This is a genomic window from Flavobacterium chilense (assembly GCF_001602525.1).
Classification (GTDB): Bacteria; Bacteroidota; Bacteroidia; order Flavobacteriales; family Flavobacteriaceae; genus Flavobacterium; species Flavobacterium chilense.
In genome coordinates, this window is record NZ_LSYT01000008.1 from 1 (window position 1) to 115,343 (window position 115,343).

General features: G+C 33.3%; 105 protein-coding genes and 2 tRNA genes (1 of these 107 running past the window's edge). 69 read left to right on the top strand and 38 right to left on the bottom strand.

Going from position 1 to position 115,343, the window contains the following annotated elements; all coding sequences use genetic code 11:
• The 3 genes from A4F88_RS17795 to A4F88_RS17805 all read left to right on the top strand — a co-directional run.
• The coding region (locus A4F88_RS17795) for a T9SS type B sorting domain-containing protein (protein WP_156062669.1) at positions 1-1,854 on the top strand (1,854 nt) is incomplete at its 5' end.
• Positions 1,855-1,905: 51 nt separating this feature from the next.
• On the top strand, positions 1,906-2,817 hold the full coding sequence (locus A4F88_RS17800; protein ID WP_068844073.1) for a PorP/SprF family type IX secretion system membrane protein: 912 nt from the start codon (positions 1,906-1,908) through the stop codon (positions 2,815-2,817).
• Between the two features lie 9 nt (positions 2,818-2,826).
• On the top strand, positions 2,827-4,827 hold the full coding sequence (locus A4F88_RS17805) for an OmpA family protein (protein ID WP_068844075.1): 2,001 nt from the start codon (positions 2,827-2,829) through the stop codon (positions 4,825-4,827).
• Positions 4,828-5,043: 216 nt separating this feature from the next.
• Here the strand turns inward: A4F88_RS17805 and A4F88_RS17810 are convergent, their stop codons facing one another.
• Entirely contained in the window at positions 5,044-5,385 is a 342-nt protein-coding gene (locus A4F88_RS17810) for a hypothetical protein (protein ID WP_068844078.1), read from the bottom strand.
• A gap of 109 nt (positions 5,386-5,494) precedes the next feature.
• Here A4F88_RS17810 and A4F88_RS17815 point away from each other — a divergent pair, with 109 nt between their 5' ends.
• The 18 genes from A4F88_RS17815 (at position 5,495) to A4F88_RS17900 (ending at position 27,526) form a co-directional block, all read left to right on the top strand.
• Entirely contained in the window at positions 5,495-5,713 is a 219-nt protein-coding gene (locus A4F88_RS17815; RefSeq protein WP_068844080.1) for a helix-turn-helix transcriptional regulator, read from the top strand.
• A 364-nt stretch (positions 5,714-6,077) separates the two neighbouring features.
• Entirely contained in the window at positions 6,078-6,530 is a 453-nt protein-coding gene (gene tnpA, locus A4F88_RS17820) for an IS200/IS605 family transposase (protein WP_068844082.1), read from the top strand.
• 1,092 nt (positions 6,531-7,622) lie between these two features.
• Entirely contained in the window at positions 7,623-8,048 is a 426-nt protein-coding gene (locus tag A4F88_RS17825; RefSeq protein ID WP_068844084.1) for a CBS domain-containing protein, read from the top strand.
• A gap of 160 nt (positions 8,049-8,208) precedes the next feature.
• Entirely contained in the window at positions 8,209-10,500 is a 2,292-nt protein-coding gene (locus A4F88_RS17830) for an NADP-dependent malic enzyme (RefSeq protein WP_068844088.1), read from the top strand.
• A 77-nt stretch (positions 10,501-10,577) separates the two neighbouring features.
• Complete coding sequence (gene ruvA / locus A4F88_RS17835; protein WP_068844089.1) at positions 10,578-11,159, top strand: Holliday junction branch migration protein RuvA; 582 nt, start codon at positions 10,578-10,580, stop codon at positions 11,157-11,159.
• A 23-nt stretch (positions 11,160-11,182) separates the two neighbouring features.
• A complete protein-coding gene (sov, locus tag A4F88_RS17840) occupies positions 11,183-18,385 on the top strand; it encodes a T9SS outer membrane translocon Sov/SprA (protein ID WP_068844091.1) in 7,203 nt (2,400 codons plus the stop codon).
• A gap of 86 nt (positions 18,386-18,471) precedes the next feature.
• Entirely contained in the window at positions 18,472-18,852 is a 381-nt protein-coding gene (gene gcvH / locus A4F88_RS17845) for a glycine cleavage system protein GcvH (RefSeq protein WP_068844092.1), read from the top strand.
• Positions 18,845-19,228 carry a VanZ family protein gene (locus tag A4F88_RS17850; RefSeq protein ID WP_068844093.1) on the top strand — a complete coding sequence of 128 codons (384 nt, stop codon included), beginning with the start codon at positions 18,845-18,847 and terminating at the stop codon, positions 19,226-19,228. The genes gcvH and A4F88_RS17850 overlap by 8 nt, the downstream gene beginning before the upstream one ends.
• Before the next feature lie 119 nt (positions 19,229-19,347).
• Complete coding sequence (gene deoC, locus A4F88_RS17855; RefSeq protein ID WP_068844094.1) at positions 19,348-20,091, top strand: deoxyribose-phosphate aldolase; 744 nt, start codon at positions 19,348-19,350, stop codon at positions 20,089-20,091.
• A 12-nt stretch (positions 20,092-20,103) separates the two neighbouring features.
• Positions 20,104-22,224, top strand: a complete 2,121-nt coding sequence (locus A4F88_RS17860) for an energy transducer TonB (protein WP_068844379.1) — start codon at positions 20,104-20,106, stop codon at positions 22,222-22,224.
• A gap of 159 nt (positions 22,225-22,383) precedes the next feature.
• Positions 22,384-23,286 (top strand): heme o synthase, encoded by a 903-nt coding sequence (gene cyoE / locus A4F88_RS17865; RefSeq protein WP_068844095.1) that lies wholly within the window; start codon positions 22,384-22,386, stop codon positions 23,284-23,286.
• Between the two features lie 2 nt (positions 23,287-23,288).
• On the top strand, positions 23,289-23,876 hold the full coding sequence (locus A4F88_RS17870; protein WP_068844096.1) for a cytochrome c oxidase subunit 3: 588 nt from the start codon (positions 23,289-23,291) through the stop codon (positions 23,874-23,876).
• A 42-nt stretch (positions 23,877-23,918) separates the two neighbouring features.
• Entirely contained in the window at positions 23,919-24,902 is a 984-nt protein-coding gene (locus tag A4F88_RS17875) for a cytochrome c oxidase subunit 3 (protein ID WP_068844097.1), read from the top strand.
• An 18-nt stretch (positions 24,903-24,920) separates the two neighbouring features.
• Positions 24,921-25,271, top strand: a complete 351-nt coding sequence (locus A4F88_RS17880) for a cytochrome C oxidase subunit IV family protein (RefSeq protein ID WP_053471657.1) — start codon at positions 24,921-24,923, stop codon at positions 25,269-25,271.
• Positions 25,272-25,350: 79 nt separating this feature from the next.
• Positions 25,351-25,992, top strand: coding sequence for a hypothetical protein (locus A4F88_RS17885; RefSeq protein ID WP_068844098.1), 642 nt, complete (start codon positions 25,351-25,353; stop codon positions 25,990-25,992).
• Positions 25,993-26,002: 10 nt separating this feature from the next.
• Positions 26,003-26,692: an SCO family protein gene (locus A4F88_RS17890; RefSeq protein ID WP_068844099.1), complete on the top strand. Its 690-nt coding sequence runs from the start codon at positions 26,003-26,005 to the stop codon at positions 26,690-26,692.
• A 2-nt stretch (positions 26,693-26,694) separates the two neighbouring features.
• Positions 26,695-27,234, top strand: coding sequence for a DUF420 domain-containing protein (locus A4F88_RS17895; RefSeq protein ID WP_068844100.1), 540 nt, complete (start codon positions 26,695-26,697; stop codon positions 27,232-27,234).
• Positions 27,227-27,526, top strand: coding sequence for a hypothetical protein (locus tag A4F88_RS17900; RefSeq protein ID WP_068844101.1), 300 nt, complete (start codon positions 27,227-27,229; stop codon positions 27,524-27,526). The genes A4F88_RS17895 and A4F88_RS17900 overlap by 8 nt, the downstream gene beginning before the upstream one ends.
• 25 nt (positions 27,527-27,551) lie before the next feature.
• Here the strand turns inward: A4F88_RS17900 and A4F88_RS17905 are convergent, their stop codons facing one another.
• Positions 27,552-28,958, bottom strand: coding sequence for a DUF4403 family protein (locus A4F88_RS17905; protein ID WP_068844102.1), 1,407 nt, complete (start codon positions 28,956-28,958; stop codon positions 27,552-27,554).
• A gap of 175 nt (positions 28,959-29,133) precedes the next feature.
• Between A4F88_RS17905 and A4F88_RS17910 the strand changes: the two genes are divergently transcribed.
• The 7 genes from A4F88_RS17910 (at position 29,134) to tsaB (ending at position 37,043) form a co-directional block, all read left to right on the top strand.
• On the top strand, positions 29,134-29,835 hold the full coding sequence (locus A4F88_RS17910; protein WP_068844103.1) for an ABC transporter ATP-binding protein: 702 nt from the start codon (positions 29,134-29,136) through the stop codon (positions 29,833-29,835).
• Positions 29,828-31,072: an ABC transporter permease gene (locus tag A4F88_RS17915; RefSeq protein ID WP_068844104.1), complete on the top strand. Its 1,245-nt coding sequence runs from the start codon at positions 29,828-29,830 to the stop codon at positions 31,070-31,072. The genes A4F88_RS17910 and A4F88_RS17915 overlap by 8 nt, the downstream gene beginning before the upstream one ends.
• 2 nt (positions 31,073-31,074) lie before the next feature.
• Positions 31,075-32,340, top strand: a complete 1,266-nt coding sequence (locus tag A4F88_RS17920; RefSeq protein ID WP_068844105.1) for an ABC transporter permease — start codon at positions 31,075-31,077, stop codon at positions 32,338-32,340.
• A gap of 40 nt (positions 32,341-32,380) precedes the next feature.
• A complete protein-coding gene (locus A4F88_RS17925; protein ID WP_068844106.1) occupies positions 32,381-33,496 on the top strand; it encodes an efflux RND transporter periplasmic adaptor subunit in 1,116 nt (371 codons plus the stop codon).
• 81 nt (positions 33,497-33,577) lie between these two features.
• Positions 33,578-34,963, top strand: coding sequence for a TolC family protein (locus A4F88_RS17930; RefSeq protein ID WP_068844107.1), 1,386 nt, complete (start codon positions 33,578-33,580; stop codon positions 34,961-34,963).
• A 6-nt stretch (positions 34,964-34,969) separates the two neighbouring features.
• Entirely contained in the window at positions 34,970-36,262 is a 1,293-nt protein-coding gene (locus tag A4F88_RS17935; protein ID WP_068844108.1) for an efflux RND transporter periplasmic adaptor subunit, read from the top strand.
• Between the two features lie 106 nt (positions 36,263-36,368).
• Entirely contained in the window at positions 36,369-37,043 is a 675-nt protein-coding gene (tsaB, locus tag A4F88_RS17940; RefSeq protein WP_068844109.1) for a tRNA (adenosine(37)-N6)-threonylcarbamoyltransferase complex dimerization subunit type 1 TsaB, read from the top strand.
• 116 nt (positions 37,044-37,159) lie between these two features.
• Here tsaB and A4F88_RS17945 read toward each other — a convergent pair whose 3' ends face one another.
• The 3 genes from A4F88_RS17945 to A4F88_RS17955 all read right to left on the bottom strand — a co-directional run bounded on the left by A4F88_RS17945 (position 37,160) and on the right by A4F88_RS17955 (position 39,508).
• Entirely contained in the window at positions 37,160-37,972 is an 813-nt protein-coding gene (locus A4F88_RS17945; RefSeq protein WP_068844110.1) for a mechanosensitive ion channel family protein, read from the bottom strand.
• Between the two features lie 86 nt (positions 37,973-38,058).
• The gene (locus A4F88_RS17950) at positions 38,059-38,493 is read right to left on the bottom strand and encodes a YtxH domain-containing protein (protein WP_245179165.1); all 435 of its coding nucleotides are present in this window, start codon (positions 38,491-38,493) and stop codon (positions 38,059-38,061) included.
• Positions 38,494-38,608: 115 nt separating this feature from the next.
• Complete coding sequence (locus A4F88_RS17955; RefSeq protein WP_068844112.1) at positions 38,609-39,508, bottom strand: NifU family protein; 900 nt, start codon at positions 39,506-39,508, stop codon at positions 38,609-38,611.
• 144 nt (positions 39,509-39,652) lie between these two features.
• On the opposite strand from A4F88_RS17955, the gene A4F88_RS17960 reads away from it, so the two are divergent.
• Complete coding sequence (locus A4F88_RS17960; RefSeq protein ID WP_068844113.1) at positions 39,653-40,642, top strand: PorP/SprF family type IX secretion system membrane protein; 990 nt, start codon at positions 39,653-39,655, stop codon at positions 40,640-40,642.
• Positions 40,643-40,651: 9 nt separating this feature from the next.
• Entirely contained in the window at positions 40,652-41,170 is a 519-nt protein-coding gene (locus A4F88_RS17965) for a gamma carbonic anhydrase family protein (protein ID WP_068844114.1), read from the top strand.
• On the opposite strand, the gene A4F88_RS17970 is transcribed toward A4F88_RS17965, so the two are convergent.
• The 6 genes from A4F88_RS17970 to A4F88_RS17995 all read right to left on the bottom strand — a co-directional run bounded on the left by A4F88_RS17970 (position 41,171) and on the right by A4F88_RS17995 (position 45,996).
• On the bottom strand, positions 41,171-41,887 hold the full coding sequence (locus tag A4F88_RS17970; RefSeq protein WP_068844115.1) for a LytR/AlgR family response regulator transcription factor: 717 nt from the start codon (positions 41,885-41,887) through the stop codon (positions 41,171-41,173).
• 99 nt (positions 41,888-41,986) lie between these two features.
• Positions 41,987-42,697, bottom strand: coding sequence for a dioxygenase family protein (locus A4F88_RS17975; protein ID WP_068844116.1), 711 nt, complete (start codon positions 42,695-42,697; stop codon positions 41,987-41,989).
• A gap of 12 nt (positions 42,698-42,709) precedes the next feature.
• Positions 42,710-43,810, bottom strand: coding sequence for a sensor histidine kinase (locus A4F88_RS17980; RefSeq protein WP_068844117.1), 1,101 nt, complete (start codon positions 43,808-43,810; stop codon positions 42,710-42,712).
• Positions 43,811-44,143 carry a DUF4907 domain-containing protein gene (locus tag A4F88_RS17985; RefSeq protein ID WP_068844118.1) on the bottom strand — a complete coding sequence of 111 codons (333 nt, stop codon included), beginning with the start codon at positions 44,141-44,143 and terminating at the stop codon, positions 43,811-43,813. It abuts the gene before it with no gap.
• Positions 44,133-45,140 carry a Kelch repeat-containing protein gene (locus A4F88_RS17990; RefSeq protein ID WP_068844119.1) on the bottom strand — a complete coding sequence of 336 codons (1,008 nt, stop codon included), beginning with the start codon at positions 45,138-45,140 and terminating at the stop codon, positions 44,133-44,135. The genes A4F88_RS17985 and A4F88_RS17990 overlap by 11 nt, the downstream gene beginning before the upstream one ends.
• 16 nt (positions 45,141-45,156) lie before the next feature.
• A complete protein-coding gene (locus tag A4F88_RS17995) occupies positions 45,157-45,996 on the bottom strand; it encodes a DUF6268 family outer membrane beta-barrel protein (protein ID WP_068844120.1) in 840 nt (279 codons plus the stop codon).
• Between the two features lie 231 nt (positions 45,997-46,227).
• On the opposite strand from A4F88_RS17995, the gene A4F88_RS18000 reads away from it, so the two are divergent.
• A complete protein-coding gene (locus tag A4F88_RS18000) occupies positions 46,228-47,556 on the top strand; it encodes a DUF4270 family protein (RefSeq protein ID WP_068844121.1) in 1,329 nt (442 codons plus the stop codon).
• Positions 47,557-48,792 (top strand): BamG family beta-barrel-assembly machinery protein, encoded by a 1,236-nt coding sequence (gene bamG / locus A4F88_RS18005; RefSeq protein ID WP_068844122.1) that lies wholly within the window; start codon positions 47,557-47,559, stop codon positions 48,790-48,792.
• 4 nt (positions 48,793-48,796) lie between these two features.
• Here the strand turns inward: bamG and murI are convergent, their stop codons facing one another.
• The 8 genes from murI to A4F88_RS18045 form a co-directional block, all read right to left on the bottom strand.
• Positions 48,797-49,573: a glutamate racemase gene (gene murI, locus A4F88_RS18010; RefSeq protein WP_068844123.1), complete on the bottom strand. Its 777-nt coding sequence runs from the start codon at positions 49,571-49,573 to the stop codon at positions 48,797-48,799.
• A 152-nt stretch (positions 49,574-49,725) separates the two neighbouring features.
• A complete protein-coding gene (locus A4F88_RS18015; protein WP_178368495.1) occupies positions 49,726-50,229 on the bottom strand; it encodes an OmpH/Skp family outer membrane protein in 504 nt (167 codons plus the stop codon).
• 15 nt (positions 50,230-50,244) lie between these two features.
• Positions 50,245-51,282 carry an OmpH/Skp family outer membrane protein gene (locus A4F88_RS18020; protein WP_068844124.1) on the bottom strand — a complete coding sequence of 346 codons (1,038 nt, stop codon included), beginning with the start codon at positions 51,280-51,282 and terminating at the stop codon, positions 50,245-50,247.
• Between the two features lie 48 nt (positions 51,283-51,330).
• Entirely contained in the window at positions 51,331-54,078 is a 2,748-nt protein-coding gene (locus A4F88_RS18025) for a BamA/OMP85 family outer membrane protein (RefSeq protein WP_068844125.1), read from the bottom strand.
• Positions 54,011-54,751 (bottom strand): undecaprenyl pyrophosphate synthase, encoded by a 741-nt coding sequence (locus A4F88_RS18030; RefSeq protein WP_068844126.1) that lies wholly within the window; start codon positions 54,749-54,751, stop codon positions 54,011-54,013. Before A4F88_RS18030 ends, A4F88_RS18025 begins: the two co-directional genes overlap by 68 nt.
• Positions 54,752-54,755: 4 nt before the next feature.
• On the bottom strand, positions 54,756-55,445 hold the full coding sequence (gene porG, locus A4F88_RS18035) for a type IX secretion system protein PorG (protein ID WP_068844127.1): 690 nt from the start codon (positions 55,443-55,445) through the stop codon (positions 54,756-54,758).
• A gap of 173 nt (positions 55,446-55,618) precedes the next feature.
• Positions 55,619-56,503 carry an NAD kinase gene (locus A4F88_RS18040; protein ID WP_068844128.1) on the bottom strand — a complete coding sequence of 295 codons (885 nt, stop codon included), beginning with the start codon at positions 56,501-56,503 and terminating at the stop codon, positions 55,619-55,621.
• Between the two features lie 98 nt (positions 56,504-56,601).
• The gene (locus A4F88_RS18045; RefSeq protein WP_068844129.1) at positions 56,602-57,261 is read right to left on the bottom strand and encodes a CBS domain-containing protein; all 660 of its coding nucleotides are present in this window, start codon (positions 57,259-57,261) and stop codon (positions 56,602-56,604) included.
• 117 nt (positions 57,262-57,378) lie between these two features.
• Here A4F88_RS18045 and A4F88_RS18050 point away from each other — a divergent pair, with 117 nt between their 5' ends.
• From A4F88_RS18050 to A4F88_RS18060, 3 genes are all read left to right on the top strand, one after another.
• The gene (locus A4F88_RS18050; protein WP_068844130.1) at positions 57,379-58,092 is read left to right on the top strand and encodes a pyridoxine 5'-phosphate synthase; all 714 of its coding nucleotides are present in this window, start codon (positions 57,379-57,381) and stop codon (positions 58,090-58,092) included.
• A 78-nt stretch (positions 58,093-58,170) separates the two neighbouring features.
• Positions 58,171-60,441, top strand: a complete 2,271-nt coding sequence (locus A4F88_RS18055; protein WP_068844131.1) for a TonB-dependent receptor — start codon at positions 58,171-58,173, stop codon at positions 60,439-60,441.
• A gap of 5 nt (positions 60,442-60,446) precedes the next feature.
• Positions 60,447-61,313: a DUF4249 domain-containing protein gene (locus tag A4F88_RS18060; protein WP_068844132.1), complete on the top strand. Its 867-nt coding sequence runs from the start codon at positions 60,447-60,449 to the stop codon at positions 61,311-61,313.
• A gap of 39 nt (positions 61,314-61,352) precedes the next feature.
• On the opposite strand, the gene A4F88_RS18065 is transcribed toward A4F88_RS18060, so the two are convergent.
• Positions 61,353-62,711 carry a hypothetical protein gene (locus tag A4F88_RS18065; RefSeq protein WP_068844133.1) on the bottom strand — a complete coding sequence of 453 codons (1,359 nt, stop codon included), beginning with the start codon at positions 62,709-62,711 and terminating at the stop codon, positions 61,353-61,355.
• Positions 62,712-62,921: 210 nt separating this feature from the next.
• On the opposite strand from A4F88_RS18065, the gene A4F88_RS18070 reads away from it, so the two are divergent.
• The 12 genes from A4F88_RS18070 to A4F88_RS18125 all read left to right on the top strand — a co-directional run bounded on the left by A4F88_RS18070 (position 62,922) and on the right by A4F88_RS18125 (position 73,108).
• Entirely contained in the window at positions 62,922-63,686 is a 765-nt protein-coding gene (locus A4F88_RS18070; protein ID WP_068844134.1) for an alpha/beta fold hydrolase, read from the top strand.
• A 51-nt stretch (positions 63,687-63,737) separates the two neighbouring features.
• Complete coding sequence (locus A4F88_RS18075) at positions 63,738-64,082, top strand: phage holin family protein (protein ID WP_068844135.1); 345 nt, start codon at positions 63,738-63,740, stop codon at positions 64,080-64,082.
• Positions 64,083-64,200: 118 nt separating this feature from the next.
• Positions 64,201-65,523, top strand: coding sequence for a trigger factor (locus A4F88_RS18080; protein WP_068844136.1), 1,323 nt, complete (start codon positions 64,201-64,203; stop codon positions 65,521-65,523).
• A 333-nt stretch (positions 65,524-65,856) separates the two neighbouring features.
• Complete coding sequence (clpP, locus tag A4F88_RS18085) at positions 65,857-66,531, top strand: ATP-dependent Clp endopeptidase proteolytic subunit ClpP (protein WP_017497934.1); 675 nt, start codon at positions 65,857-65,859, stop codon at positions 66,529-66,531.
• Positions 66,532-66,708: 177 nt separating this feature from the next.
• A complete protein-coding gene (gene clpX / locus A4F88_RS18090; RefSeq protein ID WP_068844137.1) occupies positions 66,709-67,941 on the top strand; it encodes an ATP-dependent Clp protease ATP-binding subunit ClpX in 1,233 nt (410 codons plus the stop codon).
• 588 nt (positions 67,942-68,529) lie between these two features.
• Entirely contained in the window at positions 68,530-69,894 is a 1,365-nt protein-coding gene (locus tag A4F88_RS18095) for a hypothetical protein (RefSeq protein ID WP_143155060.1), read from the top strand.
• A gap of 138 nt (positions 69,895-70,032) precedes the next feature.
• Positions 70,033-70,455, top strand: coding sequence for a carboxypeptidase regulatory-like domain-containing protein (locus A4F88_RS18100; protein WP_143155059.1), 423 nt, complete (start codon positions 70,033-70,035; stop codon positions 70,453-70,455).
• A gap of 59 nt (positions 70,456-70,514) precedes the next feature.
• Complete coding sequence (locus A4F88_RS18105; RefSeq protein ID WP_143155058.1) at positions 70,515-70,985, top strand: hypothetical protein; 471 nt, start codon at positions 70,515-70,517, stop codon at positions 70,983-70,985.
• 13 nt (positions 70,986-70,998) lie between these two features.
• Positions 70,999-71,499 carry a carboxypeptidase-like regulatory domain-containing protein gene (locus A4F88_RS18110; RefSeq protein ID WP_143155057.1) on the top strand — a complete coding sequence of 167 codons (501 nt, stop codon included), beginning with the start codon at positions 70,999-71,001 and terminating at the stop codon, positions 71,497-71,499.
• Positions 71,500-71,509: 10 nt separating this feature from the next.
• Positions 71,510-71,875 carry a hypothetical protein gene (locus A4F88_RS18115; protein ID WP_068844142.1) on the top strand — a complete coding sequence of 122 codons (366 nt, stop codon included), beginning with the start codon at positions 71,510-71,512 and terminating at the stop codon, positions 71,873-71,875.
• 160 nt (positions 71,876-72,035) lie between these two features.
• Positions 72,036-72,617 carry a hypothetical protein gene (locus tag A4F88_RS18120; RefSeq protein WP_068844143.1) on the top strand — a complete coding sequence of 194 codons (582 nt, stop codon included), beginning with the start codon at positions 72,036-72,038 and terminating at the stop codon, positions 72,615-72,617.
• Complete coding sequence (locus tag A4F88_RS18125; protein WP_068844144.1) at positions 72,614-73,108, top strand: hypothetical protein; 495 nt, start codon at positions 72,614-72,616, stop codon at positions 73,106-73,108. Before A4F88_RS18120 ends, A4F88_RS18125 begins: the two co-directional genes overlap by 4 nt.
• 355 nt (positions 73,109-73,463) lie before the next feature.
• On the opposite strand, the gene A4F88_RS18130 is transcribed toward A4F88_RS18125, so the two are convergent.
• Positions 73,464-74,426: a GlxA family transcriptional regulator gene (locus tag A4F88_RS18130; protein ID WP_068844145.1), complete on the bottom strand. Its 963-nt coding sequence runs from the start codon at positions 74,424-74,426 to the stop codon at positions 73,464-73,466.
• Between the two features lie 170 nt (positions 74,427-74,596).
• Between A4F88_RS18130 and A4F88_RS18135 the strand changes: the two genes are divergently transcribed.
• From A4F88_RS18135 to serB, 6 genes are all read left to right on the top strand, one after another.
• Positions 74,597-75,001: an SRPBCC domain-containing protein gene (locus A4F88_RS18135; RefSeq protein WP_068844146.1), complete on the top strand. Its 405-nt coding sequence runs from the start codon at positions 74,597-74,599 to the stop codon at positions 74,999-75,001.
• Positions 75,002-75,059: 58 nt separating this feature from the next.
• Complete coding sequence (locus A4F88_RS18140) at positions 75,060-75,464, top strand: SRPBCC family protein (RefSeq protein WP_068844147.1); 405 nt, start codon at positions 75,060-75,062, stop codon at positions 75,462-75,464.
• A 98-nt stretch (positions 75,465-75,562) separates the two neighbouring features.
• Positions 75,563-75,970, top strand: a complete 408-nt coding sequence (locus A4F88_RS18145) for a VOC family protein (protein WP_068844381.1) — start codon at positions 75,563-75,565, stop codon at positions 75,968-75,970.
• Between the two features lies 1 nt (position 75,971).
• Positions 75,972-76,412 (top strand): SRPBCC family protein, encoded by a 441-nt coding sequence (locus A4F88_RS18150; protein ID WP_068844382.1) that lies wholly within the window; start codon positions 75,972-75,974, stop codon positions 76,410-76,412.
• A 46-nt stretch (positions 76,413-76,458) separates the two neighbouring features.
• Positions 76,459-76,905 (top strand): VOC family protein, encoded by a 447-nt coding sequence (locus tag A4F88_RS18155; protein WP_068844148.1) that lies wholly within the window; start codon positions 76,459-76,461, stop codon positions 76,903-76,905.
• A gap of 272 nt (positions 76,906-77,177) precedes the next feature.
• A complete protein-coding gene (gene serB / locus A4F88_RS18160) occupies positions 77,178-78,407 on the top strand; it encodes a phosphoserine phosphatase SerB (protein ID WP_068844149.1) in 1,230 nt (409 codons plus the stop codon).
• A 292-nt stretch (positions 78,408-78,699) separates the two neighbouring features.
• Here the strand turns inward: serB and A4F88_RS18165 are convergent, their stop codons facing one another.
• Positions 78,700-79,089 (bottom strand): YbbC/YhhH family protein, encoded by a 390-nt coding sequence (locus tag A4F88_RS18165; RefSeq protein WP_073075450.1) that lies wholly within the window; start codon positions 79,087-79,089, stop codon positions 78,700-78,702.
• A gap of 31 nt (positions 79,090-79,120) precedes the next feature.
• Positions 79,121-80,632 (bottom strand): GH3 auxin-responsive promoter family protein, encoded by a 1,512-nt coding sequence (locus tag A4F88_RS18170; protein ID WP_068844151.1) that lies wholly within the window; start codon positions 80,630-80,632, stop codon positions 79,121-79,123.
• Between the two features lie 282 nt (positions 80,633-80,914).
• Here A4F88_RS18170 and A4F88_RS18175 point away from each other — a divergent pair, with 282 nt between their 5' ends.
• Positions 80,915-81,709, top strand: coding sequence for a DUF2797 domain-containing protein (locus A4F88_RS18175; protein ID WP_068844152.1), 795 nt, complete (start codon positions 80,915-80,917; stop codon positions 81,707-81,709).
• Positions 81,710-81,967: 258 nt separating this feature from the next.
• Positions 81,968-83,047 (top strand): glycosyltransferase family 9 protein, encoded by a 1,080-nt coding sequence (locus A4F88_RS18180; RefSeq protein ID WP_068844153.1) that lies wholly within the window; start codon positions 81,968-81,970, stop codon positions 83,045-83,047.
• 60 nt (positions 83,048-83,107) lie between these two features.
• Here A4F88_RS18180 and A4F88_RS18185 read toward each other — a convergent pair whose 3' ends face one another.
• The 3 genes from A4F88_RS18185 to sppA all read right to left on the bottom strand — a co-directional run bounded on the left by A4F88_RS18185 (position 83,108) and on the right by sppA (position 88,620).
• Positions 83,108-85,729 (bottom strand): AsmA family protein, encoded by a 2,622-nt coding sequence (locus A4F88_RS18185; protein ID WP_068844154.1) that lies wholly within the window; start codon positions 85,727-85,729, stop codon positions 83,108-83,110.
• 173 nt (positions 85,730-85,902) lie between these two features.
• Positions 85,903-86,850 (bottom strand): alpha/beta hydrolase, encoded by a 948-nt coding sequence (locus A4F88_RS18190; RefSeq protein ID WP_068844155.1) that lies wholly within the window; start codon positions 86,848-86,850, stop codon positions 85,903-85,905.
• 12 nt (positions 86,851-86,862) lie between these two features.
• On the bottom strand, positions 86,863-88,620 hold the full coding sequence (gene sppA / locus A4F88_RS18195; protein WP_068844156.1) for a signal peptide peptidase SppA: 1,758 nt from the start codon (positions 88,618-88,620) through the stop codon (positions 86,863-86,865).
• Between the two features lie 202 nt (positions 88,621-88,822).
• On the opposite strand from sppA, the gene A4F88_RS18200 reads away from it, so the two are divergent.
• Positions 88,823-90,013, top strand: coding sequence for a peptidase associated/transthyretin-like domain-containing protein (locus A4F88_RS18200; RefSeq protein ID WP_068844157.1), 1,191 nt, complete (start codon positions 88,823-88,825; stop codon positions 90,011-90,013).
• A 58-nt stretch (positions 90,014-90,071) separates the two neighbouring features.
• Positions 90,072-91,205, top strand: a complete 1,134-nt coding sequence (gene folK, locus A4F88_RS18205) for a 2-amino-4-hydroxy-6-hydroxymethyldihydropteridine diphosphokinase (protein WP_068844158.1) — start codon at positions 90,072-90,074, stop codon at positions 91,203-91,205.
• A 64-nt stretch (positions 91,206-91,269) separates the two neighbouring features.
• Here folK and A4F88_RS18210 read toward each other — a convergent pair whose 3' ends face one another.
• From A4F88_RS18210 to A4F88_RS18220, 3 genes are all read right to left on the bottom strand, one after another.
• Complete coding sequence (locus A4F88_RS18210) at positions 91,270-94,569, bottom strand: Ig-like domain-containing protein (protein ID WP_245179167.1); 3,300 nt, start codon at positions 94,567-94,569, stop codon at positions 91,270-91,272.
• 103 nt (positions 94,570-94,672) lie between these two features.
• On the bottom strand, positions 94,673-95,209 hold the full coding sequence (locus A4F88_RS18215; RefSeq protein WP_068844159.1) for an RNA methyltransferase: 537 nt from the start codon (positions 95,207-95,209) through the stop codon (positions 94,673-94,675).
• Between the two features lie 77 nt (positions 95,210-95,286).
• Positions 95,287-95,712 (bottom strand): DUF1573 domain-containing protein, encoded by a 426-nt coding sequence (locus A4F88_RS18220; RefSeq protein ID WP_068844160.1) that lies wholly within the window; start codon positions 95,710-95,712, stop codon positions 95,287-95,289.
• 157 nt (positions 95,713-95,869) lie between these two features.
• Between A4F88_RS18220 and mutS the strand changes: the two genes are divergently transcribed.
• The 4 genes from mutS (at position 95,870) to A4F88_RS18240 (ending at position 99,324) form a co-directional block, all read left to right on the top strand.
• Complete coding sequence (mutS, locus tag A4F88_RS18225; RefSeq protein WP_068844384.1) at positions 95,870-98,476, top strand: DNA mismatch repair protein MutS; 2,607 nt, start codon at positions 95,870-95,872, stop codon at positions 98,474-98,476.
• 152 nt (positions 98,477-98,628) lie between these two features.
• Positions 98,629-98,701 (top strand) — tRNA-Gly (locus tag A4F88_RS18230).
• Between the two features lie 14 nt (positions 98,702-98,715).
• A tRNA-Leu gene (locus tag A4F88_RS18235) sits at positions 98,716-98,801 on the top strand.
• A 145-nt stretch (positions 98,802-98,946) separates the two neighbouring features.
• Positions 98,947-99,324, top strand: a complete 378-nt coding sequence (locus A4F88_RS18240) for a DUF1508 domain-containing protein (RefSeq protein ID WP_068844161.1) — start codon at positions 98,947-98,949, stop codon at positions 99,322-99,324.
• Between the two features lie 144 nt (positions 99,325-99,468).
• Here the strand turns inward: A4F88_RS18240 and A4F88_RS18245 are convergent, their stop codons facing one another.
• Together A4F88_RS18245 and A4F88_RS18250 are read right to left on the bottom strand one after the other, a co-directional pair.
• Positions 99,469-99,693, bottom strand: coding sequence for a PG1828 family lipoprotein (locus tag A4F88_RS18245; protein WP_012023801.1), 225 nt, complete (start codon positions 99,691-99,693; stop codon positions 99,469-99,471).
• Positions 99,694-100,039: 346 nt separating this feature from the next.
• Positions 100,040-101,266 carry a 3-deoxy-D-manno-octulosonic acid transferase gene (locus A4F88_RS18250; protein ID WP_068844162.1) on the bottom strand — a complete coding sequence of 409 codons (1,227 nt, stop codon included), beginning with the start codon at positions 101,264-101,266 and terminating at the stop codon, positions 100,040-100,042.
• Positions 101,267-101,400: 134 nt separating this feature from the next.
• Between A4F88_RS18250 and A4F88_RS18255 the strand changes: the two genes are divergently transcribed.
• From A4F88_RS18255 to A4F88_RS18275, 5 genes are all read left to right on the top strand, one after another.
• Entirely contained in the window at positions 101,401-102,534 is a 1,134-nt protein-coding gene (locus tag A4F88_RS18255) for a DegT/DnrJ/EryC1/StrS family aminotransferase (protein ID WP_068844163.1), read from the top strand.
• Between the two features lie 45 nt (positions 102,535-102,579).
• Positions 102,580-103,596 (top strand): UDP-glucose 4-epimerase GalE, encoded by a 1,017-nt coding sequence (gene galE, locus A4F88_RS18260; RefSeq protein ID WP_068844164.1) that lies wholly within the window; start codon positions 102,580-102,582, stop codon positions 103,594-103,596.
• A 79-nt stretch (positions 103,597-103,675) separates the two neighbouring features.
• On the top strand, positions 103,676-104,581 hold the full coding sequence (locus A4F88_RS18265; protein WP_068844165.1) for a DMT family transporter: 906 nt from the start codon (positions 103,676-103,678) through the stop codon (positions 104,579-104,581).
• 50 nt (positions 104,582-104,631) lie between these two features.
• On the top strand, positions 104,632-104,823 hold the full coding sequence (locus tag A4F88_RS18270) for a hypothetical protein (RefSeq protein ID WP_068844166.1): 192 nt from the start codon (positions 104,632-104,634) through the stop codon (positions 104,821-104,823).
• Positions 104,808-105,134 (top strand): hypothetical protein, encoded by a 327-nt coding sequence (locus A4F88_RS18275; RefSeq protein ID WP_143155056.1) that lies wholly within the window; start codon positions 104,808-104,810, stop codon positions 105,132-105,134. The genes A4F88_RS18270 and A4F88_RS18275 overlap by 16 nt, the downstream gene beginning before the upstream one ends.
• Positions 105,135-105,213: 79 nt before the next feature.
• On the opposite strand, the gene fabD is transcribed toward A4F88_RS18275, so the two are convergent.
• Positions 105,214-106,089 (bottom strand): ACP S-malonyltransferase, encoded by an 876-nt coding sequence (gene fabD, locus A4F88_RS18280; RefSeq protein WP_068844168.1) that lies wholly within the window; start codon positions 106,087-106,089, stop codon positions 105,214-105,216.
• Positions 106,090-106,161: 72 nt separating this feature from the next.
• A complete protein-coding gene (locus A4F88_RS18285) occupies positions 106,162-106,524 on the bottom strand; it encodes a DUF983 domain-containing protein (RefSeq protein ID WP_068844169.1) in 363 nt (120 codons plus the stop codon).
• Positions 106,525-106,710: 186 nt separating this feature from the next.
• Here A4F88_RS18285 and A4F88_RS18290 point away from each other — a divergent pair, with 186 nt between their 5' ends.
• Positions 106,711-107,571, top strand: coding sequence for a helix-turn-helix domain-containing protein (locus tag A4F88_RS18290; protein ID WP_068844170.1), 861 nt, complete (start codon positions 106,711-106,713; stop codon positions 107,569-107,571).
• 165 nt (positions 107,572-107,736) lie between these two features.
• On the opposite strand, the gene A4F88_RS18295 is transcribed toward A4F88_RS18290, so the two are convergent.
• The 4 genes from A4F88_RS18295 to A4F88_RS18310 form a co-directional block, all read right to left on the bottom strand.
• Positions 107,737-108,270: a YceI family protein gene (locus A4F88_RS18295; protein ID WP_068844171.1), complete on the bottom strand. Its 534-nt coding sequence runs from the start codon at positions 108,268-108,270 to the stop codon at positions 107,737-107,739.
• A 164-nt stretch (positions 108,271-108,434) separates the two neighbouring features.
• Positions 108,435-108,665 carry a (4Fe-4S)-binding protein gene (locus tag A4F88_RS18300; protein ID WP_068844172.1) on the bottom strand — a complete coding sequence of 77 codons (231 nt, stop codon included), beginning with the start codon at positions 108,663-108,665 and terminating at the stop codon, positions 108,435-108,437.
• A 170-nt stretch (positions 108,666-108,835) separates the two neighbouring features.
• Positions 108,836-109,552, bottom strand: a complete 717-nt coding sequence (locus A4F88_RS18305; protein ID WP_068844173.1) for a pirin family protein — start codon at positions 109,550-109,552, stop codon at positions 108,836-108,838.
• Between the two features lie 390 nt (positions 109,553-109,942).
• A complete protein-coding gene (locus A4F88_RS18310) occupies positions 109,943-111,424 on the bottom strand; it encodes a helix-turn-helix domain-containing protein (RefSeq protein ID WP_068844174.1) in 1,482 nt (493 codons plus the stop codon).
• A 197-nt stretch (positions 111,425-111,621) separates the two neighbouring features.
• Here A4F88_RS18310 and aceB point away from each other — a divergent pair, with 197 nt between their 5' ends.
• Positions 111,622-113,223 (top strand): malate synthase A, encoded by a 1,602-nt coding sequence (aceB, locus tag A4F88_RS18315; RefSeq protein ID WP_068844175.1) that lies wholly within the window; start codon positions 111,622-111,624, stop codon positions 113,221-113,223.
• A gap of 209 nt (positions 113,224-113,432) precedes the next feature.
• A complete protein-coding gene (gene aceA, locus A4F88_RS18320) occupies positions 113,433-114,713 on the top strand; it encodes an isocitrate lyase (protein ID WP_068844385.1) in 1,281 nt (426 codons plus the stop codon).
• 78 nt (positions 114,714-114,791) lie between these two features.
• Here aceA and A4F88_RS18325 read toward each other — a convergent pair whose 3' ends face one another.
• Positions 114,792-115,343, bottom strand: the 3' portion of a protein-coding gene (locus A4F88_RS18325) for a Crp/Fnr family transcriptional regulator (RefSeq protein ID WP_068844176.1). 24 nt of this gene lie beyond the right edge of the window; the window shows 552 of its 576 coding nt (coding positions 25-576); its start codon lies beyond the right edge, outside the window; it ends in the stop codon at positions 114,792-114,794.

The following is a 115,343-nucleotide window of genomic DNA, read 5'->3' on the forward strand; positions in this document are numbered from 1 at the left end:
TATCCAAACCAAACATCAGGTACAACTGTAACTACCGTTGGAAATGTAACCACAAACGATACGTTAAACGGACAAATCGTAACTTCAGCCAATACAAACGTTACCCCAAAAACAACAGGACCTTTAAGTGTTGATGCAAATGGCGAATTAACTTTAGCAGCCAATACACCATCAGGAACTTACACCATTGATTATACAATTTGTGAAGAAGGAACTACATCAAACTATTCAACTGCGACAGCAACCGTTGTAGTTGGAAGTGGAGTATTGAATGCAATAACAATAACAACGCCCCCTATAAACGGAAGTATTGGAGGTACTACAATATCATTAATTGATAATGCTACTTTGAATGGAAATCCTGTAATTGTAAAAAACAATCCGGGAGGAGTTATTTTAACAAACGTAAATGTTCCAAAAGGATTAGCCCTAAATCAGGATGGTTCAGTGACAGTTAGTCCGGGTACTCCAATAGGAATTTATGAAGTAGAATATAGACTCTGTGAATATCTAAATCCATCAAACGGTATTACTGTAAAAAGTTATGTTCCGGTAACAGGAGCAATTCTGGAGGCGAACAATGATAATGCAGGAACTATAAATAGTACAAAAGGAGAGCATTCAACAACAAATATATTTAATAATGATAAGCTAAACGGATCTGCACTGAATCCTGCAGATGTTATTTTAAGTACTGCAGTTGCTAATCCTAATTTGATTTTAAAAGCAGATGGAACAATCGAAGTAAAATCGGGAACACCTTCTGGTAATTATCAACTGACTTACCAAATTTGTGAAGTTTTAAATCCGGGGAATTGTAGCCAGGCAGTAGTAAAAATTGCAGTAGTAAATATTGAAGATCCTACGCCGCCGGTAACTCCAATGGCAAAAATTGTATTAACCAATGATCAGGGAGTAAGTGTTGATGGTATAAACGGTTCACTTGAATTTATAAATGTTTTAGATAATGATTTATTAAACGGATTACCAATTAATCCTGCGGATATTATAATTGCAAATACACCAAAAAGTCCTTATTTCGAATTTAATGCCGATGGAACTGTAAATGTAAAACCAAACACACCGGGAGGAAATTACGTTTTGACCTATCAGGTTTGTGAAAAAGCATATCCATCAAATTGTAATACTGCAACATTAACTGTTTTTGTTGAAGTTCCGTCTATTGCAATAATCAAAACAGCAGTTTCTAATGATGAAAATGGTAACGGATTTGCAAATGCAGGAGAAACAATTACCTATAAGTTTAAGGTAACCAATACAGGTAATGTTCCTTTAAAAGGAGTTATGGTTTCAGATCCTTTACCGGGAGTTGTAGTTTCAGGACAACCAATTGATTTGAATGTAAACGAATCTGACGAGCATAGTTTTATCGCCACTTATAAAATTACACAAAATGATATTAATAAAGGAAGTGTAAGCAATCAGGCAAGTGTAAAAGGAACCAGCTTAAGAGGTGTTATGGTTGAAGATATGTCGGATGATGAAAGTAATACCGAAGATAAGCCAACAGTTTTACCTTTAACTGGTTGTGTGATCAAAGTCTACAATGCATTCTCTCCAAACGGAGACAATAAAAACAGTAGATTTTATATTCAGGGCTTAGAATGTTATCCGGATAATACAGTAGAAATATACAACCGTTGGGGAGTTTTAGTCTACGATATTGACAAGTATAATAACGAAGATCGCGCCTTTAAAGGATTCTCTGAAGGACGTACAACCATAAAACAATCTGATGGATTACCGGTAGGAACCTATTTCTACATTTTAAAATACAAAGACAGCGAGTCAAATCCGCATGAACTTTCAGGTTATTTATATATCAGTAAATAAAAAAATTAGCGACCTGGCCTTAATATCAGGTCGCTTTCTAAAACTTTTTAAATGAAAAAGATAATTTTAATATTTATGTTTTTTTCGGTGGTGTGTTCCGCTCAACAAGATTCTCAATTCACACAATACATGTACAATACCATTACGATAAACCCTGCATATGCAGGTTCCCGAGGAGTATTAAGTGTATTTGGATTGTATCGTACACAATGGGTAGGACTTGATGGTGCACCTAAAACCAGTACCTTTTCTGTAAATACACCATTAAATAATAGTAATCTCGGCTTAGGAGTTTCTTTAGTAAATGATAAGATTGGTCCAACTAATGAAAACACTTTGTCTACAGATTTATCTTATACTGTTCCAACTTCTGAAACATTTAAACTTTCGTTTGGAATAAAAGCCACAGCAAATCTTTTTAACCTTGATGTAAGTAAATTAAGTTTTGAAAATCAGGACGATCCACAGTTTCAAAATTTAAATAATAGGATTACACCAAACGTAGGAGCCGGTGTGTATTGGCATTCAGACAGAGCTTATTTAGGGTTATCGGTACCTAATTTTATAGAAACTAATCGCTATAATGATGACGATACTGCTATTTTCAAAGACAAAATAAACTATTATTTTATGGCAGGTTATGTATTTAATCTGGATCATTTACAATATGTTAAATTCAAACCGGCAATCCTGACAAAAATGGTTCAGGGAGTACCTTTACAGGTTGATGTTTCGGGAAATTTTATGTTTAATGATAAATTTGTATTAGGATTAGCCTACCGTTGGAGTGCATCTGTAAGTGCAATGGCTGGATTTCAGGTAACAGATGGTCTATATGTAGGATATGGTTATGATCATGAAACCACCAATTTAAGAAGATACAATTCAGGATCTCACGAGATCTTCCTTCGTTTTGAATTTTTTAATAACTATAATAGAATTACATCACCAAGATTTTTTTAAAACCGCCTCATGAAAACCAAAAACCTACACTATTCCATTTTATTTTTATTATTTTTTTTAAATACAATTGCCCAGACTACAACGATCAGTCATGCTAATGATCAGTACGAAAAATTCGCTTATGCAGATGCTATAAAACTCTACGAAACAGAAGCCAATAAAGGTTACAAAGACGAGAAAATGTTTCAGCGTTTAGGTAACTCCTATTATTTTAACGGAGAATTAGTTAAAGCCCTAAAATGGTATGATGAACTGTTTGCAATGAATGATCAGCAGGAACCTGAATATCTATACAGATATGCACAATGCCTTAAATCCGGAGGAAATTATACTAAAGCAGATGCAATTCTGGAAAAATTCAATCAAAAAGTTGCGACAGACAAAAGAGGTATTTTGTTTGAAAACAACAGAAATTACTTAGAAGAAATAAAATTTAATTCTGGCCGGTTCGAAATTGCTGATGCTGGAATCAATTCTAATTATTCAGATTACGGAAGTACTATTTTCGAAAACAAATTAGTTTTTACCTCTGCAAGAGATACGGGAAGAATTATGAGGAAAAATTTTAAATGGACCAATAAATCTTTTACCAATCTGTACACTGCAGAATTAATGTCTGATGGAAGCGTTGGAAATCCGAAACGTTTTCAGAAAAAAGTAAACACAAAATTCAATGAGTCAACTCCCGTTTTTACAAAAGACGGAAGAACCATGTATTTTACCCGAAACAATTTTCTAGACGGGAAAAGGGGAAGAGATCAACACAAAACCACTTTATTAAAATTATACAAAGCCAGTTTTATTGATGGCGAATGGAAAAATATCGAAGAACTTCCGTTCAATAGCGATCAGTATAGTGTTGCGCATCCTGCATTAAGTACAGACGAAAAAACATTGTACTTTGCATCAGATATGCCAGGGACTCTTGGGCAATCAGACTTGTTTAAGGTTGCTATAAATAATGACGGAACTTTTGGAAAACCTGAAAATTTAGGAACTTCGGTTAATACCGAAGGAAGAGAAACTTTTCCATTTATCTCCGGAGACAATGAACTTTATTTCGCAACAGATGGAAGACCCGGATTAGGCGGACTGGATGTTTTTGTGACCAAAATAAATAATGATGGTACTTTTGATGAAGTACAGAATATTGGAGAGCCAATAAACAGTAAAAAAGATGATTTTGCGTTTATCATAAACAGCAAAAACAGAAATGGATTTTTCTCTTCAAATAGAGATAATGGTCAGGGATTAGACGATGTTTATCGATTTACAGAAACCCGAAGATTAATCTGCGAACAGGAACTAACAGGCACAGTTACAGATTCAGAAACAAGCGAAGTTCTCTCAAATGTAACTTTAATTTTGTTTGATGAAAACAGACAAAATGCACAGCAGGTTGTTACGGATCAAAATGGAAATTATGTTTTCTCAAAAGTAAAATGTGGTAAAAAATACTTTATAAAAACCTCAAAAAGCGGTTATGAGATAAAGGAAATTCCGCTTGCAATCAAAAAGGAAAACGGAAGAACAACCCTGCCGGTTTCATTAGAAAAAATACCTTTACCATTAGTTGCTAAAACAGTAATGATTAAAACAGTATCGGTAAAATCTGTAACAATGAAACCTATTGCTGTTGGAACAGATTTAGCAAAAGTATTGCATATTCCGATGAACTTTTTTGATTTAGGAAAAGCAACCATCAGAAAATCATCAGAACCGCAATTGAATAAAATTGTAGAGGTATTGAAACAATATCCAACCTTAACATTAGACATTCGTTCACATACAGACAGCCGACAATCAGCTTCAAATAATATGATTTTGTCAGAGAAACGAGCGCAATCAACCAAAAACTGGTTAGTAAGCAAAGGAGTCGATAGCAATCGATTAACAGCAAAAGGATACGGAGAAACAGAATTGGTAAATAAATGTGCCGATGGTGTTAAGTGTACAGAACAACAACACCAACAAAACAGACGAAGCGAGTTTATAATTGTAAGTCTGTAATTTAATTAAGTAAAAAGGCTTTCTGGAAATATATTTCAGAAAGCCTTTTTTAATATTTTAAAGCGGAAATATGTCGCTCCTATGGAGCTTTGAAAATTGGGATTCATGTCTGGTTATAAATATTTTGCTCCGCTGGAGCGAGTCCAAAGTCCCATAGGGACGTAATATAGAAACAAATTGAAATAAGAAGAAAAGCCCAGCGAGGTGAAATATTTATTATTTAGCAATAAAATTAGAATCTGTAATAAGCATATTGCTGATTTCACTTAAAAATTCAAATTCATCAGTAGGAAACATTTCTAATACCATTTCTAAAACAAGTGCCACATTAATAGGTGAAGTTTTGTTTGTAGTAGAAATTTTATGAGCTTCCTGATCGAGTGCTACAATACATAGTTTTATGGTTTCGGTAATAAAACAACCAAGTTCGCAATAATTTGCCACTTTAATTTGAACCGTGTGATTTCCTTTTTTGCCAGTAGACGGATTTAAAGTGTTTAAATAGCGACCAGCTAATTTTGTTAGATATTCTAAATTTTTAATTTCACTTGTTTCCATAAATGATTTTTTTAGTCAAAAATCAAATGTACGAAAAACTTTAAATAACATACTATAGTATGTTAAAAAGAATAAATAGAAAACGCAAATTGTCTGAAATTAAAAAAAGGTGGATAAGTCAGAAGAATTAAAGCGTCTAGGTACTCGAATTAAAGAGCTTAGAAGTACCAAAGGATTATCACAAGCTAAATTAGGATTATTGATACTTAAAGATCAGCAATCTATTCATAAAGTTGAAGCTGGTGAATTTAATCCTACATATCTTTATCTACTTGAATTAGCTAAAGGTTTGGAAATTTCAGTAAAAGAACTACTTGATTTTGAATAATTCAACGAGATTCAGAAATATAAGAAACACTATGAAAGCCCTTTTCTAATTTGAAAAGGGTTTTTTATTTAAGCTATGTCAATAAACATTAATGGTTTTAATTTTACTGACTTATCCACCTTTTTTTAATTTCAGACAATTTTACGTTTTCTATTTATTATTTACAATATACCACAATATTTAATTTAGGTTTTTTCTTACTTAAAAATAACATAGATTTGCAATCATATTTTTTCGAAATCTTAAAAATGTGCTGAAGGCACAATAGAACCAGCGTAGTGCATCGCACTACGAATTAGATTAAGAAGGAACATTGCCCTGAAAGGGCAAAAGCAAATAAGCTCAGTAATTAAAAAAGAATAATATGTCGCAGTCACTATCTAAAGTATATGTTCATTTGACCTTTAGTACAAAAGGGCGTTATCCATTTATTGATCAGAATATACAAGAGCGACTATGGCAATATCTTGGTGGAATTTGTAAAGGATTAGAATGTAATCCAATTCAAATAGGAGGATATAAAGATCATGTTCATATACTATGTTTATTATCTAAAAAGATTACCCAAATGAAATTGGTAGAAGAGGTAAAAAAGCAATCTTCAAAATGGATAAAAACCATAGATGACAATTACGCAAAATTTTATTGGCAAGATGGTTACGGAATATTTTCTGTTAATCCCTCAGAAATAGAAATAGTAGTGCAATACATAAAAAATCAGGAAGAGCATCATAAAAAACGAACATTCAAAGAAGAGTTAGTGGCATTCTTAAACAAATACAATGTAACCTATGATGAGCGGTTTCTTTGGGATTAGGCTTTCGCCCTTTCAGGGCTGAAAAACGATTATCTCTTATTCATTCATAGTGCTTCGCACCATGCTATTGCTAAAGCTCTTTCAGAGCAAATCTTGAACACGGGTAGTATGGATTTTTAATAACATTTTGATGTTCAAAAATGGACTCAAAACCCAAAAGTATTAGCAAAATGTATAGTGCTATTCTGTTACTAAGTCTCTTCCAGAGCAAATCAGGAATACGGATAGTACAGATTTTTAATAGCACTTTTTTTATGTTTAAAAATAGACTCAACCCCCAAAAGTATTAACAGACTGTTTTGCACTAAGCTATTGCTAAGGCTCTTTCAGAGCAAATCTTGAACACGGGTAGTATGGATTTTTAATAACATTTTAATGTTCAAAAATGGACTCAAAACCCAAAAGTATTAGCAAAATGTATAGTGCTATTCTGTTACTAAGTCTATTTCAGAGCAAATCAGGAATACGGATAGTACGGATTTTTAATAGCACTTTTTTTATGTTTAAAAATAGACTCAAAACCCAAAAGTATTAGCAAAATGTATGGTACTATTCTGTTACTAAGTCTCTTCCAGAGCAAATCTTGAATACGGATAGTACGGATTTATTAGCATTTTTAATCTTTAAAATGGACTCAACCCCAAAAGTATTAACAGACTGTTTTGCACTAAGCTATTGCTAAGTCTATTTCAGAGCAAATCTTGAATATCGATAGTGTGGATTTCAAATCATAATTTTTCTAGATCTTTAAAATGGGCTGAAAGCCTAAAAGCAATAGCATAGTGCATCGCACTATGAAATAAATTAAGATCAAATATCGCCCTGAAAGGGCAAAAGCAAATAAGAAACAATATGAAAAAAATCCCTCCTGATATAATGACGATTTATTTTTGAATAATCAGTAAATGATAAAAACACTATATTTTTCGTAAAAAAGTCTTAAAATTCATTCATTTTTTTGAACTAATATTTTAAAAATATAAAGTATTAGTTATTATCTTTAAAATGAATGTGTTAAGTTTTAAAAAATCGATTTCGTTGTTGTGTGTGTGCAATGTTTTTTTAACTTTATAGATCTAAAATTTTTCAGATATGACTGTAAATCAAATATTAAACGCAAAAGGGAAAAATGTTTATTCAGTTCTTTCGACAACAACGGTTTATGAAGCCTTAAAAGTGATGGGAGAAAAAAACATAGGAGCTATTCTTGTTATTGACGGTACCGATTTAAAAGGAATATTGTCTGAAAGGGATTATGCCCGAAAAATTGTTTTGAAAGACAAATCATCAAAAGAAACATTTGTTCATGAAATTATGGAAAGCAGCGTTTTCTCTGTAAAACTTTCCAATAATATTGAAGATTGTATGGAACTAATGAGTACTAAAAGAATCAGACACTTACCTGTTCTGGAAGACGGAATTGTGGTAGGAATAATTTCGATTAGTGATGTCGTTAAAGCCATTATTGAAATTCAAAAAGACACCATAAATCACTTAAACTCTTATATTTCTCAATAAAAGAAATTCAAAAAATTAACCTCATAAAATAGTCCATATCACAAAGGACTATTTTTTTTGTGACTCTTAAAATTGTTATTTTAAGAAAAGAAAGCTGTAAAAAGATGTCATTTTAAGCCAAGACTTATATCTTTGTAAGCTAGAATAAAAGCTAAAATAAATGAGCAAAGAGAGTAAAAGAAGAGAAGCGTTACTGTATCACTCAGAACCAACTCCAGGAAAAATTCAGGTAGTTCCAACAAAAAAATATGCAACCCAAAGAGATCTGTCTTTGGCTTATTCGCCAGGTGTAGCTGAGCCTTGTTTAGAAATTGCAGCAAACGTAGATGACGTTTACAAATATACAGCAAAAGGAAATTTAGTTGCCGTAATCTCAAACGGTACAGCTGTTTTAGGACTTGGGGATATTGGCCCGGAAGCTTCTAAACCAGTAATGGAAGGAAAAGGTTTGTTATTTAAAATATTCTCAGACATTGATGTTTTTGATATTGAAATCGGAACCAAAGATGTAGAAGAATTTATTCAGACCGTTAAAAATATTGCCCCAACTTTTGGAGGAATAAATCTTGAAGATATTAAAGCACCGGAATCTTTCGAAATCGAAAGAAGACTGGTAGAAGAATTAGATATTCCTGTAATGCACGACGATCAGCATGGTACAGCAATCATCTCTTCAGCGGCTTTAATCAATGCACTGGAATTAGCAGGTAAAAAAGCAGAAGATGTAAAAGTAGTAGTTTCCGGAGCAGGATCTGCTGCGATAGCCTGTACAGATTTATATGTACTATTAGGCGTAAAAGTAGAGAATATTTTAATGTTTAATAGTAAAGGACTTTTAACAAAAGACAATCCTTCATTATCAGAATTGCAGTTGAAATATGCTGTAAACGGTCCTAAAATCGACTTAGCAGAAGCTGTAAATGGAGCAGATGTTTTCATCGGATTATCTTCGGGAGATATCCTGTCTCCAGAAATGTTATTGACAATGAAAGAGAATCCGATTGTTTTTGCCATGGCAAATCCAAACCCGGAAATCGATTATAATTTAGCTGTTGAAACCCGAAAAGACGTTATTATGGCTACGGGACGTTCAGATTTTCCTAATCAGGTAAATAATGTTTTGGGTTTCCCTTATATCTTTAGAGGAGCACTAGACGTACGAGCTACAAAAATTAACGAAGAAATGAAAATGGCTGCTGTAAAAGCCCTAGCCATTTTAGCAAAAGAACCAGTTCCGGAGCAGGTAAACGTAGCTTACGGAGCAACAAAATTAGGTTTTGGACAAGAATATATCATTCCTAAACCATTTGATCCTAGATTGATTACCGTTGTAGCGCCAGCAGTTGCAAAAGCGGCAATGGAATCAGGAGTAGCAAAAAATCCTATTACAGACTGGGCAGCTTATGAAGATGTACTTCGTGAGCGTTTAGGAAACGATAATAAAATGGTGCGTTTGATTACCAATCGTGCTAAAATGGATCCAAAACGAATTGTTTTTGCAGAAGCAGATCAGTTAAACGTATTAAAAGCAGCGCAAATTGTTCATGAAGATGGTATTGGTTTTCCAATTTTATTAGGAAACAAAGATGTTATCTTAGAATTAAAAGCCGAGTTAGGTTTTGATGCAGAGCTTGAAATCATTGATCCTAAAACAAATGAAGAAGAAGCAAGACGTAACAGATTTGCTAATTCATACTGGGAAACAAGAGAAAGAAGAGGAGTTTCTTTGCTTGATGCTCAGAAATTTATGCGCGAAAGAAACTATTTTGCGGCAATGATGGTTAACGAAGGCGAAGCAGATGCTTTGGTAACAGGTCATACCAGAAGTTATCCAAGTGTAGTAAAACCAATGTTACAATTAATCGATAAAGCACCCGGAGCTTCACTTGTTGCAACAGCAAACATGATGTTAACTTCTCGTGGACCAATGTTTTTATCAGATACAGCAATTAATATCAATCCATCTTCAGAAGATTTGATAAATATTGCAATTATGACAGCAAAAACAGCAAAAATGTTTGGTGTTGAACCGGTTATTGCAATGGTTTCATTTTCAAACTTTGGTTCGTCAAGTAGTCCAAGTGCCTCAAAAGTAAGAGAAGCAGTAGCTTACTTGCATAAAAATCATCCGGACTTAATTGTTGATGGAGAAATTCAGGCAGATTTTGCACTGAACCAGGAAATGCTTGCTGAGAAATTTCCTTTCTCTAAATTAGCAGGTAAAAAAGTAAACACATTAATTTTCCCGAACTTAGAATCAGCGAATATTACTTATAAATTATTAAAAGAATTATATAAAGTAAATTCTATTGGACCTATCATGATGGGAATGGGTAAACCTGTTCACATTTTCCAATTAGGAGCAAGCGTTGAAGAAATGGTTAATATGGCTGCAATTGCAGTAATTGACGCTCAGGAAAAAGAAAATAAAAAGAATAAATTAGCTAAATAGTAAAGACAATAAGGATCAAATAATATTGTCGTATTTTTATTGCATTTTTGTTATATTTGACCCTAATAAATTATACTATGATAGCACACTTGCAGGGGAAATTGGTTGAAAAGAATCCAACAGAAGTCGTAATTGACTGTGGCGGAGTTGGTTATCAGGTGAATATATCCTTACATACCTTTTCATTAATTCCCAATGCTGAAAATATAAAACTGTATACGCATCTTCAAATCAAAGAAGATGCGCATACTTTATTTGGTTTTGCAGAAAAATCAGAACGAGAAATATTTAGAATGTTATTATCTGTTTCGGGTATTGGAGCAAATATTGCCAGAACAATGTTATCTTCCATAGAACCAAGACAAATTATTAACGCCATTGCATCTGGAGATGTTGGAGTGATACAATCCATTAAAGGAATTGGAAACAAAACAGCACAACGAGTAATACTCGATTTAAAAGAAAAAGTGTTAAAATTGTATGATTTGGATGAAGTTTCTGTAGTTCAAAACAATACAAATCGAGATGAAGCGTTATCTGCTTTGGAAGTTTTAGGTTTTGTTAGAAAAACTTCAGAGAAAGTAGTAGAGAAAATCGTAAAAGAAGATCCGGAAGCTACTGTAGAAAACATTATCAAGAAAGCCTTAAAGAGCCTATAAACTCACCTATATAAACGAATTGTATGCGTAAAATTTGTATTTTTTTACTGTTTTTATTATGCGGTAATGTTTTGCGTGCGCAAGTAAATCCAGCAGTTCAAGATACAACCAAGACACAGTTCTCTGTTGGGAAAGTAGAATTACAAAATCCACCAAGCATACTTTCCGCTTATAGATACGATCCTATTACAGATCGTTATATTTACACCAGTTCAGTAGATGGTTTCAACATCAATTATCCTATTGTATTAACTCCTAAAGAGTACGAAGACTTAGTTTTGAAAGAATCCAGAAGAGATTATTTCAGAAAAAAAGCAGATGCTATTGATGGTAAAAAAGCAGGAAGCGAAGCTGCCAAAAAAAATCTATTACCGCGATATTATATCAATTCAGGATTTTTTGAAAGTATCTTTGGTAGTAATACAATCGATGTAAAGCCCACAGGATCAGTAGAGATGGATTTGGGTGTTCGTTACACCAAACAAGATAATCCTTCTTTTTCGCCAAGAAACAGATCAAGCCTTACTTTTGATTTTGACCAGCGTATCAGTATGAGTTTAATGGGGAAAATAGGAACCAGATTAGAGGTAAATGCAAATTATGATACCCAGTCTACCTTTGCTTTTCAGAACCTTTTCAAACTGGCTTATACACCTTCAGAAGATGATATCGTTCAGAAAGTAGAAGTTGGTAACGTTAGTATGCCATTAAATAGTACCCTTATTCGTGGTGCTCAGAGTTTGTTTGGAGTAAAAACAGTTTTGCAATTTGGTAAGACAACAGTTACAGGAGTTTTCTCAGAACAAAAGTCACAAACCAAGAGTATAGTTGCAGAAGGTGGGGGAACCGTTCAGAACTTTGATTTGTATGCTTTAGACTATGATAACGACAGGCATTTCTTCCTTTCGCAATACTTTAGAAACAAATACGATGCATCTTTAAAAAATTATCCACTTATCGATAGCCGTGTTCAGGTAACAAGATTAGAAGTTTGGGTAACCAATAAACAAAACCGTGTAAGCACAAACAATAATAACTTAAGAAACATTATTGCGCTTCAGGATTTAGGTGAAGGGAAAATCTCAGGTGTTCCGGATAATCAGGTTGTAGTAATCAGCTCTCCGGCAGGATTTTTTAATAATCCGGTTGATAGCCCTACAGACAATAATAATAATAAGTACGATCCGGCAACAATTGGTAAGGCAGGATCTTATTTAAATTCAAATATTAGAGAAATTGTAACTGCAAAAACAGGATTCAATAACGCTAATACAAGTGAAGGAACAGATTATTCAGTACTTGAAAACGCCAGAAAATTAACCACAAACGAATATACATTCAATGCACAATTAGGATATATCTCATTGCAACAACGTTTAGCAAATGATGAGATCTTAGCAGTAGCTTTTGAATATACAGTTGGAGGAAAAGTGTATCAGGTTGGAGAATTTGGTAGTGATGGAGTTGATGCAACTGTAGTTACCGGAAACAACAATGCCAATCAGGCGATTATTACACAAAGTTTAGTGTTAAAAATGCTGAAAAGCAATTTGACAAACGTTCAGAATCCGGTTTGGAACCTGATGATGAAAAACGTTTATCAAATACCACAGGCTTATCAAATCAAGCAAGACGATTTTAGATTAAACATACTTTATACAGATCCTTCACCAATAAATTATATTTCTCCGGTTCCGGGAACATCCTTTCCGCCAAACCCAACTGCAGATAATAAAGTCGATCAGACTCCATTATTAAATGTTTTTAACTTAGACCGATTAAACTACAATAATGATCCGCAGGCAGGAGGAGATGGTTTCTTTGATTACATTCCGGGAGTAACCGTAGATGTTCAAAACGGACGAATTATTTTTACCACAAAAGAACCTTTTGGAGAACTTTTGTTTAAAAAATTACAAAATACAGGTTCAGGAGAAAACTATGATGATCCAAACACATACAATGCCAATCAACAAAAATATGTGTTTAGAAACATGTATAGAAATACACAATCCGGAGCTTTGCAGGATAGTGATAAAAATAAATTCTTATTAAGGGGAAAATATAAATCATCAGGAAGTAATGGTATTCCAATTGGAGCATTTAACGTTCCTCAGGGATCTGTTGTTGTAATGGCAGCAGGACGAAGACTGGTAGAAGGTATTGATTATAGTGTCGATTATCAATTGGGAAGAGTTCAGATCCTGGATCCGTCACTTCAGGCATCCAATACACCAATTGAAGTTTCATTAGAAAATAACTCTATTTTCGGACAGCAAACCCGAAGATTTATGGGATTCAATATCGAACATAAAATTTCGGATAAGTTTGTTATTGGAGGAACCTATTTAAAAATGACAGAAAAACCATTTACTCAAAAATCGAGTTATGGACAAGAATCAGTAAACAACACTATCTTTGGATTTAATGGAAATTACTCTACAGAAGTTCCTTTCTTTACCAGATTAGTAAATAAATTACCAAACATCGATACAGATGTTCCGTCAAACCTTTCGATACGTGGAGAAGTTGCATTCTTAAAGCCAGATGCTCCAAAAGCAAGTGATTTTGAAGGCGAAGCCACAATTTATGTAGATGATTTCGAAGGATCACAATCTACAATTGATATGAGATCTGCTTATGCTTGGAGTTTAGCTTCAACACCATTCGTAAACTCCATTAATGACAATACATTTAATGCCAATTCAAATACATTAGAATATGGTTTTAAACGTGCAAAACTATCATGGTACACCATTGATCCAATTTTTTATGCCTCGAAACCATCAGGTATTTCAAATGATGATTTGTCATTAAATACAACCAGAAGAGTCTATAGTAAAGAGCTTTATCCAAATACAGATATTGCACAGGGACAAATTCAGGTAATTAATACATTAGATTTAACCTATTATCCTTCAGACAGAGGACCATACAACAACAATCCAAACTTTAGTGCAAGTGCAGCAAGCTCTAATTTTGGAGGAATTATGCGTGCTTTAAACTCAACCAATTTTGAGCAGGGAAATGTAGAGTACATACAATTTTGGGTTTTAGATCCTTATGTAGGAACCGGAGAAGCGCCAACAAATAATACAGGAAAAATATATTTCAACTTAGGTGAAATATCTGAGGATGTCTTAAAAGACGGAAGAAAACAATATGAAAACGGATTAGGTCCAGGGCAGATTATGGTAAGTCCGCAACCACTTTGGGGAGACGTTCCGGCATCACAATCTCTAATCTATGCTTTTGATACCAATGCTGATAATCGTAGAAATCAGGACGTTGGTTTGGATGGTTTACCAAGTTCAAGAGAAGGTTCAGTGTATACTAATTATGCAGGAGAAGCTGACCCTGCTGCAGATGATTATACATATTATCTAAATACAGACGGAGGTGTTTTAGAGCGCTATAAAAATTATAATGGTACAGAAGGGAACTCTGCTGTAAGTATCGACGATCCTAATCGTGGTTCGACAACATTGCCGGATGTAGAGGATATTAACCGTGACAATACCATGAGTACCATTAATGCTTATTATGAATATAGCATTGATGTAAAACCAGGAATGCAGGTAGGACAAAATTACATTACAGATATTCGTGAAGTAAGCAATGTCGAGTTGCCAAACGGTTCAACAACAACAGCAAGATGGATTCAGTTTAAAATTCCGGTTGCTCAGCCTCAAAATACTATTGGAAACATTACAGATTTTAGATCAATCAGATTCATGAGAATGTTCATGACCGGATTTAATAATCAAATGACGGTACGTTTTGGAGCATTAGATTTAGTAAGAGGAGAATGGAGAAGATATACAGGTTCGCTCGATGCTAATGATCCAACTCCTAATGATGACGGAACTGAGTTTGATGTTTCGGCTGTAAACATTCAGGAAAACAGTACAAAGTGTCCGGTAAACTATGTAGTGCCACCAGGAGTTCGAAGAGAGCAGTTATATAATAATAATACTATTATCAACCAAAACGAACAAGCTTTAGCGTTACGAGTTGGCGGATCAGGTTTGCAATATCAGGATTCAAGAGGAGTGTTTAAAAGTGTAAGTGTAGATATGCGTCAGTATAAAAAACTGAAAATGTTTTTACACGCAGAATCCCTGCCTAATGAAAATACATTATTAGACGACGAAATGATTGGTTTTATTCGTTTTGGTAATGATTATACACAAAACTTCTATCAGGTTGAGGTTCCGTTAAAAGTAACCAGAACAGGAGGGTCTTGTACCATAAGTCCGGATCAGGTTTGGCTTGAGGAAAACAACATCGATCTGGCACTTGAATTATTAACCCGAATGAAAATTCAGGCGATGAATATTGATATCAATTCAAGCAAAAGAGATATCAATGGAATTTATTATCCCGATGATGATTTAAGTGTAAGCGGAGGCGACGGAGACAGTAAATTAAGATTAGGGATAAAAGGAAATCCAAATTTTGGTTTGGTCCGAAACTTAATGGTTGGGGTAAAAAGCAGGGCTGATCATAAAGATATAAAAGGGGAAGTTTGGTTTAACGAACTTCGACTGGCAGATTTAGAGAACAAAGGCGGTATGGCGGCAATATTAAATATTGATACCAATATGGCTGATTTCGCAACAGTATCTGCAACAGGTAAAAAAAGTACAATTGGTTTCGGATCTCTGGAGCAAGGAGCAAACGAAAGAAGTCGTGAAGATATTCAACAGTATAATATTGTTACAAATCTTAATTTAGGAAAATTACTGCCTCATAAATGGGGAATCAATTTACCGTTTAATTATGCAATTGGAGAAGAAGTGATTACTCCGGAATATGATCCGTTTAATCAGGATATAAAACTGAATCAGTTGATAAGCGAAACTACTGATCCGGCAGAAAAAGACAATATCAGAACCCGTGCAGTTGATTATACAAAACGAAGAAGCATCAACTTTATTGGAGTAAGAAAAGACAGAGCGCCAGAGCAAAAACCACATGTTTATGATGTCGAAAATTTAACATTCTCACAATCATACAATCAGGTAGAACGCCATGATTATGAAGTAGAAAGCTATGTAGATGAGCAGTCAAATACAGCTGTAAACTATGCCTATACTTTCCAGCCAAAAGAAATCGTTCCGTTTAAGCAAACCAAATTCATGAAGAAAAGTGAGTATTGGAAGCTGCTAAGCGATTTTAATTTTAATTACTTACCATCTAATATTTCTTTCAATACTAATATTTTAAGACAAAGTAATCGTCAGCAATACAGACAGGTTGATATACAAGGAATAGGTCTTGATCCTTTGTACAGAAGAAATTTTGCATTCAATTATCAATACGGTTTTGGATTTAATTTGACAAAATCACTAAAATTAAACTATACAGCTGCATCTAATAATATAGTTCGAAACTTTTTAAATGATGACAATTCGCCAAAAGAAGATTTTAATATCTGGGACGACTATTTTGATATCGGAACACCAAATCAGCACGTACAGCAATTAGTGTTGAATTATGATATTCCGATCAATAAAATACCGGTTCTGGCTTTTGTAAAAGCATCTTATTCTTATACGGCAGATTACAGCTGGCAGCGTTCTTCGACAGCGTTCTCTCAGTTTGTAGATGCTAACGGACTTCAGTGGGATTTAGGAAATACGATTCAGAATGCAAATTCAAATACACTTACAACAACTTTCAATATGAATACGTTGTATAAGTATTTAGGTTTAACACCGGGGGCAAAACAAGCTTCAAAACCTAAACAGGCAGCACCGCCAAAACCAGGGGAGAAGATTGTAAATACAGCTAAACCGGCTACAAGCAGCAGTCCGTTTTATGATGGTTTGATGGGTATTTTGACCAGTGTGAAAAATATTCAGGTAAACTATACTAAAAATAGCGGAACAGTTTTACCGGGATTTACGCAAGGAGTTGGTTTCTTTGGGACATCTAAACCAAGTCTGGGATTTGTTTTTGGAAGTCAGGACGATATCCGTTACGAAGCAGCAAAAAGAGGCTGGTTAACGAATTATCAGGATTTCAACCAAAACTTTACTCAGGTTACAAATAAGCTTTTGAAAATTACGGCCAATGTCGATTTATTGCCGGATTTAAAAGTCGATTTGGCAATGGATCGTTCTTATTCTGAAAATTCATCAGAACAATACAATGTAGTCAATGGAGATTATATTGCACAATCGCCATATACTTACGGGATGTTTTCTATTTCGACAGTGTTAATTAAAACAGCATTCTCTACAAGTAGTGAAACACAATCAGCAGCATTTGATGATTTTAGAAATAATCGTTTAATCATTGCAGATCGTCTGGCAGCAGATCATTATGGAGCAGGAGCTGCTATACCAAGATATGGAGATGCAAATAATCCAATTCCGGCCGAAACAGATCCAAACTATAAAGTATATGTTGCAAATCAAGGATATCCAATAGGATTTACAAAAAGTAATCAGGCGGTTTTATTACCGGCATTTTTAGCGGCATATACCGGAAGTAATGCTTCGGGTAGTTCAACAGATATTTTTAGAAGTTTCCCAATTCCAAACTGGAGTATAAAATACAACGGCTTGATGCGTTACAAATATTTTAAAGACAGATTTAAGCGTTTTTCATTACAGCATAATTACAGAGCGTCTTATACTATAAACCAGTTCCGATCTAATTTTGATTATATCGAAAAACCGGACGGGCAGGATGTAAACACCAATTTCTTTAATAAAACCATCATGTCAAACGTCAATCTGGTAGAGCAGTTTAGTCCGCTTGTCCGTGTCGATTTTGAGTTAAAAAGTTCTTTACGTTTGCTTACCGAAGTCAAAAAAGACAGAGCATTGTCGATGAGTTTCGATAATAATTTATTGACAGAAGTAAAAGGTATGGAGTACGTTGTAGGTTTAGGATATCGTTTTAAAGATGTTATCTTCTCATCCAGACTTGCTGATAATCCTACAGGAATCATCAAAAGTGATATTAACATCAAAGCCGATTTCTCTTTTAGAAATAACCAAACATTAGTACGTTATCTGGATTATGATAATAACCAGTTGGCGGCAGGACAAAATATCTGGTCGCTTAAACTTACTGCAGATTATGCTTTCAGTAAAAACCTGACGGCTATATTCTATTACGATCATTCGTTCTCTAAAGCAGTAATTTCGACATCATTTCCTTTAACTAACATTAGATCAGGATTCACACTTAGATATAATTTTGGAAATTAATTTCTCGTTTCTAAACGGGATTTTATTAGAAGATTATTACATTTGTGACTGAATTATTAAATTATCAATTTTCAAACACAACTATTATGAGCATACCAGCAAATTTAAAGTACACAAAAGATCACGAATGGGTTAGCATCGAAGGAGATGTTGCAACTGTAGGAATTACTCATTTTGCACAAAAAGAGTTAGGGGATATCGTGTATGTTGAAGTAGAGACTTTAGATCAGACACTTGATAAAGATGAGGTTTTTGGAACTGTAGAAGCTGTAAAAACAGTATCTGATTTGTTCTTGCCTTTAACCGGAGAAATTATTGCTTTTAATGAAGAACTTGAAAGTGCGCCGGAAACAGTTAACTCTGATCCTTATGGAGCTGGATGGATGATTAAAATAAAAATTGCAGATGCATCAGAAATAGATTCTTTATTATCTGATGAAGCATATAAAGAACTTATCGGTGCCTAAACAACTGCTCTTAATCTGGGCAATTATTTGTTCAGGAATCATTACTTATTTTTGTCTTACAGATTCAAGTAATATTCCTGCTGTGAATTTTCCAAGTATAGACAAGATTGTTCATTTTTGTTTTCATTTTGGATTCACGATTTCCTGGATTTTGTTTTTCAAAAAAGAGCTTAAAGGAAAAGCACCAGATGATTTTAAAGCCTATTTTATTTCCTTTATATTCTCTGTTTTTTTTGGAATTACGATCGAAATTCTTCAAAGTGTTCTGACTACTACAAGAACAGCAGATGTAACGGATGTTTTGGCAAATGCAATTGGAGCTTTGATTGGAGTTTTTACAGCAATAGCCTTCAAGGAACAAATTGACAGAATATAAAAATATAATGAACCCACTTCGGTGGGTTTTTTGTTGTCCAAAAATCAAGTATCAAAAAGAATATTATTTTCTGAATTTAAAATGTATTTTTGTCCCAATTCTGCAAACTTCCAGAAATCATGAATGTTAAGCAATATTTAGATTCGACCTACTTAAAAACTGCCTCTCAAGCCGGACTTTCAGAAGCAGAAAATACGCTTGTGGTTAAAAGCGCAATTGCTGAGGCAATTCATGAAAGTTTTAAGTTAATAATGATTCGTCCTGAATATGTGACTTTGGCCAAAGAGATGATCTTAAAAGCAAATTCGACTTTGCATGTTGGTACTGTAATAGATTTTCCTGAAGGTACATCAGATTTAGAATCAAAACTTAAAGAGGCAAACAAAGCAATAGAAGATGGAGCAGATGATCTGGATTTTGTTTGTAACTATCAGGCATTTAAAGACGGTGATCTTGCTTTAGTGAAACAGGAAATTCTGGTAGGAACGCAAATAGGTCTTGCAAACAATAAAGTTGTAAAATGGATTATTGAAGTTGCTGCCTTAAATGACAAGCAAATAATTCAGCTTTCGGCTTTGATCAAGAATATTGTAATATCAAATTTTAAAGAAGAAAATTATGCTTCGGTCTTTGTGAAATCATCAACCGGGTTTTATAAAACCGAAAATGATTTACCAAACGGAGCGACTATACCTACTATTATAATGATGCTAGAAAATGCATCACCTTTGCCTGTAAAAGCTGCCGGCGGAGTTCGTTCTTACGAAGACGCTGTAAAAATGATTCGTTTAGGAGTTAAACGCATCGGAACTTCTGCTGCAAAAGAAATTGCAAACGGAGAAAATACCACAAATCAATATTAAATGAAAATTTACGTGAATAAGATTTTTCTATCTCTTACTTTAACATTATCAGCCCTATTTGCCTTCTCTCAGGATAACAAATCTTCGATTAAGCCTGGCTTTACTGCAGAACAATTTCCTGTTTTTCCAAATTGCGAAAATCTGCAATCTAAAAAACTGGAAGATTGTTTTTATAAAGAAGTACAGGATTTCGTATTTCAGAATTTTGAAGTACCTCAAAATTTAAAACAAACGAATTACAAAGGTGAAGTAAAAGTGCTTTTTGAAGTAGATGCAAATGGTGAGTTTAAAGTGATTTATGTAAATGCAGTAAATGATGAGTTATCTGTAGAAGCTAAAAGAGTTTTTGGAAAATTCCCTAAAATAAAACCATCAACTTATAACGGAAAACCAACATATTCAAAATATACCATCTCGATAGATATACCATTAAAAAGCGCTGATCAAATAGCATCTGAAGCTTTGGCTGCAGCTCAGATTTTAAAACCTGTCGAAAAACCAATGACAGAACTGGATAGTATTGTTTATAAAAAATATAACAATCCGGAGTTCGAAAGTCATTTGAATATTCCGTTTTCTCATAGTTACTATGCTCAGTTTGATGGAGCAATGAATCAGGTTGGGACTAATAATCATACAGCTTCAAAACCATATACTTATGCCGAAGTTTCTAAATATTATAACTTAAAAGCCGTAAATCAGTCACTCCAAAAAAACACCTCGACCTGGTTAGGCAGAAAATTCTGGAATGAAAATCTGGTTCAGATTCAGGGAGAAGATTATTGGCTGGCATTAAATCCTATTCTGGATTTGCAAATGGGTAAAGCTTCAGATCTTAAAGATTCTTATACTTATGTAAATACCCGTGCATTAAATTTTAGAGGAGGTTTAGGAAAGCATATTAACTTTACGACCACAGTTTTTGAAAGTCAGGGACGATTTGCAGGGTATTATAATGCTTATGCAGAAACCTTAAAACCATCAGGAGGAAATCCGGCAATTATTCCGGGAATGGGAATCGCGAAACGATTTAAAACAGATGCCTATGATTTTCCTTTAGCGGAAGCTAATATTACATATGCTCCGGGTAAAATTTTTGATTTTCAATTAGGTTACGGAAGAAATTTTATTGGAGATGGTTATCGTTCCTTATTGGAAAGTGATGGAGCAAGTCCGTATCCGTATTTTAAAATCAATACGACTTTCTGGAAAATTAAATATACCAATACCTATATGTGGCTTAAAGATGTTCGTCCTGAGGTTACGGTAGATAAAACATATGCTACAAAATTTATGGCGAATCATTACTTAAGCTGGAATGTTTCGAATAAACTGAATTTAGGATTTTTTGAATCGGTAGTCTGGACAGATACCAACAACAGAGGTTTTGATATTAATTTTGTTAACCCGATTATTTTTTATAGATCAGTAGAGTTTTCATCATCATCCAGAAGCGGTAATGCACTTTTAGGAATGTCTGGTAAGTATAAATGGAATAATAATGTGAATTTATATGCTCAGTTCTTGCTGGATGAATTTTCAGTTGGAGATATGGCAAGCGGAGAAAAGAGCTGGAAAAATAAATTTGGATACCAATTAGGCGCGAAATATTTCAATGCTTTTGAGGTTAAAGATTTATTATTGCAATTAGAATACAATCATGTGCGTCCTTATGTGTATTCGCACAGTGCTGTAATAACGAATTATGGTCATAACAACCAAAGTATCGGGCACCAATGGGGAGGGAATTTTGAAGAATTTGTGGCGATCGGACGTTATCATAAAGGCCGTTATTTTGCCGATGCTAAATTTACAATTGGAAAAAGAGGTTTAGACTTTGATACTGCAGAAGATAGTTATAACTATGGAGGTAATATTTATAAAAGTTACGAAGTAAACCGTCCATATGATAAAGGTGTAAAAGTGGGGCAGGGAAATAAAACCAATGTTTTTATTGCTGATGTGCAGGCGGGTTACCTAATAAATCCAATGACCAACCTGAAATTTTTTGGAAGTTTCCTTTACAGAAATTTTGATCCAATGCAAAATACAGCTACAACTTTTAAGCAAAGTACAACCTGGTTTACTGTCGGATTGCGTTCAGATATCTTTAATTGGTACTTTGATTACTAGAATATTTAATAAGATTTTTCGAAATAATTGTGTTAAAGATTTGCAAGTCCTTATTTTGTAAAGGTTTTATTGAAAAAAAATCTAATTTTATAGGTCAGTATTCTACAATCTAATTTGTACATTTGCACCACTCAAAAAAACATACAAACAATTACTGTATTGAACGCTACTAAAAATACATTTTCAATAAAATCAATATTTACAGATTTCAAGGAGATTACTAAAGCTGGTTTAGCAATCAGTGTATTGTTTTCTTCAATTGCAGGATATTTATTAGGAGTCAATGCTGCGCATCCTTTTAAATGGAGTGTGTTGGCGGTTTTGGCAATAGGTGGATATTGTATGGTTGGAGCTTCAAATGCCTTTAATCAGGTGATCGAAAAAGATATTGATTCTTTGATGGACCGAACCAAAAATCGTCCGGTTCCTTCAGGACGTATGTCACCAAAAATGGCTTTGTTTGTTGCAAGTTTGCTTACGATTATTGGAGTTACATTGTTGTACACCATTAATGCAAAGTCAGCAATGTTTGCCGCAATTTCAATATTCTTATACACGAGTATTTATACTCCTTTAAAAACAGTAACTTCTTTATCCGTATTTGTGGGAGCTTTTCCGGGAGCAATTCCGTTTATGTTGGGCTGGGTTGCTGCAACAGGAGAATTTGGCATCGAAGCAGGAACATTGTTTTTAATTCAGTTTTTCTGGCAATTCCCTCATTTTTGGGCTATTGGATGGTTCTTATATGAAGATTATGAGAAAGCAGGAATCTTTATGTTGCCAACAGGAAAAAAAGATAAAGGAACCGCTTTGCAGGTGATTTTATATACAATTTGGCTTATTATAGCATCGTTACTACCAGTTCTGGGATATACAGGACAGTTGTTTATTACGCCAATTGCTGCTATTATAGTGTTTTTGTTAGGTTTGTGGATGTTGTTTTATGCAGTGAAATTATATCAACTGCGAACAGCAAAAGCAGCAAGAACCCTGATGCTGGTGAGTGTTTCATATATTTCGCTCCTTCAAATCGTATTTATAGTTGATAAATTTTTAAGATAGTTATGGAAATGACAATGACAACAGGTGAGGAACAAGTAAGGAAGTCAAAATCGGCAAAGCTGATTTTACTATTCGCAATGGTTAGTATGACCATGATGTTTGCAGGACTTACAAGTGCATTCGTAGTAAGTAAATCAAGAGCCGACTGGTTGAAGAATTTTGAATTGCCAAGCGCATTTTATTATAGTACGGCTGTTATTATAGGGTGCAGTGTTACTTTTTACCTGGCTAAAAAAGCAATTCAAAAAGATAACAGAAGCGCTACTACAGCATTACTTTTAGGAACTTTAGCATTAGGAATTCTGTTTGTGGTTTTACAATTTGCCGGTTTTGGGCAAATCGTAAAAAGTGGTTATTATTTTACTGGAGAAGGTAGTTCAATTACTACAACTTTTCTTTATGTAGTAACCGTTACACACTTATTACACTTGGCTGGAGGATTAATTTCACTTTTAATTATAATTTATAATCATTTTAAACAAAAATACAATTCGACTCAAACTCTTGGTATAGAACTAGGTGCGATGTATTGGCATTTTTTAGATTTATTGTGGGTATATTTATTTTTATTTTTATATTTCTTTAAATAAGAAAAAAACGTAAATTTGGGAACTTTTTAACGAATATCTTTTATGGAAGCGACAGTTACTACTGCAAATAACGACGAAAAAACTTGGGGAGGCGGAGATATCCAGCCATTAGGAGCAAGTTATGGTAAAATGATGATGTGGTTTTTCATCGTATCAGATGCCTTAACATTTTCTGGATTTCTAGCTGCTTATGGTTTTTCTAGATTTAAATTTATTGAAACCTGGCCTTTGGCTGATGAAGTGTTTACTCACTTCCCATTTATGCATGGTGTTGCGGCTCCAATGTATTATGTAGCCTTAATGACTTTTATTTTGATTTTCTCATCTGTAACAATGGTTTTGGCTGTTGATGCAGGTCACCAATTGAAAAAAACAAAGGTTGCAATTTATATGTTCTTAACTATTATTGGAGGTTTAATTTTCGTGGGTTCTCAGGCTTGGGAGTGGAAAAACTTCATTAAAGGTGAGTACGGTGCAGTTGAAACAGTTGGAGGAAGTTTATTGCAGTTTGTTGATAAAGATGGAAAAAGAGTTGCTCTTGAAGAGTTTGCTGTGAAATTGCCAAATCAACCGGAAGAACTTACAAGATCAAAAGCTAAATGGTTTATGGAAAGTGCTGAAACAGTACCTACATATTCAGTAGCTGATATTCAGGCTGGTTTTAAAGCACATCCTGAGTTATTAATCAGAACTGAGCACCTTACAGCTGAAAAGAAAAAAACAGTTTTGACAAGAGCAGAATCTGAAGCTCGTTTAAGTCAGGCAAAATATGTAGTAGAAGGAGCGAACTTGACAAGAAACGAGTACGGAAGTAAATTATTTGCTGATTTCTTTTTCTTCATTACAGGATTCCACGGATTCCACGTATTCTCAGGAGTTATCATCAATATCATTATTTTCTTTAATGTATTGTTAGGGACTTACGAAAAAAGAAGAAGCTACGAAATGGTAGAGAAAGTTGGTTTATACTGGCACTTCGTTGACTTAGTTTGGGTATTTGTATTTACAGTTTTCTACTTAGTTTAATTTTAGATTTTAATTATTATGTCACACGAGCACGTATCAAATACAAAAAGAATCTGGTTTGTTTTTGCTTTATTATCAGTAGTAACTACAGTAGAAGTTATTCTTGGAATTTACAAGCCTGGAGTTTTAGAGTTTAATCATTTTGTAGGGTTGAATTTATTGAACTGGATATTTTATATCCTTACAATATTCAAAGCTTATTATATAGTATGGGCATTTATGCACATGGAAGGTGAAAAAAGCAGCCTTAGATGGTCTGTTGTTTCACCAGTTATTTTCCTAGTTTTATATTTATTGTTTATTCTATTGACAGAAGGACATTATATTTATGGGGTTTTTAAAGATTCTACTATTAAATGGAATTTTTAACATGATATTAATTCGAAAAGAAGCTCCGTTTTGCGGAGCTTTTTTTATTTTTGTACCTCATTAACCTCCGGTCAATAAAATGAAAAAAAATATAGTTCTCTTTGTACTTTTTGTTTTGCCCATTGTAGCCTATTTGTTCTTTGCTTCTGGTGTAAATAGCTTTACTAAACTTCCTGTAATAACACCAAAAGTTGCTGATCTGGGCGATTGGAAATCTCTTAAAGGAGAAAAAGTGACTTTGAATGATAAAATCACTATTCTTGGTTTTTCAGGTTCCGAAATATTAAAAAACAGAGGTAACTTCTTTAATCTAAACGAAAAAATTTATCAGCGTTATAATGGTTTTAAAGATCTGCAGTTTGTTGTAGTTTGTCCTTTAGGAACTGAAAATGATGCGCAGAAAATAATAGAATCCTTAGGAGCTTTTACAGATGTTTCAGGTTGGCATTTTGTGTTTGCTTCTCCAGAAGCTATTAAAGTGTTTTACGATCAGTTGCATTTAAAAGGTAAACTAGATCAGAATCTTGGAACTCCAAATGTTTATATCGTCGATAAAGAAAGAAACCTAAGAGGTCGTAAAGATAAAGATGAATACAAGGAAGGATACAATACTTTTCATCCTTCAGAGCTAAGCAATGAAATGCTGGATGATTTTAAAATCATTTTATACGAATATCGTGCTGCTCTAAAAAAGAACCACAACGCTACAAAAGAACTTTAATTGTTATATCATGTTTAAAAATAAATCATATATCGGAATTTCGTTTATAATTCTAATCTTCGGAATTTATGCTGTTCCAAAAATAGTAGACAGAGTTACAAATGGTGAAGTAGTCAAAGGAAATCGTTTGGATAATGTTGGATTAAAAACGTCAAAATCTGACGGGAAACTAATGAAAATTGGTCCTGCTCCAAAATTTGAACTAACCAATCAGGATAATGCTAAAATTTCAAACGAAACCTATAAAGGAAAGGTATATGTTTTGGAATTCTTTTTTACTACTTGCCCTTCTATTTGCCCAAAAATGAATTTGAGCATGCTGGAAATTGAAAAAACTTTTTTCGGAAATCCTAATTTTGGTATTGTTTCGATCACGATAGATCCTGTTCATGATACACCAAAAGTATTAAAGGATCATGCTAAATTATTGGGCGTAAAATCATCAACATGGAATTTCTTAACCGGAGATAGAGCTACTATTATGGATTTGTCTAATAAAGGATTCAATTTGTACGCCGGAGAAAATTCTAAAGTAAGCGGAGGTTTTGAGCATTCAGGATTATTTGCTTTAATAGATAAAGATGGAAATATCCGTTGCAGAAAAGATGAATTTGGAAACCCAAATATCTATTATGACGGGCTTGACAAAAAAGGCGTAAGAGAAATTCAGGAAGATATTAAAATATTATTAGCAGAATAAAAATGGAAGATCATTCATTAGAAAAAAAATACAGTAAACTTATTGTTGCAGTTTCAATTGTTATCCCGGTTGTTGTAGCAATCTTATTCGGGGTCAAATTAAAAGATTTCGGAATCAATGTAGAGCCACTTTCGTTTTTGCCTCCAATTTATGCAACAACAAATGGCATTACGGCTATTGTTTTAATTTGGGCAGTAATTGCTATTAAAAACGGAAAACAAAAACTCCACGAACGTTTAATGACCTTTGCAATTGCTCTTTCGGTTGCCTTTTTGGTGATGTACGTAGCATACCATATGACCGCTGATTCTACGAAATTTGGTGGTGAAGGTATTATTCGCTATGTATACTTTTTTATTTTAGTAACACACATTTTATTATCTATTGCGATTATTCCTTTAGTACTAATTACTTATGTCAGAGCTTTGGCAAAACGTTTTGACCGACATAGAAAAATTGCTAAAATAACTTTTCCACTTTGGTTGTATGTTGCGGTTACAGGTGTTGTAGTTTACTTAATGATTTCTCCTTATTATGCTTAAAATGGAAAATAGAATAAAGAATAAAGAAAAAATAAAAGCAAATAGAAGCGTACTGGTGAATTTTTTCTCAACGAAATTCTTCTATGTTCTTTTCTCTATTTTCTTTTCTCTGGAAGCCAGCGCTCAATGCGCTATGTGCCGTGCTGCTCTTTCCGGAGACTCAAATGTAAAGAAAGCAGAAGCAGTAAATAACGGAATCGTTTATTTGATGGTGATTCCGTATTTGTTGGTTGCTGTAATTGGATATTTAATTTATAGAATGTATCAGTCTAAAAAGAAAAAAGCAGAATAATTATTATTCTGCTTTTTTTTATGTTTTACTTCAATCCATCAACGGAAACATTCACTGTTCCGTTTATTTTTATAAAAGCAATTATAGCTTGATTGGTTAGCTGAATTTTATCGAATTGAATGTCTTCCATCTTTCCGTTTACAAAAACACCAGGCATTGGAGAATAATTTTTAAGATATGCTGCCATGCTTTTTTTGCCCTCCTCTAAGTTAGGCTGAATAGAATAACGACAGCTTTCCTCCATTTTTCTTAAAATATAACCCTGACCCAGCCAGCTTGCAGTTCGCATGAGTTTGCTTTTTGTGTCTAAAACATAATCTAATTTATCAAAATAGATTTCCTTGATCTGTGGATTATATTGTGGAAATCCGTTTAAATAAAGAGTCCCGTTGATAGATCCTAAAACATCAAGTGCAATAACCATTTTGCCATTTTTATGCCAGATAGAAACATTTTTTACTGTTACCTTCTTGCTTCCGGATCCAAATTCCTGTCCGGCAAAATTCTTAGTCATGATTTTTGAAGCATCAATATAAGTTGAAATAGCAGCGATATTTGCAGAAATTTGATTTGGAATTTTAGTAACAGGTTTTAATACAATTTTATTGGCATTAAATTTAGATTCCGGTTGTTTCCCTACAATAGTTTCCATATTGCATTTCATTCCCATGTCTAATAAAAACGAATCATTTTTGAGCTTTGCATTTGTAGAATAAATCTCAACAGGAACAATTCTTAGCCAGCTTTCATAAGTATCACTCATTTGAAAAGGGGTACATATTTTTTCTAAAGCCGAAAGAACGTTTGGTTTAAAATCCATTGATTTTTCGATTGCCTCATCAATTTTCTTTTCAATTTTAGACTTAAAAATAGAAATCGCAGGGTTTACTAAATAAGTAATTGGCATGCTTTTGCCAAAAACTAACATTGTTGGACTTTCGTTCCAGTCTAACGATTTGAATTCGGTTTTGGTGCTTAGCTTCCAATTCGTCAGTGCCACTTCACTGGATAATGTGATAACACCATTTAGATTAAACTCTCTGGTGTCGTAAAGTTCAACGCCTAATTTTTTTGTTCCAATTCTGTATTTGATCGTCGCTTTTAATGGCAGGATTGTTTTTATTTTTTTATCCGGACTATTTGGATCATTTTGAATTTTTATGGGAGCCTGTTTCCAGATTTTCATTTCGATGTCATCATCATCAATATTATTGTCTTCATAAATTAATCCGTTAAGCAATGCGTTGGTTTGATTTTCTATATCAGCAAGTTTTACTGTAATAGGTAAATTGATGAAAGAAGGATTTGCGTCATAAACTAACGGACTTGCGTCATCTGGTTCCGGTTTTAACGTTTCTAATTTTTGAGATGTAGAGCAGCTAATTAGCGTCGCAAGTAGCGCAAATAAAGAGATTTTGGATAAAAACTTCATCATTAAGATTTTTTTGAGTGCAACAAAATTAAGAAAACAATTATATTATCTTAAAAAAGTGTAACAATTGATAAACAATTGAGTCTTATTCAGAAACAAAACGGAAGTATTAACGTTTTCTTATAATAAATCACTTAATAAAAATGTTATTATTGTTTTAAAATTTAACAATACCATGATCGAAATCAAAGATTTGCATAAGTCCTATAAAATGGGAAGTTCACAGTTACATGTGTTAAAAGGGATTAATTTTAATATCGAAGAAGGCGAGTTGGTTGCAATTATGGGATCATCCGGATCTGGTAAATCAACGCTTTTAAATATTTTAGGAATTCTGGATGAAGCTGATTCTGGTAGTTATATTTTAGACAAAACACCCATTAAAAATTTAAACGAAACAATAGCTTCAAAATACCGAAATAAATTTTTGGGATTTGTGTTTCAGTCATTCAATTTAATCAATTATAAAACAGCACTGGATAATGTTGCGATGCCTTTGTATTATCAGGGTATTAAGAGAAAAGAACGTTATGATATTGCGATGAAATATCTGGAGAAAGTAGGTTTAGGCTCGCATTCTCACCACTTGCCAAATGAGCTTTCCGGAGGTCAAAAACAACGTGTTGCTATTGCGAGAGCCTTAGCGTCAAATCCAAAAGTTTTACTGGCAGATGAGCCAACAGGAGCATTGGATACAAAAACTTCTTATGAAGTTATGGAACTTATTCAGGGAATTAACGATGAAGGTAAAACCATTTTGATCGTTACACACGAACCTGATATTGCTGCAATGTGCAAAAGAAATGTAGTCCTGAAAGACGGATTAATTATCGATGATAAAAAGGTAGAACAAGTTAGAGCTTCATCTTATGTTTAATATTGAGCGTTGGCAGGAAATATTTGAGGCCATCTCTAAAAACCGGTTAAGGACATTCCTGACTGGAATTTCTGTGGCATCCGGAATTTTTATTTTAGTGATTTTACTTGGTGCAGGTAAAGGGCTTCAAAACGGAATCGAAAAACAATTTGAGCGCGATGCCGCGGGTCTTATTGAAGTTTGGTCGGGTACAACAGCAAAACAGTACAAAGGATTAAATCCAGGAAGACAAATTCAGTTCAGAAATAGTGATTATTCACAATCCGTTCAGAAATTTGGAGACAAACTGGATTTACGCGCTGCAACATATAATTTCTGGGGAGGTGCATTTTCTTATGGAAAAGAATCCGGAAGTTATCAATACAGAGGTGTAGATCCTGATTATGGTGCTGTAGAGAATATTGTAATTGTTCAGGGACGTTTCATAAATAGTAATGATTTAGCTAATAATGAAAAAGTGGCAACGATTGGAATGAAAATCAAAACGGATCTGTTTAAAGATAAAGATCCTTTGGGGAAAGAAATTTCGATTAATAATGTCAATTTTAAAGTAGTAGGAGTTTTTACAGATCCGGGAGGAGAACGAGAAGAAGCCAGAGCTTATCTGCCTAAAACAACAGTGCAAAGAGCTTATGGCGGAGGAGATAAAATAAGTAATTTGTTTTTTACCTTAAAAAAGACAAAAGATTATGACGAAGCACTAGCACAATCCGAAAAATTCACACAGGATTTAAAAGCTTTATTAAGAAGTAAAAATGTCGTAGCGCCTGATGATGATAGCGGAATCAATGCTTATAATTCTGTAAAAGATGCGAAACAATTCTATGATCTGAACCTTTATATCAGATTGTTTTTCTGGTGGGTAGGAATCTGTACAATTATTGCCGGAGTAGTGGGAGTAAGTAATATCATGCTTATTATAGTGAAAGAAAGAACTAAAGAGATCGGAATCAGAAAAGCACTTGGTGCATCACCATTTTCTATTATTTCGATGATTCTTCATGAATCTATTTTTATTACTACGATTGCCGGTTTTGTTGGTTTATTGGCTAGTTTGTTATTATTAGAATTCGTTGGACCAATGGTGCAAAGTGAATATTTCAGAAATCCTCAGGTTGATTTTAGTGTGGCTTTGACCACCTTGGTTTTGCTTGTATTTGCCGGTGCTTTGGCAGGATTTTTTCCAGCATACAGAGCCGCCAAAATTAAACCTATTGTAGCACTTAGAGATGAATAATTATGTTTAGTAAAGATAATTGGGATGAGATTTTACAGGCTTTAACAGCCAATGTTTTTAGAACAATTCTAACTGCATTTGGAGTGTTTTGGGGGATATTTATTTTAGTCATATTACTTGCCGCCGGAAAAGGTTTAGAGAATGGCGTAAAAAAAGGTTTTGACGGAATTGCGACTAATACCATGTTTATGTGGAGTCAGACAACATCAAAAGCTTATAAAGGATTGCCAAAAACCCGTCGTTATGATTTTAGAAATAGTGACGTTACAGCTTTAAAGGCTGCATTGCCAGACCTGTTGTATGTGTCGCCAAGAAACCAGTTAGGAGATTTTAACGGATCTAATAATGTGGTTCGTGGTACAAAAACAGCAGCATTTACAATTTATGGAGATTATCCCGAGCTGATTAAACAGCAGCCTATGGATATTATTCAGGGAAGATTTGTAAATCAGAAGGATATTGATGGGAAAAGAAAAGTTTGTGTAATTGGAAAAGGTGTTATTACCGAGCTTTATGGAAAAGAAGAAGAAGCTATAGGAACTTATATTAAAATTAATGGTATCAATTTCATGGTTGTCGGGGTTTATAAATCCAAGCAACAAGGAGGAAATGCAGAACAGGAGCAAAAGAATATATTTATACCTTTTACTACTTTTCAACAAGCCTTTAATTTTGGGGATAAAGTAGGATGGATGGCGCTTACTGCAAAAGATGAAACTTCGATAACAGATCTGAAACCAAAAATTTTAGAACTTATTAAAGCACTTCATTCTGTAAATCCTAAAGATGACAGGGCAGTTGGAAATTTTGATTTGTATGAACAATTCAATAAAGTTCAAAGTTTATTTAATATTTTGCAGGTTATTGCTTACTTTGTCGGAAGCTTAGTTTTAATTTCAGGAGTAATTGGTATTTCGAATATCATGCTTATTGTAGTTAAAGAACGTACCAAAGAAATTGGAATTCGAAGAGCCTTAGGAGCTACTCCGGCAGCAATTCGTGGACAGATTTTGACAGAGTCTATATTCTTAACCATTATTTCGGGAATGTTTGGTATTGCTGTTGCAACCGGAATTATAGCATTACTGAATATGGCGCTGGATTCGATGCCACCAGGAAATGATACTATGTTTGCAAGTCCAAGTGTAGATTTAGGAGTTGTATTTGTAGCCTTAATAATATTAGTAGGATCTGGTTTGCTGGCAGGATTAATTCCCGCTCAAACCGCAATTAATGTAAAGCCTATAGATGCTTTACGAACAGAATAAATTATCAATCAAAATATAATCGATTAAACCAAAAAACAAAATGAAAAAAGGAGTAACCGTAACCATTTTAATCTTTATTGCTATAGTTTTTTTTGGCGCACTTTACTATTTGTATGCTAAGAATCAAGAATCTCCAATTGTCTTTAAAACGGAAAAAGCAGAGATTAAAACAATCGTAAAAAACACAATTGCTACTGGTAACATTCAGCCTGATGAAGAAGTCCTCATCAAACCAAATATTTCAGGTATTATTGAAGAAGTGTATATCAAAGCAGGAGAGAAAATCAAAGCAGGAGATATGATTGCTAAAATTAGAGTGGTGGCAAACGTATCGAATGTGAGCAGTACTCAGAATCAGGTACAGACAGCAAAAATTGCTTTAGATAATCAGGAGAAAATTTATCAAAGACAAAAAACTTTATTTGATAAAGATGTAATTTCTGCAAATGATTTTGATGCAGCCCAATTAGCATATAAACAGGCAAAACAAAATTATCTGGCAGCAAAACAAAGTCTTGATATTGTAAAAACCGGAACAACGACTTCATTAGGAAATTATGCCAATACCTTAATTCGCTCAACAGTAAACGGAATGGTGTTGGCTGTTCCTGTAAAAGTTGGGAATCAGGTTATTGAAAGTAATAATTTTAATGAAGGAACTACAATTGCAAGTGTAGCAGATGTTGGAAGAATGATTTTTATTGGAAAAATAGATGAATCTGAAGTAGGGAAAATTAAAGAAAAAATGCCAATTGAAATTACAGTTGGAGCTATCGAAAATAAAAAATTCGATGCATTTTTAACAGATATAGCGCCAAAAGGTGTTGTAGAAAACGGAGCAATTCAGTTTGAAATAAAAGCCAGATTAGAAAATAAAGATGCTACCTTTATCAGAGCCGGTTTAAGCGCGAATGCTTCTATTATTCTTGAAAAAGCAGATAAAGTTCTGGCAATTAAAGAATCATTGGTTCAGTTTGATAAAAACACACAAAAACCATACGTAGAAGTTGAAACAGCTCCTCAGAAATTTCAAAGAAGAGATCTTGTTTTAGGAGTAAGCGACGGAATTTATGTGCATGTTAAAAGCGGTGTTAAAGCCACTGATAAAATTAAGATCTGGAACCAGGGATTAATAACCGAAGGAGAGAAAAAATAATTTGAAACTATAAAAGGTTTTTGAGGTTTAAAAAATGTTAAATTTGCATAGCTTTTTCTGCTGTGCTTTCATTCAAAATATATGAAAATAAATAAATATAATAGTCTTGTTTTAGCCCTTTTATTTGGGGTTGGTTTGTCAGCTCAGGGACAATCAAAAAAATGGACATTAGAAGAGTGCGTACGATATGCTTTAGATAATAATATCAAAGTAAAACTATCAGAACTTGATGTAAAAAGTGCTGATATTGATAAAAAAGGGGCATTTGGAAGTTATCTTCCATCGGTAAATGGAAATGCCTCGCACTCCTGGAATATTGGTTTGAACGTAAACCCGGTTACGAATATTGCAACAACACAAACCACTCAATATTCTTCATTGGGTGTAAATGCTGGAGTTGATATCTATAAAGGTCTTCAAAACCAAAATGCTTACAGGAGAGCTAAACTTTCTATAATTGCATCACAATATCAACTTTTAAAAATGCAGGAAGATATTTCGCTGAATGTAGCTAATGCATTTTTAGAAATCCTTTTTAATAAAGAGAATTTAAAAGTTAAAAAAGAACAATTGTCTATCGATCAAAAACGATTGGCACGTTCAGAAGAAATGGTCAGTGCCGGAACAATCCCCCGTGGAGATTTATATGACCTGAAGGCTACTGCAGCAACAGATCAGCAGGCTATTATTGTTGCTGAAAATAGTTTGTTAATTTCTAAACTGAGTCTTGCTCAGCTTTTACAATTAAAAGAATTTACAGATTTTGATGTAGTAGATGATACCAATGCAAAAGATGAAAATAACATCATGGCGCAAAACCCGGTAGATATTTACAATAAAGCCAAAGAAATAAGAACTGAATTAAAACTGGCTCAGACCAATCTTGAGATTGCAGAAAAAAATGTTGCTATTGCAAGAGGAGCTTATCAGCCTACACTTAGAGGGTTTTACGCATTTAGTACAAGTGCGAGTTATAGCGACAGACTTGTAGGAACTGATGGTAGCGGAAATCCTATCTATGCAGCACCACATTCAGTTTTAGATCAGTTTAGTGACAATAAAGGACACAATTTTGGTTTTCAATTGAATGTTCCAATTTTTAACGGATTTTCAGCCAGAAATAATGTAGAGCGTAATAAAGTAACTTTAGAGAAATCTAAAATAGATTTAGAACAAAAAAGTTTAGATTTGCAACGTAACGTTTATACTGCTTTTACAGATGCAAAAGGAGCGCTAAATGCTCACGAATCATCGACAGTAACTTTAGAGGCAAGACAACAGGCTTACAATTATGCTAAAGAAAAGTATGATGTAGGTTTGATGAATTCATTTGATTTTACACAAGCACAGACATTGTTAACCAATGCACAGTCAGATGTTATCAGAACAAAATACGATTACATGTTTAAAATAAAAATACTTGAATTCTACTTTGGAATTCCAATTGTCCCAATTATTACAAAATAATTCATTATGTCAAAAAAAACAGTTTATTTCTTATTAGGTGGTGCATTAGTTATTATTGTAGCGTTGATTAGTCTTTCGAAAGCAGGAGTTGTAGGAAATAAGGATGAAGGAAAAGAAGTAGAGATTTCAAAAGTATTAGCTTCAACAATTGTTGAAACTGTTTCGGCAACAGGTAAAATCCAACCGGAAATAGAGGTAAAACTTTCCTCAATGGTTTCGGGAGAGATTATTGCCCTGAATGTAAAAGAAGGACAAGTTGTTAAAAAAGGAGATCTATTGGTTAAGATCAACCCTGATTTGTATACTTCAGGATTAGAACGTTCAGTAGCCAATTTATCAGGAACAAAAGCCAGTTTAACACAATCTGAGGCAAGTTATAAAGAAGCTAAAGCAAGTTACGAACGTAACAAAACATTATATGATAAAGGTGTAATTTCTAAATCTGACTGGGATAAGGCGATTTCGACTTATGAAGTAGCAAAAGCAACCAGACAAAGTTCTTACTATAATGTTCAAAGTGCTACGGCATCTGTAACTGAAGCCAAAGATAATTTAGGACGTACCTTAATTTATGCCCCTGCTGACGGAACAATTTCTGTTTTAAATGTTGAATTGGGTGAACGTGTTTTAGGAACACAACAAATGGCCGGAACGGAGCTTTTAAGAGTAGCTAACCTGAACAACATGGAAGTTGAAGTAGATGTAAACGAAAATGACATTGTTAAAGTAAAAATTGGTGATGAAGCCAATGTTGAAGTAGATGCTTATTTAAAAAAGAAATTTAAAGGTGTCGTAACTAGTATTTCTAACTCAGCAAGTACAACATTAACTTCAGATCAGGTAACTAATTTTAAAGTTAAAGTTCGCATCCTGAAAGAATCATATCAGGACTTATTAGAAGGACAACCAAGTTCTTATTCTCCATTTAGACCGGGAATGACAGCGACAGTGGATATTATTACAAGAACTAAAAATAATGTTCTGGCAGTGCCAATTAGTTCTGTAGTAGTAAAATCAGATACAACTGCTGTAAAAGATTTTAAAGTAGAAGATCCTAAAGAAGATAAGAAAGCAGCTCCGAAAAGTGATAAAAAATTCGAATGTGTTTTTGTAAAAGTAGGAGATAAAGCCAAGATCAGGATCATTAAAACAGGAATTCAGGATGATACTAATATCGAAGTGACATCAGGATTAAAAACGGGTGATGTTGTTATTACAGGGCCTTATACGACTGTTTCTAAAGACTTAAACTCAGGAGATAAAGTAAAACTTAAGAAAGCAGATTCTGCTAAGAAATAAATAAAATATCTCTAAAGATATTATCACTCAGAGCAAAGTCGAAGACTTGATAGAGATTCGACTTTGCTTGGAGTTACATAATAATTAATTTTAAAAAATAAACACATTGTCTTTTATTCTCAATATCGAAACAGCGACCAAAAATTGTTCAGTCTCAATTGCTAAAAATGGAGAAACTATTTTGTGTAAAGAAATCGCTGAAGAAGGGTATTCGCATGCCGAAAAACTACATGTTTTTATTGAAGAAGTTATTGCAGAATCAGGAATTTCAGTTCAGGATTTAGTTGCAGTAGCAGTAAGTCAGGGTCCGGGATCTTATACTGGTTTACGAATTGGTGTTTCTGCTGCAAAAGGATTGTGTTTTGCATTAAACATTCCGTTAATTGCTGTTGATACATTGCAAACTCTGGCTTCTCAGGCTCAGGTTTCAGATGGTAAAATTATTCCAATGCTGGATGCACGACGAATGGAAGTGTACAGCGAAATTTTTAATGCCAGCTTAGAAGTAGAAAGAGCAATTCAGGCAGAAATAATTACCGAAGAATCTTTTACAGGCTATACAGAAACAATCTATTTTGTTGGTGATTGTGCAGAGAAGTGCAAGCCGATTTTAACAAAAGAAAATTTTGTCTTTTTAGAAGAAATCAAATACCCTTCAGCATCTGCAATGAGCAAGATTAGCTATGATAAATACCAAAAAAGCGACACGGTAGATGTCGCTTATTTTGAACCTTATTATTTAAAAGATTTTATGATGGCACCTCCATCAAAAAAACAATAAAACTATTTATTTTTTATTTCAGCATTAAGAGATTAAGTATAAAACTCTTAATGCTGAAATCAATTATTCTCTTTTGTTTTAGTAACGTTTTTCAATCCTTGTAAAAAAAACTTCATTTATTTTTGAAGTGTAAACGGCTGAACAGAGATACCTGCTTCGTCTAAAGCTGTTTTACAATTTTCTAAAGTTTCAGAGAAAACAGCCCCGTAATTAGCATTTTTTGCCCATGGACGTACTGCAAAATCTACAGAACTTGCCGATAGGTTTTTTACGAAAACTTCTGGTGCCGGTTTTTTAAGTACTTTAGGATTCTTGTTTAGAACCTCTAGCAAAACATCTTTTGCCTTCTTGATATCAGAGTCATAAGAAACCGAAAATGTCAGGTCGGCCCTTCTTTCTCCCTGCATAGAGTAATTGATAATTGTTCCGTTCGATAAAGCTCCGTTTGGTACAAAAACCGTTTGGTTGTTTCCTGTAAGCATTTTGGTTACAAAAATCTGAATTTCTAATACAGTTGCAATCACTCCTTGTGCCTCGATCGTATCACCCACTTTAAAAGGTTTAAAAACGATAATAAGCATTCCTCCGGCAAAGTTAGAAAGCGAGCCTTGTAATGACAAACCAACTGCAAGTCCCATTGCTCCTAAAATGGCAACAAATGATGAAGTTTCGATACCGAGTTTGGAGATAAAAGTAACAAACAATAAAATTCGGAGTGCCCATATTAAGATATCCGAAAGGAATTTTGTCAAGGTAGGATCCAGGTTTCTCTGAACCATTACTTTGGTAATAATTCTGTTTATTAATCGGATGGCATAGATACCAACAAATAAGATAATAAAGGCAGAGACTAATTTGGGAGCATAATCAACCAATACGTCAATAAATTTAGTAATGTAACTGCTAAGTTGTTCCGGACTCATGTTCATGTTTTTTGAATAAAAAAAACCTTCTCAATGAGAAGGTATATTGGTAGTGCAAATATAAATATTTCTTTGGATAAGAAAAAGAGTTCTTATTCCTTATCAGTTGCTGTATCGTTGATTTCATCTATGGCTGTTTCTGCTTTTTCGCTGGTATCAGCAGTATGCGAAACAACTGTTTGTGTAGCTTCAGAAGCATCTGTCGTTTTTTCTTTTACCGTATCAATTACATCACTGATCGAATCCGATGCTTTTTCGACATATTCGCTTACAATGTCTTTAGCCTTGGTTGCATATTCTGCAGCACTATCTAGTATAGGCTCTGAAGCTTCTTTTGCTTTTGCAATAGTTTCTTCTGCAAATGTTTCGGCTTTTTCAATGTAAGGAGCTGCTGCTTCTTTGGCTTCTTCAAGCTTAATTTCGGCTTGAGTTGCCAAATCTGATGTTGTGTCTTTGGCTTTGCCAAATAAATTTGAAAAAAATGATGATAATCCCATAGGTATAATATTGATTGGTTTAGAATACAATATTAACCATTTTTATTGCATTTATTTGGTTTAATTGTTTGAAAATTAAGTAAATATGCTTTTAATAAAAAAGCGCCTCATTTAAGGCGCTTTTTATTTTTTATCGAATAAAAATTTATGCATTTAAAGCTTCTACTTTAATAGCTTCGTCATTTAGCATGCTTTTTAGCATATTTTCGATTCCGCTTTTTAAGGTAAAAGTAGATGAAGGACATCCGCTGCAAGCTCCTTGTAGAATAACTTTTACAGTTTTGTCATCTTCATTATATGAATCAAAAGCAATATTCCCACCGTCAGCAGCTACTGCAGGTTTTACATATTCTTCTAAGATATTAATGATTTGTTGTGAAGTAACGTCCAGTTTGTCAAAAGCTTCATCTTTAGTAATATCGTTTTTAGTAGTCACTTCAATCAGGCTTTCATCCAGAACGGTTCCTCCGTTTTCGATAAATTGTTTGATAAACGTTCTTAATTCCAAGGTGATTTCCTGCCAGTCGTTGATTTCGTACTTAGTAACAGAAATGTAATTTTCGTCAATAAAAACCTCTTTTACATAAGGAAATTTGAATAATTCCTGTGCCAACGGAGAAGAAGCCGTTTGATCAATGTTTTTGTATTCAACAGCATTACGGGTTAACATTCTGCTTACAACAAATTTTAAAGCAGCAGGATTAGGAGTTGTTTCTCCATAAACTGTAATAGGTTGCTTTTTAGCCTGGTTTTCATCAGCTTTTACAATAACTCCACCTTTGTCTACAAAGGCTGCAATTTGATCTGCTACATCCTCTTTTACATCATTCCAGTCTACAATGCTGTATCTTTCGATTGCGATAAAGTTTCCTGAAATATAAACTGTTTTTACAAACGGAAGGTAAAATAATTGCTGTGCTAAAGGTGATGCTTGTGCTTCATCTATATTTTTGAACTCAAAGTTTTGATTTTGAGTAATGAAATCTTCAAATTCGAATTTTAATATGGTAGGATTTTGAGTTTCTTTTATGGTGATTTTTGTCATGATTTGTAATTTTTCACAAATTTAGTAAAGTTATTTTCTACTAATACCTATATTTGGTTTTTTAATAAAATAATTAAGACTCTTTTCAAATAAATCGTATTAAATTATTAAGAGTGTAAAATATATTTAAACAAAATTGCCTTTATGAAATTTAGAATCAAGGTTTTATTTCTTTTCTTAATCGTTTCGTTTTATTCTTACTCGCAAGAGGGAATTCCGGTTTACTCCGATTATTTATCAGATAATTATTACTTGATTCACCCTTCTATGGCAGGTGCGGCAAATTGCGCAAAAATAAGACTGACAGCCAGAAAACAATGGTTTGGTCAGGAAGATGCACCAACACTTCAGACTTTAAGTTTTAATGGCAGAATTGGAGAACGATCCGGTGCCGGAATTATTGTTTTTAATGATAAAAACGGATATCATTCCCAAAAAGGTGTAAAGGTTACTTATGCACATCATATCATGTTTTCCAGAGACGAATTAGATTTAAATCAGCTTTCATTTGGTATGAGTGGTGGTATAATTCAAAGTCAGTTAGACGAGACAAAATTTGGCGGAACTTTTGATCCAATCGTTTTTGGTTCTATTCAAAAAGACTCTTATTTTAATGTTGATGTTGGAGCTTCATATAATTATCTTGATTTTTATGCTCACGCTACAGTTCAGGGATTACTTGAAACCAGAAGGCAATTATATACAGAATACGAAAGCGACAATTTAAGAAAGTTTCTTTTTAGTGCCGGATATGTTTTTGGAAAGCGTAATAATGTTACCTGGGAACCTTCGATATTATTTCAGGTATTTGATAAGACAAAAGAGAAATCTATAGATTTGAATTTAAAAGCCTATAAAAACGTAGATTTTGGCAGTATCTGGGCAGCATTATCATACAGAAGAAGTTTTGATGGTACACAATACAGCACAACAAGTGGAGTAGCGGCTCAAAAACTGCAATATATTACACCTATTATTGGTATTAATTACAATAATTTTATGTTTGCTTATACGTATTCGCAAGTTACTGGCGATGTGAAATTTGATACAGGCGGATACCATCAGATTACTCTTGGAATTAATTTATTTTGTAAAAAGGAACGTTACGACTGTAATTGTCCTGCAATTAACTAAAACTTTATTATGCTGATTAAATCTGTAAACGGAAAAACACCTTTGATTCCAGAGGATTGTTATGTTGCTGAAAATGCTACAATTGTAGGTGATGTTGTTTTTGGTGATTCCTGCAGCGTTTGGTTTAATGCTGTTATACGTGGCGATGTGAACTTCATTTCAATAGGAAACAAAGTAAATATACAAGATGGCGCGATTATTCATTGTACCTATCAAAAACATCCTACGATTATTGGAAACAATGTATCAATAGGACATAATGCAATTGTTCACGGCTGTACGATTCACGACAATGTATTGATAGGAATGGGCGCTATTGTAATGGACAATTGTGTGGTAGAAAGTAATTCTATTATTGCAGCAGGCGCTGTGGTCACTCAAAATACGGTAGTGGCTTCGGGTACTATTTATGCAGGTGTTCCGGCAAAAAAAGTAAAAGATATTGATCAGTCTGATTTTGCAGGTGAAATTGAACGTATTTCGAACAATTATGTAATGTATTCGGGTTGGTTTAAAAACGAAGAATAATTATAAATTGATTCTTTCGAAGAAAGCATTTTTATAACTTTCACTAATTGGAATTCTTTTATCGCTAATCAAAACTTTATTTTTTTGTATTGATTTTACATGTTTTATATTGATAATATAAGACCTGTGAATTCGCGAAAACCCTTTGCTTGAAAGTAAATTTTCAAGTTTTATTAAACTAATCAGCGTCAGTGTAAACTTATTGTCGGTAGTGTAAATCTTTACATAATCTTTTAAGCCTTCTATAAAAAGAATATCTGAAAAATTCATTTTTACATTTTCATATTCGGCTCTGACAAACATAAAATCCTGCTCTAATTCTGGTGCAGTTGTACTTTCAGAAATAGCCTGAATTGCTGCAGCCGGATTTAAAATTTGTTGTGCTCTGACAACTGATTTTAAAAAACGATGAAACGGAATTGGTTTTACCAGATAATCTACAGCTCCAAGATTAAAACCTTCTACAGCATAATCGGAATAAGCAGTTGTAAAAATTACCAAGGGCTTTTTTTCAATCGTATTTAAAAAATCAATTCCCGAGAAATGTGGCATCTGGATGTCCAGAAAAATCAAATCAACACTATTTTGATTGATAAAAGAAACGGCATCAATTGCATTGTTAAAAGTACTCACTAATTCGAGTGAATCTACTTTTCGAACAAAATCTTCCAGCAACTCAACTGCTAAAGGTTCATCGTCTATAATTACACATTTCATTTGTTGGAAATTAAGTTTAAAAAAGTTTTAGGGTCAAAAGTAGTTTTAAACCAGTAATTTAAGTTTTAAAATTATCATAAAATACTGATAAGATAAAAACTATCCGTTTACAGTAATGGTTTTGCTTAGGGTGTAACCATCTGTTAAATTGCCTGTTAGGGTGGCTAATTCATCAGCCAGACTATCTGAAAAAACATTGTCTTTGGTGTTCGAAGTGTCGGCCTGACCGTGAGCGGCATAGTTTGCACTCGAATATACTGTACTCGAAACATTCTCCGGAAAAGCAATTTGAGTGACCAGTAATGACGATCCGCTATTGCTTAAAACTTCGACATGAACATGTGGTGCCCTGCCTTGATACCAACCCGGGAATATGGAAATAAAAGATACTTCGCCTTTGGTATTAGTAGTTTGTCTTCCTCTTAAAAAATGCACCGAAGTATAATCGGTTTGCTGCATAGAAGTTCCGCCATATTCAGAATAATTGCCGTCTTTGTCGCAATGCCAGACATCAACTAATACGCCGGCTAATGGAGCGCAATTATTATTTTTATTTTCAATGACTAAATTTATAAGCAAAGCAATTCCAACACGGTCAGATTTTATGTTTTCTAAAACCAGCTGGCTTGGTGTTTTAATAGGAAAGGGGCCTTTTGTTTCCGATGGAGAAATTGTACAGCTCCCATCTCCGGAAGCAGCCGTATCTGTATGATCATTGTCATTTTTAGAACAAGATTCTAACAATTGAGAAGCTGTTGCCAGTGAAGCAATTCCTAAAAAACCATTTCGGATGAATCTTTTTCTGTCCATAATTAATTAAGTTTAATGTATTGCAGTTTGAATCTTGTCTAATTCGAGATTCAGGTGCACACGATAATATTGATTGTCTTGTGTTATAGTAAGCTGGTGCGCATTTGGATAAAGCAAATCAAGTCGGTTTTGAATGTTTACCAATCCAATTCCTGAATTTTCAGGGTCTTTTACATAATTTTCAATCGTATTTTCTATCCAGAAATCAAGACTGTTATCCAGTATAAAAACCTTGATTTTTACGTGAGCAGCACCTTTGTAATCTGTTCCGTATTTGAATGCATTTTCGACAAATGAAATCAGTAATAGCGGTTCAATATGTTTGTTTTTGGTGTCGCCATGTACATTGATCACAATGTCTTCGATATTGTTAAGTCTGAGCTTTTGCAGCTCGATATAATTCTGAATGTAATTGATTTCTTTTTCTAAAGCCACCGTTTTATTATCGGTTTCATACAGCATATACCGCATTAACTCTGATAATGTTACGATGGCATCAGGAACCAAATCAGATTTTTTATGAGCCAGAGAGTAAATACTATTTAAGGAATTAAATAAAAAATGCGGATTGGTTTGTTTTCGCAAATAGATTAATTCAGTATTTGTTCGATGAGTCTCAGCAATTAGTTTGTTTTGTTGGTTGTTATAAAATTCTGTAAGCGTTCTGATAATTGCGCTAATCGTAATAATTAAAATATAAAAGAAAGACGGTCCAATTTTAAAAAATAAAGGTTGTCTCGTTGCCATTACGCCTCTAATATTCGTTCTCTTGTAGATTAATTTAAGATCTTCAGGAGGAATCATTCTGGGTCTGATATGCTTGAATTCCGGGATAAAATAATTAATCCTGATAATCATAAAAATGGCAATTAAAACCAGAACAAATACAAAATAGAGCCAGTATTTTTTCTGTAAAAGCAAAGCAGGTACCAAATAAAAATAATTCAGATAAAACAAAATAATTCCCGTGAACCATTGTGCATAAAAATCATTATTGATCTTAAACGGACTTTCATAAAACTGAATTAATGAAGTCAGAATAAAGAAGATCCATATCATGCAATGGAATAAAATTTTATTTGAGTTTGTATTTCTGATGGTATCTATTTTCATTTATAATTTTATTTTTAATAAAATTAAATCATTTTTGGTTACCGTTGGCGATATGTTTTTGTTGAGTTTGTTTACAACTAAATTGCCCACTTTTAATGCATCTTTTTCTGTCGAAAAACTTTTGGCAGCACTTATTGCCGGAATAATGGATTGCTTAATTATAATTTTATTCTTATAAGTAATGGTGTATCCCCAGCCAAAAGCTGTTTTAAAAGATTCTGTTTTTAAAGGTTCACTTTTTGCGCAGGCAATAAATTGTATAACCAATAAAGCAAGTAATAAACTCTTCTGGATTTTACCCCAGAAGAATTGTCTTTTGATATTAATTGTCATTGTCGTTTTGTTCTTCTAATGGTTTAAACTCCCACGCATCATCAAAGTAAGTAGAGCCTACTCTTCCAAGCATATAAAAACCTCTGTTGTTGATCGCAAAACCAACTGCATCTGTTCTTGTTGCTCCTTCCATTGGTGTTTTTTCAGCCCATAAATCAGTAGTCGGGTTGTACTCCCAAATTGTTTTTATGCTTTCACCACCCACAACATATCCTAATCCGTTCATAGAAAAACTAGAGGCATTTGATCGAACAATAGCATAATCATCATTGTAAGATTCATCATCATCAGTATCTTTATCAATGTCACGTTTTCTGGTCCAGACACCAGTAGCAGGATCAAATTCCCAGAAATCTTCCTGATAAACCCCATTGTTAATTCCTGTTACCAGATAAGCTTTATCAGCAATTACAAAAACAGTCGCATTACGTCTTTTGTTTCCGCTAAATCCGTTTACAATAGTCCATGTATTTGTCTGATCGTCATATTGATAAAAGTCTTTCAGGTAATTTCCGTCATAACCCGTTCCAAAAAAGGCTTTTCCGGCTGCCTGAAAACCTACGGCCGCATAGCGCCCTGTTCCGGCAAAATCAGCTTTTTGAGTCCAGGTATTGCTGGTAGGATCGTACTGGTAAAAATCTTTTAATTTGTTAGTTCCGTCATAACCAAGACCAATATATCCTTTTCCGTTAAGGGTAAAACTTGATGCAGAGCTTCTTCCTGCTCCGGTAAAATCTGCTTTTTGCTCCCAATAATCACCATTAGAATCGTATACCCATAAATCTTTCAAATAAACGTCTCCGGTATAACCTGTAGCAACATAGGCAAAATTCCCAATAACAAAACTGGTAGCACTAGATCTTGCAGGACCATCAAATGCTGATTTCTTAACCCAGTTTCCCATTAAATCATCATCGTCATTGTCGTTACTACAACCTGCAAAAAAAAGACCTGAAAAGAGTGCCGCGAATAATATTCCTTTTTTAAAATTATTCATAGTGTATTAAATTTATTTATTGTTTGTATTTGATGCCAATGCCTAAAATATATCCGTTGCCGGTATTAAAATCATACACCTTATGATTTTGATCGTCAATGATGTTGTATTTCTTATCAAAATCATATCCGGCTTTAAAATTCAAAAACCAGTTTTTATCTACATTTCTTTCATACTCAAATGCTGAGGACATTTGTGATAAAGTAACTTTAGACGCATTATTATCCAGATTATGCGCATCTATATGATAATAATTTCCATTAAAGCGATTTGTCAGACTAAACTGGTTTCGAATATTATTTGAATATGAAATTTTCGAATTCGGATAGCCAATTAATAAATTACTTTCATTGCTGATTTTGTAATTTAAGGACAGAGTAGGCAGGAACTTCGGATTTCCCATAATAGTCGTTCTGGCTACTCCAATGTTTATTGTTGTTTTCGAGTTTAATTGCTGATTAACTTCAAAACTTCCCAAAAGCGAGAGATCGTTAATATTTAAATTGCTTTGAAAATTTGCCGTAGGAATAATCGAAAAATTCAGATTTGTTGTGTTTGAAAGCTCGTGTGAAATTTCAAATCTATTTTGGATCTGATTAAACCGATTCAGGTTCATTGCTTCTTCATTACTATCTAATTCATAATCTACCTGTAAATTCGAATACTCTAATGTGTTTGTTAGCTTGTTTCTGGAGCTTATTTTTTTATTAAACGATATTCCAATACTACTTTCCGTAAAATCAATTTTATCAGTAGGTTCTGTTTTTAAATTCATATAGGCAGAAAAACTTTCCTGAGCTTTCATGCTATAGAATGAAATCAAAAAAAACGAACCAATTACTAACCTTATTTTCATTACTTATTTATTGGTTCAAAAGTAGGCGCCTAATGGTTTAAAAAAAAAGAAGATATATGTATGACACTTTTTGATAGACTAATTAGCCTTTTTTATTGCCGAATGAAATATTTGTTGGGATTAATCTGTTGTAGATGGTTTTTTACTGTTTATAGGGCAAAAACAGGCTACTGTATATGTTATAGTGTAGTGCAGGAGAGTGCATTTTATATTTGTTCAAAAAATTTGATTATGCATAAGTTTATATTGATGTTGCTTTTTGCCATGACGGTACTTTCATGCGGAACAGATTCTGATGCAGGTGAGTTTGTTGTTGGATCTGATTATTTGGCGATAAATAATAAAGTGGTTTTAATTGATACGGTAACGGTAGATATGTCTACTATAAATTTTGATTCGCTTGTTACATCTAATCAAAGCCGAATTTTAATTGGAAATTATGATGATCCAATTTATGGAAAAGTAAAATCGAACAGTTATTTTCAACTGTCTTCAGATTCGTATGCTTTAATAAATAACGGTTCTGATACCGAAGCGACCAATTATGTTTTTGATTCTATTTCGATGATTCTGAAATATGATAATTACTATTACGGAGATACTACAAAAGTGCAAACATTCGATATTCATCGATTGACTCAGAAAGTAAAACCTAATACAGACGATAAAAATTTCTACAATAATTCGGCTTTAAGTTACGATACAGAAAGCCTTGGAACTATTTCATATAAGCCAAGACCTGTCGAAAAAGATTCTATTAATATTAAAATGAGCAGTGCTTTTGGATCTGCATTATTTCAGAAATTAAAGAAGCGGGAAATTACAGATTTTGATAGTTTTAATGAATATTTGAAAGGACTTGTTCTTGTTCCTTCGACTTCAAACTCGGCAAGTGTTACCGGATTTCATGTCGCAACAAGTAAGGTCCGGCTGTATTACTCCAAATACCAGTCAGATACACAGGAAACTCCATATATAATAGATTTTACTATTGCAGATGCTACCAAGCAGTTTAATGCCGTTTCGTTAGACAGAACAGGAACTATTATTCAGAATCTGCCCGTCTCGAGCAGCAAGCTATCCAGTTTGTTAACCAATCATCAGGGGTTTATTCAGTCTGGTACAGGAGTCGCCTGTCGAATTGATTTTCCTAATATCAAACAGTTAAAATATCTTTCAGATAAAGGCGCTATTGTGGATGCTCAGTTATTGCTTAAACCAGTAAATAATACTTACTCCAAGCAATATCCTTTGGCAGATTCATTAAAGATTTATGTAGCTGATAATTTAAACCGAATAAGTAGCTCACTGGTTAATTCTGCTGGGACAGCTGTTTTTGGAATTCTCAATAAAAAGAGCGACGAATTTAATGAGAATGTTGGTTATCAGATTGGGATAGGCAATTTTCTGCAAAAAGAAATGCTCAAAGCATCTGATTCCAGATCTTCTCTGATTCTTACTTTACCCGCAATTTCTAAATCTGTTAACCGGATTGTTCTGGGAGATCAAAAACATTTAGACAATAAAATTCAGCTTAAAATTTATTATATCACTTATTAAATGAAAAGTAAAATAGCTTATTTAAGTTGCTTCATCCTGATGTCGCTGACTTCATTTTCTCAAAGTATTTCCAGTTCACCTTATTCATTGTATGGAGTAGGGAGTTTGTATGATTCTGATTTCGGAGAAATTCCTTCAATTGGTTCTTCAGGAATGGCTTTACCGTCAAGTTCATTCATTAATAATTTGAATCCGGCATCATTGGCGTATATTCCTCAAAACCATTTTATGTTTGACATTGGCGGAAAAGCATTGGTAACTACTTATCAAAACAGCTCAAAAAGTGAGAGTCGTAATAATTTTCAATTTTCACATCTGGCTTTTGCATTTCCGGTTACTAAAAATTCAGGTTTTAGTGTTGCTTTGCGACCTTATTCAAGTGCAACTTTTAGAATTGCCAATTTAAAATTGCCTATTGCCAACAGTCAGGATTATTACTATTTAACTGCTGCTGGTTCTGGAGGGTTGAATAATTTTGATTTATCATACGGATACAAATTTGGAAAGAGATTATCTTTAGGAGCTTCTGCTGCAGTATTGTTTGGCAGTACAAGCGATGACAGAAGTTTTTTAATTTTAAATACAATTACAAGTATTCAGAAAAAAACAACTTATAGTGGTGTACGTGCCACATTGGGAGCGCAATACAAAATCGATTCTACCTTTACTATTGCGACAACGTTTAAACTGCCAACCCAAATTAATGCATCAAAAGTACAAACGGTTCAATCTGTTGCAGATGATGTGGTGACTACTGTAGAGTCAAATGTAAAGTCAAAAACAGATAATTATTATATGCCATTAGAAATGGGCTTTGGAATAAGTAAACGTTTTAAGAATAACTTAAATATGACGCTGGATTATGAAAAAAGTTTATGGAGAAATACAAGTCAATCAGAATTATATGGTGATTTTGTAAATCAGGACCGATATGCACTTGGTTTTACTTATAAGACGACAAAAAATGTTAGAAAATATTGGGACAGGGTTCAGTATGCTGCAGGTGCAAATTTTGATACTGGTTATCTGGAAGTCGACGGAAAGAGAGTAAATAATGCTGCAGTTACTTTTGGGCTTTCATTACCAATTGAAAACACTTATTCAGCATTAAATATTTCTTATTCATATGGACAAAGAGGGATGATCTCAGATAATTTAATCAAAGAAAATTATCATAAGATCTCGCTCAATTTATCTTTGGATGGTATTTGGTTCGTCAAGCGAAAAATTGAATAGTACTTTAAAAGTCTTTTTCTATTACCGGATATTTATAATCTAATATAGATTTTAAAACTTCAGGATTGGAATTCACATAAAATACAGGTTCACTTTTTGGCTTGTCTGTAAAACCAACTTTCTCACGCAATATATTTTGAGTTTGTCTGGCAACGGCTTCTCCTGAGTCAATAATTTTTATATGCTCCGGTAAGATCTTTTTGATCTGTGGAATTAAGTATGGATAATGACTACAGCCCAAAACAAGATAATCAATATTGGCATCAATCATAGGTTGCAAATAGGATTCGAGTAATTGAGTCATTTCAGGCGAATTTAAGTTTCCATCTTCGATGAGCTGAACAAGTCCATGACCTACTTGTTCAATTATCGTAGTGTTTTGAAACATTTCCGCCGTTTTGTTAAACAACTCACTATTTAGAGTTCCTTTTGTTGCTAAAATACCTATAACCTGTGTTTTTGAATTGTTTGCTGCCGGTTTAATGGCGGGTTCAATCCCAATAAAAGGAATGTCGTAATCTGCACGAAGTTCGCGAATAGCATTTGTTGTTGCCGTATTACATGCTACTACTATAAGTTTACAGTTTTGTTCCAGTAAAAAGTCAACATTTTTTTTACTCAAAGCAACAATCTCTTCTTTGGTTCTTTGACCATAGGGAGCGTTTTTGCTGTCAGCCAGATAAATAGTTTTTTCGTTTGGGAGCAGTTCATGAATGGCGCTCCAAATGGAAGTTCCTCCAATACCGGAATCAAAAACGCCTATAGGATTATTATTCGTCATAGTACAAATTTAGTGTTTTTTGAAATAAATCTATATTTCAATTTAAAGGAAATCTGTCAATATTCTGGTTTTTTAACCTTAAATTATGGTAAAAAAAAACTGTCCAGACTTTTAGAAAGTCTGAACAGTTTTAATTGTGAAGAATCCGTTTCTTAGAATCCTAAATCTTTTTTTACATCAGCAGTAATGTTTGGACCATCAGCTAATAAAAGAGTAGAACCATCTAATACATATTGGAAACCTTTAGCTTTTCCAACTTTTTGGATAGAAGCTCTTACTTTTTCCATTAATGGTTTTACGATGTCAGTTTCTTTTTGTTGCAATTCTTTTTGAGCGTTGTCTCTGTAGTCAACAATTCTTTTTTGCATGTCCTGAACTTCTTTAGAACGTTCTCCGTTCACAGCGTCAGTTACAGTTGCAGCTTCACCTTCGTACTTTTTGATTTTTACTTGATATTCGTCAACCATTTTTTTGTATTCTGCATCATATGTACCACTTAACTTTTGTAGTTGATTTTGAGCATCTAGCATTGCAGGCATTTTCGACATAATCTCGCTAACATCAACATGAGCTACCTTAGCTTGTGCATTGATTGTGTTACTTGCTCCTAAAACTAGTATTGCAGCAATTAGTAAAGTTTTGATTTGTTTCATCATTTTTAAAAATATTAATTAATTATTGGTCGTATTTGATTTTTGTGCTTCGGCTTCTTTAGCTTTTTTAGCCGCTTCTCGTTCTTCTAAAATTTTCTTTCTTCTTTCTTCTAATTCTTTTTTACGTTGCTCGTAAAGCTTTTGTCTTTCTGCCGCTTTATCAACTACTGGTTCAGTAGTCGCTGTTCCGTCAGTTCCGGTGGCAGCAGGCTTAGCTGTCGCGTCAGTTCCTGTGGTGGCAGGTTTAGCTGTTGCATCCGTTTTTGTTGCATCTGTTTTAGCTGGTTCAGAAACCGTGCCATTTTTTTTAGCTTCTCTTTCGGCTGCAATTGCTTTTCTTCTGTCTTCGTATTCTTTTTTCTTGGCTTCCTGCTCAAGTCTTCTGTCTTCGATTAACTTTTCTCTGGCTGCCCTTTTCTCGTCTAATGCTTTTTGTCGATCCGCCATTGCCGGATTTTCATCAATTGCATTTTCAAGTTTTTCTTTAGCTTCCTGATCTTTTAACTGTTTTTTATTTAACTGCTCTCGTTTATCAGTTCGGTTTAAAATACGAATCACCTGATCACTAATGTCAAATTTTTTATTGCTAAAAAGCATGGTTAAATCTGATGATTTATCAAAAATAAAATCATAGTTTTTAGCTTCGGCAATATCTTGTACAGCTGTAAAAACCTGATCTTGTATTGGCTTTGCTAATCCTGCTTTCTGATGCATTAAATTACCATCAGAACCAAATTGTTTTTGCTGATAATCCAGCATTTCAGTTTCCAGGAATTTAATTTCAGTTTCTCTTTCGTCAATAAGTTCCTTAGTCAGCAAAGCTCTTTCTGCTTTAAGGTTCTCTTTTATTTTAGCAATTTCAATTTTTTTAGTTTCTATTTCCTGTTTCCACTTTTGGGCTTTTAGCTCTAATTGAGCTTTTGCCTCTTTGTAATCAGAAACATTTTCCAGAATATATTCCATGTCAATGTATCCAATCCTTGTTGTTCGGGTTTGCGCCTGATTTGTATTTACTACAATCAAGACTAAAAATAAAAATAAAAATTGTTTTCTCATAACATTGGTTTATTTCGAAATGTTTAAACAAATGTATTAAAATTTTTACTAAAACTGTTGCCCAATAATAAAGTGAATTTCTTTACCGTGTGCTTTAGTTTCTCCTGGCTGAGGATCGAAACCGTAACCCCAGTCAATACCTAATAATCCAAATGCCGGCATGAAAACACGTAAACCAACACCAGCAGAACGATTTAAATCAAACGGGTTGTAATCTTTAAAGGTTGGATATGAAGATCCGGCCTCTAAGAATGCCAATGCATAAATCGATGCAGATGCTTTTAATGTAATTGGATAACGTAACTCCATAGAGAACTTGTTGTAAATAGTTGCTCCAATTTGTTGTCCACTTGCATTTACAGGTGTTAACGAGTTGTTTTCGTAACCTCTTAACTGAATTGTTTCTCTACCATCCATAGAGTAATTCGCCATTCCGTCTCCTCCTAAATAGAAACGTTCAAACGGTACTACACCTCTAGACTGATCGTATGCTCCAAGGAAACCAAACTCAGTTAATGTTCTAAGAACTAATTTTCCATATAGTTTAGTATACCAGTCTGCTTTAAATTTTACTTTATAGTATTCTAACCAGTTATATTTCTTTTGATCTACTTTCCCCTGATCAGTGTCTGCGCTTGCATAATCAGATCCAACACTCACCATACCAGATGTTCCGTTTATGGTTTCTGTTTTTACATAATCACCCGTGTTAAGCGGTTTACCATCTATACCAGATGTAGGTGTTCCTGTGTATTGAGACTTATATTCTTTTTGATTTTGTAAATCACCATAATTAATCCCATTAAATAATGAATAAGGAGGAGTAACTTTTGCTGAGATACTAAAGTCAGAACCATACGTTGGGAAGATTGGGTTAACCCCTTTATTACTTCTTGAAAGTCCAATAGTATATGCTAAGTTTCTTGACGCTCCGTTACCAAAAGTAAATAATCCTGTATAATAATTATTTAAATCATAATGCTGGTAACTTAAAGATTGAGATAAAACAAAATAATCATCAGGTACAGTAAGTCTTTTTGCTAAACCAACTTGTAAAGTCAGGATGTTGAAACTTTTGCTCTTGTCTACTGTTCTTGTAACATAATTGTTTAAGAACTGTTTACTATACGATATAGAGGAACTAAATTGTACTGGTTTTTTTCCTCCAAACCACGGCTCTGAGAATGATAAACTATAGGTTTGGAAATAGGTACTTCCTTGTAAACGAAGTGCTACCTTTTGTCCGTCTCCCATTGGTAATGGTTTGTAAGATTCTTTATTGAAAAGATTTCTTGCAGAGAAGTTGTTAAACGAAAGACCTAAAGTTCCAATGAAACCTCCACCGCCATAACCTCCCTGAAGTTCGACCTGGCTTGATCCTTTTTCTACAACATGGTACTCAATATCTACAGTTCCTGCTCCTGCATCAACATTTTTGAATTTTGGATCGATTGCTTCAGGATCGAAGAATCCTAATTGACCAATTTCACGAATAGTTCTTACCAACTGCTCTTTACTGTATTTTTCTCCTGGTTTAGTTCTAAGCTCGCGATAAATAACATGATCGTTTGTTTTATCGTTTCCTACAACAGATATTTTGTTGAAATAAGCGATAGGTCCCTCAGTAACTCTAATTTCGAAGTCGATAGTATCGTTTACGGTTTTTACCTCTACAGCATTGATGTTAGAAAATAAATAACCATTGTTTTGGTATAAGTTTGTAATATCTTCTGCGTCAGGTTTGGATTTATCTGCAATTCGTTTTTCTAGTAAAACCCCATTATAAGTTTCTCCTTTTTTGATTCCCAGATAACGATTTAAAAGTTGATCAGAATAAACAGTATTTCCTAAGAACTTAATATTTCCGAAGTAATATTTGTTTCCTTCTTCCATTTTAATCTTGATCGCAAGCATATTCTTGTCTTTGTTGTACTTAACAGAGTCATAAATAATACGTGCATCACGATACCCTTTTTCTTTATAGGCAGCAACGACTTTTTCTAAGTCGGTTTTGTATTTTTCAGGGATAAATTTAGATGATTTTAAGATACGTAATACATTTTTTTGTTTGGTATCTTTCATTGCAGCTCTTAATTGATTTCCGGTAAGTTGCTTGTTACCAATGAAATCGATACTGCTAATTTTTACTTTGTCTCCTTTGTCTATCCGAACAAGCATATTTACCTGATGTCCGTTAATAGTATCTGGAGTATTTGTGATGGTAACTTTTGTGTTATAGAAACCTTCTTTTTTGTATTTATTTTCGATATAATTTTTAGTTGTCGTAATTAAGTTTTCGTTGACAATTTTATTCTTGGTCAAATTGTTGTCCTTAATTAATCCTTCTACTTTACTTTTCTTAATACCAACAAACTTTACCTCATTTAATTTAGGTAGTTCGACAATGTCTAAATCCAGGTATATACTGTCGTTTTCGACTTTATTTACATAAAATGCAATTTCATCGAATAAACCAAGTTTACCTAATTTTTTGATAGCGCCACTAATCTCTTCACCGGGAACAGTTATTTCCTGTCCTTTTTGAAGACCGGAAAAAGTAACAACAGTTTGTTCATTGAAGCTTATTTTACCAACAACAGAAACTTTAGCAAGAATATATTTTTTTCCCTGATCAAAAGGAACTCTTTCTTGTGCTTTTATTTGTGAAAAACTACCCAAAAGAAGAAGGGTAAAGACTATTTGTATTCTTTTTTGTAACACTAAAAAATTATTTAATTTGTTCACTGGTTTTTCCAAATCTACGTTCTCTTTTTTGATAACTAATAATAGCCTCATATAAATCTTGATCTTTAAAGTCTGGCCACAAGACATTAGTAAAATATAATTCTGCATAGGCTATTTGCCACAACAAAAAATTACTTATTCTATGTTCTCCACTTGTTCGTATTAATAAATCTACGTCAGGTAAATTTTGCGTGTAAAGATGCTCATTTATAATTGAATCGTCAATACTGTCTATTGAAATTATATTATTTTTAACTTTATCACTGATGATTTTTACGGCATTTACCAATTCTTCTCTTGATCCGTAACTTAAAGCAAGAGTTAAGGTTAATCGCGTATTGTTTTTTGTCTTTTCGATTACATCTAAAAGCTCTTTTTGAGCTGATTTTGGTAATTTCTCAAGATTTCCAATTGCATTAAGTCTGATATTGTTTTCTTGTAAGGTAACAAGTTCTTTTTTTAATGAATTGATCAAAATTTTCATTAATGCTTCGACCTCTAATTTCGGACGATTCCAGTTTTCTGTTGAAAAAGCATACAGGGTTAGATACTCAATGCCAAGTTTAGCACAGGTTGTTATTGTTTTTTTTACAGATTTTGTTCCGTTTTCGTGACCAAATGCCCTTAAAAAACCTTGTTGTTTTGCCCAACGACCGTTTCCGTCCATAATAATGGCCAGATGTTTGGGTAAGTTTGTTTGATCTATAGAGTCTATTAAATTCATGTTATTATTCTGCGCAATAGCAAGGTTTTTGTCCAAAGGTATATGTTAATGTGATACCGGAAAAGACATACCAATCATTATTATTTAAATTTCCAAACTTGAATATGTTTGTGTTTTTTGTGTTGGGGTTACTTGAGTCGATATCATCTGTAAAAGTGTATCGGGCTCCAACTTCTGCACCTATAACAAAATGCGGTGTTACATTTGATTTTATACCTAATATAATAGGTATACCAAACGAATTTGAGTTTTTTGAATACGTTACATTTGGGGAAGTCTTGTAACGATACAGCTGATCATAAAGAAAGAAGTTTAATCCTGAATATATATAAGGAGTAACTTTAGTATGATAATCGTGCAGATTGAAGTCGAAAAAATTGAATTCCAGTCCGGCAGAAAGTTCTTTTACTCTGTTTTCGAAACTATAACCTCTCTGGTTTCTTCCTGTTTCTTTTGAATCAAGATCATTGCCTGTTATGGTCGATTGTGTGTAGGAGAAACGATATGCATGTCTTGGACTTTTATTCCATTTATACAAAACTCCAAATGCTAATTTTTCCGGCGAGATATAAGTGGTGTTTCCTACATCACCTACAAAGTTGCTTCCACCAAGAAAAACACCAATCTCATTGATTTGAGCATTTAGTGTGATAAAGGGGAAAAAACATAACAATAAATTAAAAATTTTCTTCATTTAATTCAAAATTGCGTGCAAATATAATAATTATCAATACGAATCAACGTTCCTTTAGTTAAATGTGCTTTTTTTTCAATTTACATTATGATTTTGAGACATTTAATAATGATTCGCTACATGCAGAACGGGAAAAAGTGCTATTATCGTATAGTGGTGACTTAGAAAAGAGCTTAATTTCTCTTGTCTTCTCCCCAAAGCAATTTGTTTCTTAGTGTTTTTAAGAAAGTTTCGCCCGGAATTTCAACCATTTTTATTTTATAGTCTGTTTTTTTGATCTTTAGAACTGATTCATTTTTTACAGAAGAAATTCTTGAATCAAGTGCAACCAGATATTGATCTTCTCTGCCTGAAACACGTAATGTAATTTCGGTATCATCAGGAATAACAAGTGGTCTGGCAGTTAAATTATGTGGGGCAATAGGGGTAATAACTAAACTTTTAACATCGGGAGTTAATATAGGTCCGCCACAACTTAATGAATAACCCGTAGAACCTGTTGGCGTAGAAATGATTAAGCCGTCTGCCCAATAAGAATTTAAATATTCATTGTTCAGGTAAGTTTCGACAGTAATCATCGAAGTAGTGTCTTTTCTGCTTACTGTTACTTCGTTCATTGCAAAATTAAGTTCTTCAAATGCTTCATTTTTAGGTTCACAGCTTAATCCTAATAAAGTTCTTTCTGAAGAAGTGTAGTTTTGATCAATTACATATTGCAATAAAATGTCGATGTTTTCTTTTTGAACTTTGGCAAGAAAACCCAATCGGCCGGCATTTATACCTAAAAGCGGTAAGCCTGAGTTGCGTACTAATGCTGCAGCTCTTAGCATTGTTCCGTCTCCTCCAATACTAATCAGCATTTCGAAGCTATCGTCTAAAATAGTACTCGATGAAAAAGTTTTATATTCTTTTTTAACGAGCTGTTTTTCGTAAAGCATTTCCAGAAAATTTTCTTCAATTACCATTTCTACATTATTGGAATTGAAAAACGTGAAAATGTCTTTTATTATAGGCTCGGTACTGTTTTGATAATATTGTCCGTAAATGGCTATTTTCATTTTATTTAAATTAGATAATTTGTCAATGTGTCAATTAGATAATTTGCAAATATGAAAATTACCTAATAAACTAATTTTCTCATTGCCGCATTAAAAAATTATATATTAAGGTACTTGTCTAAGTAATCTGAACGTTCTTTCAGGCTGTTTATGTAGGCATCTTCCTGATGTTCTGATATAATTTCGTAATTATATCGTCTAAACGTCTGGATGATTTCGTTCATAGGACCAACACCAATTTTTACCGTAATCTGAACGTTTTCTAAATCTGCTTCAGAAATAAAACACCCCAGAATTTTACCATTATTGCTTTCTACAATTTGGGTAACCTGTCCCATAGAATAATCCAGTAGACCTTTTTGAACAATAATGATTCCGCCTTGTTCTTTTAAAAATGGAGTTTCCTGAAAAAATTTCATGATATCTTCCATTTCATAATAGCCTATATAGGTATTATTTTCGTCAAGAACCGGAATTACATTCGTATGATTTTTAGCAAAGACTTCGAGAACATCCAGCCATATCATAGATTTTCTGGCAAAAAAGCGTTCCAGTGTATATTTGTAATCAATTGCTTTTTTGTCAGTGTCAAAAGTTTCAACATCGTCAGAAGCAATACTTCCAATGAAAATCCCGTTTTCCAGAACCGGAAAATGCGAAAAATTCAAATCAGCAAAAAAGTCCTGAACCGATGCTATCGTTTCCTGACTATCAATCGCTCTGAAATCATTGGTGATATAGTTTGTAATTTCTGTCATAAATCAATTGAGGATATTTCAGTGCAAAATAATCAAAAAATAGCAAAAACTGCTACGTTTTACTTTGTATTTTTGTCGTAACAAATATAGTGTTACTAGAATTAATTATCTATTTATATGACAAAGTTAAGTGTAAATATCAATAAAATTGCAACCCTGCGCAATGCTCGTGGCGGAAATGTTCCTGATTTATTAAAAGTAGCTGCCGATATTCAGCGTTTTGGAGGTCAGGGAATCACCATTCATCCTCGTCCGGATGAGCGCCATATTCGTTATCAGGATGCACGTGATTTAAAAGCAATTGTTACTACAGAATATAATATTGAAGGAAATCCGCAGCATAATTTTATCGATTTGGTTTTAGAGTGCAAACCAGATCAGGTTACATTGGTTCCGGATGCCATTGGCGCTATTACATCTTCTGCGGGCTGGGACACCATAAAAAATCAGGAATATTTAACCGAAGTTATTCGGGAGTTTCAGCGTAACGGAATCCGAACTTCTATTTTTGTTGATCCTGTTTTAGATATCATCGAAGGAGCAAAAAAAACAGGAACCGACAGAATTGAATTGTATACTGAGGCTTTTGCACATCAATATGATTTAGGGAATAAAAACGGAATTGATCCTTATGTAAAAGCTGCAGAATTGGCAAACGAATTAGGCTTAGGAATTAATGCAGGACACGATTTGAGTCTGGATAATATTCAATTCTTTAAACAAAACATTCCGGGATTATTAGAAGTTTCAATTGGGCATGCACTAATTTCAGAAGCAATTTATCTTGGTTTGGATAATGTGGTGAATATGTATTTAAATAAATTGAAGTAAGATTAAAATTAAAACAATTATAACCTGATGTAATTGGGTTATAATTGTTTATTTTCGCACTTTTCTTATTAAAATTACGTGTCGAAATTAACTATTATCTTCTTTTTATTCTGTTTCTCTAACATTTTTGCGCAATCAAATATAAAGATAGCCGGAAATGTAAAGTCTTCTGAGAACCAAAATCTTGCTGGTGCAAATGTCTTTTTGCAAATAAACAAGAAACAGTTTCATGCTGTTACAGATACTTTAGGGAATTTTTCAGAAAATATTACTTCTGGCGATGTCACCATTAAAGTTAATCACGTAGATTTTGCATCAAAAACGATTTATTGTAAGGTTATAAATGATACCCTGATTTCTATTGTTTTAGAAAAAGATATTTCGCTCTTAAAAGAAGTAATCATTTCTAATGACAAAAAAAACGCAATTAAAACATTATCCGGAGGAAAACTTTCTTTTAATCTTAAAGAGTTAAACTCAGTTCCAACACTTTTGGGGACTACAGATATTATAAAACTTTTGCAATTGACACCAGGAGTGCAGAATTCCGGAGATGCAAATGGTTATTTATATGTTCGTGGTGGTGATCCTGGCCATAATGCTATCTTGTATAATGAAACGCCAATTTATGGAATGTCACATTTGCTTGGGATTTTTCCTTTTTACAATACAGATCATATTAAGGATGTAGAATTTGATAAATCAAGTTCAAATCCTAAATACGGCGGGCGATTAAGTTCGACGACACTTTTAAGTACGAATAAAAAAATACCACAAGAATTCTCTATTATGGGAAATGCAGGTATTTTAGCTTCGCAAATGACCTTGGCAGTTCCTCTTAATGATAAAACAGGATTCTATGTTTCGGGACGAAAAACCTATATTGATGAAGTTGTTGGGCCAATATTAAAATCAGGTTCCAGGAATGATGTTCAGGATATGAAATATGGTTTTTCTGATGCGAATCTTACCTTTTTGTCCCAAATTTCGAAAAACAATTTATTCTCGTTAAATGCTTTCTTCAGCGGTGATGCATTAAAAATAAAAGATGAAAATCTGGCTTTGAAAACAAATTTGAAATGGAATAATTTCACTATTGCACCATCTTTAGTTACCTTAATTTCTCCTAAAATCAGCATGTCGAATTCACTATATTTTAGTCAATACTCGAATGAGCTGAATATGGAGCAGGCAACAATTCAATTTAGAGTTTCTTCCTATGTAAGAGATTTTGGTTTTACAAATGCAGTAAAATTCTCAATTAAAAACGTTCCATTTGAATCAGGATTGCAATATGTTTATCACAATTTACAGCCGCAAAAGGTTAATGTAGAAAACCTGACTACTGTTGATAATTATTCACAAAAAACGATGAAAGCTAATGAAGCAGCAATTTTTGTAAGTGCTAGTCCTAAATTGTTTGAAAATGTAACTGCTAATTTGGGGCTTCGAATTAATTATTATAAGTCCGGAGCTGATTCGTATTTACATTTTCAGCCTCGTGCTGTAGTGAATTATTTTGCAAATGAGAAATATTCATTTTATGCTTCTTATAACAGGCAATATCAATATTTAAGTTTAATTACAACTTCAAGTGTTGGTATACCAACTGACTTTTGGATTGCCAGTTCTGACGGAATAAAACCGCAATTGTCAGATGAATTTTCTATTGGTTCAGATCAAAAGATTACCAGAAATTTTTCTTCTTCTTTTGGTGGATTTTATCGTTCGATGAAAAATTTACTTGAATATCCATACGGAATCACTCAGTTTAATGAAACTACAACCTTAAAAAATGATTTATATGCTGGAAAAGGAAAAGCATACGGATTTGAAATGATGCTGAAAAAAAGTAACGGAAAATTTACAGGCTGGCTGAGTTATACTTTAAGCTGGGCTGATCGAAATTTTGATGAATTAAATAACGGAAAAACTTATTTTGCAAAATACGACAGACGTCACAATTTATCTGTAGTTGGAATGTATGATTTAAATTCAAAATGGAATTTTGGAGTAACTCAAATATTTGGTTCCGGAAACCGGTTTACAATGCCAACATCCTGGTACTTTATAAATAACAATCCGGTCAAAGAATATTCAGGATATAATAATGCACAAATGCCAAATTATATTAGAACCGATCTTTCGGCAAATTACTACTTTATAAAAACTTCAAAAAAAGAAAGTGCTTTGAACTTTTCTGTTTATAATGCATTCAATATTTCAAATCCTATTTATGTGGTTTTAGATGTTAAGGTAAACGAAAACAAAGACAAAGTAGTAGTGACTCAGCAAAAGAAAGTGCTGTATCGAATTCTTCCTTCTGTTAGCTGGAGATTTAAATTTTAAGAAAAATGAAAAAATATCTGCTGTATCTTTTTAGTTTATTTGTCATTAGTTGCTCTAATGACAATTTTAGCGAACAAAAAAGTCTTGAATCTAAAATAGTAGTTGAGGGCTGGATTGAAGAAGGTGATTTTGCTAATGTTCTGTTATCGAGTAGTATTCCGGTTACAGATGTTATTGATTCTACAAATGTTTTAAATCATGTGATCAGATCTGCAAAAATTACAATTTCTGATGGTCAGAATTCGGAAGTTTTAAGAGTAAAAAATGATAAAAACAGAGTGCCGCCTTTTGTGTATTTTGGATCAACTCTAAAGGGAGAAGCAGGAAAAGAATATAAACTTAAAGTTGAATACTTAGATCGCGTAATTGGAGCCGTGACCTCGATTCCTAAATCAGTCCAATTAAAAAGTGCCGAATATATAAAGAAAAATGCAGCAGATACAACGGGATATGTTTTTGTTAAATTTGATGACCCGGTAAATGAAAAAAACTACTACCAGATTGCGACAAAAATTGAGGGAGAAGAACCAATTTTTGTTCCTTCGTTTTATGGTAATTTAGATGATAAAAATTTCGAAAGTTCTTCTGTTTCTGTACAGATCAATAGAGGTGTTTTATTATTCCCTAAAACAAAATTTAAACCTTATTTTACTGATGGAAATTTGATTCATGTAAAGTTGCGGACTCAAAACAAAGATGCATTAGACTTTTGGAACAGTTGGCAAAATGAAATTGTAAACAGTAAAAACCCTATCTATCCATCAAATACAAGTTTGAAATCGAATATAAAAGGCGGAATAGGTATTTGGGCGGGCTATGGACAAAGCACCTTAACTGTTAAAACGCCTCCTAAAAGAGAAAAGCCGATTTGAAATACTTCAAATCGGCTTTAAGTTGTATTTTAAAAGCTATTATTTGTTAAAAGCTTTAATAAAGTCTTCGAATTTATCTTGGAACTTTTCAAATCCTTTAGAGAAATAAGCGCTCATTTCAACTTCAGTGTTGTCATTGAATTTTAAGTAGTATACTTCGTTGTAATATACTCTTGTAAATACTTCCCCTTTATCGTCATACCATGCCCAATATTTGTTGTTTGCATCCCAGATTGGTAAGTTAAATACATCCCAACTTGAAGATTCTTCTTTTTCTGAATGTTCAACAATTTCAGCAATTTTGGTACCATCTTTTTTAGAGACTAAAGTAAGTTTAAAGTTTTTATTGAAATTAGATACTTCCCCTTCACTGTATTTTTTGTTGTAAGCATTTGCAGCTGTATAGTAGGCTTTGTAATCGCTTTTAGGGTCAGAGTAGCTAGGGTAATTAGGATAAACTAAGCTTTTTTCTAACGTAACTTCATCTGCTGCAGAAGTAGCTAAATCCATATTTGCAACAATTACAAAATTATCCATTAATTTAAACAATCCATTTGCTTTTCCTCTGTATTGGATAAGTTCTTTATTATCTAATAACTTGTCAATTTCAGCATTACTTCCGCCATTAAAATCGATTAAAGTTTTTCCGTTATAAGTAAGAGCTGCTTTTGCACTGTTGTCTGTAGCTTTTAGACTGCTCATTTCCCAGGTATATCCATCATTTAATGTTAATTTAAATGCAGATTCAGTAGGGATTTCTTTTCCGTTAGAATATTTTGCAGTTTGAGTAAATGTTGCTGCCTGTGCATTGTCAATTGTTAAAACTGCATCTGATGAAGTTGGAAGAAAAATCCAGTCATTTACATCTACAGTTTGGTTGCCATTATATGCATAGCTATCATGGTACTTAACTTTTATGTCAGAAGAAACGCTTTTTGATGAAAAAACAGCATTATTTGCTGTCTGAGATTTTTTAGCTGGAAAAACAAATTTTAATTCCGTAGTTGAAGCTGTTTTAACCCAGGTGCTATTTGCGTTGTTCCAGGTATATATACCATAAACACCAGAAATATTTAAAATATCCTCTACCTGATTATCATTTTTACCATTAAAAATATCAATTTGACTAACGTTTAACAATCGGGATAAATTTTCTAATGCTTCAATTGCGCCAGAACTTTTAGTCTTATCCAATTGAACAAGCATTTCATTAGCCTCGGCTTCTAATTTAGTTTTTTGCTGGGCAGGAGTAAGACTTGAATAAGGTTGTTTTAGTAAAGCGGCAATTTGTTCTTCAATAGTTTGTTCTGTTTCTGGTTTGTCATTGCTGTCATCACTAGAACATGAAACCATAAGTTGTGAAGCAACCAATGATAGCAAAATGAATTTTTTAATCATGATTTGTGTTTAAATTAAATGAAATTGTTGTTTTATTTTGGGGCGCAAGGTAGTTTTATAAAGTTTTTAAACATTACGGGAAACCGTAAAAATGTAAACTTTTTTCTGTTAAACTTTTTTAGGAAAAGATTTTGACAGAACATATTCTCTTACAGATTAATAGATAAGTTTTTTTAAATTTGCGATACAATTTTAAAAAAGAAAACGAGAATGTTATACTCAAAAATAGAAGGCGAAGGAAAACCATTTATCATCATGCATGGATTTTTGGGGATGTCTGACAACTGGAAAACATTAGCAGGGCAGTATGTAGAAGCCGGATTTCAGGTTCATATTTTAGATTTGCGCAATCACGGCCGCAGTTTTCATTCAGACAAATGGAGTTATGAAGCGATGGTACAAGACGTTTTCGAATATTGCCAAGCCAATCAATTAAGCAAAATAGATATTTTAGGACATTCAATGGGCGGAAAAGTAGCAATGCTTTTTGCAACTACACATCCTGAAATTGTAGATAAACTGATTGTAGCAGATATTGGGCCGAGATTTTACAAACAACATCATCAGGATATTTTAGCAGGTTTAAATGCAGTAGATTTTTCGGTAAAACCAAGTCGAAATGATGTTGAAGCTGTCGTTGCACAATATGTTCCTGATTTTGGAACACGTCAGTTTCTGTTGAAAAACCTATATTGGAAAGAACCGGGACAATTGGCTTTTAGATTTAATCTCGAAGTTTTCAATAATAATCTCGATGCCATTGGAAAAGCTTTGCCTGATGGTTTGGTTTTCGAAAAAGAAACCTTATTTATTAGAGGAGGCGCATCAGGTTATATTGCAGATGCAGATTTTGATGAAATACGTCAGCATTTTCCAAAAGCTAAGTTCGAAACCATTCCAAATGCAGGACATTGGCTTCATGCCGAAAACCCTAAAATGTTTTTTGAAATCACAACAGAGTTCCTGAAAGAATAATTTTTTTGAAGTAAATTTTATTACTTTTATTAAAACTTTAAATCAAAAAATATGAAACTATTACTTAGACTCCTTGTTACTGCTGCCTTGGTGTTGTTAATTGCTAACTTTTTGCCGGGGGTACATGTTGCAAGTTTTGGTACAGCAATAATTGTAGCAATTGTTTTAGGATTATTGAATCTGTTTATAAAACCAATATTAGTTATCCTAACGCTACCGGTTACGTTTATTACGCTAGGTTTGTTTTTACTGGTTATTAATGCAGTCATTATTTTGTTGTGTACTAATATTGTGGGAGGTTTTGCAGTCGATTCCTTCTGGACCGCATTGTTCTTTAGTATTATATTGTCTATTCTTCAGTCTGTTACTTACAGGATACTGGGAGACGATAAATAAAATAAATATAGAAAACGTGTTTAAAACATCTTCAAATACAATAAATTAAAAACTTGGTTGGGTTGCAAAAATTTTATAATTTTGCAACCCAATTTTATTATGTAAATTAAAGAAGAAGATGGATATCAAAAGAGTAGCAATAGACGCTGTGAATGAAACAATTGTAATGACAGTTGTTCACATGGATTATAAAGGTCAGGTAGCAAAAAGAATCAACGAAAAAATGCCTTTGGCGCAAGTAAAAGGATTTAGAAAAGGACAAGTTCCTAAAGATCTTGTTGAAAAACAATACGGAAAAAGCGTAAAACAAGAAGAGGTTAAAAAAGTAGTTGATTTGGCTTTGGAGCGTTATATTCAGTCTGAAAGATTAAATCTTTTAGGAACTCCACTTCCAAAAGTAAACGAAGATTTTAACTGGGATGCTGAAGAACTTACTTTCGAATACGAAATTGGTTTAGTACCAAACTTCGAAATTGATTTAGAAGCAAAAAACAATATCGTAAAATATATTGTTACTGCTGATGATAAATTAATCGACGGACAAGTAGAGCGTATCCAAAAACAATTCGGAAAAGCAATTCCTCAGGATAAAGTTGAAGCTGATTCAGATTTAACCGGAACTTTCTCAAACGAAGAAAAAGGAATCAATAATACGACTACAATCTCTGTTTCTACATTCAACAAAAAAGCAGGGGATAAATTCATCGGTAAAAAAGTAGGTGATGTAGTTACAGTAAGCACAAAAGGTTTATTCGAAGATGATCACCAATTAATGGATTACCTAAAAGTATCTCATGATGATGTTCATGGTTTAGATATCGAAGTAAACTTTACAATCAGCGCCATCAATGGAGCTGAATTAGCTGAATTAAACCAGGAGTTATTCGATAAACTTTTTGGTGAAGGAAAAGTAGCTTCTCTTGAAGATTTAAAATCTAAAATCAAAGAAGATGCTGAGGCTCAATTCGCGCAACAAGCAGATCAAAAATTATTATTAGATGTTCAGGATTTCCTAATCGAAAATACAAAATTTGATTTACCGGCTGAATTCCTTAAAAAATGGTTGCAAACTGTTGGAGAGAAAAAACTTTCTGCAGAAGAAGCTGAAGTTGAATACGCAAGATCTGAAAAAGGTTTACGTTTTCAATTGATCGAAGGAAAAGCTATGGCTCAAAGTAATATTCAAATTAACTTTGAAGATTTGAAAACTTTCACTTCAAAAGCGATCAAACAACAAATGGCTCAATTTGGACAAACAAACCCAACTGATGAAGAAGTTCAGGGAATTGTGGCTAGAGTTTTGTCTAACCAGGAAGAAGTGAAAAGACTTTCTGAGCAAGTTGTAGCAGAGAAATTGTTAGAGTTGTTCAAAGAAAAAGCAAATCCAACAACTAAAGAAGTAACTTACGAAGAATTTATTGCTGCATCTTACGGAGAATAAATTTTAGTCTGAAAGTCGAAAGTTGTAAAGTCAAAAGTTAAGAAGCAGACTTCATTAACTTGATTTTAAAAATTAAGATTTTATTACAGAAACTGAAAGATAAAAATAATTATATTTGAACGTCAATGGAAGTTTTTCTTCTATTGACGTTCTTTTTTTTGTTTCAGGTTTCAGTTGGTGAACGTTTCTTAGTTTTAAAAAAAAACTTAGAATCTTAGTAGCTTAGAACCTTAGGATCTTAAAAAAGAAGACAAATTGACATCCTTTAGAAAGAGGTACAACCTTTGATGAAGAATACATACAAATAAACGTAAAACTTAGAACACTTAAAATATGAACTACGGTAAAGAATTCAAAAAGTTTGCTACAAAGCACCAAGGCGTAAATGCTATGTACTATGACAAAATCATAGCAGCAATGAATCCAACTAATATGACTCCATATATTATCGAAGAGCGTCAGTTGAATATTTCTCAATTAGACGTTTTTTCAAGATTAATGATGGACAGAATCATCTTTTTAGGAACAGGTATCGACGATCAGATCGCTAACATTGTTCAGGCACAATTACTTTTCTTAGAAAGTGCAGATGCATCAAAAGATATTCAGATTTACTTAAATTCTCCTGGAGGAAGTGTTTATGCAGGATTAGGAATTTATGACACGATGCAATACATCAAACCAGATGTAGCGACAATTTGTACAGGAATGGCAGCTTCTATGGGAGCAGTTTTATTATGTGCAGGAGCAGCAGGAAAACGCTCGGCTCTGCCACATTCAAGAGTTATGATTCACCAGCCATCAGGAGGAGCACAAGGTGTTGCAACAGATATGGAAATCAACTTACGCGAAATGTTGAAACTTAAAGACGAATTATACCACATCATTTCGCAACATTCAGGACAAACTTTTGATAAAGTGCATAAAGACAGTGAACGTGATTACTGGATGATTGCAGACGAAGCAAAAGAATACGGAATGATTGATGAAGTATTGAGAAGAAGCTAATTTTTTTTTTTAAGATTCGAAGTTGTAAAGGACTAAGGTTCTAAAATTAACTTGAAACTTGAAACAAAATTAAACTCGAAACAAAAAATAAAAAGTTAATAACTTACTAAGTTTTTGAGGTTTTAATGAAAAATCTCAGAAACTTAGTAACTTTGCAGCTTAGCAACTAAATAAAGAATGGCAAAAGTAGTATTAGAATGTTCGTTTTGTGGAAGAAAAAAGCCAGAAACTAATTTATTAATTGCGGGTATTAATGCACATATTTGTGATAAGTGTATTGAACAAGCACACGGAATTGTATTAGAAGAATTAAAATCAAGCGGAAGCGCAAAACTTGTTGGTGATTTAATTTTAAAGAAACCTAAAGAAATCAGAGCTTTTTTAGATCAGTATGTTATTGGTCAGGACCAAACTAAAAAAGTAATGTCAGTTGCAGTTTACAATCACTACAAACGTTTAATGCAACAGCAATTAGACGACGAAGTAGAGATTGAAAAAAGTAACATCATTATGGTGGGACAAACCGGAACCGGAAAAACATTGGTAGCAAAAACAATTGCAAAAATGTTAGACGTTCCTTTAGCAATCGTAGATGCAACAGTACTTACAGAAGCTGGTTATGTAGGAGAAGATGTTGAAAGTATTTTAACTCGTTTACTACAGGCCGCTGATTATGATGTAACCAAAGCCGAAAGAGGAATTGTGTTTATTGATGAGATAGATAAAATTGCCCGTAAGAGCGATAATCCATCCATAACACGTGACGTTTCCGGTGAAGGAGTACAACAAGCTTTATTGAAATTACTGGAAGGAACAGTGGTAAACGTACCGCCAAAAGGAGGACGTAAACATCCGGACCAGAAATTTGTTGAAGTAAATACTCAAAACATCCTGTTTATTGCAGGAGGAGCTTTTGATGGCGTTGAACGTATTATTTCTAAACGTTTAAACCGTCAGGCAGTGGGGTATTCGACATCAAAAAATGCAGATAATATTGACAAAGACAATTTGTTGCAATACATCATTCCAAAAGATATTAAAGACTTTGGTCTGATTCCTGAAATCATTGGTCGTTTGCCGGTTCTAACACACATGGATCCTTTAGACAGAGAAACATTACGTGCAATTTTGACACAACCTAAAAATGCATTGGTAAAACAATACCAAAAATTATTTTTAATGGATGATGTTGAATTTACCATAACAGACGAAGCATTAGATTTTATTGTTGACAAAGCATTAGAATACAAATTAGGAGCTCGTGGATTACGTTCGTTATGTGAAGCTATCTTAACAGATGCCATGTACGAATTGCCAAGTTCTGATGATAAAGTTTTGACAATCGATAAAGATTATGCGAAACACACCTTGAATAAAAATTTATTGAAGCGAATGGAAATTGCTTCTTAAATACAGATATTACTTTGTTGAAGTTTTCAATTTAGACAAAGTTTAATTTTAAACCTGTTCATTTATTTGAACAGGTTTTTTTATGCTTTTTATTTTAATAAAATATTTTTTATAAATTTTTTCTTATATATTTGGTTTTTGTTTTTTTAATACAGATTATGAAAATAAAAATATATACCCAAAGACAAATCCTGTACTAATTAAATTATTGATACTGTTTATTGCGTTTGTTGTTTATTTCCTGTCTTTCGCAAAGTATATAAGTTAAAATTGTAAACGATTTTATAAAAGAACAGACAGGTTTAAAAGATTACTACAATATAGTTTTAAAAGAGGCGGCACTCTTGTATGCATGTTTTAAAATACTACGAAAAAGCACATCAGCATAGAAACATTAGTTTAGCAACTTATTTGGTAAGAATTAAATCCAATGAGTGTGATTATTAGATTCAATTGAAATATTCAGGTTTCTGGTTATAGTCTGCTTGATTTTCATGAGGTTATTTTTAAATAAATTCTTTCAATTAAATATTTTTTTATAATTTATTTCTTATATATTTTAATTTAATTATTTAAGGAAAATAGATTATGAAAAGGAAAATCAAAAGCCATGTAAAAGTAATAATGCTACTTTGTATTGCATTATTGATGTTTAATTGCCAAAATGAAGAAAATTCATCAAATGAAGTACAGAGTAAAATTCACACAGTAGCTATTGATGAAGCAAAAAACTTTCTGACACGTTCAAAAACTAATTCTTTTGGAAAATCAGCAAACAATATATTAGAGAACCTTGAACTCGATAAAATTTCACAGGAAGAGATTAATGGTAGCAATCAGCAGCTAACTGTAATTCCTTTAGCAACAAATAACAATCTTCGAAATGATAGGGTATTGCTGTTGAAAGTTGATAACGAAATCAAGGGTGTGGTTTTTACTATGTATCCTGATGAAGATTCTGTTAAAGGAAGTTTTTCCGGAGAGCTGTTTTCTTACTCTTTAGATGGTAAGTTTATTAGTGGGTTTAGAGCAAAAGATGGAATTATTGTAAGTTATTTTGTTGAAAATAATACTGTAAAAACTACTGCCACGAGTGCTAAAGCTATTCCATTAAACGAGGTTATAGTTCAAAACAATTATCGACAGGTATATGCATTAGATATGTTTGGATATTCCAGCATATTTGGCAATGATATTTATGGTGGTGATAGCTATGGAGGAACTGATTACTATTCTTGGGACGTGGGTGACGGAGGATATGGTATTACAACACCAACATCTGATGCAATTGCAATTGCAATACAAAAACAAATCTACACTGATAAGTTGCCGCCTTGCCTAAAAAAAATATTAGATGATTTAATAAATATAAATGCCGGTCCGGGAAATATTATAAATAAGTTTTCGGGAAACGATCCATCATATAATTATAATTGGACTATGGAAACTGGAAGTAATAAATTTGGAGTTTCTGGTAATACGATGTCAACATATAATGCAATAACAGGTATGACAACTACTTTTGATATTAAACAATTTCCGAATGCTACTGAACTCTCTTGGGCCAAAACGATGCTTCATGAAGCTATACATGCTTATTTAATAACTTATTATATTCGTAATGAACCAGGTTTTCAAGCTGAATATCCTGTATTATTTGATAAGTATATGGATGCAAAATTATGGAATTCGACTCATCATGATGAAATTGCACAAAGTCTTAGGCAATCAATAGCCAATGCTTTAGAAAGTTATGGAATAAGTAAAGGATATAATTTAAATAAACAATTCTATGAAGATATGGCTTGGGGTGGTCTTGAAAATACAGAGGCGTTTAAAAAGTTATCTTTAACAGATCAAAGAAGAATATCAAGCACATTAGGTATCGAATTAAATGGAGAAGATTTCTTAGGGAATAAAAAGCCACAAAAAGGTAAAAAAACAGGTTGCTAATTATTTTCATTAAAGAATAATGAATATCTACAATTTATTGTTAAATTACTGATAAATATTGTCATTATGAAAAAATATAAATTAATAATACTTGTTTGCTTGATTATTTTAGTAGGATGTTCTTCCTTAAAAAATAAATTGCCAACTAGTAACAAAGGAAGATATACAGTAATGCTTGGTAAGTATAAATCAAAAAGTGAAAACCAGACTGTTACTCTAGGAGAACAAGTTTTTGATGTAGTAACTATTCGGGGACATGTTTTTGATGTAAAAACAGGGAAACCATTAAGTAATGCAACAGTAATCGAAGGTTGTTTTAAATTTCAAACGACATCCGAAGGAGAATACTCATTTAAAACCAGAAACCTGAAAGATAACTCTTTTTATATGGAAGCCATTGTTTATCCTTATCGGCCAGTTGATACGGATATTATCAATATCTACAATAGGAAAGAAGTAATAATTGATTTCTACTTAGCTATTGACGACAGGCCTATGTTTGATTGTACTACTGGTTGGTCCCATGATCAAATGCAGAAAGAACTCAATAACTTAAAATAATTTTTTTCTTTAAGAAAAGCCTCCCGAATTTAGGGGGCTTTTTGTCTAAAATTATCAATATGAAGAAATATAAATTTATACTTGCAACTACTTGCATGTTTATTTTAGCTGGATGTTTTTCTGCAATTGGTCAGTTGCTTCCAACTAACAATAAAGGAGGATATAAAGTAATTTTAGGTGAACATGAACAAAAGACTGAAGACGAAAGCGTTACCATTCGAGGTCATGTTTATGATGTTAAAACTGGCAAAGCATTAAGTGATGTAATATTGCTTACAGGTTGTTTCAAATTTCAGACAACATCTGATGGAGAGTATTCCTTTAGAACCAGAAATTTAAAAGGCGATGCTTTTTTTATGATGGCAGTTGTTTATCCTTATCGTACAGTTGAAACAGATTATGTAGATATCTATAATAGAAAAGAAGTAATAATTGATTTCTATTTAGCTTTGGATGAAAGACCTTTGCTTGAATGTGCAGGAGGTGGGGCACATGAGCGAATGCAAAGAGAGCTTAATAACTTAAAATAGTCATCTCCTTTACATGAAAAAAAGTAAATCTACTTTACTGATAATTATTTGTATATCTATTATGAGTAGTTGTTCTTCTTTTAGAAGGAAGTTAGGAACCAATAACAAAGGACGATATATAGTAACAGTAGGTAAAAATCGATCAAAAGGCGAAAATGAGACTTTCAATTTCCGTGGACAAGTTTTTGATGTAGTTACTATACGAGGCCATGTTTTTGACTTGAAAACACGCAAGCCATTACGTTATGCAGTAGCAACAGCAGGTTGTTTTAAATTTATAACTACTGACAATGGAGAATATTCTTTTAAAACTAGAAATATTGAAGGAAAGTCTTTTCAAATGGACTTAGCCGCTATGTACTATCATACAATTGAGACGGATTTTATCGATATCTATAATAAAAAGGAAATTATTATTGATTTCTATTTAGCAGAAGATAGCAGATCTTTTCCTGACTGTGTTCAAGGTGAAACACATGAACAGATGCAGAAAGAACTCAATAATTTAAAATAGGTTTTTTAAAATGAAGAAATATAAATTTATACTTGTAACTACTTGCTTGTTTATTTTAGCTGGGTGTTCTTCTTTTAAAAGAAAGTTTCCAACTTACAACAAAGGAGCATATACGGTTACTTTGGGGCAATATGAATCAAAAAGCGAGGATGATATGGTAACCATACGAGGGCATGTTTTTGATATGAAAACAGGTAAATCACTACATTATGCAGTTGCGAGCGCAGGTTGTTTTAAATTTCTTACTACTGATGAAGGAGAGTACTCATTTAAAACAAGAAATCTGAAAACAAATTTTTCTACATGGAGTTGTCTGCTTTTCCCTATCATACAGTTGAGACGGATTTCATTGATATCTATAACAGAAAGGAAATAATAATTGATTTTTATTTAGAAGAAGACGTTAGACCTATGTTTGATTGTATAGAAGGTGGAGCACATGACAGAATGCAGAAGGAACTCAATAACTTAAAATAAATTATTATCTATGTTAAGCAATATATATTCTTGCTGAATTGACATTTAAAAAAAACATTATGATAGAAGATGTTTTGACAAATTTTGTATATCTATATTATCCTAAGAATGTATGTCCTTGGGATGAAAGAGATAAATATTTGAAAACTGTAGAATATAATAGATTAAGAAAAATTATTGATTATTTTGATTCCGAAGAAAATCTCAGAATTCGGGATAATATTAAAAAGGAATTTGAGAATGATATAGTTCTCAAAGAATTTCAAGATTTTTCGACATTAGATGGCTGTGAAGACAGATGTTTTACATTTTTTTTGAATATTTTTGAAAATGGTGAATTACTTTCAATTTCGTTGCATATTAGTCTTTTATTACCTTATTATGTAATAAGAAGAGGATGGCATCACGCTGAACTTTGGTTTACAAAAGAAAAGATCGAGGAACTAGAAACTCAAAATTTAGATAGTAGAAAGATGGATGATATAATTTTAGATATTGAGAAAATTGTTGAAGAAAAACTGCTATATCAAAAATTCCCACAAACTTTAATGAATACCATTATAAGTGATATTGGTTTTCAAGATATCTATATAGGTCATTTTAAAATGTATAATGGTTTTTTTAATAACCAAAATATATGAAAATACTCAATAGAAATTATTTGATTTTTGGAGCAATCTGTACTTTATTGTTTGTCTATTTTTACTTTGTGCAATATTTTTTCACTATTAATTTTTATGACACTTATTATGTTATAAGTTATTTTTATTTGGTGTTGCCAATGTTTATCATTGGTACGCTCTTTTATCTAAAACAAATTTTAGCTGAGAAATTAAAAGAAAGAATAATGCAATCTCCGAATAGATATTATTCAAAAGGCTTATTGTATTTTTTAGAACCAAATTTATATTTAAAATTAAATACTTTAACTAGAAATTACTTAATATTTGTAGTAATATGTTTGTTTTTGCTTATTTATTTATATATAATGGATTGTTTTTATTTCGCCTATTTTAACGGTTCATTTCAATTTATTAAATATTACTATTTTGTTTTACCTTTTTTAATAATTGGTAGTATTTATTACGGGATTAAGGTTTCTCGCATTAAGGGTAAAAAGATAGAAAAATAACTGATGTAGGAGCTTCCAAGTTCTGATGATAAAGTTTTGACAATTGATAAAGATTATGCGAAACACACCTTGAATAAAAATTTATTGAAGCGAATGGAAATAGCTTCTTAAATACTGATATCACTTTGTTGAAGTTTTCAATTTTGACAAGGTTTAATTTTAAACCTGTTCATTTATTTGAACAGGTTTTTTTATGCTTTTTATTTTTCAAAGATCTTTTTCTTCTAAAAATAAAAGTTCTGATGTAGCCCTGATCGAAACGGCATCCTTTTGCTGTGGGGTTCACAGCAAAAGATATAGTGTAGAGCAGGACAAATCGTTATTGTGAAAACAAAAATGACTGCTTCTAAAAAAACTACTGTACCCTAAATTTTTCCCGATACTCAATAGGTTTCATGCCAACCATTTTATAGAATACTTTTCTAAAAGCTTTTGGATCGTTATAACCGGTTTTCTCAATAATTTCAGAAATCGAAAGCTGAGTTTGTTCCAGATATTTTTTAGAACTTTCTACCCTGATATTTTGTAAATACTCAATTGGCGGAATCCCAGTTACCTGCTTAAATCTGCGTGTCATGTTTCTGGCACTTGTTGGAATATCTTTGGTGATTTCTTCCAGTTTTTCGATACTATGATACTGACTTTCGATTTTTTGCTGCAACATCGCTACCAAAGTGTCATTATGCAGGTGATTGGGCCTGAAAGTGCTAAAATAACTTTGCTTATATCTGTTTAGGTCAATCGAGAAAATTTTGGCAATCTGAACTGCGATTTCGTTTCCGCAATATTTCTGAATCAATAAAATTAACAAATGAAATGTTGAGGTAGAACCGCCACTTGTATACAAACTGCCATCGGCTGTTAAGGTTTCTTCGGGTTTTAATTTCACCATCGGAAAAGCCTTTGTAAAAGCACTACAGGCATCGACATGTGTTGTAGCCAGTTTTTCGTTTAATAAACCTGAAGCCGCAAACAAAAAAGCGCCTGTACAAAAACTGGCTAATTCAGCTCCCGCCTGATGTTGTTTTTTTAACCACGGAATAAAATTTTTATTCTTGGCTATCATTGCGCTCATATCATCAGTGGTAAAGGCAGGAATTAAAATCAGATCTAAAATTTCAACAGAATCCTGAATCGAATTAATAGGATAACCAAATTCTCGTTCCTGATTGATTTGCTCAGCCGATTGAAAAACCATTATATCAAAATATTTGTCACCTTTAGAGAGTTTATTAGCTGTTTCAAAAACCTCTAAAATGGCAGCTATACTTAATAATTTATAATCATGCGGTATAATTAAACCTACTTTCTTGCTCATGGTATTATTTGTTTTTAGAAAAATGGTGGTATACAAAAATAAGTATTTTGTCTTAAATGCCCCTAAAAATGACTTTTAATGTATCTCAAAGCTAATTGTAATATTTTAAATTTGCTTTAAATAATTTGTAATTTTATATAAAAACCAAAGCTAATTTTAAGAAAAATATAATGATAACAGTTCAAAACACCATTAATGCTTCTGTAGACAGAGTGTGGGAAATCTGGACAATTCCGAAACACATTCAAAACTGGAATTATGCTTATGATAACTGGCATACACCTTATGCAGAAAATGATTTGAAAGTTGGCGGTAAATTCAAATACACCATGGCAACTAAAGATAAAAGCATGCAATTTGATTTTGAAGGATTATACACTAAAGTAGAAAAATATTCAATTATCGAATACAAACTTACAGATGGCAGAACCGGGAGTGTGCATTTTGAAAATAATGGCGATCAGGTAAAAATTACTGAGGTCTTTGAACCAGAAGCAGGAAATCCTGAAAGTATGCAAAAAGAATGGTGCCAGAACGTAATTGATCATTTTAAAGCATATGTCGAAAGCCTTTAGCTTTTTGAACCGAAGAAAATAACCCAATTTATAAAGTATAATTTTTAAATAATATAAAATGATAACAATACAAAGTACAATTAATGCCTCAATAGATAAAGTTTGGGAATTCTGGACATTGTCAGAACATATTACAAAATGGAGTTTTGCCTCTCCGGAATGGCACACGCCTTATGCAGAAAATGATTTAAGAGAAGGCGGAAAATTTTCATCGACGATGGCGGCAAAAGATGGCAGTATGAGTTTTGATTTTGGAGGTGAATATACTCTGGTAGAAAAAAACAAAGCAATTCAATATGTTTTGGGAGATGGCAGAAAAGTCGAAATTAGTTTTACTGAAACTCCAAACGGAATAGAAATAATCGAAAGTTTTGATCCGGAAACTCAAAATCCGGAAGAAATGCAACGCGGCGGTTGGCAGGCGATTTTAGATAATTTTAAAAGTTATGTAGAGAATAATTAGTTTTTTAAGATTCAGATGTAAAGTAAAAAAACTTAGCAACTAAGCGACTGAGCAGTTTAGCGTCTTAAAAAGAAATGTCTAACGAAAAACATCAAAAAATGACAAAGCAAATATGGCTGAATTTGCCAGTAAAAGAGGTGGCAAAATCTAAAGCTTTTTTCTCGAAAATTGGTTTCTCTTTTAATGAAGAACATGATACACCAAGTTCAACCTGTATGGTTGTAGGTGAAGGAAATTTTGTAGTAATGCTTTTTGAAGAATCACTTTTTGAAGGTTTTTCGCAAAACAAAATTACGGATACTAAAGCAAGTTCTGAAATTCTGATCTCGATCGATGCAGAAAGCAAAGACGAAGTAGACACACTGGCAAAGAAAGTACAGGAAGCCGGTGGTAATGTTTTTGCCCCGCCTGCAGAAAGCCAGGGCTGGATGTACGGCTGCGGTTTTGCAGATTTAGACGGTCATCGCTGGAATGTACTTTTTATGGATTTTAGTAAATTATCATAATATGGAAACGTTAGAATTTAAAATCCGAATAAAAGCATCGGCAAAAAAGATCTGGTCAGTTTTGTGGGACGACGAAACCTATAAAAAATGGACAGGAGTTTTTTGTGAAGGCTCATACACGATAACCGATTGGAATCAAGGTGACAAAGTACATTTTATGTCTCCTAACGGAGAAGGAATGTATAGCGTTATTGAAACGAAAATTCCAAATGAATATATGGCTTTTAAACATTTAGGTGAAATTAAAGACTTTAAAGAAGTACCTATTAATGAAGAAACAAAAAAATGGAGCGGCGCAATGGAAACGTATCGCTTAACTCCGGATGATGAATTTGTAGATTTAGTCGCTCGGGTTGATACAGTAGAAAAGTATGTCGATTATTTTAAGGAAGTTTTTCCTAAAGGATTAGAAGTCGTAAAAGAACTGTCAGAAAACAAATAATTTAAACAAAAGTCAAAAAAAAATAACAAACAAAAAAACAAAAATCATGGCAACATCAGTAAACCCTTATTTAATTTTTAATGGAAATTGTGAAGAAGCATTTCTGTTTTACAAATCAGTTTTTGGAGGTGAATTTCCGTATATCGGAAAATTTAAAGACATGCCGGCAGACGAAAATGGCAGCTGCCCTGAAGTGTCAGAAAAAGATGCAAATCGTATTATGCATGTTTCATTACCAATTGGAAATACCATTTTAATGGGAAGTGACAGTAACACACAATCTGGCGATGTAGCATTTGGAGGAAACTTTTCGGTTTCAATTAATGTGGAAAGTACAACAGAAGCAGATCGAATTTTTAACGGACTTTCGGCAGACGGAACTGTGTATATGCCAATGGATAAGACTTTCTGGGGCGCTTATTTCGGAATGTTCAAAGATAAATTCGGTGTTAGCTGGATGGTTAATTTTGATGAGTCAGAGCCTAAAAAATAACTCATGAAATAATCCGCCACGAATTCACGAATTTTAACCGCTTAATCTGTGAATTCGTGGCGAAAAAAAAGATATTAGATTTTTTTTATTATTCTTTTTGGCAATCTGCTACAGCTAAAAAGTTATGTAATTTTAATAGCGGAACATAATTGTTAAATTACTTGAAAAAGCACATTATTATGTGCTTTTTCTTTTCAAAAAAACAAAGATTATTCTTTTTTATCATCAGGAGATTGCCGATTTTTGTCGCTTTCAAAATCAACACAGATAAAATGGCAACAGAGGATAAAGAAATTATTTTATTAAAAGTTTCAGGACATGATAAACCAGGAGTAACTGCCGGTTTAACAGCAGTATTAGCAGCGTATGATGCTATTATTCTGGATATTGGACAAGCCGATATTCATGATACGCTTTCTTTAGGAATTTTGTTCGAGATCGAAGCAGGTTCTACCTCTGGACCGGTTTTGAAAGACTTACTGTTTAAAGCTTATGAATTGGAAGTTAAGGTAAAATTCATTCCAATTTCTGTTGAAGATTACGAAAAGTGGGTAAAAACACAATCCAAGCAGCGTTATATCATTAACATTTTGGGAGAAAAACTTGCCGCTTCACAATTGGCAGCTGTAGCAAAACTTTTATCTGATCAAAATTTAAATATCGTTTCTATAATAAGATTAACAGGTAGAACTTCTGTGGTCGAAAAAGAAGAATATCCAAGATCATGTATACAATTATCATTAACCGGAGACATTGTAGATAAGATTGGTATGACAGCAAGTTTCATGGAAATCTCAAGAACCTTAAACGTCGATATTTCGTTTCAGGAAGATAATATTTACAGAAGAAACCGCCGTTTGGTTTGCTTCGATATGGACTCAACTTTAATCCAAACCGAAGTTATTGACGAATTGGCAGAACTAAATGGAGTAGGAGAACAGGTTCGTGCTATTACAGAATCTGCAATGAATGGCGAAATTGATTTCAACGAAAGTTTCAAACAGCGTATGGCATTGCTGGAAGGTTTAAGTGAAGATGTTCTGCAAAATGTTGCCAAAAACTTACCTATCACAAAAGGGGCACATCGTTTAATGAAAGCCCTAAAATATTACGGTTATAAAACGGCTATTCTTTCCGGAGGATTCACTTATTTTGGAGACTATCTTCAAAAAGAACTCGGAATCGATTATGTTCACGCCAATCAGTTAGAAATAAAAGACGGAAAACTTACAGGTAAATATTTAGGAGATATCGTTGACGGACAAAAGAAAGCAGAATATCTAAAGGCTATTGCCGAAAAAGAAGGAATTCACATCAACCAAACCATTGCAGTTGGAGATGGTGCAAATGATTTACCAATGCTAAATTTAGCCGGTTTAGGAATCGCTTTTCATGCCAAACCAAAAGTAAAAGAAAACGCCTCAACCTCAATTTCCAGTTTAGGACTTGACGGGGTTTTATATCTTCTGGGATATCATGACCGATATATCGACATGATGTAGAAAAGGGCTTCGACTCTGTTCAGCCTGATAAAAACAACTGTCACCCTGAGCGAAGTCGAAGGCTAATTATCTCAAATGATTTTGTAACACTTTAGTCTAAAAATAAAATACAAGCCTTAGTTTTCTAATAAAAGCTAAGGTTTTTTTATGGGCATGTCCCTCCGGGTCGGGCTATCCGTTTCAATCTTTTGTGCCGAACCCCGGCACAAAAGGATTTCCACTTCTATCCCTCATGCGATTTAGTGGAATTTTCTGTTTTTCATTTTTATAGTTTATTTCAAAGAAATAATAATTATTTGTAATGAGTAATCTTTAAGACTTTTGCATTCCTCCCGTCAATTATAATTAAAAACGTTCCGCCTTGTTCTCCCCACATTAAGGTTCCGTTAATAACATAATAATTGTCAATTAAATGTATTTCATAAGGTTTTTGGTCTTCAATTTGATCTTCTCCATAAATACCAAAAAGAATAGGTTCTGCAATTTTGATTGCAGTTTCATTGTTCTTAATCAGTAATTTTTTGTTGTCAACAACATTGTCTTGACTAGGATCTCCTTTAAGAGCATCTTTTAATTCAAATTCTGCGTTATCTCCTCCTGGTTTTGCATGAGAACAGCAATTGAAAATAAGAATTAAAACAAGTACAATTAAAACCTTAAGCTGATTTTTTCTTTTAGACAAAATTTTGTTAATCAAAATAACTAGATATAAATTAACACATCTCCTTCAACTGCTCCAAATAATCTCTTTGATTCGAAAGTCTTGGAATCTTGTGTTGTCCGCCTAATTTATCACGTTCCTTTAACCAGTCATAAAATAAATTTTCACGAGCGACATTAATCACCAAAGGATTTAAAGTCATATTGTTGTAACGTTTCGCTTCGTAATCAGAATTTAAAGTTTGTAAGGTTTCATCCAGCACTTTCTGGAAAAGACCAACATCAGCTGGTTTTTTCTTAAATTCAATCATCCATTCGTGAGCCCCTTTTTCTTTGTCCTGCATAAAAATTGGGGCAACCGTATAATCAATCACTTCGGTTTGAGTAACCTGACAGGCTTTAGCAATTGCCTGATCTGTGTTTTCGACCATTAATTCCTCACCAAAAACATTAATATGGTGTTTGGTTCTTCCCGTAACCCTGATTCGGTATGGATTTAAAGAAGTAAAACGAACTGTGTCTCCAATCAGATAACGCCATAGCCCGGAATTTGTAGTAATTACAATTGCGTAGTTTTTGTTTAGCTCTACATCAGCCAGACGAACCACTTTTTGATTTGGGCTTCCAAAAGTATCCATCGAAATAAATTCATAGAAAATTCCGTAATCCAGCATCAGTAATAAATCGCTTGAATTGTTCAGATCCTGAATTGCAAAAAAGCCTTCGGAGGCATTGTATATTTCGTAATATTTAAAATCTTTACTCGGTAAGATTTTCTTGTATTGTTCTTTATAAGGAGAAAAACTTACGCCACCATGAAAGTAAACTTCCAGATTAGGCCAGATTTCCAACAAATTTTCTTTGCCTGTATTTTCTAAAACCTTATTCATTAAAACCAGCATCCAGGACGGAACTCCGGCAAAGCTCGTTACATTTTCATTTTTGGTTTCGTTTATAATAGCGGCAATTTTAGTTTCCCATTCGCTCATTAACGAAGTTTTACTACTTGGAGTGCTGCTAAATTCAGCCCAAATAGGCATATTTTCAATTAATATAGCTGATAAATCACCAAAGAAAGTATTGTTGTTTTCGTAAATCTGAGAACTTCCGCCTAAACGAAGGCTTTTGCCCAAAAACAATTCAGAATCCTCGTTGTTGTTCAGATACAAACAAAGTAAATCTTTACTGCCTTTATAATGACAATCTTCCAGAGCCTCATTACTTACCGGAATAAATTTACTTTTAGCATTTGTAGTTCCGCTCGATTTGGCAAACCATTTTATAGGAGTTTCCCAAAACACATTTTGCTCGCCTTGTCGTGTACGTTCAATTAAAGGCTGAAGCTCTTCATAAGTTGCAATTGGAACCCTTTCAGTAAAAGTCTGATACGAATGTATCGATTCAAAATCATATTGTTTTCCGATAATCGTATTTTCAGACGCCATCAATAAATTGTGCAACAGTTCTTCCTGAACTTCATTTGGATATTTTAAAAAAAGTTCGATTTGATGTATCCTTTGTTTTAGGACCCAGGAAGCAAAAGAGTTGATTATTGATAAGGGCATGGATGAATTTTGATTTTAGATTACTTATTTTAGTCTCTCTGATTATCGGGAGCTGATTTTTCGCTTGATGCGAAAATCAGGAAATTTAAAATTTGAATATCAACAGACAAATATTAACTTTGTCGTTGTATCAAAAATAGTGTTTTTTTGTAAAAAAAGACATTCTATTTGTACTAAAAATTCTGCTTCAATAGAATTTGGAGTCAAAATTCAGAACTCTGCAAAACAATCTAAAATCTAAATCAGTTCCTGCCAGTTTCAGGACCAAAATCTAAAATTCTAATGACATATCAAGGAGTACTTACCAAAATGCAAACTGAGCTGGGAAATCCAATTCAGTATTATTTGGTTTTCGAAGACAGTTTTCTAAACATGAATCAGTTATTGAATAAAGAGATTGAGATTAATTTTACAGGTTTTGAATGTCTGAATTGTCATAAAAAGAAAAAAATATACCGTCAGGGTTTTTGCTATGAGTGTTTTTATTCCAGTCCGGCTGTTGGCGACTGGATTATGAGACCTGAATTAAGTACTGCACATTTAGGTATTGCAGATCGTGATTTAGAGTACGAGCAAAAAGTACAATTGCAGCCTCATATCGTATATCTTGCATTGGCAAGTGAAGTAAAAGTAGGGGTTACCCGCAAAACTCAGGTGCCAACCCGCTGGATCGATCAGGGCGCTACACAGGCAATTGCTATTGTTGAGGTTCCAAACCGATATTTGGCCGGTATTACAGAGGTTGCCTTAAAAGATCATTATACAGATAAAACAAACTGGAGAAAAATGCTCCAGAATACAAATGGAAGTTTTGATTTACTGACTGAAAAAGCCAAAGTTGAAAGTTTAATTCCTGCTGAGGTACAAGAGTATTTTTACAATCAGAAAAATGATTTGTATGAACTAAATTATCCGGTTTTAAGTTATCCTGCTAAAATAACAAGTTTAAACTTAGACAAGACTCCATCCTTTCAGGGAAAGCTTACCGGGATTAAAGGACAGTACTTAATTTTCGAAAACGGAACCGTTTTTAACATTCGAGGTTCAGAAGGTTATGTAGTCACAATAAACATCTAGAGATATGGCGTAGTTGTCGATGTTTTTTGGCTAACTATCTATTATATTGTTATTTAAATAATAATTTATTGTAATTTTATATCACTTTCCAAAGCAAAAAAGTGTGAATATTAATACATTTCGTTACAATTTTGTAACAAATGCTTATTGAAAGAATTTAATTTTAAAAATTAAAAGACCCTAGATTTGAATCTTATTCATTTCAGGATTATTCTAAAAATTAAATTAAGATTTTATAATTCGTAAATTATTTAATAGATGAGTGTTTTAAGCAAAATAAACGACTACAGGCGTGGTATAATGCGCAACCTGACTAAGAACATTGGGAAACCCAAAATGGAAGATGATTTTATTTTGGTGGATAAAACCGAAATAAAAAGAGTGCTGATTTGCAGACCCAATGGAAGATTAGGTAACCTTTTACTGATTACACCTCTTGTTCAGGAAGTTGCGGAAACGTTTCCAAATTGTAAAATCGATTTGTTTGTAAAAGGTACTCTGGCACCCATTATTTTTGAAAATTACAATGTTGTCGATAAAACAATTCATTTGCCTAAAAAACCTTTTAAAAATTTACTTGAATATTTAAAGGTTTGGATTTCAATAAAAAAAGAGCCATATGATATGGCGATCAATGTAGATCAAAATTCCTCTTCAGGCAGATTAGCAGTACGGTTCTCAAATGCTAAATACAAATTTTACGGAGATTCAAATGAGGAACAGTCACAGCAAAAAAGTGATTACGATCATATAGCAAAATATCCCGTTTATAACTTCCGAAACTACTTAACCAAATTAAGATTAACGAAAAGCAATAAAATTGTAGCACCTATTGATCTTAAATTATCTTCAGCTGAAATTACCAACGGTAAAAAACTTTTAAACGACCTTGGCGACAGCGATAAAAAAACAATCTGTATTTTTACCTATGCAACCGGAGCAAAATGCCTTTCAGAAGAGTGGTGGGAGCGTTTTTATACGCAACTTACAGCAGAATATAAAAATTATAATATTATCGAAATTTTACCTGTAGAGAATGTTTCGCAAATTGGTTTTAAAGCACCAAGTTTTTATAGTAAGGATATTCGTGAAATAGGATCTGTTATTGCTAATGCTGATTTGTTTATTGGTGCTGATAGCGGTATTATGCATTTGGCTAGTGCTGTGCAAACTCCAACCATAGGATTATTTTCGGTTTCAAACCTTAAAAAATATGAGCCGTATGACAATTCCAGTGTTGGTATTGATGTGACTTTATATACTAAGAAAGAATATATAAAAACAATAAATTCGATTTTGAATAATGGCCGATTAAATATTTATTCAAGAGCAATATAAAATAAAATAAAGAGTAAAAAAAGAGAGGGATTCGTCACAACGAATCCCTCTCTTTTTGTTTTAGTTTTTCTTTTTGAATAAACCATTTATTAAGTCACTTGCTTTTTTAGTAACTTCCTGAGTCTTTTGTTCTTTTTCAGTTTTTGCTGCTTGTGTAGTGTCTTTTGCTTTGGTGTTTTTGTTGATTAAATCGCTAAGAGCAGAAGCGCCTTTTTGGGTCAGCTTTTCTTTTTGCTGATTAGCAACCTGAGTTGCTAAACTCGTAACAGCAGTTTTCATATCCGTAGATATTTTTGGATTCGAAAAGTTACCAGTAATCATAGCATTAATTGGAATGTTTTCCAGTTTTGCTGCATCTGCAGGAGACATTTTTGCAAGAAACGCATTGGCCTCATTGCCTAAATATTTAGCCGGAACATCTAATTTTAAGTTGTAATTCATGGTTTGATCAAAACCATGAGTTCCGCCAACAGTAATTTTAATATCCTGATATTTAATATCAAATGGTTTTACATTTACCTTACCGTTTTCAAACGTCAAAGCTGCTTTAATATCATTTAAATTCACCTTATTCATATCAATGAATTTAATGTTTGAAGTTAAAGCGTTTAAAACTGTTGAGTTTTTAGCATTTACAGTAGTAGAAAGCAATTGACCAATTAAATCTCCCGAAATAGATTTTAAATCCGGAGTAAGTTCTTTAGCATCCAGATTTCCGTTTAATTTGATAGTAGAATTTAATTTACCATTGATAATTCCCGCAATAGGCGCAATTTTTTTCATCATGTCCAATTGCGTAAAAGTTTGTGAGATATCAACCTGATTGAAACCTAAATCCATATCAAAAGTTGGAACTTTTGCTTTTGTAGAAACCGTTCCTGTTAAGCCAATAGTTCCGCCAAAAATAGAAGTTTTAAAGTTTTCTAAAGTCGCTTTTTCATCTTTTACAATTAGTTTTCCGGAAACATCTTTTAGTTTTAAATTGTCATACAAAACCGTTGTTGCTTTTGCATTTAAAGTACAGTTTAAAAAAGCAGGAATCTTCATTGCTTCAGCAGGTTTTGCTGGTGTTGATTTAGTTTCTCCTTCTTTTGTAGTTCCGGTTTTAGCAGGTTCTCCGGCGGTCATAAAATCATCAACAGCCAACTGATTTGAACTCATGTTGAAATTTCCTCTTAGCTCTTGTTTTTTAAACATAAAGCCATAAAAATTCTCCAAAACTCCATTAATGCTTAAATCACTTTTTCCGGTTGTAGCATCAAACTTTTTCAGGTTGATTGTACTTGGGTTAAATTCAACCAAAGCCGTGCTAATGTTCATCGACTTATTGTTTTCATCAGTATACTTAAATCCTGATAAACTCATAGTTCCGGCATTTTTAATGTTTTGATATTGGCTTTTTTCTACAGATGCCATATCAAATTGTGTTGTAACATCGGCCTTTAAAATACCTGCAAGCGGTTTGTCCATTTTAATTGGATATGCTTTCGAAAGGTTCGCTAAATTGATAGTTCCTTTTAAAGCCGCATCTACAAACGGATTGACTGTAATGTTTTTAATATTTGCTTTGGCATTAAAAACATCCTGATCAATTCTAAACGACAGTTTATCCAAGTTAACATAAGTATCATTTAAAATTCCGGTTTCATTGATAATCTTAGTATCGATTACAATATTCTGAACTGATTTTGGCAGATTAGGATATTGAAAAGAAGCATTGTTTGATGCAATCTCAACATTAAATTTAGGAACAGTTGTGTCAGTAAGTTCCCCTTTAGCAAAACCTTTTACTGTAAAATCTCCTGTAGTTTTCACTCCGTCTAAACTAGAAGCATAAGCTGAAGGTATTAAACCTAAGAAGTTGGTGAAAGATGAAGTTGGTGTTTTAAACTTCAAGTCGTAAATCTGTTTTTTTTCAGCCATTTGAATAAATCCGTCAAATTCTAATGGCAATTGGTTGATTAAAGCTTTGTTTTCTTTAAACGTATATTTACTTTGTTCCAAATCAATTCCTAAAACAGCATCCAAAGTTAATTTTACATTTTTCATGTAATTCATCTTATCCATATCCAAAGAGACTTTGGCAGTAGATTTTGTAGTCAGATCTAATTTTGAATTGGTAAAATCACCTGTTCCTTCATGATTTAAACTATCGATGACCATTTTTATTTTAGAACCCTGATCGATGTATCTAAAAGTGAAGTTTTCGATTTTATAGTTTTGAATTTTTAAAGAAAGCGGTTTGCTTTTATCGTCTTTCTCTGTTTCTTTTTTGTCTTTTAGAGCAATATCAAAGTTACCAACACCATCTTTATTGAAGATAATATTAATTAAACCATTTGTAGAACTTATTCCCTGAATATTTAAAGGTTCTTCTTTTCCTTTGAAAAGCTCTTTAATGCTCATTTTCAAATTTAATTCGCCCAACGAAACCAAAGTATCCCCTTCAAAAGGAGCTTTATTGATGATGACTAATTTTTCGATACCAACCGTAGCATTCGGAAAGTTTTTAAACAAACTTAAATCAGCATCGGTAAAACTTACTTTAGCATCAACACTTTTGTTAATTGCTTCTGCGATCTTAGCCTTTATTTGATCCTTAAAGAAATACGGAATGGCGAATAATGCAGCTACAATTACCACGAGAACAATGGCTGTAATTTTTAAAATTTTCTTTAACATATAAATAGAGTTGAGGGTTTAAATTGATAATTGATTCGTGCAAAAATAACTTTTTTTGATTGAGTTCGCAGATAAAGTTTTTGTAAAATATAAGAAATATCCTTAATTGTGTTAAAAATAAAAATCCGTCTGAATAAAGTTCAAACGGATTTTTAATGCTTTTATGATTTCAGTTATTTTTTAATGAAAGAAATAATCTTATTAGTCATAACTTCTGAGATGGGCAGATTCTCATTATTATAACTTGCCATATTAGCCTGAACATCACCATCAATAATTTTCATCACATGATTCATCTTATCAACGATCAAAAGTTCGGCATTTTTGTTAGCCTGAGATAATAGTTCGGCATCTTTAACTGTTACCTGCAAATCATTGTTTCCCTGAACAACCAAAACAGGAACAGTTAGTTTTTTAATTTCTGTTTGAGGATTATATTTAAACCAGGAAATCAGGTAAGGCTGAATACTTGGTCTAAAAAGAGAATTAAGCATAGGATCAACCTTTTTTACATTATTTCCGCCTTTTAAACTATCAATTATAGGAAAAGTCAAATCTTCTAATTGTTTATTTGCTTTAGATGCAATTTGAGTTTTAATCAGCTTGTCAGCAGATTCTCCTGAGCCTGCAATAGAAATAAACTTATCTGCTTTCGCTCCGGCAATCATTCCAATTAGCGAACCTTCACTATGTCCGATAACAATAACTTTCGAGAAGCGTTTGTCCTGTTTTAATAAATTAATCCAGCTTTTTACATCCTCAGTATAATTTTCAAAAACCAGGCTGGATTCAGCTACAGCTGCGGCTTTACTTTCTCCAATTCCTCTTTTGTCATATCGTAATGATGCAATTCCGTTTTTCGCCAGAGCTTCTGCCAGCAATTTTAAAGAATTGTTTTTCATCATCGCATTATTACCGTCACGGTCTGTTGGTCCGGAACCGGAAATGATCAGTGCTACCGGAAATTTTGTTCCTGTAGCAGGTGTGGTAAGTGTACCAAATATTTCAACCACATTAATCTTCAGAACCAATGGAGACTCTTTAAAAGTGCTTTCAGTTTTGGTTTGAGCATGCAGCATACTCAAAAAGAAAACAGCAATAAGAGCAAATAACTTTTTCATTTTGTAGTGGAATTATTTAATGTTTAATCCAAACGGAAGCATTGCCTGAACTCCTTTTTGTTTTTGAAGTCTTTTTACCTGCTCAATAAGCATATAGTTTTCTTCGCCAATTTCTTCTTTAATAAAAGCTTCCTTAGATTGTGCAAAAGGCAAATTAGAAAGGAGATCATTAAGTGTTTTCTCGTATTCAGGGTAGTTTTGCGTACTGTAAGTTTTTATTTTGGCAATTCTTGCGGCTTCTGCAATAGCATCATTTAATCCGCCAATTTTATCCACCAAACCAATTTTTACAGCTTCAGTTCCGGACCACACTCTTCCTTGTGCAATAGCATCTACCTGGGCAAAAGTCATTTTTCGGCCTTCAGCCACATGAGTTACAAAAGTGTTGTAAATATGCTCAACTCCTTCTAAGGTAAAGGCTTTAAACTTCTCATCAACTGGCACAAACGGACTATAATTTGCTGAGTTTTCGTGTGTTTTTACCTGTTCAGTATTAATTCCTAATTTATTTGCTAATGGACTAAAGTTGGGTAAGATTCCAAAAACACCAATAGAACCTGTAATTGTATTGTTTTCTGCAAAAATCGTGTTGGCGTTACAAGCGATATAATATCCTCCTGAAGCGGCATAATTTCCCATAGAAACTACAACGGGTTTTACTTTTTTAGTAATTTCAATTTCTCTCCAGATTAAATCTGATGTCAGAGCACTTCCGCCCGGACTGTCAATTCTAAGTACAATTGCTTTTACATCATCATTTTTGCGCGCTTCCTGCAAAGAACGGCGCATAGAGCCTTCGCCAATTACAGTAACATCGCCTTCTCCGCTTTGTATTTCGCCCTGAGCGTAAATAATAGCAATTTGATCTGTAGCAGTATTTGTTAGAGCTGTTGTAATATTATTTTGAGTATAATCTAAAATCGAAATTTTGTTGTAGTCATCATCACCGGTTACTTTTAGTGCTTTTTTAATAGCATCATGATACACATCTTCGTATGCTACGATATCAACCAGATGTTGTGCTTTTGCCATTTCGGGAGTTCGTGCCAATAAGCCGTTTGCAATCTCATTTAATTTAGGAAGAGGAATGTTTCTGCTTTTAGAAATGTCGGTAGAAACAGTAGTCCAGATCGAGTTCAAAAGAGCGGTTACCTGTTCTCTGTTAGCATCACTCATTTTGTTTTCTAAAAATGGTTCAACAGCACTTTTATATTTTCCGTGACGAATCACTTCCATATGAATACCTGTTTTATCCTGAAAATCTTTAAAGAACATTACTTCAGACGAAAGTCCTTTAAAATCTAAATCTCCCGCAGGATTCAAATAAATGGTATTGGCTACAGAGTTTAAATAATATTCTTTTTGCGAATATGTATTGGCATATGCCCAAACAAATTTTCCTGATTTTTTAAAGCTTTCAAGTGCATTTCTCAAATCTTTATATTGTGCCAGTCCTAAAGAAGATTCATCATTTAAAATCGAGATTCCTTTAATTTTATCATCTTTTTTTGCTGCTTCGATCGCATTGATAACATCGGTTAAACCAATTTCTTTTTTATCAGAGAAAACAGTTATCCACGGATCTTTATATTTTCCTGCATAATCATTTTTAATTTGTTTTAGATTTAATTCTATAACCGAATCGCTTTTGACTGAAACACTGTCATCTCCGCCAAAAATTGCCCCAATAAGAATTACTCCAAAAAAGAAGAGCATAATAAATACAAAAATACCAATAACTGTGGCAATTACATTTCCTAAAAACTTCATAAGTATATTTTTTTAATAAGTATCAAAAAAGATTGATTTGTTACAAATGTAATCTAAAAACAAATTATTTCTAATATACGAATTACTGAAATAGTTGTAGTTTATACATTTTTAAACCTATAATTAAAGATAGTATATTTTGTAAGATAAATATTGTTTTAAACTTGAATATTTTATATTTGATAAATTAAATTTTTGCATTATGAAAGAAAAAATATTCTTTATTAACCTTTTCTTTTTCTTTGGTTTTTATGCTGTAGCTCAGAAAGTACAAACTCAAAAAGTAATTGTCGATAAATTGACCAGATTACCTCTGGAAAACGTGAATGTATATAATCAGAAGGATAATTCGCTGACGAATAAAGAAGGTGTTTTTTCTTTTATTTCTGATCAGAATGAGCTAAATTTTAGCCTCATTGGATATGAAGATCTTAAAGTGAATTTTGAGCAAATTAAGAACCTTGATACTATTTATTTACAAAACAAGATGATTGAACTTGACGAGGTTGTTGTTGGTAATGAAGTTTCAATACTTAAAAAGGTATATAGTAAGATGAAAGAAAACTATATTTTACAGCCTTACAATGAGAATTTTTTTTTAAGGTGTACTTTAAAACGAAATGATGAATTGGCAAGACTACAGGATATTTATGGTAAGGTGTCCAGAAAAAGTATTTTTAAGACAAAAACTCAGCCAGATAATAAATGCGAGGTTGAGGTTTTGAATATGAGAAAAGTTGGGATTACAGATAAAGACGATTTTGTATATTTTCAATTTCAAAGTTTTGAGAAATTATTTGATTTGAATGTTTTAATTTATATAGAAATTGATGATTTTGAGCTTACTCAGGAAAAAAATGTGGCAAGCGGTTATTTAAAAATTAGTTTTATTAAAAAAGAAGCTAATATGATGGGACAAAAAACAAGCGGCTATTTTATTATCAATAAAGAGGATTATGCTATTGTAGAAACATATTTTGATTTTTATAATGATGCAAATAAGGTACCATATCAAAAAAAGAGCAAGGTTGACTATCGAACAACCAGTTTTAAAACAACATCAAATTATAAAAAAAATAAAACCACTAATAAGTATTATTTGAGTAATGCAAATTCTGATGTTAAAGTTGAGCTAATTGGAAATGAAAAACTAGGAAAAGTCAATTATGATTATTCAGCCCAATATCTTGTAACAAATAGTTTTATTTCAGAAAAAGCAAACTCCAATTTATCAATGAATAAAGATATTTTTAAAGTGAAATATCCATATTCAGAGCAATTCTGGAAAAACCAAAATCAGTTGCTACTGACAAGTGATCTAAGTCAGTTTTTAAAGCGGGTTTTAGATAACAAAGACAATAAGAAAGAGTTTGATATAGTTGGTAACTTCTGATTCTTGAATCAAATAATGTAGTTAATTCTAAAATAGTTTTAGTTAATTTGCATTAATTATGAAGTCACAGCATCAAATCGTATTATCTATAGGGAGTAATCAGGGAAACAGGTTAGAAAATATCCAGAATTGTATTGATCTGATACATCAGGAAGTTGGAACTGTTATCAGGGTTTCCAGATTATATGAAACTCCCGCCTGGGGATTTGAAAGTGATGCTTTCTATAATTGTGCTTTGATTTTACATACTGCTTCATCAGCACAAAAAGTACTCAGTCAGGTCCTGAAAGTCGAAAAACAATTAGGACGAATCCGTTCAGAACAACAAGGTTATCAATCCCGAATTATCGATATTGATCTGATTACTTTTGATGACGAAATAATTAATTCAGAAAAATTACAGATTCCGCATCCGTTAATGCAAAACAGAAATTTTGTTTTGTTGCCTGTGCAGGATTTAAAATTAGACTGGAAACACCCTGTTTTTCAAAAATCAATTTCAGAGTTAATCGCAAGTTCTCCGGATGACAGCGTTTGTACCATAGTTCAGGATTTAAGAAATCCGTTGTTGGAAATTCCGCTGGAAAAATTTAATTATATTGCTTTTGAAGGAAATATTGGGGCAGGAAAAACAACTCTGGTACACAAAATTGCAGAAGATTTTAATGCTAAAACCGTTTTAGAACGTTTTGCCGATAATCCGTTTTTACCCAAATTTTACAAAGATCAAAACCGATATGCTTTTCCTTTAGAAATGTCATTTCTGGCAGATCGTTATCAGCAATTGTCGGATGACCTGGCACAGTTTGATTTATTTAAAGATTTCATTGTAGCCGATTATCATATTTTTAAATCGCTGATTTTTGCTAAAATTACACTGGCAGAAGATGAATATCGTTTGTATAGAAATCTTTTTGATATTATATACAAAGAAATGCCAAAACCGGATTTGTATGTTTACCTGTATCAGAATACAGAACGATTACTACAAAACATCAAGAAACGCGGACGTAATTATGAACAAAATATTGAAGCAGCATATTTGGATAAAATCAATAATGGCTATTTGGAATACATAAAATCCCAAACCGATTTGAATGTGCTGATCATTGATGTTTCTGATCGTGATTTTGTAAAAAAACACGAAGATTACCTCTATATTTTAAATGAAATTCAGAAGAAGATAGGTTAATTTGTCAATTAGAAAATGTTTCAATTAGAAAGTGTTTTTTTAATTATCTCATTTTCTAATTATTTTATCTCTTCAATGAAAAATGACCTCTTAAAACAGGTTTTGTATTGTCTATTTTTAAGGCGTACCAATAATCTGAAGCTGGTAAAGGAGTTTTTTCAAAAGTACCGTCCCAGCTCATTTTAGAAGCATTTAATTGTGCAATTAATTTTCCGTAACGATCAAAAATGGTGACTTCTGCCTGAGGATAATTTTCCATACCTGTAACTTCCCATAAGTCATTATATGAATCATTGTTAGGAGTAAAAAATGCAGGAAAAACAAGTACAACAAAAGTTTGGGTAGTTTCTCCACAACCACTTTTTTCTCTCGCATAAGCAGTTCGTAAACCACCCGGAACATCATAAAAAACATTAGAATCCTGATAATTTGTTCCGTCTACAGAATATTCAAAATAATCAGCCTCTTTTTTAAGGTAAATTACAGCCCTTGTTCCGTTTACATCAATCCTGTCAATCTGCGGAACCTGATGTTCATCAACCTTAATTGTTTTTCGGCTCGTGCAATTTTCCGGAGCAGGGCTCGTAACATCTACAGTGTACGTGCCGCCAGCAGCAACATCAATAGTTGGACTTGTAGCGCCTGTATTCCATAAATAAGTCATTCCTGAAATTCCTGCATCCAGCGTTATTTTTTGAAATTGGCACAGAATCAAGGTTTCATCTGTAACCGCAGGAGGTGTATAAATCACAATATTTACAGGAGTACGATTAGTATTGACACAGCCATTGTTTGATGCTTCGGCATAGTAAGTTGTATTAGTAGAAATTGCCGGCGTAGTAAAACTATTTCCTGTATAAACGCTTGTTCCGCCTGTAGCAGTTGTGTACCAATTAATATTTCCAATATTTGAACTTGCTTTAATAGTAACAGATCCTGATCCGCAATTCGTATAAGTAGCCTGATTTGCAACCGGAGTCGTTGGGGTTGTATAGACAGTTGCAGTAACTAATTTTCGATTTGACGTACAGCTTGCATCAATATAATAGTTTGTGGTAGCGTTTATTACCGGAGTGGTGTAGGTATTGCCTGTTGTAAGTAAATTTCCTCCAACAGCAGCATCATACCAGTTTATTGTTGCGCCGCTAGTGGCAGTAGCAGTAAATGTAAAAGTTCCTGAATCACAAACCGCAGCAGGATTTGCTCCGGGTGTTGCTACCGGAATAGTGATTTTGGTACTTGCCGCAATTTCTAAAGGAGCTTCTCCCGGCATTCCTCCATATTCAACAACATAACCTTTAGGCTGATAAGCATCTCCGGGAGTTAATGATCCGGTATTGGACAAATCATTCCAGGAGCCTTTTATGCCAACTCCGGGTTGTGTAATATGTGCATAATCTTCATCACCCTGATTGTTTGGTTCTCCATTATTCCAGAAAGCATAATTGGGTGTAGAGCCATTAGCGGCTCCGTTCCAGAAAACCGTTCCGGCTTCTGGTCCTGTAACCCATTTCCAGACACCTTCAGTTTCAGCATCACTCCCGCCGATCCATCCGGTTCCAGAGGCTTGTTCCCCAATTAATTTAGCTTCATCAGCAGATAAAATTGTAGCGAGATAACCTTTTAATCCATAATAAGTTCTGGCTTCAGCGGCAGCTTTTGCTGCGGTCCAGGTGATTCCAATGCTTGGAACAAATAAATAATAATGTTGAGTAGAAGGCAGATAATTGGCCTGACCTATGGTAATCGAAAAAGTTTTGGTGCCAGAAGCTGTAGCCGAAGAATTAGAAAATACGACATCTTTTATGGCAGCTTCCAGATCAGCATACAAAACATCTGCTCCGGTCGGATTGTATAATTTTAGTTTACCTGCGGTTGCATCCCAGCTTGTGGTAATTGAGGGATGAGCCGCTGCATTTGAAAGCTCTAGTTTATCTAAACCACTGGAATAACCTGAGGAAATCTGAATATAACCAGCTTCGGTTCCCGGTTCAAGAGGATCATGTGTAATGGTAATAGTATTTACAATATTGATAACATTTTGAGGGCAATATAATTGATCTCCGGTTGCTTTTATTACCGGAGGAAGAGTTGTACTTGCATTACATTTATTAGAATATATAGTAGCAACATCTTTATTAGATGACCAGTTAGAGTCAGAGTACGCTTTGTTGTCAACTTGTATACAACTAAGTTTCGAATTCGATTTCAAATCTAATTGTGAGATATTGGTGTTGGCTCCATTTTTTAAATTCAAACTCGTTAATTGATTATTGTTGCAATAAAAAACTGCTAAAACCGTATTTTTAGAAACATCTAAATCTTCTAACTGATTATTGTTGACCATAATATGAGTCAAAGCAATGTTTTTTGACAAATCGATATCAGCTAGCTTATTATTGTTGCAATGAATGACTACTAAAGCAGAATTTTTAGAAACATCAAGATTTGTTAATTGATTATTATCGATAGTAAAACTTTGTAAAATGGTATTTTGAGTAATGTCCAGAGTTGATAATTGATTAGCATCACAATATAATCCATTCAGATACTTGTTTTTAGTAACATCTAAACCTGTTAGTTTATTGGTTCCGCAAGACAGCATCTTTAAGTTTAGGTTTTTAGTGAGGTCTAAACTCGATATTTGATTGTTTTCACAATTTAAATGATTTAAACTAACATTTTTAGAGGTGTCTAAGCCGGAAAGTTTATTTGAACTGCAATTTAAATCGTTGATTGTATTGTTTTTAGAAATGTCTAAAGTGGCTAATTGATTTCCGGAGCAGGACAAGCTGGTTAGAAGTAGATTATTAGAAATGTCTAAATCCAATAATAAGTTATTGTCTAAATTTAAGAAATTTAAAGAGATATTTTTACTTAAATCGATAGTTGTTAGCTTGTTGTTTTTAGAAGAAAAAAACGTTAAAGCTGTATTTTTAGAAATAGTAATACTGGTAAGTTTGTTATTATCAATGAATATTGTTTTTAAATAAATATTCTTTGAAAGATCAAGTTGTACTAAATCATTAAAACTACAAATTAAAGAAGTAAGGTATAAATTGTTAGAGAGGTCTAAAGTGCTGATGTGGTTTCTTTTGACCGGATCATTATTGATAGCTCCAATGTTTAATTGCTCTAGTTTTAGAAAAGCTTCAATCCCGGTTAAATCTGAAATTTCTCTGGATGAAATGTCTAATGCGATTACATCTTTTATTTGTGCAGTTGAAACTTTGCCATCAATAGCCCCACTATCGATTCCTAAATCAATTAAAGCTTTTTCAAAGTTTGGATCAGGAATTGGTGTAAATTGGGCATAACCTAAAAAACCAACTAAAAATAAAAATAAAGTAATTCTGTTTTTCATAAGCATCTATTTCTAATTCTCTTTCGTAAATGTACTTAAGAGAATTGTAAAATAAATGTTGCTAATTAGTTATTTTGTTTGAAAAAGTATTACTTTTTGTAGATTATAAATTCCAATGCATTTTTTTAAACAAATCCCAAACTACAATTCCGGCACTCACAGAAATGTTTAGAGAATGTTTTGTTCCCAGTTGAGGGATCTCAATACAACCATTACAAATGGCAACCGCTTCCTGAGAAACGCCATAGACTTCATTGCCAAAAATAAGAGCATATTTCTGGTTTGGTTCTACTTTAAAATCCTGAAGAAAAACAGCACTTTCGACTTGTTCAATAGCCATGGTCAGTACGTTTTCTTTTTTAAGATTTTCAATAACTTCCAATACATTTTCATGATGTTCCCAGGTTACAGTTTCTGTTGCACCAAGAGCTGTTTTGTGAATTTCTTTATTGGGCGGTGTTGCTGTAATACCGCATAAAATTATTTTTTCTATCAAAAAAGCATCTGCTGTTCTAAAAACAGAGCCAATATTGTGTAAACTGCGAATGTCATCCAAAACTAAAATTAGAGGAGTTTTGTCTGATTTTTTAAAATCTTCAATCGATTTTCTGTCTAGTTCACTATTTTCAAGTTTTCTCATATAAGTTGCATTCAGGTCATAAAAAAAGCTTCCAAAGATAAGGAAGCTTTTTCTATTATTTTATTTTGTTTTTCAGATTAGCTTTTAACCGGATCTGGTAAAACAGTACCTTTAATGGTAAGTACTTTTGTTGGTTGTCCTTCTGCGTTAGAAGTAACAGTTACAGTTTTTGTAAAAGCACCAACTCTGTCAGTAGCATATTTTACACCAATAATACCTTTAGCACCAGGAGCGATTGGCTCTTTTGGAGTTGTTGGTACAGTACAACCACAAGATCCTTGTGTGTTAGTAATGATTAATGGTTTTGTTCCGTTATTTACAAAAACAAATTCACGTTTTCCATCAGCATTGTGAGCGATAGTACCGTAATCAATAGTTTCTGTTTCAAAAGCCATTCCGGCTCCTTCAACTTTAGCAACTTTAGCTGTTACTTTTTTAGCCTGGGCGTTAGAAGCAGTAATTCCAACTACAGCTAACATAGCGAATAAAATTATTTTTTTCATCTTCGAATCTTTATTTTAATTTATGAACAAATCTATATAAAATTCTTATATCTCAACATAAAAATTTCTTAAAATATTTTAATTTTTGAAGGCCTTCGATATGCCGCCAAAATATTATAAATTCGCTGTCTTAATTTTTCATTTAAAATACAATAATTTGGCAGCTAAAGAAAAAGTGGTGAAAGAAACACCCTTAATGAAACAGTACAACGAGATCAAGAGAAAATATCCTGATGCATGTCTGCTTTTCAGAGTAGGAGATTTTTATGAAACCTTTGGAGAAGACGCCATTAGAGCTTCTAAAATTCTGGGAATTACCTTAACTAAGAGAGGTGCGGGATCTGATACCGAAACAGCTTTAGCAGGGTTTCCACATCATTCTGTCAATACGTATTTGCCAAAATTGGTTAAAGCAGGACTTCGTGTGGCAATTTGTGATCAGCTTGAAGATCCAAAAATGACCAAAACAATTGTAAAGCGTGGAGTTACAGAACTTGTAACGCCGGGAGTTTCTTTAAATGATGAGGTTTTACAATCTAAAACAAACAACTTTTTAGCATCTGTTTATTTTACCAGTAAGAGTATCGGAATTTCATTTTTGGATGTTTCGACTGGAGAGTTTTTAACGGCTCAGGGAAATGCAGAATATATAGATAAATTATTGCAGAATTTTAATCCAAGTGAAGTTCTGGTTCCAAAACATAATAAAGGAGATTTTAAAGCTGCTTTTGGAGAAGATTTTCATAGTTTTTATTTAGAAGACTGGATTTATAAAGAAGATTATGCTTTGGAAACCTTGACCAAGCATTTTCAAACCAATTCGTTAAAAGGATTTGGAATTGAGGAGTTAAAAGAAGGTATTATTGCTTCCGGAGCTATTTTGTATTATTTATCAGAAACACAACATAATCGTGTTCAGCATATCACCGCAATTCAGCGTATTGCCGAAGATGCGTATGTCTGGATGGATCGTTTTACAATTAGGAACCTGGAATTATATCATAGTTATAATCCAAATGCAGTCACACTTTTAGATGTTATAGACAGAACGCTTTCGCCAATGGGTGGACGTTTGCTTAAACGATGGCTGGCATTGCCTTTAAAAGACGGTAATAAAATAAAACAACGACACGATGTAGTTTCGTATTTAAAATCAAATACAGAAGTTTTACAGAGTATTCAATATCAAATCAAGCAAATTTCAGATTTAGAACGTTTGATTTCTAAAATCGCAGCCGGGAAAGTTTCACCGCGCGAAATCGTATATTTAAAAGAATCTCTGGATGCTATTATTCCAATAAAAAACCTGGCACTCGAAAGTCCGCAGGAAGCAGTAAAAATTATTGGAGATAGTTTGCATGGCTGCGATTTATTAAGAGAAAAAATCAAAACAACCTTAAATCAGGATGCTCCTGTTGCTATTGCAAAAGGAAATGCTATTGCAAAAGGAATTAGTGAAGAACTGGATGATTTAAGGGCTATTTCTACATCAGGAAAAGAATACCTGGAAGGAATTGAAAAAAGAGAATCCGAAAGAACCGGAATTTCTTCTTTAAAAATCTCATTCAATAATGTTTTTGGTTACTATATCGAAGTTAGAAATACACATAAAGATAAAGTACCTGCAGAATGGATTCGTAAGCAAACGCTTGTAAGTGCGGAACGTTATATTACAGAAGAATTAAAAGAATACGAAACCAAAATTTTAGGTGCCGAAGAAAAAATTCATAAAATTGAATCAGAGCTTTTCGAGCAATTAATTGCCTGGATTGCAACCTATATCAAGCCGGTTCAGATGAATGCCAATTTAGTGGCACAACTGGATTGTTTATGCTCTTTTACTCAATTGGCTATAGAGAACCAATATGTATGCCCTGTAATTGATGAAACCTTTGAGCTGGAGATTAAAAACGGAAGACATCCTGTAATCGAAAAACAATTGCCGGTTGGAACTCCTTATATTGCAAATGATGTTTATCTGGACAGAGATACGCAACAGATTATCATGATTACCGGTCCTAACATGTCTGGTAAGTCTGCTATTTTAAGACAAACGGCTCTGATTGTGCTATTGGCTCAAATGGGAAGTTTTGTTCCGGCAGACAGTGTTAGAATGGGAATTATAGATAAAATATTTACCAGAGTAGGAGCGTCGGATAATATTTCGATGGGAGAGTCTACGTTTATGGTAGAAATGAATGAAACAGCCTCTATTCTGAATAATATTTCAGATCGCAGTTTAGTGCTTTTGGATGAGATTGGTAGAGGAACGAGTACGTATGACGGAATTTCGATAGCGTGGGCTATTGCTGAATTTTTGCACGAACATCCGGGAAGAGCTAAAACTTTGTTCGCAACGCATTATCATGAACTGAATGAAATGACAGAATCACTTCCTAGGATTCAAAACTACAATGTTGCGGTAAAAGAGTTAAAAGATACTGTTCTTTTTGTTAGAAAGCTTGTAAAAGGCGGAAGTGCACATAGTTTTGGAATTCACGTGGCAAAAATGGCGGGAATGCCTCAAATCGTGATCTTAAAAGCGCAAAAGCTGTTGAAGAAATTAGAGAAAAATCATTCCAGTGATGCTTTAAATGGTATTAAAGAGGCGAGTGATGAAATGCAAATGAGTTTCTTTAATTTGGATGATCCTTTGCTGGAAGAAATAAAAGAAGAGATCATGAGTCTTGATATAAATGCAATAACTCCTGTCGAAGCACTGATGAAACTTAATGAGATTAAAAGGATGTTGGTGAAGAAATAAAATTTCATATTTAAGGTTTAGGTTATCAGAATGTTATGAAATAAGTCGATTTTTTTTTCGAAAAACGCTTGTGTAATTGAATAAATGTCCTAAATTTGCACTCGCAATACAGAACAAATCAGGTGTTGTAGTTCTTAACTAGAATTTGAAATGCGAAAATAGCTCAGTTGGTAGAGCGCGACCTTGCCAAGGTCGAGGTCGCGGGTTCGAGCCCCGTTTTTCGCTCGAAACCATACAATGCTCGGATGGTGAAATTGGTAGACACGCTGGACTTAAAATCCAGTGAACAGCAATGTTCGTGCGGGTTCAAGTCCCGCTCTGAGTACTAAAGCCTCTTCTTTTGAAGAGGCTTTTTTTATTGTGTAAACTCAATGGTTTGAAATTAATTTGTAAAGAATTGATTTTAAAAGAATCTGGGATTTTGAAAATCTAAAATCAGCAATCAATAATCTAAAATTTAAAATAAAAATATGGGTGCTTTTGTAATTAGCAAGCGGTTTAATGATGAGTATAAGTTTGTGTTTACATCGAGAAAAGGGAAGGTTATTTTTACGAGTTTAAGTTATGAGCTGAGGTTTGAGTGTGAAGAAGATATTGAGAAATTTAAAAAGACAATTGAACTTGCCAGGTTTTTGAAATTTAAAGGTTCTGGAGGGAAGTATTTTTTTAAATTGATGCTTGGTGATGTTCATTTTGCAACAAGTCGAAAATACACTACAGAATTGCTTCTTCAGAAGGGGATTAAAGAGATTGTGACTTATGCTTCAAGATCGGAGATTTTGGACTTCTCGTCGAGTGAATCAATTTTTGATGATGAAGTGGTTTTGGAGGAAGAAGAGGTGGATTGATTTGGGGTTTTGGCTTGTGGTAATAAAAAAAAGAGTTCACTGTGAGTGAGCTCTTTTTTTATTGTGAATACCTGAATTTTAAAATTTAGGTATAAAAAAACCATCTCAAGGATGGTTTTAAAAATTTTAGAACTTAGGTTCTAATTATTTTTTTACTTCTTTAGCAGCATCTTCTACTTTTGCAGCAGCAGAGTCAACTTTAGCAGCAGCAGAATCAACAGTTGCAGCAGCAGAATCAACTACAGTAGCAGCAGAATCAACAGCAACAGCAGTAGAATCTACAGTTTCAGTAGCTGCAGCGTCAGCTTTTTTACAAGATACAACAGTTAAAACAGCAACAACAGCTAAACTTAAAAATACTTTTTTCATCTTACTTTATTATAAAAGGTTAATTATTAATTCGTGGCAAAGATATAAATTTTTTAATATGTAAAATATTTTTTCACTTTTTTTTTAAAATATTTTCCTTGCTCACGATTATCTTATTTATCAAAGAATATGCCAAATTACTAAATAAATGTTATATTGTTTTATTTTTTGTGTAAATTATTTTTTGTTGAATATTCAGCAAGAGAATTGTGTGTTTTGTTTTATTCGTTACAGTTTGTTTTGTTTTTGAATGCTTATTTAACAAACTGATAAACTTAAAGTTGGTTGTTTTTAGCTTTTTTGGAACTGATAACGTCATTAAAAGACTCTTGTTGGTCGAAGTTTGTTAGATGATATTCATAATGGTATCAGTTGCACCTTTGTTATTCTGTATATAAGATTTACAAATCTGACTTTTTTCTTCCAGAAAATTCTTGTCTGTAAGTAAATGGTCAAAATTTTGCTTCAAATCACCGCTATGAGAAATTACAATACACCCTCCTAATTGAACTAATTGTGTTGCTTCTGCAAAATTCGAATAATTTGGACCAATTACAATCGGAACTCCAAATGTAGCCGGTTCAAGAATATTATGAATTCCGGGATTTCCAAATCCGCCACCTACATAAGCAATCGTTCCGTAGCTGTATATTTTAGTTAAAAGGCCAATAGTGTCAATTATAAAAACATTATAATTAGATACATCTTTGTTTTCTTTTTCAGAGAACAAAACGGTTGGTTTTGTAATTTGTGTTTTAAGACTGGCTATTTGGTCTGGTTTGATGTTGTGTGGTGCAATAATAAATTTCACATTTTCATCTGCCTGGTTTATATATTCGGCAATTAAAATTTCATCTTTGGGCCATGAACTTCCAACGACAATAGTTTGTTGGTTGTTTTTGAATTTTTCAATAAAATCTAAAGTGTTATCTCTCTCCAGAATAGCATTCACACGATCAAAGCGGGTATCACCGGAAACGATCACATTTTGAAATCCTATTGCTTCAATTTTTTGTTTTGAACTTTCATTTTGTACAAAGAAATAAGTAAAAGCTTTTAATGCTCTTCTGTAAAAACCTCCATACCATTTAAAAAACATTTGGTTGTCTCTGAAAATTCCTGAAATTAAATAAGTTGGAGTTTTGCTTTTTTCTAATTCCTTTAAGTAATTCAGCCAAAATTCATATTTGATAAAAAAAGCCAATTCTGGATGAATCAGTTTTAAAAATCTTTTGGCGTTGCTTTTTGTGTCTAAAGGCAGGTAAACTGTAACATCTGCAACGGTGTTGTTTTTTCGGACTTCATATCCTGAAGGAGAAAAAAAGGTAACAATAATTTTGTGTGAAGGATATTTTTCTTTGATTTTTTCAATTACAGGAAGTCCCTGTTCGTATTCGCCTAAAGATGCAGAGTGAAACCAAATGGTTTTGTCTTCTGGTTTTATTTTTTCTTCTAAAATGGTAAAAACATTTTTTCGGCCTTCGACGAAAAGCTTAATTTTCGGACTAAATAAGGCTATAATTTTAAGAAAAAATCCTGCGATGTAAATGGCTGCATTATATAAAAAAAGCATGTGTAATTTTTTGTGGCTAAATTACATTTCTTTCGACTATTTTCATTGGTTTGAAGGTATTAAATAACTATTTTTGTTGCTTCTTTTAGAGATTCTGTTTAAAAATCAGGTCTTTTTTTAAATAAATATTCAAAATGAAAAAAATACAAATGGTTGACTTAAAAAGTCAATACGAAAAAATAAAAACTACTGTTGATGCTTCAATTCAAGAAGTTTTAGATACTAATACTTATATAAACGGACCTTTGGTTCATCAATTTCAAAAAAATCTTGAAGATTACTTAGGAGCAAAACACGTAATTCCGTGTGCAAATGGAACTGATGCGCTTCAGATTGCTATGATGGGATTGGATTTAAAACCAGGCGACGAAGTTATTACTGCCGATTTTACTTTTGCAGCTACTGTTGAGGTTATTGCATTATTGCAACTAACTCCGGTTTTGGTTGATGTTGATATGATAAATATGAATATCGATATCGAGGCTGTTAAAAAAGCAATCACACCTAAAACAAAAGCAATTGTTCCGGTACACTTATTTGGACGTGCTGCGAATATGGATGCGATTATGGAAATTGCAACCGAGCATAACTTATACGTAATCGAAGATAATGCACAGGCTATTGGTGCAGATTATGTTTCGAAATCCGGTGCAAAAACTAAAGTTGGTACAATTGGTCATGTTGCAGCAACTTCATTTTTCCCATCTAAAAACCTAGGTTGTTATGGAGATGGAGGAGCAATCTTTACAAACGATGATAAATTAGCTCACATCATCCGCGGAATCGTAAATCACGGAATGTACGAGCGTTATCATCATGATGTTGTGGGAGTAAATTCACGTTTAGATAGTATTCAGGCAGGAGTTTTAAATGCAAAATTGCCTTTGCTGGATGAATATAATAAAGCACGTCGTTTAGCAGCAACAAAGTACAACGCAGCTTTTGCCGGAAATGCACATATTATTACACCTGATTTTGATACAAACGAAAATGATCACGTTTTTCATCAATATGTATTGAGAATTATCGATGCTGATAGAAATGCTTTGATGCAGCATTTGTTGGATAAAGCGATTCCATGTGCAATTTATTATCCGATTCCGTTGCATTCTCAAAAAGCATATTTAGATCCTCGTTATAAAGAAGAGCAATTTCCTGTTACCAATCAATTAGTACAGGAAGTAATTGCTTTGCCAATGCATACTGAGCTTGACGACGAACAAATTAAATTTATTACAGATTCTGTGTTAGAATTTTTGAATAAATAAAAAAAGCTTAAACTAAACAATACAACAAAAAAACAACCACAAAAAATGAAAGTATTAGTAACAGGAGGATTAGGATTTATTGGTTCTCACACTGTAGCCGAATTGCAAAATGAAGGCTTTGAAGTGGTGATAATTGATAATCTTTCCAATTCTTCAGAAGATGTTTTAAAAGGAATTACAGCCATTACAGGAAAAACACCTTTATTTGAAAAAATTGATTTAAGAGAAAAAAGTGTCGTTCAGGACTTCTTTAAAAAACATACTGATGTTACTGGGGTGATTCATTTTGCTGCTTCAAAAGCGGTTGGCGAAAGTGTCGAAAATCCGTTGTTGTATTATGAAAACAACATCAGTACTTTAGTTTATTTGTTGCAGGAATTACAGCAAAAACCTGAGGCTAGTTTTATTTTTAGTTCGTCTTGTACAGTTTACGGTCAAGCCGAAAAAATGCCAATTACAGAAGATGCTCCGGTTCAAACGGCAATGTCTCCTTATGGAAATACAAAGCAGATAGGGGAAGAGATCATTACTGATACCGCTAAAGTAACCAGTATTAATGCTATTTTATTACGTTATTTTAATCCGGTTGGGGCACATTCTTCAAATGAAATTGGCGAATTGCCATTGGGAGTTCCTCAAAATTTGGTTCCTTTTATTACACAAACCGGAGTAGGATTGCGTAAGGAATTATCAGTTTTTGGAGATGATTACCCAACACCAGACGGAACAGCAATTCGTGATTATATTCATGTTGTCGATTTAGCGAAAGCACACGTAATTGCGTTACAGCGTTTGTTGAATAAAAAGAATTTAGCAAAAGTAGAAACTTTCAATTTAGGAACAGGTAAAGGAAGTTCTGTTTTGGAAGTAATTAATAGTTTCGAAAAAGTAAGCGAGAAAAAATTACCATACGTAATTAAGCCTCGTCGTGAAGGTGATATTACAGAAGCTTATGCAAATACAGATAAGGCAAATAATGTCTTAGGATGGAAGGCTGAATTAAGTTTAGACGAAGCAATGGCAAGCGCCTGGAAATGGGAACAAAAAGTGAGGAATAAATAGTTTTTTAAATAAAATTATAAATTTTGAGATCCCAAATTATAGTAGTATAGTTTGGGATTTTTTTAGCGTATTAATTATCATGAAACAAAGTTTAGATTATAAATTAATATTTGCCTTAGCGGCTGTTGGAATTATTTGGGGAACTACCTTTTTGGGAATTCGTGTTGCGGTTGAGACTATTCCGCCCTGGTTTGTAACTTCAATTCGTCAGGGACTGGCGGGATTGGTTATGATGATTATTTTATTGTTCAAAAAAGAATTAAAATGGATTGGGTGGGAGAATTTAAAATACCAGCTTGTTCCTTCTATTTTGATGATTGTAATTGCAAATGGTTTTACAACTGTTGCTGAGCAGACTGTACCAAGCGGACTGGCTTCGGTAATCAGTGCTATGTCTCCTATACTTATTTTTTTGGGCAGTATTTTGTTTAAATTACAAAAACCAAGTTTAAAAGGGTTTATTGGAGTTATAATAGGATTTTCGGGAGTCGTTTTTATATTTAAAGACGGACTAGGATCTTTTTTAGATGCCGATTACAGAATCGGAATGATGTTTATGGGATTTGCGATTACGGCTTGGGCTGGTGGAACAATTTATACCAAACTTCATGGGAATAAATCTAAAAATATCGTTCTTAATTTATTTTACCAGTTTACCATGGCTTCGTGCATTCAGATTGTTTTGGCATTTATTTTTTCGCCTACTATTGATGTAAATTTATGGAGTTCTAAAAGTATTTTAGCAGCATTATATTTGTCGATTTTTGGATCTGTAATTGCTTTTTTTAGCTATAATTATGCTTTGAAACACGTTACGCCGGTTCAGGTTTCTATTTTAGCGTATATCAACACCGTAATTGCGGTATTTTTTGGCTGGCTGATTTTGGATGAAAAAATTACCATTGATTTTATAATTGCAACAATCTTGATCATTTTGGGAGTTTTTATTATTAATTACAAAAAGAAGGAAAAGAAAATTTTATAAATTTTGATTCATTTTATTTTGTAAATTTGTAAGATTAAAATGTAGGAATAATGAGTTTGGATAAAGAAAATAAAAAAAACAAGGTTGAAGAGCCAAGAGTAGAATATGAAGTTCAAAAACCAAAATTTAAAGGTATAGATCGTGAAACTTTTGATTTTGATACAGAATTTGCAAAAGGATTAACCCTTGAGGAAGCAAAAGCTGAAGCAAAAAGAAGAATTAGGGAATGGTGGGGGAAGTAGAGGTTGTTTTTACGCCATTAGTAATTAGTTGTCTTGATGATTTGGTTTTAATTTTATATAAAAAAGAATACTTCGGTTTTATAGAATCAGCTGAAGAATATGTCGATGCTATTTATGATGCTGTTCCAGAAAGAATAAAAAAAATTCCTCATAAAAAAACTCCAAAATCTCTTAAGTACTTAGGTTCAGAATATGTTTTTTATAAAACCAATGCTAGAACTACTTGGTATATCTTTTTTGAGAAAAGAAATCAAAATTATCTGATTACGGGTATTTTAAATAATCACAATGAAGAAGTAAAAGAGTTATAAAAGTAAAATCCTCATAAACAATCTGTTCATGAGGATTTTTTTATGTGTATAGTTTTTAACTGAAAACTGTGAATACTAATTAAGCATTCGCAGTAACCGCTTCTTTGTCAATTTTATTAATCAAACCAGCTAACACTTTTCCTGGACCAACTTCAGTAAACAAAGTAGCGCCGTCAGCGATCATTTGTTGTACAGATTGCGTCCATTTTACAGGAGCAGTCAATTGAATGATTAAATTCTTTTTGATTTCATTAGCATCAGAAACCGCATTTGCTGTTACGTTTTGGTAAACCGGACAAATAGGAGTAGAGAATGTAGTTGCTTCGATTGCTGCAGCCAATTCTTCTCTTGCAGGTTCCATCATTGGCGAGTGAAATGCACCTCCAACAGGTAAAATTAAAGCACGTTTTGCTCCTGCAGCTTTCATAGCTTCGCAAGCTTTTTCAACTGCTGAAGTTTCTCCAGAAATTACCAATTGTCCAGGACAGTTGTAATTTGCTGCAACAACGATTCCGTCAATAGAAGCGCAAACTTCTTCCACAATATTGTCAGCTAAACCTAAAACAGCAGCCATTGTAGACGGCGTGATTTCGCATGCTTTTTGCATTGCCAAAGCACGTTGAGAAACTAATTTTAAACCATCTTCAAAAGATAAAGTTCCGTTAGCAACCAAGGCAGAGAATTCACCTAAAGAATGTCCTGCAACCATTTCTGGTTTAAAATCATCGCCCAAAGTTTTAGCTAAAATAACCGAGTGTAAAAATACTGCAGGCTGTGTAACTTTAGTTTCTTTTAGTTTTTCGGCAGTACCTTCAAACATGATATCTGTAATTCTAAAGCCTAGAATTTCATTGGCTTTTTCGAATAATTCTTTGGCTAAAGCCGAGTTTTCATATAAGTCTTTGCCCATTCCTGTAAACTGTGCGCCCTGACCTGGAAATACGTATGCTTTCATTTGTCTAATTTGTTTTTTATTTTTTTTGGAATTGAAAATTAGCTTCAATTGAAAGGCAAAAATAGTATTTTTTTATTTCGTATAATCCTTAAACATGTAAATCCATGCTAATCTTGAAAATCTAAGATTGAAAGAGGTAAGCAGAGTAATGACAACAGCAATGATTGGAATAATCCTTAAATCGAAATTTTTCTCAAAGAAAAACTGAGCAATACAATAGGTTGTAATTCCCTGAGCAACTGTTAATCCGTAGTTTACATACATGGCTCCAAAGAAATAACCAGGTTCTTTTTGAAACTTGTAATTGCAGTGACTGCAGTATTCATTCATTTTTGGAAGACCAAAAGTCAAAAAAATATTTTTGTCTGTAAATACTTTTCCTTTATGACAAATAGGACATTCATTGCTTAAAATATGAGTTAATGCACTTGACATGATCTTGTTGTTTTTTATTTATACAAAGGTAATTCAGCATTGCATAAAAGTCTTTTTAGTATCTTCGCTACTTATAGCACAATAAAGACATATTTTATGAAATTGCCCTATTCTGTTGATCTTATCGAAGAGAAATGTGATCAGGTGATTCTCATATATGACCAATAAAAAATAAATTCTACATATATGAAAAAATACCCAATTTATAGTGTTCAGAATTTTAGCTGTAATGATATTCATCGTGATTTTTACGTCAATACTTTTACGGAGCATCTAAAAAATCACAGTTTTGTCGAAGAACCACATCGTCATGATTCCTATTTAATGGTGTTTTTTACGAAAGGTTCAGGACAACATGAAGTCGATTTTGATCAGTTTGAAATTAAAAGAGGAAGTTTGTTTGTGCTGCAGCCCGGGCAAATGCATCATTGGAGTTTATCTGAAGATGTCAAAGGTTTTGTAATTATCTTTTCGCAGGAGTTATATAATTTGTATTTCGGACAAAAAAATATCAACGAGTATAATTTTTATCATTCTATTCATAATCGGCCGGAAATGGTTTTTGAGGAAAAAGAAATCTCTAAAATTCTGCCTTATTTTGATTTACTGATTCAGGAAAACAATCAAAATAATCGATATCAGCTGGATAAAATGCTAAATTTATTAGATTCAATTCATATCGAAATTGCCCGTAAGTACAGCGAAACCTATTCGCATCAAACGCATTCGTACAACATTAAAATCAACAAGTTTGAATCGCTTTTAGAAGAATATTTCAGGACCGAAAAACTGCCGTCATTTTACGCAGAAAAGCTAAACATTACGTTGAAGCATTTAAACAGAATCTGCAATGAAATTCTACAAAAAACCGCCACAGAAGTTATCACAGACCGTGTAATCCTCGAAATCAAAAGAATGTTGATCGATAAACAATTAGCTGTAAACGAAGTAGCATTTAAAGTAGGTTACGAAGATTACTCGTATTTCTCCCGATTCTTTAAAAAACAAACGGGATTATCGCCAACAGAATTTCGAAATGCAAAGTAAAAAAAGGGCTTCGACTCCGCTCAGCCTGACAATCGTATACTTAGAGATTTAGTATGTCAGGCTGAGCGGAGTCGAAGCCCCGTTCCTAAAAGCAAAAAAAAAGCCTGCACTCCTGAGAAAAGGTGCAGGCTTCTTAACCAACCAAATTAAAACCTAATATAAGTATTAAGCTTGTTTTACAAATTGCAATTCAATGTTTAATTTTACTTCTTCTCCAACTAAAACACCGCCAGTTTCAAGAGCTGAGTTCCAGTTTAACCCCCAATCTTTACGATTAATTTTTCCTTCTATGCTTAAACCTACTTTTGTATTTCCCCAAGGATCAGTCATGGTTCCGCTAAATTCTACAGGGAATTTTACAGTTTTAGAAATGCCTTTAATATCTAAATCACCAGTTAATTCATATTCTCCATCATTTACTTTTTTGAAAGATGAAGCTTTGAAAGACAATTTTGGATGATTTTCAGCATCAAAAAAATCTCCGCTTCTTAAATGTCCGTCTCTGTCTGCGTTTGCAGTGTCGATAGAAGCTACATCTCCTGAAAATTCGATAGCTGCATTTTCGAAGTTGTCTCCGTCTGTAGTAATTGTAGCGTCATAAGTTCCAAATTTTCCTGAAACATTTGTAAACATCATGTGTTTTACTTTAAAACCAATTTCTGAATGTGTTGGGTCAATTGACCATTTTGTAGTTGCCATAATTTTTATTTTTAAATAATTAATTTCATTTTGATAGGACAAAGTTACGTTGACAGTTGTCCTGAAGCACTTAACCTAGATTAAGAAATGAAAAATGTGATAACTTTTTGATTATCACATTTTTTTGTTGTTTTTATTTTGTCACCCTGAGTGAAGTCTAAGGGTTATTTTTTAGCGTTCATATAAAATGTCAATGCTCCTGAAGGACATTTATTAACAGTCGAAATTATCTTTTCAGTTGTGGATTTTTCCGGAGTAATCCACGGTTTTTCTTTTGGACGAAAAACATCCGGATTATTTTTTACACAATTGGCAGAATGTATGCATTTTCCGGATTGCCAAACAATCGTTACTTCGCCGTTTGTATATTCTTTAGTAAGGTTATTTGGATTCATGATTGAAAATTTTAAATGGTTAGTTTTGAGTGAATTAAAAACCTATTTTCATTATAAAAATACGTTTTCTTTTTGAGTTTTGATAAAATTTGGGCAAAAAAGAAACGATAATAAGCTGAAAACCAGCTTAAATATCGTTTCAGGAAAAAATATTAATTGTAATCTTTGAATTAATAGTTCATCGGAATGTCCATCAATAAAAATTCAGCATCTGTGTTTGCTTTAATGTTTAAAGTGTCAGTTCCTGAAATTCCAACCGCATCACGAGTGTTTAATTCCTGACCGTTGATGGTTACATTTCCTTTTAAAACGAAAGCATAAACTCCGTTTCCTTCTTTTTTAATTTTGTATTCAGTAGTTACGCCAGAATCGAAATTTCCCATTTGAAACCAAGCATCTTGGTGAATCCAAACTCCTTCGTCATCAGCATTTGGAGATAAAACCTGTGCCAGTTTATTATGTCTGTCAGCAACATTTAAAGTAATTTGCTGGTAACGAGGTTCTACATTTCTTTTGTTGGGAAACAACCAGATTTGCAACAATTTAGTTTGCTGATCAGCATTTGGGTTAAACTCACTATGCTGAACACCAGTTCCTGCACTCATCACCTGAATATCACCATGTTTAATGATTTCAGTATTCCCCATACTGTCTTTATGTGCTAAATCTCCTTCAAGAGGAATCGTAATGATTTCCATGTTATCGTGAGGATGTGTTCCAAAACCCATTCCGCCTGCAATTGTATCATCGTTTAAAACACGAAGCGCTCCAAACTGAATTCTATCCGGATTGTACCAGCTCGCAAAACTAAAGCTATGATAAGCGTTTAACCATCCGTGATTTGCGTTTCCTCTTGTTTCTGCTTTGTGCAATACTATATTTTCCATGATGTTATATGTTTTGTTATTTTTATAGTACAAAGATACCGCCAAGGTCAAAGAAAAGCACTTAATGTAGATTAAGTTCTTTAAGGCACTGAGTTTTGAGATTCTAAGGGGCTAAGGGGCTAAGGATTTAGTTGCAAAGGCTCAAAGCTACAGAGGTTCAAAGGTTTTAAAAGAGGTTCTGAGTTGCTAAGATTCTAAGCTACTAAGTTTTGTTTTATACAAACTAACCATGCAGTTTGTCATCCTGAGCGAAGTCGAAGGATCTTCGTAAGTAGCTCTACAAAGTTTGACGATATTGCATAAAGAGTTTCTCGCGGAGATCTCTCCTTCGTCGAGATGACAAAATCACGAAAAAATCTAAGAAGTCTAAAATCTAAGAAGTCTAAGTATCTAACTATATTGACTTATAAACTGCTGCACGACCGCATCCGTATTCTCATGACGTTTCTTTCTTTCCAAAACAATTGGAGGCGCAGCTCTTTCCAGACAATCTTGTACAGCACAAGTCTCGCAGGTTACGCCGACAATTCTTTTAACTAAAGGTTTTCCTTCAATGAATTTGAATTTCTTTTTCATCGTTGGATTTATCAAGATGCCGACAGAAATACTTCTAATATAATTTTCGGCAAAAGGATCTTTTGTTGCCGATGAAAAAACCAAATATTCGTTTCCGCTATTCGCATAGCTTGAAATTTGAGCATCAAAAAAATGAGATTTATTTTGTTTGATGGCTTCGTCTATTGTTTTAACCGAAACCCATCTTCGACAATAATGTTCGTTGGTTTCGTTGGCATGAGGTTCCTGCTGATGTGTGATATGTAATTCTTTATTAATTTGATAAACATCAGAATTCACTCGGTGAGATAATCTTAAAAAGAATAAGTTTTTCAGTTGAAAATCTTTTGGTAATAAATTGGTTAATCGCTGGTAAAAAGATTCCGGCGAAACTTTGAAACTTTCTATTAATGCTACAAATGCTTCCGGTTTTGGATTTTCATTTTCCAAAAAAGAATTGATTTTATCGACGACTAATTTTCTTGGTAATAATAAAGCACCGGCAAAATAAGAAGCATAAAAATTATGCAGAACCTGATCGAAATTTTCAAACTTAATCCAGCTGAAAGTCAATAAACGATCTGATATTTTTAAATAATTATAAGCAATTTCTTTGGCTAAGATAAAAGCTTTCTGCGGAGCGTCAAGTTCAGTAGAAAGCAATAATGTCTTGCTTTTCGGGACATAAATAGAACGCAGATCGCCCAAAGCTTCCTGATCTGTAAAAGCAATTTCTTTGATATTGTATTCGTATTCTTCTTTTAAAATTGCCTGTAATTCTTCAATGCTGATTTTAGAATCTAAATTAATCTGGAACGACTTCGAAAACGCAATTACTTTTTCTTCTAAATCTTCAAAATAATTACTGTGCGCTTCCTGATACGAACGCAAAGCAGCTAAAAAGAAACTTTCGCGGCTTAAATTGTAATGCTGTGCAATTTCGATGATGGTACTAATAAACGCATTGACTTTTGCCGGAGCATTCGCAATTATATCAATCAAATCAGCTTCCTGAATTCCAAAAAGTTCCAGCGGAATCTCTTTTAAAATTCCGGATTTTAAAATTTCACCAATCGGAGCGAGGTTATTATCGAGTTTTAAAGATACCATTTGGTCGTAAGTCACGTCCAAATGTTCACATAAAAGTAAAATCTTATCTGTTTTTGGATATTTTTTTCCCTTTTCAATCTCATTTAAATACGATTTTGAAAGATTGGTCAGTTTAGCCAAGCCAAAAAGTGATAAATTTTTTTGAGTACGAACTTGTCTCAATTTTAGCCCGAAGATCAGCTTTATATAGTCTTTTTCGATATCCATGAACCAAATATAACCATTATAAAAATAATCGCCAAAAAATTATTTTTAATATTTAGCGAACGTTCGCTTGTTTTGTAAAAAACTTTTTTCTAATATTGTGGTGTAGAAAATATTAGTTATCAGTTTGTTATGGTTTTGTGTTTTAAAAAATATAGAAACGATTCAATTGCTGCTAATGAAAATTAAAAACCACAGCTATGAAAAACCAATTAGAAATTACCGAAACGGCGATGGAATTTTTAGCCGAAAAGAAGCTTCGTTATCCAAAAATCTGGACAGAAGAAGCCATTGTTTTTATCACTGAATTGCATAGAAAATTCGAATCACAACGAAAACTATTGCTTTTACGGCGCGAGCAAAAACAAGTCACTTTTGATCAGGGAATCATGCCGGTTTTTATTCCAGAAACTAAAAGTGTAAGAGAAGGCAATTGGACAGCTGGTGAAATTCCGAAAGATTTATTAGACAGAAGAGTCGAGATTACTGGTCCGGTTGATCGCAAAATGATTATCAACGCTTTGAATTCAGGAGCCAAAACTTTTATGGCCGATTTTGAAGACAGCACTTCACCAACCTGGCAAAATCTTATGGATGGTCAAGTAAATCTAATTGATGCGGTTAACAAAACAATTACATATACTGATTTGGTGAAGCAAAAATCCTATCATTTAAATGAAAAAACCGCAACATTAATTGTACGCCCAAGAGGTTTGCATTTGCCGGAAAAGCATGTTTTAGTAGAAGGTAATGAAGTTTCAGGTTCTTTGGTAGATTTTGGTTTATATGTTTTTCATAATCATAAACGACTTTTAGAAAACAATTCTGGGCCGTATTTCTACATTCCAAAATTAGAGCATTATCTGGAAGCGCGCTGGTGGAATACTGTAATTGATTTTACCGAGGATTATTTGAAGTTGAAAAGAGGAACGATAAAAGTGACGGTTTTAATTGAAACCATAACGGCAAGTTTTCAGCTGGATGAAATTATTTACGAATTGAAAGAACATATCGTTGGTTTGAACTGCGGACGCTGGGATTATATTTTTTCTTACATCAAAAAATTTAGAAAAAATCCAAAATTCATTGTTCCGGATCGCGATCAGGTAACTATGACTTCGCCTTTTATGAATGCGTATTCGAATTTAGTTATTCAGAGATGTCATAAACGCAGAATTCATGCCATTGGCGGGATGGCAGCACAGATTCCGATTCGAAATAATGAAGAAGCTAATGCAGTCGCTTTTGCAAAAGTAAAAACCGATAAAGAACGTGAAGTTAAAAATGGACATGACGGAACTTGGGTAGCGCATCCGGATTTAGTTGCAATTGCAAAAGAGATTTTTGATAAAGGAATGCCAACTCCAAATCAGATTCATATAAAAAGAGAACATCGAAAAATTACAGAAGCTGATTTGATTGAACCACCAATTGGACCGATAACTGAAAATGGTGTTCGCAAAAATATCAACGTTGGAGTTCTATATCTGGCTTCATGGCTAAACGGACAAGGTGCAGCAGCATTGCATAATTTGATGGAAGATGCAGCAACAGCCGAAATTTCGAGATCACAATTGTGGCAGTGGCTTCAAAATAAAGTGATTTTAGATAATGGACGAAAATTAGATTTGGCTTATTATCATGAATTGGCTTTAGATGAATTCAGGAAAATCAAAGACGAATTAGGCGAAGAAAATTATGAAAAACAGCAATTTCCACTAGCTGAAAAAATGCTGGAAAGATTGGTGGTAAATCTAAATTTCGTTGATTTTCTAACGATTCCGTGTTACAAATATTTATAAAGAATACGTTGAGTTTATTTTAAACACATAGAAACATAGGTTTGAAAGTGTGAATAAAAAGAGTTTAAAAAAAATCTAGATTTTCACACATAGCTATGTTTGTTTAAACGAATGAAATGCCTTTAACCACAAAGAAATTCTATGTTCCTATGTGTTTAAAAGCTCAACATAAGAATAAAACTTTACTAACCAACTTAACTATATTATTTATGAAAACAACAGAAGACAGAATTCAGGAATTGATTAACGATTGGATCACGAACCCGAGATGGAAAGGTGTGGAACGTCCTTACACTGCGAGTGAAGTAGTTACACTTCAGGGTTCCTATCATATTGAGCATTCTATTGCCAAAATGGGAGCGCAAAAATTATGGAGAAAGTTAAAAAGTCAGGATTATGTTGCGGGTTTGGGAGCGTTAACTGGAAATCAGGCGATTCAGGAAGTCGATGCGGGTTTAGAAGCGATTTATTTAAGCGGATGGCAGGTTGCTGCTGATGCAAATTTGGCGGGAGAAATGTACCCAGACCAATCGCTTTATCCGGTAAACAGCGTTCCGATGGTGGTAAAAAAGATCAACAACGCTTTATTGCGTGCCGATCAGATTCAGACTGTAAATAAAATTGAAGATAAAAAAGATTATTTAGTTCCGATTGTGGCTGATGCCGAAGCTGGTTTTGGGGGAAACCTAAATGCTTTTGAATTAATGAAATCAATGATCGAAGCAGGAGCTTCCGGAGTTCATTTTGAAGATCAGCTAAGTTCTGCTAAAAAATGCGGACACTTGGGCGGAAAGGTTTTGGTGCCAACTCAGGAAGCGATCAATAAATTAATTGCAGCACGTTTAGCTGCAGATGTTATGGGCGTTTCAACATTAATTGTTGCGAGAACAGATGCTGATGCAGCTAATTTATTAACAAGCGATGCCGATCCAAGAGACAGGAAGTTTTTAACTGGTGAAAAAACGGCCGAAGGTTTCTTTTATGTAAATAACGGAATCGAGCAGGGAATTGCAAGAGGTTTGAGCTATGCGCCTTATGCCGATTTAATTTGGATGGAAACCAGTAATCCGGATTTAGAATTTGCGAGAAAGTTTGCAACAGCCATGAAAAAAGAATTCCCGGATAAAATGCTGGCTTATAATTGTTCTCCGTCTTTCAATTGGGCTGCGAAATTAACCGTTGCCGAAATGGAAACGTTTAGAGAAGATTTAGCAGCAATGGGTTATAAATTCCAATTCATTACTTTGGCAGGATTCCATGCTTTAAACACAAGTATGTTCGAATTGTCAAGAGCATATAAAGAGCGTGGTATGGCAGGATATTCTGAATTACAGGAACGTGAATTCGCTTTACAGAAAAACGGATTCAGAGCGGTAAAACATCAGGCTTTTGTAGGGACTTCTTATTTTGATGCCGTTCAAAATACGGTAATGTTAGGAAAATCAGCAATAACCGCGATGAAACATTCTACGGAGGTTGAGCAATTTTAATTTTTTTCCGCCACGAATTCACGAATTTTTATTCTCAAAGATTATAAAAAATAATTCGTGAATTCGTGGCGGAAAATCTTATTTCTTTAAAAGTCGAGCTTTCATTTTACTAAAGAATTCAGGCGTAACGCCAATAAAAGAAGCGATTTGTTTTTGAGGAACTTTGTGAACTAATGTTCCGTATTTTTTACAGAATTTATCGAATCGTTCTTCAGCAGGTAAGCTTAAATTATCCATTAATCTTTGTTGATTGGCAACTAAAGAGTTTTCAATTAAAATTCTAAAAAAGCGTTCCAGTTTTGGAATCTCAAGAAACAGTTGTTCCTGATTTTCTTTGGATAAAGAAACAACTTCTGCATCTTCCAGAACTTCAATAAAAAGCTGTCCCGGTTTTTGCGAAAAATAGCTGTACATGTCGCTCATCCACCAGCCTTCGCAGGCAAATGAAAGAACATGCTCCACAATATTGTCGTTGATATTAAAACTTCTTAAAATTCCGGAGTTTACAAAATACGAATGTTTACAAACTTCTCCCGCGCTTAACAAAATAGTTTTTGCCTTATAAGTATGTGTTTCTGTTTTAGATAGAAAAAGGGCTTGCTCTTCGGGTGTTAATGAAACATGTTTGGC

Coding starts and splice junctions, on each gene's coding strand:
- A4F88_RS18285 (WP_068844169.1), bottom strand. CDS start 106,524: ATGTCAAGTGCATTAACTCATATTTTAAGCAATGAATGTCCTATTTGT.
- A4F88_RS18240 (WP_068844161.1), top strand. CDS start 98,947: ATGGGTGCTTTTGTAATTAGCAAGCGGTTTAATGATGAGTATAAGTTT.
- folK (WP_068844158.1), top strand. CDS start 90,072: ATGAAGTCACAGCATCAAATCGTATTATCTATAGGGAGTAATCAGGGA.
- serB (WP_068844149.1), top strand. CDS start 77,178: ATGGCAACAGAGGATAAAGAAATTATTTTATTAAAAGTTTCAGGACAT.
- sppA (WP_068844156.1), bottom strand. CDS start 88,620: ATGAAGTTTTTAGGAAATGTAATTGCCACAGTTATTGGTATTTTTGTA.
- A4F88_RS17810 (WP_068844078.1), bottom strand. CDS start 5,385: ATGGAAACAAGTGAAATTAAAAATTTAGAATATCTAACAAAATTAGCT.
- A4F88_RS18275 (WP_143155056.1), top strand. CDS start 104,808: ATGGTGGGGGAAGTAGAGGTTGTTTTTACGCCATTAGTAATTAGTTGT.
- A4F88_RS18000 (WP_068844121.1), top strand. CDS start 46,228: ATGCATAAGTTTATATTGATGTTGCTTTTTGCCATGACGGTACTTTCA.
- A4F88_RS18215 (WP_068844159.1), bottom strand. CDS start 95,209: ATGAGAAAACTTGAAAATAGTGAACTAGACAGAAAATCGATTGAAGAT.
- A4F88_RS18130 (WP_068844145.1), bottom strand. CDS start 74,426: ATGAGCAAGAAAGTAGGTTTAATTATACCGCATGATTATAAATTATTA.
- A4F88_RS17955 (WP_068844112.1), bottom strand. CDS start 39,508: ATGACAAAAATCACCATAAAAGAAACTCAAAATCCTACCATATTAAAA.
- A4F88_RS18015 (WP_178368495.1), bottom strand. CDS start 50,229: ATGATGAAACAAATCAAAACTTTACTAATTGCTGCAATACTAGTTTTA.
- murI (WP_068844123.1), bottom strand. CDS start 49,573: ATGACGAATAATAATCCTATAGGCGTTTTTGATTCCGGTATTGGAGGA.
- A4F88_RS17970 (WP_068844115.1), bottom strand. CDS start 41,887: ATGAAATGTGTAATTATAGACGATGAACCTTTAGCAGTTGAGTTGCTG.
- A4F88_RS18115 (WP_068844142.1), top strand. CDS start 71,510: ATGAAGAAATATAAATTTATACTTGTAACTACTTGCTTGTTTATTTTA.
- A4F88_RS17905 (WP_068844102.1), bottom strand. CDS start 28,958: ATGAAGTTTTTATCCAAAATCTCTTTATTTGCGCTACTTGCGACGCTA.
- A4F88_RS18125 (WP_068844144.1), top strand. CDS start 72,614: ATGAAAATACTCAATAGAAATTATTTGATTTTTGGAGCAATCTGTACT.
- deoC (WP_068844094.1), top strand. CDS start 19,348: ATGAATGTTAAGCAATATTTAGATTCGACCTACTTAAAAACTGCCTCT.
- A4F88_RS17935 (WP_068844108.1), top strand. CDS start 34,970: ATGTCAAAAAAAACAGTTTATTTCTTATTAGGTGGTGCATTAGTTATT.
- A4F88_RS18310 (WP_068844174.1), bottom strand. CDS start 111,424: ATGGATATCGAAAAAGACTATATAAAGCTGATCTTCGGGCTAAAATTG.
- A4F88_RS18290 (WP_068844170.1), top strand. CDS start 106,711: ATGAAAAAATACCCAATTTATAGTGTTCAGAATTTTAGCTGTAATGAT.
- A4F88_RS17830 (WP_068844088.1), top strand. CDS start 8,209: ATGAGCAAAGAGAGTAAAAGAAGAGAAGCGTTACTGTATCACTCAGAA.
- A4F88_RS18140 (WP_068844147.1), top strand. CDS start 75,060: ATGATAACAATACAAAGTACAATTAATGCCTCAATAGATAAAGTTTGG.
- A4F88_RS17880 (WP_053471657.1), top strand. CDS start 24,921: ATGTCACACGAGCACGTATCAAATACAAAAAGAATCTGGTTTGTTTTT.
- A4F88_RS17985 (WP_068844118.1), bottom strand. CDS start 44,143: ATGACAATTAATATCAAAAGACAATTCTTCTGGGGTAAAATCCAGAAG.
- A4F88_RS17800 (WP_068844073.1), top strand. CDS start 1,906: ATGAAAAAGATAATTTTAATATTTATGTTTTTTTCGGTGGTGTGTTCC.
- ruvA (WP_068844089.1), top strand. CDS start 10,578: ATGATAGCACACTTGCAGGGGAAATTGGTTGAAAAGAATCCAACAGAA.
- A4F88_RS17910 (WP_068844103.1), top strand. CDS start 29,134: ATGATCGAAATCAAAGATTTGCATAAGTCCTATAAAATGGGAAGTTCA.
- A4F88_RS18080 (WP_068844136.1), top strand. CDS start 64,201: ATGGATATCAAAAGAGTAGCAATAGACGCTGTGAATGAAACAATTGTA.
- A4F88_RS18075 (WP_068844135.1), top strand. CDS start 63,738: ATGAAACTATTACTTAGACTCCTTGTTACTGCTGCCTTGGTGTTGTTA.
- galE (WP_068844164.1), top strand. CDS start 102,580: ATGAAAGTATTAGTAACAGGAGGATTAGGATTTATTGGTTCTCACACT.
- A4F88_RS18255 (WP_068844163.1), top strand. CDS start 101,401: ATGAAAAAAATACAAATGGTTGACTTAAAAAGTCAATACGAAAAAATA.
- A4F88_RS17990 (WP_068844119.1), bottom strand. CDS start 45,140: ATGAATAATTTTAAAAAAGGAATATTATTCGCGGCACTCTTTTCAGGT.
- A4F88_RS18250 (WP_068844162.1), bottom strand. CDS start 101,266: ATGCTTTTTTTATATAATGCAGCCATTTACATCGCAGGATTTTTTCTT.
- A4F88_RS18025 (WP_068844125.1), bottom strand. CDS start 54,078: ATGAGGCTATTATTAGTTATCAAAAAAGAGAACGTAGATTTGGAAAAA.
- aceB (WP_068844175.1), top strand. CDS start 111,622: ATGAAAAACCAATTAGAAATTACCGAAACGGCGATGGAATTTTTAGCC.
- A4F88_RS18185 (WP_068844154.1), bottom strand. CDS start 85,729: ATGTTAAAGAAAATTTTAAAAATTACAGCCATTGTTCTCGTGGTAATT.
- A4F88_RS18305 (WP_068844173.1), bottom strand. CDS start 109,552: ATGGAAAATATAGTATTGCACAAAGCAGAAACAAGAGGAAACGCAAAT.
- clpX (WP_068844137.1), top strand. CDS start 66,709: ATGGCAAAAGTAGTATTAGAATGTTCGTTTTGTGGAAGAAAAAAGCCA.
- A4F88_RS18210 (WP_245179167.1), bottom strand. CDS start 94,569: ATGAAAAACAGAATTACTTTATTTTTATTTTTAGTTGGTTTTTTAGGT.
- A4F88_RS18300 (WP_068844172.1), bottom strand. CDS start 108,665: ATGAATCCAAATAACCTTACTAAAGAATATACAAACGGCGAAGTAACG.
- A4F88_RS18135 (WP_068844146.1), top strand. CDS start 74,597: ATGATAACAGTTCAAAACACCATTAATGCTTCTGTAGACAGAGTGTGG.
- A4F88_RS17925 (WP_068844106.1), top strand. CDS start 32,381: ATGAAAAAAGGAGTAACCGTAACCATTTTAATCTTTATTGCTATAGTT.
- porG (WP_068844127.1), bottom strand. CDS start 55,445: ATGAAGAAAATTTTTAATTTATTGTTATGTTTTTTCCCCTTTATCACA.
- A4F88_RS18295 (WP_068844171.1), bottom strand. CDS start 108,270: ATGGCAACTACAAAATGGTCAATTGACCCAACACATTCAGAAATTGGT.
- A4F88_RS18065 (WP_068844133.1), bottom strand. CDS start 62,711: ATGATTAAAAAATTCATTTTGCTATCATTGGTTGCTTCACAACTTATG.
- A4F88_RS18020 (WP_068844124.1), bottom strand. CDS start 51,282: ATGAGAAAACAATTTTTATTTTTATTTTTAGTCTTGATTGTAGTAAAT.
- A4F88_RS18040 (WP_068844128.1), bottom strand. CDS start 56,503: ATGAAAATAGCCATTTACGGACAATATTATCAAAACAGTACCGAGCCT.
- A4F88_RS17920 (WP_068844105.1), top strand. CDS start 31,075: ATGTTTAGTAAAGATAATTGGGATGAGATTTTACAGGCTTTAACAGCC.
- A4F88_RS17945 (WP_068844110.1), bottom strand. CDS start 37,972: ATGAACATGAGTCCGGAACAACTTAGCAGTTACATTACTAAATTTATT.
- A4F88_RS18170 (WP_068844151.1), bottom strand. CDS start 80,632: ATGCCCTTATCAATAATCAACTCTTTTGCTTCCTGGGTCCTAAAACAA.
- A4F88_RS18200 (WP_068844157.1), top strand. CDS start 88,823: ATGAAAGAAAAAATATTCTTTATTAACCTTTTCTTTTTCTTTGGTTTT.
- A4F88_RS18120 (WP_068844143.1), top strand. CDS start 72,036: ATGATAGAAGATGTTTTGACAAATTTTGTATATCTATATTATCCTAAG.
- A4F88_RS17805 (WP_068844075.1), top strand. CDS start 2,827: ATGAAAACCAAAAACCTACACTATTCCATTTTATTTTTATTATTTTTT.
- A4F88_RS18045 (WP_068844129.1), bottom strand. CDS start 57,261: ATGACAGAAATTACAAACTATATCACCAATGATTTCAGAGCGATTGAT.
- A4F88_RS18150 (WP_068844382.1), top strand. CDS start 75,972: ATGGAAACGTTAGAATTTAAAATCCGAATAAAAGCATCGGCAAAAAAG.
- A4F88_RS18245 (WP_012023801.1), bottom strand. CDS start 99,693: ATGAAAAAAGTATTTTTAAGTTTAGCTGTTGTTGCTGTTTTAACTGTT.
- A4F88_RS18190 (WP_068844155.1), bottom strand. CDS start 86,850: ATGAAAAAGTTATTTGCTCTTATTGCTGTTTTCTTTTTGAGTATGCTG.
- A4F88_RS18175 (WP_068844152.1), top strand. CDS start 80,915: ATGACATATCAAGGAGTACTTACCAAAATGCAAACTGAGCTGGGAAAT.
- A4F88_RS17965 (WP_068844114.1), top strand. CDS start 40,652: ATGCTGATTAAATCTGTAAACGGAAAAACACCTTTGATTCCAGAGGAT.
- A4F88_RS18060 (WP_068844132.1), top strand. CDS start 60,447: ATGAAAAAATATCTGCTGTATCTTTTTAGTTTATTTGTCATTAGTTGC.
- clpP (WP_017497934.1), top strand. CDS start 65,857: ATGAACTACGGTAAAGAATTCAAAAAGTTTGCTACAAAGCACCAAGGC.
- A4F88_RS17890 (WP_068844099.1), top strand. CDS start 26,003: ATGTTTAAAAATAAATCATATATCGGAATTTCGTTTATAATTCTAATC.
- tnpA (WP_068844082.1), top strand. CDS start 6,078: ATGTCGCAGTCACTATCTAAAGTATATGTTCATTTGACCTTTAGTACA.
- bamG (WP_068844122.1), top strand. CDS start 47,557: ATGAAAAGTAAAATAGCTTATTTAAGTTGCTTCATCCTGATGTCGCTG.
- A4F88_RS18050 (WP_068844130.1), top strand. CDS start 57,379: ATGACAAAGTTAAGTGTAAATATCAATAAAATTGCAACCCTGCGCAAT.
- A4F88_RS18155 (WP_068844148.1), top strand. CDS start 76,459: ATGGCAACATCAGTAAACCCTTATTTAATTTTTAATGGAAATTGTGAA.
- A4F88_RS18180 (WP_068844153.1), top strand. CDS start 81,968: ATGAGTGTTTTAAGCAAAATAAACGACTACAGGCGTGGTATAATGCGC.
- A4F88_RS17825 (WP_068844084.1), top strand. CDS start 7,623: ATGACTGTAAATCAAATATTAAACGCAAAAGGGAAAAATGTTTATTCA.
- fabD (WP_068844168.1), bottom strand. CDS start 106,089: ATGAAAGCATACGTATTTCCAGGTCAGGGCGCACAGTTTACAGGAATG.
- A4F88_RS18105 (WP_143155058.1), top strand. CDS start 70,515: ATGAAGAAATATAAATTTATACTTGCAACTACTTGCATGTTTATTTTA.
- A4F88_RS18110 (WP_143155057.1), top strand. CDS start 70,999: ATGAAAAAAAGTAAATCTACTTTACTGATAATTATTTGTATATCTATT.
- A4F88_RS18220 (WP_068844160.1), bottom strand. CDS start 95,712: ATGAAAAAAATAATTTTATTCGCTATGTTAGCTGTAGTTGGAATTACT.
- A4F88_RS17875 (WP_068844097.1), top strand. CDS start 23,919: ATGGAAGCGACAGTTACTACTGCAAATAACGACGAAAAAACTTGGGGA.
- A4F88_RS17980 (WP_068844117.1), bottom strand. CDS start 43,810: ATGAAAATAGATACCATCAGAAATACAAACTCAAATAAAATTTTATTC.
- A4F88_RS17960 (WP_068844113.1), top strand. CDS start 39,653: ATGAAATTTAGAATCAAGGTTTTATTTCTTTTCTTAATCGTTTCGTTT.
- A4F88_RS17870 (WP_068844096.1), top strand. CDS start 23,289: ATGGAAATGACAATGACAACAGGTGAGGAACAAGTAAGGAAGTCAAAA.
- A4F88_RS17930 (WP_068844107.1), top strand. CDS start 33,578: ATGAAAATAAATAAATATAATAGTCTTGTTTTAGCCCTTTTATTTGGG.
- A4F88_RS18095 (WP_143155060.1), top strand. CDS start 68,530: ATGAAAAGGAAAATCAAAAGCCATGTAAAAGTAATAATGCTACTTTGT.
- A4F88_RS18270 (WP_068844166.1), top strand. CDS start 104,632: ATGAGTTTGGATAAAGAAAATAAAAAAAACAAGGTTGAAGAGCCAAGA.
- aceA (WP_068844385.1), top strand. CDS start 113,433: ATGAAAACAACAGAAGACAGAATTCAGGAATTGATTAACGATTGGATC.
- A4F88_RS17975 (WP_068844116.1), bottom strand. CDS start 42,697: ATGGACAGAAAAAGATTCATCCGAAATGGTTTTTTAGGAATTGCTTCA.
- A4F88_RS17900 (WP_068844101.1), top strand. CDS start 27,227: ATGCTTAAAATGGAAAATAGAATAAAGAATAAAGAAAAAATAAAAGCA.
- A4F88_RS18030 (WP_068844126.1), bottom strand. CDS start 54,751: ATGAATTTAATAGACTCTATAGATCAAACAAACTTACCCAAACATCTG.
- A4F88_RS17995 (WP_068844120.1), bottom strand. CDS start 45,996: ATGAAAATAAGGTTAGTAATTGGTTCGTTTTTTTTGATTTCATTCTAT.
- A4F88_RS18070 (WP_068844134.1), top strand. CDS start 62,922: ATGTTATACTCAAAAATAGAAGGCGAAGGAAAACCATTTATCATCATG.
- A4F88_RS17885 (WP_068844098.1), top strand. CDS start 25,351: ATGAAAAAAAATATAGTTCTCTTTGTACTTTTTGTTTTGCCCATTGTA.
- A4F88_RS17915 (WP_068844104.1), top strand. CDS start 29,828: ATGTTTAATATTGAGCGTTGGCAGGAAATATTTGAGGCCATCTCTAAA.
- sov (WP_068844091.1), top strand. CDS start 11,183: ATGCGTAAAATTTGTATTTTTTTACTGTTTTTATTATGCGGTAATGTT.
- A4F88_RS18265 (WP_068844165.1), top strand. CDS start 103,676: ATGAAACAAAGTTTAGATTATAAATTAATATTTGCCTTAGCGGCTGTT.
- A4F88_RS17895 (WP_068844100.1), top strand. CDS start 26,695: ATGGAAGATCATTCATTAGAAAAAAAATACAGTAAACTTATTGTTGCA.
- gcvH (WP_068844092.1), top strand. CDS start 18,472: ATGAGCATACCAGCAAATTTAAAGTACACAAAAGATCACGAATGGGTT.
- A4F88_RS18145 (WP_068844381.1), top strand. CDS start 75,563: ATGACAAAGCAAATATGGCTGAATTTGCCAGTAAAAGAGGTGGCAAAA.